Source organism: Bacillus sp. FSL L8-0528 (assembly GCF_038593085.1).
Taxonomy (GTDB): domain Bacteria; phylum Bacillota; class Bacilli; order Bacillales; family Bacillaceae; genus Bacillus; species Bacillus paralicheniformis.
Genome location: NZ_CP151961.1, coordinates 107,501 through 221,552, shown reverse-complemented (window position 1 = coordinate 221,552; position 114,052 = coordinate 107,501). Strand labels below are relative to the sequence as shown.

Below are 114,052 nucleotides of genomic sequence, written 5' to 3'. Positions count from 1 at the left end.
CCGTGAAACTCAAAGGGAATCTCCTCGACAAACCGGCCGCGCCGGTATACATGGATGGCGCCGTTTTGTCTGGTCACGCTGTATTCCGGTTCAAACGTGTATCCGTTCCGCTCTATTGCACCCATTGATCATGACCGCCTTTCAAAACAACAGTTCATACACTTCGTTTAATTCTCTTGTTCGTTTATGGTCCTGTTCATTCAGCGCATATTTCATCTCATGTTCAAGCACTTGATTCAGAAATTCCATTTCCCGCTCCTCCAAGTGCTCGACAAACTCTTCCTCATTGGCATATCGCCCGGAAACGATTTTTCTGTAAATGTTTTGTCCTATGCCGTGTTCAAGGTGATTCGACAGTGACTCACGGAGGTAGCCCAATGTTGTGTCCATGATTCAATCTCCTTTTTTACCTTATAGGTTGGGTGAATTCTTGATGATTCATGCATGAGCGGCCCAAATTTTCAATAAGAAAAAGGCGATACACCATGATGCTGTGCAGATAAAAATTTTCTCTTTCCCACATGGTAAGCGCCTAAAGCCAAGAAGACTGAACACGCAGCAATAAGAAAGACGGCTTTTCCGTCTTCATTGGGGGCATTACGGAGTTCAGCCCGCTGATTAAAGGAAAATTACTTTTTGAAGATGACATGCTATTCGTAGTCAATCAAAAACATAAGTTTGCCTCACAACACGTGGCATTAGAGGTGATTATAAAAGAACCTTTCGTCTTTCGCGAGGAAGGAAGTTTTTCGCGGGAAAAATTGATCTCGCTATGCAACCTGCATAACGCGGGAAAACCAAATATGGGTGTACAAATAAACGGATTAAACGAAACAATCAGAACAGTTATGGAAGGATACGGTGTAACATTCGTATCCGCTCTTGAAGTAAACGAATATATCGCCCGCGGAGACATTGCAAAGGTTCATGTTGATAAAGCCGTAATAAAGAACCCGATTTCACTATGCGTAAGGGCGGAAGATCATCTATCTCCATCTGCCCTTAACTTTATTCAAATGATCGATTCGACCGATGAATGTTAAATCCTTTTAAACGGACGTCACCTTTCACTTTCCGTTAAAACGGGTTCTTTACAAAACTCGACCGGCTGAAGAACGCCGTAAACTGCCGGGGATTGTACTGTTGAATATTATTGAGCGCATGTTTGGTGAGGTGTTTTAGTAGTCAACAGCAGCAGACGGGCCGTCTCAATGTGTGAATCAATGGTTTTCAATATATGGCAACAACACAAGGAGCCGGCAGCTATTCTCGGGGCGGTGTTCGCGAGGATGGCAACTTCCTCCAATCGTCATGCGAAGCTCCATTTTGTGGCCGGAGGCAGACTTTCTTCTGGATTTAGACCTATATGTGGGATAAAACCAGATCCCAGCTTAAAAAACTAACTGCCCACTGTCCTAAAACTGATCCTGCATGATGAAATCATCACTTATAAGATATACGTGGCCTTTTTCGTTATCTTACAAAGGATATTTTTAAAAATGCCAAAATTTCCGAATAAAAAGTGGTATGATTTTTGGTAGAAAGGACGGCTGGTGCCTGTGGTCAAAAAACGGGTCAATTTTTCTCTGCAAACAAAAATTATGGGCTTGATTGCAGCACTGCTTATCTTAGTAATCGGCTTGCTGACAGTCACGTTTGCCGTTCAGCAAACAAAAGAAGGAAGAAAACAGTCCGAACAGCTTGCCGTTCAGACTGCAAAAACCATTTCCTATATGCCTCCGGTAAAAGAGCTCTTTCAAGAGAAGCGCGGGCATAAGGAAGAGGCGCAAGAAGTCATTGAACAGATGAAAGAACAGACTGACGCCTATACTATTTATGTCCTCGACGAAAAGGGAGAGATTAAAATCGCCTCGGAAAAGAGAGGAGAAAAGAAGCTGACAAGAAGCAGAAAGATCTTGTTCGGCGGCTCTCACATCTCTGAAACAAAAAACGATGGCCGCATAGTGATCAGAGGAAGTGCGCCGATTATCCAGGAACAAAGTGGTTACAGCAAGGTCATCGGCAGTGTGTCTGTTGATTTTCTATTAAACGAGACAGAACAAGGCATTAAAGAGAATGTAAGAAAATTGAGCTTCATGGCTGTTCTCGTTTTGCTTTTAGGATTTGCGGGTGCCGCCGCTCTTGCCAAAAGCATTAGAAGGGATACGCTTGGCCTTGACCCCCAAGAGATCGCATCTCTTTACCGTGAACGAAATGCGATGCTGCGTGCGATTAAAGAAGGGATCATTGCCACCAACCGCGAAGGAGTCGTCACAATGATGAACGTATCGGCAGCAGAAATGCTTAAGCTTCCCGAACCTGTGGTCAACCGGCCAATTGATGACATCATGCCCGGAGCCGGACTAATGTCTGTCCTTCATCAGGAGCAGATGTTGCTGAATCAGGAGGTCTGCGTCAACGATCAAGTCTTTATTTTAAATACAAAAATGATGCTCCAAAACGGGCAAACTTACGGAATTGTCGTAAGTTTCCGTCAAAAGACCGAATTAAAAAGGCTCATTGACACGCTGACAGAGGTGCAAAAATACTCTGAAGATCTCCGCGCGCAAACACATGAATTCTCAAATAAGCTTTATGTGATCCTAGGTCTGCTTGAGCTAGGTGAGTATGAAGCAGCGATCGACCTGATTAAAGAGGAATACGCCATTCAAAATGAACAGCACGATATTTTATTCAAAAACATTCATTCACAGCAGGTGCAGGCTATCCTGTTGGGCAAAATGGGAAAGGCCTCAGAGAAAAAAGTTAAGTTGTCCATTGATGAAAACAGCACGCTTGAGCCGCTTCCTGAGCATATCGGGATGTCTCATCTCATTACGATTATCGGGAATTTAATTGATAACGCTTTCGAAGCCGTAGCTGAGCAAAATGTGCGGCTTGTTTCATTTTTCATCACGGACATCGGCCGCGATATTGTCATAGAAGTGTCTGACACAGGATGCGGCGTGGCGCCTGATAAGATGAAAGCCATCTTTGAAAGAGGATATTCTTCAAAGGGAATGAAGAGAGGCTACGGGCTGGCCAACGTAAAGGAATCTTTACGTGAACTCGGCGGTTGGATAGAAGTTTCCAATCAAAAAGGCGGCGGAGCGGTGTTTACCGTTTTTATACCGAAGGAGAAGCAAACACGAAAGGGGGAATCCATTTGATTGATATCCTGATCGCAGAGGATGATTTCCGTGTAGCGCAAATTCATGAAAGATTGATCGAACAGCTTGATGGATTCAACATTATCGGTAAAGCGGCCAATGCCAAAGAAACAATGGAAATTCTCGAGGTCCAAAAGGCCGACTTGCTGCTATTGGATATTTACATGCCGGATGAGATGGGCACAGAATTGATTCCTGTCATTCGAAACCGCTTTCCGGAAGTGGATATCATGATCATCACAGCAGCAACCGAAACATGTCATTTACAGGAATCGCTCCGGGCGGGAGTTGCGCACTATTTGATTAAGCCTGTGACTGCCGAAAAATTCAAACAGGTGCTGCTTCAATATAAGAAAAAAAGGCAAACACTGCTTTCTCAGCCACAGGTCAGCCAATCAATGATTGACCAAATCTTCGGAGGCTGCTCCAGCGGATCCCGTCAAGCTGAGGATTTGCCGACAGGTATCAATTCGATTACACTGCAAAAAATCAGGGATGTTCTGCGAGACGCAGCCAAAGGAATGACAGCCGAAGAACTCGGTGAAAAAATGGGGGCTTCACGTACAACAGCCCGCCGCTATGCCGAATATCTCGTGTCAAAAGAAGAAGCGTGCGCTGAGCTGGAATATGGAATTATCGGCAGACCGGAGAGAAAATACTATTTGGCGGATAAATAAACATGAAGAACTTTGCGATCATATTGATATGTCTATCGATCTTAATTTCGGGAGATGAAAGACAATCGTCCGCCCCGCGTCCCCCGGATGGGCCGGTTGAAATCGTCGTACCTGCTGAGCCTTCCGGCGGCTGGGATTTAACGGCTCAGGCGATACAATCCGTCCTTAAACAAAAACAAGTGATAAAAAGCGACGTGAAGATCGTTTATAAACCCGGAAGCGGAGGTGACAAAGGCTGGAAGTATATAAATAACAGCGATACGTACACCATCGGCATGACATCCAGCTTAATGCTCAGCAATTACATTCTCGGACAGAGCAAACTGAAAACAGACGATTTCACCCCGCTGGCGATTCTTGCAAAAGAATGGCAGACGATCGCTCTTCCAAAAGGAGCGGAAATAAAGAGCGGAAAGGGTTTGCTGAATGAGATCAAAAAGAATCCCGGCAAGGTAAAAATCGGTTTTTCCCCTGGACTTGGAAATGATGACCAGCTGTCATTCGTCAGGGCGGCCGATATGTACGGAGTTGACCCTTTTAACATTCAATATTTACAGTATGAAAGCAGCGAAGAGCTCATTCAGGCGCTTATCAGACATGAAATTGACGCCGCTTCAATGACTCTATCAGAAGCTAAAACATATGAACGGAGCGGCAGCATCACACTTGGGGCTGTTACTTCAGACAAAAGGCTTCCCGCTTATCCGCATGTACCGACGTGGAAAGAGCAGGGCATCCCGTTTGTATTTTCCCATTGGAGAGGTGTATTAGGCCCGAAAAATATGACCAAAGAAGAAATCTCCTACTGGGATCAAGTGTTTAAAAAGATCACATCTTCGCCGGAATGGAAGCAGAAAATAAATGAACAGGAATGGGAAAGCTATTATTTAAACAGCAAGGAGACAAAACGATTCCTTGAGGAGCAATCAGCATTTTATCAAAACATCATGGCTGGGGATTAACCGGGTATTTCGCGTCTGCGGAATACTTTTTTTATGTACTTAAAAATGGTCAAAAAGAACAAAATGGTTTTAAAAAATTAAAAATACATAAAAACCAAATTATTTACTTCAGAAAGTTCTTCTCATATGATGACAAAAAGGCAAGGCTTAAGGGGAACCGGAGAGAAAAAAATGTAAGCGGATTCACATGAGAGGGGGATAACTGTGTTAGCAATTTTAGGCTTTTTCATGATGCTTGTGTTTATGGTATTGATCATGACAAAACGGCTTTCTGTTCTGACGGCATTGGTCTTGACACCGATAGTGTTTGCGCTGATCGCCGGATTCGGATTCAGCGATGTCGGCGACATGATGGTTTCTGGAATTCAGCAAGTCGCGCCAACCGCAGTTATGATTATGTTTGCAATTTTATATTTCGGGATTATGATTGATACTGGCCTGTTTGATCCAATGGTCACAAAAATATTAAAAATGGTCAAAGGCGATCCGTTAAAAATCGTCGTCGGCACTGCGGTGCTCACGATGCTAGTCGCATTGGACGGAGACGGATCAACAACATATATGATTACAACGAGCGCGATGCTCCCGCTCTATTTGCTGCTTGGCATCCGCCCGATTATATTAGCGGGAATCGCAGGAGTCGGCATGGGGATTATGAATACGATTCCATGGGGAGGCGCAACACCGCGGGCAGCGAGTGCGCTCGGAGTTGACCCGGCTGAATTGACCGGCCCGATGATACCTGTCATCGCAAGCGGCATGCTTTGTATGATCGGAGTTGCGTATATGCTCGGAAAAGCGGAGCGAAAACGCCTCGGCGTGATTGAACTCAAACATCCGGCTGGTGCCAATGAAACGGCCGCTGCTGCGGAGGATGAGTGGAAGCGTCCGAAGCTTTGGTGGTTCAACTTATTGTTGACGCTTTCATTGATAGGGCTTCTTATATCAGGAAAAGTAAGCTTGACCGTTCTGTTTATTATCGCGTTCTGCATCGCATTGATTGTCAATTATCCAAACCTCGATCATCAGAGACAGCGAATTTCGGCGCATTCGAGCAATGTATTGGCTATCGGCTCCATGATATTTGCCGCAGGGGTCTTTACCGGAATACTAACAGGCACAAAAATGGTAGATGAAATGGCGATTTCGCTTGCATCTATGATTCCTGAACAAATGGGCGGCTTTATTCCGATGATTGTAGCCTTAACAAGCGGCATTTTCACTTTTCTGATGCCAAATGACGCGTATTTTTACGGAGTGCTCCCGATTTTATCAGAAACCGCTGTCGCATACGGTGTTAATAAGGTCGAAATTGCAAGAGCCTCCATCATCGGCCAGCCGATTCACATGCTGAGCCCGCTTGTGCCTTCAACACATTTGCTTGTTGGGCTTGTCGGGGTTTCCATCGACGATCATCAAAAATTTGCGATAAAGTGGGCGGTGCTCGCTGTCATCGTGATGACAGGATGCGCGCTTCTCATCGGATCCATAACAATTTATTGATTGTGTTGATCGCTTCAATGTCCTTATGAGGACCGATACACGTATCGCGTCAAACCTTTTCACATAGCAGCTTTTTTTCAGCTTGCAGAGACACTCCTGTTTTCTGCGGGCTTTTTCTTTTGGAGGGAAAAAGATCTCCCTTATACCTTTTCATAAGACTTTACTGTGTGGCTTGGCGTCTTCATGAATCACAACATCTTTCGGACCCGGTGTTGGATATGCCGTTGCTTGAAATGGCACCCAGAGGCGCGCCGGAGTGGGCGGGTTTCCGCCCATCATTGGCGCCCGTATTGAAACACAGCCAAGCTTATAAAAAAAGAACCAGGAGCTGGTTCTTGAGCATAGCGCCTGAGAAGGCTGCCAATAACATCTCGACAGCCCCAAGCCCTTAAAAATTTCATTATTTATTCCCATCAGCTGAGGCACGCTTGCCAATTCCAAACACATAATAGCTGGCGGCAACAACCGCAAGGAAAATAACCCCGACAATCAGAGACACGCGTGTGTCATTGTTGAACCACATGCCCACCAGTACCATAAGCAGGAAACCAATCGTCAAATAGTTCGTCACTGGGGCGAAAGGCATTTTGAACGGATGTTTGTCAATTTCAGCTCCTTTTGCTTTTCTGAATCCGATATGGCTGAGCAGAATGACAAACCACGGAATCATCCCCGGGAGCACGCTCGCACTGTATACATACACAAAAATATTAGGCGGCGCAATATAATTTAAAACGACGCCGATTGCCAAACCGATCAGGACGGCAATCGTCCCGTATAACGGCACGCCATTTCTGGAAATCTTCGTAAAGAATTTTGGCGCTTGGCCGTTTACTCCCAATGTATAAAGCATGCGGCCCGCACTGAAAATGCCGCTGTTGCAGCCGGACATTGCCGCCGTAATGACGACGAAGTTAATAATGCCGGCGGCCGCCGTAATTCCGACTTTCGCAAAAGTGGATACAAACGGACTTCCAATTGCATTCAGCTCATCCCAAGGATAGACTGTGACAATCACGAAGATGGCGCCAATATAGAAAATTAAAATACGCCAAATAATACTTTGGATCGCGTGTCTCAGCGTGTTTTGCGGATCTTTTGCCTCCCCCGCCGTAATCCCTATCAGTTCGACCCCTTGATAAGCGGCGATGACCAGTGACAGCGCAAAGAAGAATCCTGAGAAGCCGCCTGTAAAGAAACCGCCGTGCGACCAAAGGTTTGAAAACCCGATCGCTTGTCCGCCGTTGCCGAATCCAAAGAAAATAATCCCGAGCCCCGCTGCAATCATTAATACAATTGTAACGATTTTAATCATCGCAAACCAAAATTCAAACTCACCAAATGATTTAACAGAGACAAGGTTTGCTCCACCGAGAATCGCCATTGCGATAATGCCCGGTATCCAAGCGGGCAGATCCGGAAACCAGTACTTCATGTACTCCCCGACGGCGATGATCTCGGACATCCCAACAATCACCCACTGAAACCAGTTGCTCCACGCGGTCATATATCCAGCCAACGGATGTATATATTGATGGCCGAATGTCGCAAATGAACCGGTGCTTGGCTCTATATATAGCATTTCCCCCATTGCACGCATAATAAAAAAAATAAAAATTCCGCAAATGGCATAAGCAAGCAGGACGGAAGGTCCCGTCCACTTTATCGTGCTAGAAGATCCCATAAATAAACCGACACCGATAGTGCCGCCAAGCGCAATCATTTGGATGTGGCGCGCGCCCAGGCCTCTCTTCAATTCTTTGTTCGCCACTTCTTTTCCTCCTCTTACACGGCTGATGTCACCCAAAAACTATATGATGACAAAGCATCTTCCTCGTATTAAGTAGTAATAAAAATCTGATAATTCCAATTAAGTATATATCTCAAAATTCACTTATTCCATCATAATAAATTCCCTCCAAAAATACAATTGTTTTTTCCAGGAAAACAAATTTTACTCTATCTATTTATTAAGAAACAACTATCCCAATATAAAGAATATTCTTATAATATAAAAAAGCAGTACGCATCTTGAATAACCAATCAAAATGCGCCCGTTTTCCCTTATAAACAATGGCCGGCGGCCGATTCTTTTTCAATGTTTAAAATATAATACAACTCATCAAGTTTTTGTATTTGATAGGTTGGTACAATACCAGTGTCATTTGCTATCATGCCCGGATTCATCCAGCATGTATCCAATCCGGCCAGCCGCCCCCCTTTTATGTCCGCTGTCAATGAATCCCCGATGATCAGCCCTTGATCGGCAGAAAAATGAGGAATTCGTTCAAAAACGTAATCAAAGTATTCTTTCATCGGTTTTTGAAAACCGGTGTCCTCTGAAACAAAAATCCCTTTAAACATCGGGTATAATCCTGAAGCTTGCAGACGCTTATACTGCGTTTTTGAAATACCGTTCGTTACGATATATAAATCATATTGATCCTGCAGGCTTTCAATTAATTCAAAAGCGCCGTCTATCAGCTGATGCCCTTCTTCAAGGAAGCTGCGATACTTCTCCTCAAGCAAAACGCCGTCAGCCTCTAGACCATATTCTTTGAATAAAAGGGAGAAGCGTGTGTTCACCACTTGGCCGCGGTCTATCTCCCCTTTTTCAAACGCCCTCCATAAACCTTGATTGATACGTCTATAATTCGCTTCTATTTCATCTGTTAAAGGAATTTGCTGTTCCTGAAAAAGATTCCGCAGTGCTGACTTTTCCGCCGCACCGAAGTCTAGTAGTGTATCATCCACATCAAAAAATAAAGTACGATAATTTTTCACAGGGGTTCCTCCGTTTAGCTTTTTAGTAGTTGATCTTGCTGTCCTCTATGGCCTCAAGCTCGTTTTTCAGCAAGCTCATCGTCTCTGCCTTTTCTTTCTCTGTCTGAATGTCAAACGCCAGCTGCTCTGTAAACTCCCATATGTCCTCCAGTCTTCGCCTGATCTGATAAAACCGCAAAGCGTTCTGATCAATTTCAAACCCTTTATGAATCTCGCGATAAACCCGCAAAAACTCTTGTACATACGGCTGATTGGCAAAAAACATCAGATCTGCTTCAACAGGGGCCAGTTTCAAGCCCTCCCAATCGATCAGAATCAATTCCCCGCCCGTTTTCATCATCAAATTCCAGCCATGAACATCTGTATGGCACAAAGCCAATCTTCTGCCGCTGCATTTCAAATCATCCGCCAGAGATAAGGCTGACTCCATCATCTCGCGGATTGCTCCGCTGTAGGGTTGAATGAGTGTCGCCAGCTCACAAGGGAGGTGATCAAGCCATTGTTTCATCTTGCCTAAAAACGAAATATCATAGTTTTCTTTGATTCCTTCTGTCTTCAGCGGGATCGTCTCGTCATATCGGTGCAGCTCCGCTATGATGCTGGCGAGCTTCTCCGCGCAGCCTTTGTCGAGCGGCCGGCCTCCAATGGTTTCCCCGGCGATGTATTCATAAAGCACGTAAACCGCATCATCATCTTCGCACTTGTATTCTCCAGTTGTTGTTAAAAGCGGCACAGGCAGCTTCCCGTTGAGAGCGGTGTGATCCCCCAGCCACTTGAGAACGGGGATGTAATCATCGATTAGAGCTGTCCATTTCGCTGTCGATGCCCTATTTTTATCATACACTTTTAAAAAGAAAGCCGCTTCACCGTCGGTTACTTGATAAGCAAGTGCTGTCCACCCGCCTTGCTCGGGAGAAATGTTCACACTGTCGATTCCATAATGGTCCTTCAATATTTTTTTAAGACTGAACATTGCGTTTCACCTCCGCAAAAAACACACTCCCGGCTCACCTGCCGGGAGTGCGGCTATCATCTGATTAGTCAATTTCCTTTGCAGCCGGTTTCAGCTGCTGAACGCGCCTCACGTACTGTTTGACTTTCTCAGCTTCTCTGAAAAGGTATTGTTCATCAAGATGTTCAGCGACTGCTGCGGCTGTCTCTTCAAACAGATCCCCCATCTTAAACAAGCTGTGCCATACACGCTCATGATCAGCTGGCGGATACGTCTCCAAAAGCCTTTCCCACGTATTTCGATCAACATAGCGATCAAGAAACTTTGCATTCTTGCCTATGCTCAGCGAAAAGCCCGTTTCAAAACCGACCTTCCATTCGAGCATTTTCAGCAGCATGGCCCTGACAAGGTTTAAGTGATCGAGTGCATAAAGGATTTCCTGCCGCCACAACCCTTTGGCCACATATGTCGATGTCCACCAAAATTCATTGCAGCAGTCGGCGAAGCATTGCGGGGATGGTTTTTGCACCCAATATTCCCGATCCGTCGGCGGCGGGATAGCGGGCAAATCCTGATCCTTATCAAGCAGGATCACGGTCAAACCGTCTTCCCGGCAGTATTCCAGCTTTTCTTCCAGCGGCACAAGAATCAAATCAATACGGCTGCCGTCTTTAAATAACATTAAATACGAAAAGCGGTTGCCAAGCTCATTCGGAAACAGCTCCATCGCTTCCGGCGTCTGCATGATGATCCGCTCTCCAAAAACGTCCACCCAGCCCGGCTCATCGAGAAAAGACTGCATATCTGTTACAACATAGACCATATCATAATCGCGAAAAGGGTCTTTCGGGACGTTCGGATTCGTCCGCGAACCGTTCATGCCGACCGCTCTGACACGGCTGTCCTCCCGTGCAACCTTCAGCACCAAATCGATGATTTCCTGCTCTGTACGCATGTATATAAACCTCCTCTTTTTAATGGTTATAGACAAACGTGATGAGGAGGTCCGCGAATACACGGTTATATGAAATGCTCTAGAAACGCCATCAATATATCCTCCCTCTTTTAGCGAATGGCTTTCAGGTAGTCTTCAAGGCGATCCAGCTGTGAAGAAAAGCCTTCGGCCATCCCTTTATCATGATTTGTTGAAGATCTTCCTCTCAAGAAACGGGGAACTCGTTACCAGTTTTGCATACCTTTGGAGTTCTTCAAATTTCTCCTCAACCACCATCTCCGGCATCTCGGGAACAGCATTCCCTTCCTCATCTGCCGAACATATCTTTTCATGGGTGTCCTGATAAACGCCTTTACCAAAAGTTATACGTCCAGGAAATTATCCTGGGTCTGACTTGTGCACTCCATGCAATAATCCCATTCACCATTCGATGAAAACCAAAAAAACAGCTTTCAGTTTGCCTCCCTTTGGCCGCCACCAGCTATAACGAAAAAGTTCTTTTCCCAACAAGGCAGAGATCTTCACCTTAGAGGTTATGCTTATCCCCTCAACATCCTATTCAACATTAACAACTGCTGGGGTTACTTTTTTAAAGAATAAAACCCCGTCATACTGTTGAACCGGCTTGAAAGAAATACGAAGGCCCCCTCCCTCAAAAGCCTTCCACTTTTTTCCCCCCCACCTTGAAGTGCATGGTATAAAAAAATTGGGATGGGGTGAATTGCTGAGCAGCCACTCCATGTGCTTTTTGTTAACTTTTTTGATAGGATGATCGCCCCCTTGGTTGTCACCCATTCTTCCTTCTCCCGCGTAAAGACCAATAACAAAACTGTCCTCTTTCATAAATTGCGGAAGGTTTTCTACAAATGATCGATATGGTGAAAACCGATTGACGCTGCTTTGTTTTTTGATGTGAAGGTTGTGAGCCCAAATGATAAATTTCTCATCAGGATAAACATGCTGAGATAAAAATTCAAGATTCTTCGCCATTAATTCATCACGATATTCAAACAATTTTGAAAAACCTTTTGTAAAATTCGCCTTAAAATAATTGAGTCTGTTTTTCATCGTCTGTAACACGACATCACGAAGCATAGCAGAGGGGAAAGTCTGTTTTTCAAGCTCCCTTATCAGTTCTTGGCCTATGCTTTCAATTTCTTCTACTGTTTTCCTAAAACGCCGCTTTAACATATAATCTTTATCGAGCATCTCATTTGTGCGCGTATCAAATGTTACAAACATTTTCCTGAGATCCCCTGTCAAATGCGAACGCATGTAGGAGGAAAAGTGCTTATCCATGCTCTGCTGAACATCAACGCCTGTTAAATGCAAAGGCTGCAGCTGTCGAGTTTCCTTCATATACTCAAACAAATCAAGCATAAATTCGTTTTGCCAAACTTTCCCGATGGAACCGGACATATTTTCTTTGGCACTAAGTTCTTCTGAAAGATAATTTCCTATGCTGCAATCTCCCAATTCACTTTCGAAAGCAAGAATACGAAATCCTAATTCCTGATGCAGATATTTGATCAAGCTTGCCTTCGCCTCAATGTACTCCTTGACGCAATGGCTGCTTTCACCAAGAAATACAAATCTTTTATTTCGCAATATCTCTTTTAAGAAGCCGAATTTATAACCATCAATCCCCCCAATATTAATCGACTCATCTCTTATTTCATCAAATAAATCATTCACTGTTTTAGCCTCCTCCCACAATCGCTTGGTCATTGTTTGAATTGTACAATTTGGTGTAAAATCCTTGGTTGCGAATTAATTGTAAATGGTTGCCCATCTCTTGAATCTCTCCGTCTTTTAGCACTAATATGAGATCTGCATCCTTAATCGTACTTAGCCTGTGAGCTATGACAATGCGCGTGCACTTTAATTCATTTAAATGTTGTTCTATGACCTTTTCATTTAAGTTATCAAGAGAACTGGTTGCTTCATCCAGCAATAATATTGAAGGGCTTTGCAATAAAGCCCTCGCCAGCATGATTCTCTGTTTTTGACCACCTGAAATATTCATCGACATTTCTGATACGGGAGTGTGGTAACCCATTGGCATTTCCATAATCTCGTCGTGTATTTGTGCAATTTTAGCCACCTTAACAACTTTATCCATAGAAGGATTCTTATCATAAACAGATATGTTATGAAGAATGGATTTATTAAAAAGAGTCGCATCTTGTGGTACGACACCAATATTTCTACGCAGCCATTGCTTGTCTAAGTCGAATAAATTGATTCCATCATAAAAGATTTTGCCGGCAGTAGGTTCATATAAACCAAGCAGCATACGTGCCAAAGTACTTTTGCCAGAACCTGAAGGACCAACGATAGCGACTTTTTGCCCCGCTTTTATTTCCACACTAATATGTTTAAGTACAGGTTTACTATACTGGGTATATGAAAAGCTTACATTTTCCAGTTTAATATTTCCAGTTAATTCTTTTGGTCTAATTGAGTTTTTTGGTGTTTTTTCCACTGGCGCTTCCAACACATCGTTAATTCTTTGCAAATAGGTGTCCATAGTGATCATGCTTTTTGCTGTTTCAACTAAAGAAGAAACCAAACCAAAAAATACTCCTGTCAATGAGTAGATCGCCACCATTGAGCCGGTGGTTATGTTTCCAAGTTGAACCTGATGTAATGACAATCCTAAAATAACCAAAGGTGCAGCCAGCTCTAAACTAACTATGTACGAATTTATGGTATTAGAAAAATATTCATTTTTTTTGAATGCATACAATACCTTTTTAAACAAATGCTCCCATTGATGTAAAACTTGTTTTTCAACTCCGGCCATTTTAATTCCGAAAATTCCATAGAGCGTTTCTACCTGAACTTCTTGGAATTTGGACTGCTCAGAGAGTTCTTCCTCAGCGCGTTGTTTAATTGCGTTTTGAGTAAAAGTCAACAATAATATGTTTACTATACCAAAGGCAATCACCCAACCTGCTAACCAAGGCGAAGTCATCGCCATGTATCCCAGTATAATAAGAACGAGAGTTGAATCTAGTACACTCATGATGGTCTGCTGAGAAAAAAGCTCTCGTATCATAATATGGGAGTTGGCTCGATAAACAATTTCGCCAAATGACCTTAACTGAAAATATTGAAACGGCAGATGAATTAAATGTCTAAAAAACCTGCTCATCAACCTCCAATCCAGATGCAACCTTAAATTAGTTAAAAAGCGGCCTCGCATGTAAGAAATAATCCCCTTAAATATAACCAAACCAAAAATACTAATGAAAAAAACAGTTAGAAATTCGTAATGATTCGGAATGGCAATTTCATCTATTGCAATTTTAGTGATAATCGGCATGGAAACAGTCAACAATTGAATAGACAGGGACCATACCAAAATAGAAAAAAGTAATTTTGGTTTTTCCAAAGTTATTTTTAAATAGGGAAGCCATACACTTTTAGGCTTTACTTGTATAAAGTTTTCATTAGGTTCAAGAGCTAGATAATAACCTGAAAAATGTTCAAGAAAAGCCTCTTCTGAATACGTGCATCGTCCTAATGCGGGATCAAGCACATGGTAGCCCTTTTTGTTTATTTTCTCCAATACAACGTAGTGGAAATGATCCCAATACACAATAACTGGTGAAGTAATCGAACTGATACGATCAGCTTTTAGTACATTTGCGGAAAATCCAATCCCGGTGGCCGTATTGGATAGAGCGAAGAGGGTAACTCCGTCGCGTCCGCCGCCCAGCCTTTCTTTCAGTTCATGAAAACCAACATGGCTTTTGTAATAAGACACTATCATGGTTAGGCAACATAAAGCACAATCAGTTTGAGCAATTTGTCTTTTAAGCGGCACTCTTATTCTGGTTTTCAATTATAGTCCCCCCCGTTCATTTGAAGGGTTAATATTGAAGGGACCTTTTCCGGGAAAGCAAGCCTTAATAAACCATAGCCTATACCTGCTTGTCCAAGCATTAAACCTAGATTTTTGACACCTGAAACAGTCCCAAACCTCACATTCCCTTCGGTAATGCTGCAGGCGACATCGCTGCCAATTTTTAATGCTGTTTCTTTTAAATTTTCACTTTGGAATTTATTCGCTGCCAAAAGAAGTAAATCTAAATTACCTAAATCTCCATGGCATAAGCTATGTGTTATGCCAAATCCACTTTTTAATGTTTGATTGACTGCCGCATCAATTTCATCCAGCAACTCAACATTATTCGTATAATCGCCCATCATAATTCGGCTCATTCCAATTCCAGCCGCTCCATGGCACCACATGGAATTTCCATTACGCTCGGTATTATCCCGTAAATCCAACCAGTTCTTTTCCTTTTTATTAAATAAGGATTTTTCATAATTCATGGAATCCATGAATGCTTTTTTGAAATCCTCATTTTTTGTAAACTTATATAATGCCATTAGGGCCCATGTAAATCCTGAAGAACCATGAGAAAGTCCTGAAAGTGGCTTGTCAAGCTGATTTGAACGCCATCCGGCACCATTCATTTGCTGCTCTTTTTTGTTCACAAGCAGCTTCCCGCACCTATTCGCAATATCCAATAAATAAGGTTCTCCTGTTCTTTTATAAAGGTGTATACATACTATGATCAGGCCGGCAGAACCACCTAGATAATCAAGCGATTGATCTTCTTCTATTGAGCCTAAAACTCTATTCAGCATTTTTTTTGCTTGTGTTAAATAGTCGCGGCAATGGAAAATAAAAGAGAAATTACTTAGTACATATGCGTATGCTCCATAACCGTAAAAGGCCGATAACGGAAATTCTAATGGATAGTTTTCCGCGTAATTTAAGGCTGAATTCAATGCTTTGTCAGCAATATTCTTATAGTCCTCTTTCTTAGTAACATGATATAAGTTCGCATAGAACAGTCCTACTCCAAGCAAACCATCATATAAATCAAATTCAAGCGGACTAAAAGCCAGTTGATCATTATAATTTTGATTGATCCCCAGCCATGTAACATCATCTTCCTTTCCGAAAATGGCGTGTTTTTTCATCTCATCGCCTATTATTTCTGCAACATCTAAAAATTGTTCAGGAGAATAGCCTGTTGTTTGATCATGAAAAGCATAGGTTTTATTGTTCGTGTTGTTATGGGAGTCATTATAGTGCGGGTATTGGGCAGCGAGAGAGTTTTGAATAAATTCGATTTGCATTTCCATATCACTTTTATTTAACGATTTTGCTTTTTTCATTAGACATTCAAAATTCGACTTTTCAAAAAAATTGCTTTTCACTTTACCCAATGGATGATACAAATCCACTGAATTAGTTTGACAATAAAAATAAGGAATATCTCCTTTTATGATATCTCTGCATTCATACATGATGACATCTTGATGTACCGGCCGGCTTTTCCCGCCAACCCATAGAATATTTATAAGCCGTTCTCTGCTGTATCCATCTTTTAAGTAATCCGGGTGATAACTCGAGTCTAAAAAGGTAGAATAAACTTGTGTACTTCTTAAAATGACCCTTACTCGATCATTTTTAAAGCAGCTCAACGGACTGTTTGAAGACAATAGCTCTTTTTTATGGTGAAGAAATAATGAATAGATGTCTCGAAAACCTTTAATAATTTCAGAAGAAAACTGCGAAGCTGATGCCACTTTCTCACTATCAAGAAAGGGCTTATTTTTACTGCCTTCCGAAAAAGCCTCAGCCTTAACTAACTTGATCTCATCTGTTTGAACATTTTTCACAGTAAAAGTATGTTGTCCAGTCGGCTGACCTTCATCTCCGCCAAGGCCGCTAATGTCAAACCCTAATATACTTGATTTAATATATGTAACAGGTAGCATCCCTGTAGATAATACTGAGTCTATTAACTTATTGAATGCAATATTATATGCTGAAGATTCGTCCTGCAAGTCTTTTTCCGTATTTTGCACTAATCCTTCAAGGTCAATCAATACAGGATGTTCCCCGCATGCAATTAAATTTTCAAAATGAAAATCGGTGGCATTAAGCAAATATAATATTGCGATATATTCACCTTGCCTTTCATAAAAACGGGAAATTTCACTATTAGATTGACAGGGTTTATACTCTACATACTCCTGCCACCCATACTCGTTTTTACTTAAAATTTTTAATGTTCTTAAATTCCTGCATCCCCCCTTATTATTTATCCAATGCAAAAGCTCCTGAAAGTGTAAATCAACTGAGAGGGGCCTAGGTTTATAAACGATTTTTTTATTTGATTCAAAGTGAAGCACCATGACACTTCTGCCATCGTTATGGGAGTCGCCTAATTGCAAAGATAAAGATGCTAGCTTGTCTTCCCCTTTAAAATTGAATTTTTCCAATATTTCGTTCCTATCATTTGAAAAACGCATAACAGCTTCAGTAATGCTGTCTATATGATTTAATATAAATTCGCACAAAACTCTTGTTAGGACAGGAAATTGGCAAAGTATTTCGAGCCTTTTTTCCTTGGTTGACAACAAATGATTTACGTAATATTCATATCGTTCCTTGGGATTTTCTCCTTCAAGTCTTCCTTTTTCTCTTTCTTCATTTATATCTTGTATTAAAGCTCTAATGCCTAAATACCCTACATGCTCTTGTATATACGACATGATATTCTTTTTTAAATTTGCGATATCGCATATCATAGACAAATCACATTGTTTACTGAGTTGGTCTAATTTAGATTCCAAATAATCAAAAGACAGCTTAAAAAAATCCGAATAGAAGGATTGAAATTCACTGAACATATTTTCTTCATCTAAATATGACTTAAAACATTCTTCATGACCCCCATACTGTTGCCACAGATGAACCCATTCGCCTGATTTTTCATTTAAAAGTAGCTCGTTAACGGGTGTATCGGCATCGGTCTTTTTTCTTCTTTCTGAAGGATACAATGATTTGCTTTGAACGGTTTCTTTAATATCAAGATCAAATATTTTTCCCATATAACCAATCCCTTCTTAGAAAAATTCACTGACCAAATAGAGAGTTATCTCTAACTCTCTATATTGGCAGTGATATGATAGAATATTCAGAACTTTACATCCAGCATTTTCTCTTAAAACTTGGACAGTACTTTATACTCCATTTGCAAATTCTTAAGCTAACACAAACAACAGTGCTTTGCGGAGTAATCTCATCATTTCCTCCAGCTAAGTTCTTTAATTCCTCTTCAGATACTTTGCTTACAAAGTCCTTATTTTTCGTTTCCATCTTTATAACCTCCTTTCCTGAAAAATGATGAAATTCTAATATATGTAATAACACTGATGTCAATATAATCTATACCATATTTAATAATATATGTAAATGATTTGATCCTATTTTCATATTTTCATATGTGATTTTTCACCTTTATTTAAACTTGTCTTAACTTTATTTTTTCCCTCTTTATTCTGATTCAAATTCCCCCCTTTTGCACCAATCAATGATTTGTCCACCTGCGAAAAAAACCCTTTAGACTGTTTTTATCTAAAGGGTTCCAAGTATGCTGGTGTTTGTTAACAAGACTTCTCGTCAATGTCGCATTGCAAAACATCAGCAGAAATGTTTCGTCTTTCCTCTTCAATCACCTGTTCAAACACTTCCCTTGCCGCGGCTCCGGCTATCCGTTCATTGCCAATGATAAATGTCGGAACGGCCGTGATGCCGGCTTCTTCGTAAGCGTGTTGGAGCGCCGTCCGCTGCACGTCCTGATATGTTCTGGAGTTTAAAGCTTCTTTAAAAGCCTGCTCATCCAGTCCGGCTTCTTTAGCCAGCGCTGTTAATACGTCGATGTCGCCAATATTTTGATCTTCCTGGAAAAAGGCTTGATAAACCCGGTCATTGTACGCTTTCGCTTTACCGTGTTCTTTTGCAAAGTGATAGCCTTCATGAGCCAAATCTGTATAAGGATGCGGAGAGACATTCGGCAGCTTCATGTTGACGCCCCAAGCCTCGATTCGCGGCTTAATAGCGCCGTCCCACATTGCCAATTTTGATGGATCATTTAACGGATCAAGCTGCTCAGATGGACGCGGCCTCAGTTCGAATGGCAGCCACTCGACTTCCACATCTTTGCCTTCGATCGCTTTTTCGAATTGGTCTTTTCCGAGGAAACAAAATGGACAGACATAATCGGAGTATACTTTAATATTTATCGTCATGTTTTTCTTCCTTTCTTATATTCCATCAACCATATGTAACAATAATAGTTACAATCATCTCTCCTGTCAATCTTTTTAGCATGAAGCTAAAATCGGCAATGATCGGGAACTTTCTGCTGTTTAAATCGTAATATGATGAGTTACAGCTTGCGCCATCCACTTCTTTGACATTATATCGATAAGGAGTTTATCAAATGAAAACAGAAAACAACAATAGCATGAAACCGTTTTTCTCCATGATTCTCACATCCGGCGTACCCAGGCTGGCTTTAACCGTCGGTTTGACCGCAAGCCTCGTCACTACATTGGTCGGCCTGTCCATTCCGCTGTTGACAAGAGAAATGGTTGACGGCTTTTCCGCCAATTCGATCAATCTGGCCTTAGCGGGAATCCTTGCGCTCGTTTTTATCGTTCAAGCGGTCTGCGACGGGTTTTCGACCTATTTTCTTTCCTACGCCGGGCAAAAAGTGGTCGCTTCCCTGCGCGAGCGCATGTGGTTCAAGCTGCTGCGCCTGCCTGTCCGCTACTTTGACGAAAAGACGAGCGGTGAAACCGTCAGCCGCGTTGTCAATGACACCGGCATTGTTGAAAGCTTGATTTCCGACCATTTTCCGCAGTTTGTTTCCGGGATCATCACCATTGTCGGATCGGTAATCATTTTGCTGATCATGGATTGGAAAATGACACTGCTCATGCTGATCTCCGTTCCGATCACGACCTTCATCATGATCCCGCTCGGCATGAAAATGCAGCGCATCTCCAAAACGCTGCAGGATGAAACAGCTTCCTTCACAGGACATGTCCAGCAGACATTAAGCGAAATCAGATTAATGAAAGCATCAAACGCCGAGCATACAGAAAAAATGAAAGGGTTATCAGGCATTTCGAAGCTCTTTCAATACGGCCTCAAGGAAGCCCGTATATTTGCGCTCGTCTCCCCGTTTATGCACCTTGTCATTATGATTGTGATCGTCGCCATCATCGGCTACGGCGGCATCCGCGTCTCTGAGGGGACGATGTCGGCAGGCTCGCTGATCGCCTTTTTGCTTTATCTGTTTCAAATCATCTTCCCGATCACATCGTTCACAATGTTTTTCACTCAGCTGCAAAAAGCAAAAGGAGCAACAGAGCGGATCATCGAGATTTTGCATACTGAAGAGGAAGAAGGCCAGGAAGGACTTGAGATGGATATCTCCAATCTGCCGATACGTGTCGAGAATGTATCTTTCTCTTACGGCGATGACGAGCCTGTCTTGCGGGAGGTATCTTTCGACGTCGATCCCGGGCAGATGATTGCATTTGTCGGTCCGAGCGGCGGCGGAAAAACGACGATGTTCGGCCTCTTGGAACGATTTTACGAACCGGACTCAGGGGCCATTAACATCGGGGAAACACCGATCAACAAGCTGTCGATGAAATCGTGGCGCAGCCAGATCGGCTACGTATCTCAAGACAGCCCGATGATGTCCGGCACCATCCGTGAGAACTTGTGCTACGGCTTGGATCACGCCGACAGCATTGACGATCAAGAACTGTGGAAAGTCGCGGAAATGGCGTATGCCGACACATTTATTAAACAATTTCCAGAGCAGCTTGATACGGAAGTCGGTGAACGCGGCGTCAAGCTGTCCGGCGGCCAGAGACAGCGGATCGCCATCGCCCGCGCCTTCCTGCGCGACCCGAAAATTTTAATGATGGACGAAGCGACAGCCAGCCTCGACAGCCAATCAGAAGCCATCGTCCAGCAGGCGCTTGCCCGCCTCATGGAAGGCCGCACCACCTTCGTCATCGCCCACCGGCTATCGACAATCGTGAACGCGGACCAAATTATATTTATCGAAAAAGGCGAGATTACAGGGCGGGGGCGGCACCACGAGCTGATTGCTTCGCATGCGCTGTATCGGGAGTTTGCTGAGCGGCAGTTGACGTGAACTTTTATGAAAGGAGGTCATTCACATGAACTTTCAACTCGAGGAAGCAATCGAAATCCTAGAGCGCACACCACAAACGTTGAGTCAGCTGCTGACCGGATTATCAAACCCCTGGATCAGCTGCGATGAAGGCGAAGACACGTGGAACGCCTTTGATGTCGTCGGCCATCTGATTGAAGGAGAAAAAAACAATTGGTTGCCGCGGATCAAAATGATCGTGACAAAAGGAGCAACGGAACCTTTTCCGACGTTCGACCGCTTCAGCCAGTTGAATCAAAACGACGGGAAAACGATGGAACAGCTGCTTAACGAATTTGCTGAAATCAGACGGGCGAATCTGAAAACATTGCGGCAGATCATTAATCCTGAAACCGACTTCGAACAAACGGGGGTGCACCCCGAATTCGGAATCGTTAAGCTGAGAGAGCAGATCTCAACATGGGTTGCCCACGATCTCACTCACATCTCGCAAATCGCAAGAGTGCTGGCGAAGCGATATCAGGACGATGTCGGGCCTTGGAAGGCTTATTTGGGGATTTTAAACAGCTAAACGATACTCATTAACGTTGTTAGACTATAACAAACTAGGCGAACATATGGCTGAACCCTCGATTTGTCATATATTCCAAAACCTGGGCAACGGCATTTAATGTTAGGAAGTTCTTCTGGATATAAAAATTCCCCTTTGGCTGCCTACACCAAAGGGGCTTTCTCATTTTTACTGGTCTGACTATCCATGTTGTTTAAATATTCACTTTGCAACTGACCCATATGCACAATATCATGCCATACCCCTTCCCTGAAAAGCGCCTCCCGGCTGATTCCCTCATGGCTAAATCCTAGTTTCTCATATAAACGAATCGCTTTTTTATTGAATGAAAACACTCTAAGATAAACCCGGTGCAGATTCATTTCTAAAAATGCGTAGTTCAACAGCAAGGTCAAAGCTTCTCTTCCGTAGCCTTTACCCCAAAAATCCTTCTCTCCAATGTCGATAATACATTCAGCATTTCTGTTCTTATGATCAATATTTATTAATGATGTAATGCCAATCGGTTTTTCATTTACCCTCTCGAGAATCATATAGCTTTTGGCTGTGTTGGAGCCCAGAATCACTTGTTCAATAAAGTCTCTCGTTGCTTCAATGGAATAGATATCTAAAAAAGGATTTGTATTTCGCATCACTTCTATATCATTTCTCCATATATGATAAAGCTCTGCATCCTCTACCGTAACTTTTCTCAGCCTAACTTTGGAAGATTCGAATAGCATGACGATTCACTCCTTTTCCAGCGGGTTAATCATTTGTTCAAGAGAAAAAAGCAATACAGACAGTTGCTCCTTTACTTTTGTTTTTTCATTCCCCAATTGAAAGGTATCCAGCATTAAACCGTTAATGAACGAAATGAGGTATCGCGAAATCAATGACGGGGGCAGCTTAGGTTGACATTCACCCAGTTCCGCCCCTTTATGAATAGCTTCTTCAACAGCATCAGCTGTTTGCTGATAGCGTTCAGATATGTAAGGAAAATCACCTTTATTTTTCATAAACTTTGACGATAAGAAAAATTCGGCCCTAGCAAATATTAACGATTGATCGACTGCTTCAATTTGAGTCTGCATCTCTCCAATCCAGCGTTTAAATGCCGGCCACAACGGACCCTCATCTAAAAACAGATCAATTTGATCCTTATCGTCTAATTTAAGAACTTCCATAAAAATATGGTCAATATTATCAAAGTAATTATAAAGGGTTCCTCTGGAAACATTGGCCTCATCCATAATATCCTGCATCGTAGTGTGAATATAGCCGTTTTTTGTAAATACTTTTGTTGCCGCTTTTAATAGTGTTCTTTTCTTTTCCTCCCTATATTCTTCATCGACTTTCGGAGCCATAAAGATGTCACCTTCCTTTTAGAACACAAACAAAAACTATACACATGTGTCATTTTTATATTCCAATTATAAATGACACGAGTGTATAGTTTCAACCTTAAAATTGAGAATGTTACGGCCTTAGCTTGGAAGAACATTCTTTACCCTATGTGTGTTAATACCCTCAACTAAACCATGGAACCTTCAAAGCTGATCAAGGCATCGTTATTGATTTATTTCTTTTAAATTCGAAGCCCTTTGATTAGCATGCGAACTGAAAGTCACCAAAACAACAACAATCGCAATCGTAACCTCCAGTGCCCCAAACCATGTAATAGAAGCCAGCGATATTTTTTCTACAAAAATCCCTCCGATTCCTGCACCTGCGGCCATGGCGAATTGCATCATCGATTGATTGATGCCGAGCAATACACCTGACAATTCCGGTTCGAGCGTCGCTAAGTGATATTGCTGTGTCGGGCCGGTAGACCATGCGGCAAACGACCATAATATGAGAATCAACAGTACTCCGACATAGGAATGGGTGACAAGCGACAGCAAAATCAGTGCGATGATATGCAGTGTCATCCCGCCAATGAGTGTAAAGGGAACGCCCCATTTATCGGTGCTATATCCGCCAAACTTCGATCCAACCAAGCTGGCGATTCCAAATATAAGCAAAAAGCCGCTTAGCAAATTGCCGCTTATCCCTGAAACGGACAGAAGGTAAGGAGACAGATAAGTATATGCTACGGAATATCCTCCGAGCCAGAAAAAAGTGATTGATAACCCCATTGCTACTTTCCGGTTCTTTAAAAGAGAAAGCTGTTGAAGCAAAGGGACGGGCTTATCGCCTTCAGTATGCGGCAAGATTAAGAATATAACAATCATTGCGATGAATCCCAATAAAGCAATTCCTCCAAATACAGACTTCCAGCCTAATGCTTCTGCCGTCATTCTTCCGAGTGGAACACCTATGATCAAAGAAGCGGTAAACCCCATGACCACTGTAGCAATTGCACTGCCCTGTTTACCCGCCGGTGCGATTTTGGCGGCAATCGTTAATGCCGTGACCACAACCATGCCTGCCCCCAATGCCATAATGACCCGCGCTGCAACAAACCAGCCATAGCCAGGCAGGGTAAAGGCCAGAATATTTCCTATCACAAACAAACCGAGAGCATACATCATTAACTTGCGCCTATCCATACTTGCCGTCAACGCCATGAGAACCGGTGTGAAAACTGCATACACAAGTGAAAAGATCGTAATCAGCTGGCCCGCGGCAGCTAAAGTTATCCCGAGTGTGTGGGCGATCTGATCCAAAATCCCGGAAATAATATACTCTGAGGTCCCTACCAAAAAACTGATGATCGCTAAAATATAAATTTTCCAAGCACTAAACATAATCGTTCGCTCCTTCATCGCTTTATATATTTACATATCACGAAATAACGATATGTAAATCAAAAAAAATAAACACATCGGAATATGTCGATATGTATGGCGTAAAAATAAACACCTCTTGATGATGTTTATTTTTTGAATGCTCATATCTCTGTTTTAAGAAAGTCAGCAAGCTTTCTGATGGCCTCTTCGTCTCTTTTGTAGTACGTATACTTTCCGATTCGTTCCGCCTTAATCAAGCCGGCTCTTAAAAGAATGGCGAGATATTGGGAAGCCGTTGATTGCGTCATTTTCAATTTGTCTGTGATTTGGCTGACACATACCCCGATTGTGTTCATATCAATCCCTTCATGGGGTTCAAAATGACGATCAGGCTCCTTCAGCCATTGCAAAATTTGCAGCCTTGATTCATTTGATAAAGCTTTGAAAATTTCAATAGGTTCCATACCAATCATTATATCTTCATATCGCAAATTGTCAATATGTATGGTGCCCTTTTATCCTTCATATCATTTCCTGGCTGACAGTTCACTCCCGTTATTCAAAGAGTACATAAAAAAATCGTTGCCATTCAGTCAATCTTTGTGTATATTGTACATATTGTATATATTGTATATAATCAAAAGAGGTTTTGAAATGAAAATTATAATTTCGAATAGTTCAAAGCAACCCATTTATGAACAAATTTACACCCAAATTAAAGATCATATTCTTGCGAATGAATTGAAACCGGGACAGCCGCTGCCTTCTATGCGCCAATTGGCAAAGGACATGAATGTTAGTCTTATTACGTCAAAGCGCGCCTATGAAGAACTTGAGAAGAATGGCTTCATTTATTCCGTAGTCGGGAAAGGCTCTTTTGTATCAGATCAGAATGACGAAATGATGAAAGAAGGAAAAATGAAAGCAATTGAAGAGCAGTTGACAGCAGCGATAAAAAACAGCAAAGACATTGGCGTTCCCCTTACAGAATTAAAAGATTTGCTTACCATTTTATATCAGGAGGAAGAATGATGGACAATGTAATTGAACTCCGGCATGTTCATAAATCGTTCGATGGTTTTCAACTAAAGGACTTTTCAATGAATGTAAAAAAAGGTTTTGTCACCGGATTTATCGGCGGAAATGGCGTGGGGAAATCGACAACGATTAAACTGATCATGAACTTATTGCAGCCTGACAGCGGAACGATTACGGTATTTGGCTTGAATTACAAGGAGCATGAGAAGGAAATTAAACAACGAATTGGCTTTGTATTTGATTCCAACATATTTTATGAACATTTAACGTTGGCTGAAATGAAGGATATTGTGAAAAGATCCTATGTCAATTGGGATGAACATGTATTTAATGATTATGTGAACACATTTAACTTGCCGCTCACTAATAAAATCAAGACATTCTCAAAAGGGATGATGATGAAAGCATCATTAGCCGTCGCTTTGTCCCATCGTGCGGAATTAATTATTATGGATGAACCGACGTCCGGACTGGACCCGATTTTCCGCCGGGAGCTGTTGGATATCTTGCATCAGCTCATGCAAGATGGGGATAAGACGATCTTTTTTTCGACTCATATTACAACTGATTTAGATAAGATTGCAGATTATATCACGTTCATTCATAAAGGAGAGCATATCTTTACAAAGGACTTTTACGAGATTGAAGAACAATATGCAATTGTAAAAGGCGGCATGGAGTTGTTAGACCAGGAGACCGAACAGGAGTTTATAGCGGTTCGAAAATCAACTCATGGATTTGAAGCATTGACTGCGAATAAATCACGAACAGAAAACATTTTTGGGGATATGGTGTTAATTGAAAAACCGACTCTGGAAGATATTATGTTTTATACGAAGAAAGGAGCTAAAGCAGCATGTTCAACTTAATACGTAAGGACATTGTCTTACAGAAAAAAACATTGGCGGCTTCGTTTTTGGTATTATGTGTTTATTTAATGTTAGATATTTCTCCAATCTGGGTTGGGGTTGTATTTAGTATCGTTATATCGATGTATGCCTTTTCAATAGATGAAAAGTCTTCTATACATATCCTTCTCAATTCTTTGCCTTATACACGGAAGGAGATTGTCAGTTCAAAGTATATTGTCGTCGTTCTCTTTACATCTATGGTGGCTGCAGCCATATTGATCGTACACTTCATCATTCACCGGGAATTTACGATCTGGAAAGACATCTTGTTAATGGTTGCCATTGTGATGACAGCTGCTTCATTCATGCTGCCATTCTGTTATAAATTCAAAAGTAACTATTTGTTGATTGCTTCTATTGTTGCATTTGGCTTGTATATGCTAACGGTTAATTTTGTTGTCCAAAATTTGAACGATCAAATTAGAGAGTTCGTTGACATGCTTCTAGCATTGCATAATACTTCTCTGTATCTGATCGTTGCCATTTCAATTATTACGCTATACGGGTGTTCATGGCTTCTGTCGATTCGGATTTATAGAAATAAAGTGTTTTAAATGGATAGGGCTTTTTCGATCATTGACACCGCTTCATGTTCATCCGCGGATAAAAAACTGCACCGTCACACACTTCGTCAGGTTGTTACGGTGCAGCGTTTGATGGGGATGATGAAGACCAAGGCCATCTTTCAACCGCCTATTCTTCCAGCTCAATAAACGAGTATTTCTCTGGATCGGCCAATACATAAAAAAATCCGAAGAACATCTTCCACCCGCGAACCGGACTTCCGCATCTAAACTTTAACACTTCTCCTTCATCTAACGTAAACCTCAAAGTTTGGCTTACACACCAATCAATTTTCACTTGGATCTCATGTTCGCCAGGCTCCAAATCAATTCGCAGCCTCCCGCCATCTTTGATTTTTCCAGCCTCAACACCATCAATCAGCACTGAGAATTTTCTCATTTTATTCATCAACTGCGATGTTCTGTTGACTTCAACGTACGTCTCGTTGTTCATGGTTACACATCCTCAAAGTAATAAAGTTATTATGTAGGAGCATCCACGAGCTCGCTGGCGAACGGGCTTCGCTTAAACAACGCGCCTTTTTGTTTTCTTCTAGATCAGACTTAGTAAACATAAAAGTACCCCTCCAGATCATCCAATCCAAGAGGGGTACAAATTTTTATTTCAAACGACTCCTACTCCACCGTCACACTCTTCGCCAAGTTCCGTGGCTTATCAACGTCACAGCCGCGGTGCAGCGCAGCATAGTATGCGATCAGCTGCAGCGGGATGACGGAGACGAGCGGCGCAAGCTCCGGATGCACTTCAGGCAGGACGAAGCGGTCGTCTGCTTCTTCCAGGCCTTTCAGGGAGATCACGCAAGGGTTGGCGCCGCGGGCTGTCACCTCTTTGACGTTTCCGCGGATGCTTAAGTTGACGTGCTCCTGTGTCGCAAGGGCGATGACCGGTGTGCCGTCTTCGATCAATGCGATCGTACCGTGCTTCAATTCGCCGCCGGCGAAGCCTTCAGCTTGAATGTAAGAAATCTCTTTCAGCTTCAGGGATCCTTCGAGGCAGACGAAATAGTCGAGACCGCGGCCGATGAAGAAAGCATTGCGTGTTACGGTCAAGTATTCGCGCGCGATCATTTCCATTTCGTCTTTTTGGTCGCAAAGGGCTTCCATCGCGTTTCCGATGATGCCGAGCTCTTTGACAAGATCAAAGCCGAGTGCTTTTCCGCGGCTTTCCGCAGTCACAGCTGCCAAAATAGCGAGAACTGCGATTTGCGCCGTATATGCTTTTGTTGACGCTACCGCGATTTCCGGGCCGGCATTCAGTAAAAGCGTGTAGTCCGCTTCACGGGAAAGCGTAGATCCCGGTACATTGGTCAATGTCAGCGCTTTGTGTCCGAGCTTTTTCACCTGTACGAGAACCGCGCGGCTGTCAGCCGTTTCTCCGCTTTGAGAAATAAAGATAAACAGCGGCTTCTCAGAAAGCAGCGGCATATTGTAAGAGAATTCGCTTGCGACATGGACTTCAGCCGGAACTTTCGCCCATGTCTCGATAAATTGCTTGCCGACAAGACCGGCATGGTAGCTCGTTCCGCAGGCAATGATATAGACGCGGTCCGCCTCTGCAACAGCATTTGCAATGTCTCCAGGAATGGAAAGCTTGCCGTTTTCATCTTGGTACGTCTGAATGATTTTCCGCATGACAAGCGGCTGTTCATCGATTTCTTTTAACATGTAGTGAGGGTATGTGCCTTTTTCGATATCGCTCGCATCAAGCTCTGCAATATATGAGGCACGTGACATCAATTCTCCGTCAAGGTTTTTGATCACGACTTTTTTGTCTGTGACAATCACCATTTCTTTATCCATAAGCTCAACGTATTCGTTTGTCACTTGAAGCATCGCCATCGCGTCTGACGCGATCACATTGAAATGGTCTCCAAGGCCGACAAGAAGCGGGCTTTTATTTTTCGCAACATAGATTGTTTCTTTGTTTTCATGATCGAATAATGCAATCGCATAAGAGCCTTTGAGCAGCATGAGCGTTTGGCGGAACGCTTCTTCAGTGTCAAGACCGTTATTGACGAATTGCTCGATCACTTGAACGACAACCTCTGTATCCGTATCACTTTTAAGGGTTACATCTTGTAAATATTCGCGCGTCAGCTGAACATAGTTTTCGATGACGCCGTTATGAACAAGTGTAAATCGGCCTGATGCGCTTTGATGCGGGTGAGCGTTTAGACGGCTCGGTTCCCCGTGAGTCGCCCAGCGTGTGTGTCCGATTCCCGCTTGTGACTTCACGTTTGCATCAACGGCTAAGCGAAGATCGGCGATCCGTCCTTTTTCTTTAAACACGTGTACGCCGTCTTCGTTCGCTACAGCGATTCCAGCTGAATCGTAGCCGCGATACTCCAGCTTTTCCAAACCTTTAAGTAAAATTTCCTTTGCATCAAGCTGGCCAATATAACCTACAATACCACACATAATTTTCTTCCTCCTAAAGTCGCAGGCAGGAGACGAAGAAAGTCTGCTTATCAGGCGGGGACATTCTTCGTCCCCTCCTACATGTTTTTTATGGAAGATCATGCGATTTCCCTTTGTTCAAAGAGTCGCCTCTTTGGTTTGAGGAAATCCTTGCGGCTGTGATCTTGTGGTCAGCCGGGAGGCATCCGCCGAAAATTCGATAAACCTCCATCCTCGTCAACTAAGCTGTTTCATCCGTACGCTTAGTCCGGGCGCTATAACTATAAAAAAATGTTTCTGCCCTGCCTTTCCTTTTAAATTAAACAAGACAAGCTGATTTTACTATACGCTAAAGGAACCGTCAAACATTTTTCAAAATGGTTCACATTTTTTCCAAGATTGAACGGTTCCCTTTATCTTATGTCAAATCAGCATGTCTCGTTCGTCAGTCTTCTGCGGAAAATCACTCCGCTCCCATTTCAGCTTTCACGACATCTGCAATGCGGCCTACGTATTTCTCGCAAAGCTCCTTCGTTTTCGCCTCAGCCATGACACGGACAAGCGGCTCGGTGCCGGACGGGCGCACAAGGATGCGGCCGTCACCGTTCATTTCCTTCTCAACCTCGTCGATGACCGCTTTTACCTTTTCGTTCTCCGTCACTTTATGTTTATCGGTTACTTTCACGTTCAAGAGGAGCTGCGGAAACTTCTGCATCTCCGCCGCAAGCTCTGACAAAGATTTGCCTGTCATTTTGATCGTGTTCATCAGCATGATCGCAGAAAGCAGGCCGTCGCCTGTTGTATTGTAATCAAGGAAAATCAGGTGTCCCGACTGTTCTCCGCCGAAAGTAAACCCGTCCTTTTTCATCGCTTCCACTACATAGCGGTCGCCGACCGCTGTCTGAACGCTTTTAATACCTTCCGCTTCAAGCGCTTTGTAAAAGCCGAGGTTGCTCATCACCGTAGAGACAACTGTATTGTCCGCCAGGCGCCCCTCGCTCTTCAAGTACTTCGCGCATATGTACATGATTTGATCGCCGTCTACGATATTCCCCTTTTCGTCGACAGCGATTAAGCGGTCGCCATCCCCGTCAAACGCCATGCCGACGTCAGCTCCCTTTTCTTTTACAAATTCGGCCAGGGCTTCAGGGTGGGTCGAGCCGACTCCGTCATTGATGTTTAATCCGTTCGGAGAAGTCCCCATCGTCGATACATCTGCGTCAAGATCGGCAAACAGGTGGGTCGCCAGCGAAGAAGTCGCCCCGTGCGCACAGTCAAGCGCGACATGGATGCCTGTGAAGTCTTCATCAGCAGACTGCTTAAGAAACTGCAAATATTTCTGTCCGCCTTCAAAGTAGTCGTTCACCATACCCAGATCAGCGCCTACAGGCCTTGGCAGGTGATCTTCAGGCTGATCCATCAGACGCTCGATTTCAAGCTCCTGCTCATCGGAAAGCTTAAATCCGTCGCCGCCGAAAAACTTAATTCCGTTGTCCTCGACAGGGTTGTGGGAAGCTGAAATCATCACACCCGCTTCCGCGTCCATAGCCTTCGTCAAATATGCGACGCCGGGCGTCGAAATCACGCCGAGACGCATGACTTCTGCTCCTATCGAAAGAAGGCCTGCAACAAGGGCACCTTCCAGCATATGCCCGGAAATGCGCGTATCACGGCCGATCAGCACCTTGGGGCGCTCCTTATCTTTTGTTAGGACATATCCGCCAAAGCGTCCGACTTTAAAGGCCAGCTCGGGTGTAAGTTCACTGTTTGCCACGCCTCTTACACCGTCTGTACCAAAATACTTGCCCATTAATATCGCTCCTTTTTGATTCATGAAGGTTGTGAATCCTTTTCAGAATGATTCTCTTCTTCTTCATCCTGACCATTATTTTTTTCGTTTTGGGTTGTTTGAGATGAGATTTTCACTCGAATGCTCTGCCGCGGCAGCGACCATGTCATGTTCTGCGGTCCGTTTACTTCCAGCTTCACGTTATGCTCGCCGTCATCGAGATCCGCCACATTGACATAGAGCTCGACGTCGGAAGGCTGGAGTTTTTCGATCGCGGCTGTCGAGCCCTTTGCCGTGATATCCAGCTTGCCTGACTTCGGATCGAGAAATTCAAGATCCCGGCTGTCATTCAGCCCCGCGGTTTTAATTGAAACGTTCTTCAGTTTTTTCTCTTCTTCCTTGTCAACTTTCACCTTGATTTTCACTTTTTCGGGTGACACTTTTTTAGCGCCGTCCGGCACTTTAATGTTGGCTTCCAACTCAGTGTCATCTTTCATTTTACTTAAATCAACCTCATCGGCCTCGACAAATTCTAACGAATCAAGAACATTTTGCGGCCCGTAGACGGTTACCTCTCCCGGACTGATATCAAGGCTGGAAATGCTGATACCGTCCGGAAGGCTCCCTTTCCGGTCAACTTTGACGGGAATCTTTTTGCTGGGGCTTGTCACGGGAACGGTGATTTTAACGACGGATGGACTGACTTCAACCGGAAGAACATTTCCGTCCCTGTCGTACACTGTTAGCTTGGCTTCTTTTTCAACCGTCTGGTCGACACCCTCTAAATTGATCGTCGCCTTGATGTTTTGGATTCTGTCGATCACGGCTTTTGAGCCGGTGACGCTGACGTTTTTCGGGTTGATAATCGGCAGCTCCGGCGTGTAGCCGTCTTTCATTTTGTTTTTATTATAAAAATCAACCTCGACCGGGAATTCCTTCGTCGTTTTTTCTTCGATGGTTACGGTTGTCACCGATGGATTGATGGTCAGAGTGAGGCCTTCGGCAACATTTCTGGCCTTCAACTCGACTTTGTGCCTGCCTGTTTTCAGATGCTGCATATCGGCATAAATCTCAAAATCCTTCACTTGTCTGACCTTCTTGACGGTTCCTGTCGGGCCTTTAATCGTGACATTCACCGTCTGCGGCACGCCTGTTACGACGTAGTTTTCATCATCATAAAACGATTTGACCGGTATATCGGTGAGCGTCGCTTCGTCTGTCGTCGATGTCGGGAAAAACGATTCACCTGGTTTCTTCGGAGTCGGCGCTTGAGCGCTGTGGACCGCAAAGTAAAGAAGAAACGCGAATAATAATGCGACTACTTTGACAGCCCAGGGATTGTTTAAGAACTTATCCATTTTTCTTCGCCCTCCAATACCAGCGATTTGAGGAAGTTTCTCGCGAATTTTTCTTGAATTCCGCTTCAAGCATGTTTTTCAATGCCTCTTCCGATAAATCACGGTGAAGGTCTCCGTTTTTGGCAACGCTGATGCCGCCCGTTTCTTCGGATACGACAACCGTCAGACTGTCGGTCACTTCACTGATTCCCACTGCTGCTCTGTGCCTCGTCCCAAGCTCTTTTGAAATAAAAGGGCTTTCAGAAAGCGGAAGGTAGCAGGCGGCTGCAGCAACCTCATCATTTTTCATAATTACGGCGCCGTCATGAAGCGGTGTATTCGGAATAAAGATGTTGATCAATAGCTCGGAGCTGACCTTTGCATTTAAAGGGATCCCCGTTTCTATGTAATCGCCCATTCCCGTCTCCCGTTCAATCGTCAGAAGCGCGCCAATCCGGCGTTTCGCCATATATTTAATCGCTTTTGTAATTGCATCAATCGTTTTCTGCTGCTGCTCTTCCTCAGGTGTTCCGCTCCTCGAAAAAAAGCGCCCCCGCCCCAGCTGTTCCAGCGCTCTCCTCAATTCAGGCTGGAAGATGATAATGATCGCCAGGAACCCCCATGTGATCGCCTGGTCAACCAGCCACTGCAGGGTGCTTAATCCTAAATATTGACTGGCCAGCCTGACGAGAACAATGACCACGATTCCCTTTAAAAGCTGAACCGCCTTTGTCCCGCGGATGACCATCATTAATTTATATATTACGTACCAAACAAGGAGAATATCAACGGCATCGCCGAGGTACTGCAAGAAAGGGATATCCTCAAAAGCCATTTCCTCGTCCTCCAAGAATTCAGTCATTAGTAAGGTTAATATGTTTCAAAATGGTATGATCTATTATTTTTACATATACAGAGGCTATTATAGCACAAATTGATTTTCCAAGTGAAATGGCGGCCCCTCATAAAAAAAGAGCAAAGCTCATTCGCCCGCTTTGCTCTATTCTTTAGACTCCTTCATGCCCAAAACCGATTTTCCGGTCGATTTGATCTTATACCACATCCAGTCGAACATCTCGTTGATCTCATGGATCTGACCGGTGACTTGTCCTGCTGAAGCCGTATATTTTTCGCCATTAACAATCGTGACATCGCCGTCGACTTTGCCCTCTATAATCAGCTTTCCGTTTTTCACGGTCACATCGCCTTTGACAACTTCGCCTTCAGGTACGATGACCGTGTTGTTTTTTACTACGAGATTGGGCTGGCTGGATACGCTGAAATCCTGATCGTTTTTCCAGCTGGAGAAAAAGCTGCCGCCCATCAAAATTGTAAATAAAGCTGCCGCCACTAAAAACGGATGGGCTTTAAGCCACCTGTTGATCGATGCCGTCCGCTTTTCCTTCGGCAGGTTCGCCAGCACATCGGCTGTAAAGTTCGCCGGAGCTGTAAGATGCGACGTGCTCTGGACAAGAGCGATGGATTTTTCCATTTCATGAAGGTGCTTTTTGCAGCCTTCACATGATTGGAGGTGCTCTTTTAATTGCGATTCATCTTCCGGCAGTATGTCTCCGTCAAGGTATTTATGCATAAGCTGAACAATATCCTCCGGACAGCTCATTTCATCACCCCACTTAAAGATCCCTTAATTGTTTTCTGAGAGCCTCTCTGCCCCTGTGTATCCTCGTTTTTACCGTACCTACGGGAATATTAAGGATTTCACTGATCTCAATGAGTGAGAGCTCATCAATGTACTTTAATACGATGACCGTCCTGTATTTATCGGGAAGCCTTAAGATTTTTTCCTGGATGGTGCTGTGCAGCTCCAAAGAAACCACTTCATCCTCTGGAAGCGCAACATCCGCCGCAACCTGGGAATACATCGTCAGTCCTTCAGTCCCCGCCACCTCTGCATCCAAGTAATAGTCCGGCTTTTTTTTACGGATACGATCGATGGTCAAATTGGTTGCGATTCGATAAAGCCATGTGGAAAATTTCCGGTTGATATCAAAACTGTCGATATTCACGTATGCTCTGATAAACGCTTCCTGCGCAATATCTTCCGCCTCATGCGCATTGCCGAGCATACGGTAGCAAAGCTGATAAATTTTGTCTTTGTAAATATCCACAATGTCTGCAAATGCGTTACGATCGCCTTTTTTCACCTGTTTGATTCTTTTTTTAATCATTGTTTCCATATTTATCTAACCTCTGCCTTCACCGGTCTTTATGTATACGAATTGATTTTTATAAGGTTTCATTAAATTCATAAAAATAGTTTATCAAATTTTTGGCAGGGTGTAGATGCTTTGACAGGGATCATGCGCTTAATATTAGCTTAAAATTATTATACAACCTAAATATTATGAAGTTGAGACTTCTTCATAAAAAAAAGCAGCCAGAGGCCGCTCTTCAACCGTATTTATAGCAGCTTTTCGCCAAACAGCGACCCCATTAAGGCGACAGCCGCTTCCGCCGTCCTGTTTTTCTCATCCAATATCGGGTTGACTTCGACAAACTCAGCGGAAGTAATCAGCTTCGATTCCTCCAGCATTTCCATCGCCAGGTGGCTTTCCCTGTAACTGATGCCTCCCGCTACCGGAGTTCCGACACCCGGCGCATCGTTCGGATCAAGCGCGTCTAAATCGAGTGACAGATGGACACCGTCCGTTCTGCCGCGCAAATAGTCTATCGTTTCTTCCATCACCCTCGTCATGCCGAGGCGGTCGATTTCATGCATTGTATACACTTTGATCCCTTTGTCGCGAATCAATTCTTTTTCCCCGTCATCAAGTGACCTCGCACCGATGATGACGATGTTCTCCGCTTTAATTTTCGTTTCTTTTCCATAGATGCCTGTCAGCCCTTCATGGCCGATCCCCAGGCTGATGGCGAGCGGCATGCCGTGAATATTGCCTGAAGGAGACGTTTCTTTCGTATTTAAATCAGCATGGGCATCATACCAGATCACACCCAGGTTTTGATAATGCTTCACAAGGCCGGCAAGCGTTCCGATCGCAATGCTGTGGTCACCGCCCAGCACGAGCGGAAAAGCACCTGAAGCCACGATCTTATCAACGGTCTCAGCAAGTTTTGCACTTGCCTTTGTAATCGCTTTCAAGTTTCTCAGCTCTTCAGCTGCCGGCTCCCCGCCTTCTTTCTCATCCTCTCTTTGCCCGATCGTCATATCGCCGAGGTCTTCAATATCCTGACAAAGGCTTTCTAACCGTTCATTAACACCGGCACAGCGAATCGCGCTCGGTCCCATATCAACTCCCCGCCTCAGCTGACCGAGATCCATCGGTACGCCGATCATAGAAATCTGCTGTTTTAACATATGATATCCCCCTTTCAGACCTTCATTGTACCTTCCAATTCAGAATTGACTCAACAAGACATTTTTTTGAATAGTTATACAAAAAAGACAAAATAAAAAGGACATCCAAACAGGATGTCCAAAAACTGGGCTAGCTGGATTCGAACCAGCGCATGACGGAGTCAAAGTCCGTTGCCTTACCGCTTGGCTATAGCCCAAAAATGGTGGAGGGGGACGGATTCGAACCGCCGAACCCTGAGGGAGCGGATTTACAGTCCGCCGCGTTTAGCCACTTCGCTACCCCTCCAAAAACAGTGCCGGCCAGAGGACTTGAACCCCCAACCTACTGATTACAAGTCAGTTGCTCTACCAATTGAGCTAGACCGGCATGATACGGTATCTTATGCAGTTACCGGCGCGGTTGTGTCTAAAACCGCTTCGAAAAATGGTGGAGGATGACGGGATCGAACCGCCGACCCTCTGCTTGTAAGGCAGATGCTCTCCCAGCTGAGCTAATCCTCCGAAGTACAGGACGTACAAGTGCATGCGTTGCAACAGGACGTTGCGCTTTTAGCATGCCTTCCTTGCCTTTGAAGTACAAGTGCGCGTTGCAACAGAATGTTGCGCCCTTTAGCATGCCTTCCTTTTCCCAGCGTGCCGTCCAAAAAAGAATGGTGACCCGTACGGGATTCGAACCCGTGTTACCGCCGTGAAAGGGCGGTGTCTTAACCACTTGACCAACGGGCCATCACCGTGTTTCAAGCAGCTCTCGTAAAGCTGACAAAAGTTATTATATACAGGTTCCTCCCCATTTGTAAAGAGGTAAATTAAAATTTTTATTTTCAAATTTTTTATTCATAGAGATTGAGAAAAGCGCGGAAATTTTGTTTAAAATAGGGCTATCTGATGTGCAAGAGAGGGGACCGAATAATGATACTGGTAAGTTCATGTCTGGCCGGAGTGGAATGCCGCTATAACGGTTCGCACAGCTATGTCGAAAAAATCAATAAGCTCGTTGAAGAAAAAAAAGCGGTGATGGCTTGTCCCGAGCTGCTCGGCGGATTTCAAACACCAAGGGAACCGGCCGAAATTATAGGCGGGACGGGAGAAGACGTTTTAGACGGCAAAGCGGTGATCAAGACACAATCGGGAAATGACGTAACAGACCTATATATAAAAGGGGCATATCAAACATTGGAGATGGCAAGGCAAATCAAGGCTGATACGATCGTGCTGAAGGAAAACAGCCCGTCTTGCGGCAGCAGCCATATATACGATGGAAGTTTCTCAAGCAAAAAAATAGCCGGCAACGGCCTTACGTCGGCACTTCTGAAAAAAGAAGGCTTCCGTGTGATTTCCGAACATCAAATAGACGAGCTGTAGTACCAGGACATAAGCGCAGTTCATCTGCGCTTTATTTTATTTCGGCGTTCAGATGTTTAGAACCTAATTGAAACAAAATTTTAATATTTATCTTTTGTCATTGAAATTATATTCCAGCCATAATATACTGAAAATTAAGAAATATATGCATTTTATGATCAGGAGGATTTGTCGATGGAAAACAGCCATTTAGGTTCCTTAACAACCGAACGCCGCAATGAAAGATCCAAGCGCATTCACCAGGCAGAAACGATCGATATGTTGAAAATCATGAATGATGAAGATAAAACGGTAGCCGAAGCTGTACAAGAAGTCTTGCCCGATGTTAAGACCGCCGTTGACTACGCCGTCGGGTCGTTAAAGAAAGGGGGACGGATCATCTACATCGGTGCCGGTACAAGCGGGAGGCTCGGCGTACTTGATGCAGCTGAATGCCCGCCGACATTCAGCATATCTCCCGAGTCGGTCATAGGCATCATTGCAGGGGGAGAAAAAGCTTTGTACAATGCCGTCGAAGGCGCTGAAGATCATGAGGCTTTTGGCAGACGGGATTTAGAAGCCGTTAACCTCTCAAACAATGATACCGTAATCGGAATCGCCGCCAGCGGCCGAACTCCGTACGTCCTAGGCGCCCTGAAGTATGCCAAGAAAACAGGTGCCAAGGCCATATCGCTGACATGCAATGAAAACTCGGCGATCAGCCAGGCGGCAGATCACAGCATAGAAGTAGTCGTCGGCCCTGAAGTCATTGCCGGATCGACGAGAATGAAAGCCGCAACCGCTCATAAAATGATTTTAAACATGATCTCAACGGCGGCCATGATCAAAATGGGGAAAGTCTATGAAAACCTCATGGTAGATGTAAAAGTAAGCAATGACAAATTAAAGGAGCGGGCGATCCGCATCATCCAAACGGTCACAGGTATGCCAAAAGAAACAGCGGCGCAAGCATTGGAAATGTCCAATAACCAAGTCAAAACCGCCATCATCATGCTGAAAACAAACGAAGATGCAGCCGCTGCAGAAAAACTGCTGGAGAAATCAGAAGGCGATATTGAAAAGGCCCTATCCATTTATGAAAAATCTTAAATAAGAAAGGAAGAAACAATGGCTGCAGGAGGATTGGAAATCATTCAGAATATGCTTCACAAATTGCCGCAATCTGAACGAAAACTTGCCGAATACATTTTGAAAAACCCACACGAGGTCGTAAACGGCACCATTCAAGAGGTGAGCTCTTCGGCAAAGACAAGCGGGGCGGCGGCAATACGGCTCTGCAAATCTCTGGGGCTGAAAGGCTTTCAAGATTTAAAAATGAGGGTCGCCGGCGATTTAATGAAACCGTCTGATCAGGGATACCGCGATATCGAACCGCAGGAGCCGCTCCATTCAATCGTTCAAAAAACAACCAGCAATTCGATTCAGGCGATTCGCGATACCTTTGAAAACATTGACCACGAAGATCTTCAAAAAGCGATTCAAATACTGATCAACGCAGAAACGGTTCATTTTTGCGGGATCGGGGCTTCAGGAATCGTCGCACAAGATGCCCAGCAGAAATTTTTGCGCATCAATAAAAAAGCTACCGCTTTTAGTGATATGCATCTTGTCGCGACATTAATCGCCAATGCCGGCGAGAATGACGTTCTGTTTGCCATATCTCATTCAGGAGAAACGCATGAAATCGCCAATGCAGTCAGACTCGCCAAAAAACATGGCATTAAAACCATTGGACTGACGCGGTTTGGACAGTCTGCTGTCTCTTCATTAAGCGATATCGCCCTGTATACGTCATGCTCAAATGAAGCGCCGTTTCGCAGCGCCGCCACCTCCTCTCGTTTAACTCAGCTTTACATGATTGACATTCTGTTTTTAGGCATGGCCGCGGAGCGCTACGAGGACATCATTCAATATATTGATCAAACAAAAGCGGCCATCCGCATGATGGGAATGAGCGAATTGTAAAAAAGGGGGATATAAAATGAGCGATGAGAAAAAATATGCCGGCCTGGCAAAACTGATCTTACAACACATCGGCGGTCCGTCTAACGTCGCAGATTATACCCATTGTATGACGCGCCTGCGCATCACGCCTGTCAACAGTCAAAAAACCGACATCGGCTCAATCAAAGCGCTTGAAGGCGTGATTGGCGTCGTTGAGGAGGAAACGCTTCAGATTATCCTCGGCACTGGCGTCGTACAGCACGTATCAGACGAGTTCGGGAAGCTGCTTCAATCTGCGGAACACGTTGACTTAAAACAATCCGCAGCCAAACATAAAGCGGAGGTTTCCAAGAAAAATGCGACGCCTTTTAAGTTGTTTCTTCGGCGGATCGCAAGCATTTTTATACCGCTGATCCCCGCTTTGGTCGCCTCAGGCTTGATTACCGGAATCACCAAAGCCGTTATCCAAGCAGGCTGGCTTGCTGAAACGTCACAAACCGCCATTATTTTAACGGTAATAGGCTCAGGTTTATTTACGTATTTGGGCATCCTGGTCGGGGTCAATACGGCGAAAGAATTCGGCGGCTCCCCCGCACTCGGTGGATTAGCCGGTATTTTAATCATTAACCCGGCCGTTGGTGATATTTCGCTTTTCGGTGAAGCGCTTTTGCCGGGACGCGGCGGTTTAATCGGTATTTTATTCGCAGCTGCTTTTATCGCTTTTCTCGAAAAACGGGTCAGGCGCCTTGTACCCCATTCACTCGACATCATCATCACACCTACAGTCTCCCTTCTCATCACAGGAATCGTCACTTACGTTGTCTTCATGCCTGTCGGCGGCTTGATATCCGACGCCATAACGTCAGGACTTCTCGCCATTTTAGATCTCGGCGGCATTATCGCCGGCTTTGTACTGGGGGCCACCTTCCTTCCGCTCGTCGTAACCGGACTGCACCAAGGATTGACACCCGTTCATATGGAATTAATCCATTCAATCGGCGATGACCCGCTGCTGCCGATTTTGGCCATGGGGGGCGCAGGTCAAGTAGGCGCCGCTTTTGCGATCTATTTCAAAACAAAAAAAGCAAAGCTCAAAAGAGCCATTGCCGGCGGACTGCCGTCAGGCCTGCTCGGAATCGGTGAACCGCTCATATTCGGTGTGACTCTTCCACTCGGACGTCCGTTTTTAACCGCGTGCCTCGGCGCCGGAGTAGGTGGAGCCTTTCAAGCGTATTTCAAAATCGCGACCGAATCGATAGGCGTATCAGGTCTTCCTTTGTCATTTTTAGTCCATACCCACCAAGTTCTTTTGTATATTCTCGGTTTGTTTATTTCCTATGCTGCCGGCTTTGCCTTAACATATCTCTTTGGTTTTAAAGACGATATGGCAGTTGAATTTGATTAAACGTTTGTTTAAAATTCCCACTATGCATTTTTTGACAGAAAGGAGTGAAGCAAGCTGAAAAAGTTTATGATCAGCGCTGCAGCATCGTCCCTATTGTTGCTGACATGCTTTTTCCCGCTTCCGTCATCAGCACAGACTGCAATTGCGAACGAGACAACAGGGTTGCTGACATATCCCGTATTAACGAAGGCGAAAACGCCTGAAGAAGCCGGTTTTTCTTCGGAAAAGCTTAAAGCCGTGGACCGTCTGATCGAATAGGATGTCAAAGCGGGCTTTCCCGGGGCTGCCTTGATTTTGATAAAAGACGGAAAAATCGTCAAAAAAGAAGCATACGGCTACAAGCAGAAATACAACGGCCTCTCGACGCTCAAACATCCAAAAAAAATGAAAGCAAACACGATGTTTGACCTCGCCTCCAATACAAAAATGTATGCCGTCAATTTTGCCTTGCAGCATTTAGTGAGCACCGGAAAGCTTGACTTGAACAAAAACATTTCACATTATCTTCCTGATTTCAAAGATCACCCGGAAGACGATGTAAAGGGAAAAAACCGGCTCCGCGTCATTGATTTGCTCCACCATAACGCAGGCTTCCCTGCAAGCTGGAACTATTACGACCCGAAAGCAGCCGGACACCTCTACTCTCAGTCACGGAGCAAAACGCTTGAATATCTTGTCAAAACCCCCTTGTCATATGAACCCGGCACAAAACAAATTTACAGTGACATCGACTATATGCTCCTCGGGCTGATCATAGAAAAAGTCACAAACGAGCGTTTAGATACCTTTGTTGAAAACCAATTTTACCGGCCTCTCGGGTTGCGGCATACTTTGTTTAATCCGCTCCAAAAGGGCTTTAAACCATCGCATTTTGCAGCTACGGAACGAATGGGAAACACTAGAGACGGCACCATCTCGTTTCCAAATATCAGAACTTACACGCTTCAAGGGGAAGTCCACGATGAAAAAGCGTTCTATTCAATGGAAGGCGTCTCTGGGCATGCCGGCCTGTTTTCCACTGTTGACGACACAGCAGTGCTCCTTCAAGTCATGCTGAACGGCGGCGGTTACGAGAAACAGCAGCTATTCAGCCGTTCGGTCATTTCACAATTTACTGAGCCGTCAAAAACAAATCCCACATATGGACTAGGATGGCGGCTTAACGGCAATACCGATATGGAGTGGATGTTCGGCAAGCACGCCAGCAGCAAGGCATACGGCCATACCGGCTGGACGGGAACCGTTACTATCATCGATCCCGTGTATCAAATCGGCATTGTGTTGTTAACCAATAAAAAACACTCTCCTGTCATCGATCCTAAAGAAAACCCGAATCAATTCGAAGGTGATGCATTTGCAACCGGAAAGTACGGCAGCGTCATTACAGCTATTTACGAGGCGTTACATCACCAATAGGAGGCGACCCCTTATATGAAAAGATTTCTTCAATGCGCGTTGATTGCATTGCTATTATCGTCTCTCGCTTTGCAGCCCGCCACTCGCGAAGCAGAAGCGAAACAGCAGCCTGAACAACACCTCAAACAAATGGTCAGCAGCATGTCGCTTGAAGAGAAAATCGGACAAATGCTGATGCCTGATTTTAGAAACTGGAAGAAAAAAGGGGAATCGAACGCCAAAGGATTAACGAAAATGAATGACGAAGTCGCGGGAATCATTGAAAAATACCGGCTCGGCGGCGTCATTCTTTTTGCTGAAAACGTCACAGGCACAGAGCAGACTGTACGGTTAACAGACGGCCTGCAAAAAGCGAGTCCTGACATTCCGCTCTTTATCACGATCGATCAGGAAGGCGGGATTGTCACCAGACTCGAATCAGGCACAAACCTGCCCGGCAATATGGCAGTCGGAGCATCGAGAAGCAGCAAAAACGCCTTCAGATCAGGAAAAATCATCGGAAAAGAATTATCATCACTGGGCATCAATGTGAACTTCAGTCCTGTACTTGATGTTAACAACAATCCCGGCAACCCTGTCATCGGTGTTCGTTCTTTCAGTTCCAAGCCTGAGCTGACTTCAAAGCTCGGCATCCAGATGATGAAAGGCCTGCAGGACGAGCAAATGATCGCTACAGCAAAGCACTTTCCCGGACACGGCGATACAGTGGTTGACAGTCATTACGGATTGCCGCTTGTTCCGCATGATGAAAAAAGGCTGAGAAGTGTTGAACTTGTGCCATTTCAAAAAGCGATCGATGCAGGAATTGACATGATCATGACAGCGCATGTCCAGTTCCCCGCCTTTGACAATACAACCTATAAAAGCAAAAAAGACGGCGAGGACATCATGGTGCCTGCAACACTTTCCAAAAAAGTCATGACAGACCTTCTCCGCAAAGATCTCGGCTTTAAGGGCGTTGTCGTAACAGACGCTTTAAATATGAAAGCCATTTCTGATAATTTCGGACAGGAGGAAGCCGTCGTCATGGCTGTCAAAGCAGGAGTCGACATCGCCCTCATGCCCGCGCAAGTCACATCGCTTGAGACTGAAAAAAATCTGGCGCGTGTATTCGAAGCTCTTCTGGCAGCCGTTAAAAAAGGTGAGATCCCTATCGAACAAATCGATCAGTCGGTGGAGCGAATCCTTCAATTAAAAATAAACCGGGGTATCATCGATCACACCGGCTCAGAACCGCTTCAGAAAAAAATCAAATACGCCTTGAAAACAGTCGGCAGCAACAAACACGTGAAATCCGAAAGGAAAATGGCAAGAGAAAGCGTCACCATCCTTAAAAACGACAAAAGCACCTTGCCATTCAAACCGAAAAAAGGAGACACCGTCCTCATTCTCGCCCCATACGAAGAGCAAACAGCAGCAATCGCCAAAACCATCAGCAAAATAAAGAAAAACATTAAGGTGGTCGAATATCGATTTGCAGAAAAAACGTTTGATGAAGAGATTCAAAAGAAAATTGACGAAGCCGATTATGTCATCACAGGATCATATGTCATCAAAAACGATCCTGTTGTAAATGACGGTGTCATTGATGACAGCATTCAAGACTCAAGCAAGTGGGCAACTGCTTTTCCGCGCGCCGCCATGAAATACGCTCAGGCAAACGGGAAAAAATTTGTCTTAATGAGCTTGCGAAACCCTTATGACACGGCAAATTTTGAAGAAGCTTCTGCCGTGATCGCAGTATACGGCTTTAAAGGCTATGTAAACGGGCGCTTCAGGCAGCCGAATATCCCGGCCGGGGTGGAAGTTATCTTCGGAAAGGCAAAGCCTAAAGGAACATTGCCCGTAGACATTCCTTCGGTCACACGCCCCGGAGAAACCCTTTACCCGTTCGGCTACGGGTTGAATATTAAAAACGGCAAGCCGCTTCACAAAGGAGGGTCATGATGAGAAAAAAAGCGATCTGGCTGCTTGCGGGAATGTTTGTCTTCAGTACATTAACCGCAGCAGCGGCCTTTCCGGACAAAGAAAAGAGGGCAAAGGTCTCACCGGGTATTGAAGTGATCATGAAAAAGAAAAGCATATTAAAAGGAAAAAGGGTCGGTCTCATCACAAATCCAACCGGTGTCAATTCAGCATTAATAAGCAGCATCGATTTGCTTCAACAAGCCCCCGGTATTGAACTGACCGCTCTCTATGGTCCAGAGCACGGTGTAAGGGGAGACGCTCAAGCCGGCGATAAGGTTGACTCTTATATTGATGAAAAAACCGGTCTCCCCGTCTACAGCCTTTACGGAGATACGAGAAAACCGACACCGGAGATGTTGAAAAACGTTGACGTCCTGCTATTTGACATCCAGGATGTCGGAACGCAGTTTTACACTTACATTTACACAATGGCATATGCGATGGAGGCGGCAAAAGAAAACGGCATTCCATTCATGGTTCTTGACCGGCCAAACCCGCAAAGCGGCTTAAAAGTTGAAGGACCTGTCCTTGATCCGGATTATTCTTCATTTGTCGGAATGTATCCCATTCCTTTAAAGCACGGAATGACCGCAGGAGAACTGGCAAAGCTGTTTAATGATGAATTTAACATCGGCGCCGATTTAACCGTCATTAAAATGAAAGGGTGGAAGCGGCAGATGTTCTTTGAAGACACTGGTCTTCCTTTCGTCCTGCCGTCCCCGAACATGCCGACCCCGGATACGAGCATCGTCTACCCGGGCACAGGTTTAATTGAAGGAACCAATATGTCAGAAGGAAGGGGCACGACAAAGCCATTTGAATTAATTGGTGCGCCCTACATGAAAAGTACGGAGCTCGCCGAAAAGTTAAACGGTCTGAAGCTTCCTGGCGTCCGATTCAGAGCCGCCTCGTTCACTCCGACATTTTCCAAGCATCAAAATAAACTGTGCCACGGGGTGGAACTTTACGTGACAAACAGGTCCGCTTTTAAGCCTGTAAATACCGGTATCGCGATCATCAAAACCGTCCATGACCTCTACCCGGACGACTTTGAATTCCTCCCTTCTGGAAATTTCAACCGTCTAATCGGGAACGGATGGGTCAAAACCATGATTGAACAAGGCGCTTCAATTGATGAAATCGTCAAAAAATACGAAGCAGAGCAAAAACGGTTTATGAATATCAGAAAGAAATATTTGCTTTATTAGGAAGAGCGGGATCCGCTCTTCTTTATTTTTTTAGACTGTTCAATGATTCTCATCTCATGTAAGATATGTAAAACTGCCTTTAGGGCGGGAAGGTCATTTTAAAGGGGAGAGACATCAGATGGAATTTTACCTTGTGGATGTGTTTGCAGAAAGAAAATATACAGGAAACCAGCTCGCTGTTTTTAAAACAGAAAAAAACCTATCAAGTGATGAAATGCAAAAAATAGCCAGGGAAATCAATTTTTCCGAGACAACATTTATATTAGGAAAACAGGAAAACGGCGGGTATGATGTCCGAATCTTCACCCCGGAAAAAGAAATTCCGTTTGCAGGACATCCGACGCTGGGCACAGCGTTTATCATTAAAAATGAAATCGAAACTGAACCATCTTCAAACGTCATTTTAAATGTACGAGCAGGCGCAATACCGGTGACGTTTGACAAAGGTGAAGATCAGATCATTTGGATGAAGCAAAATCCGCCTGTATTTAAACGAACTTTTAATAAAGAAATGATGGCAGAGGTACTCGGAATCGACACATGTGATATGGATTCGAATTTCCCGATACAAGAGGTTTCCACAGGTCTGCCAGCAGTTATCGTCCCGTTAAATTCGCTAAGTGCAGTAAAAAAATGCAAAATCAACAAGGAGCAGTTTGAAGCTTTTATGAAAGAAACAGAAGCCAGTCTGCTCGTTTTTTCTACGGAAACCTATCATGAACAAAGTCACATCAATACACGAGTTTTTTGCGACTGTCTCAGCGTTCCCGAAGATCCGGCAACAGGCAGCGCAATCGGGGATCTCGCAGGATATTTACTGCATCACGGTTATTTTAATCAAAATGAGCTCAGCATAAGGGCTGAACAAGGGTTTGAAATAAACCGGCCTTCCCTCCTTTTTATTGAAGCGCACACAACGGAAAACAGCACAGAGATTCACGTCGGGGGCAACGTCCACCTGATCGCAAAAGGAACTTGGCGAACTTGAACACAACGCGGGAAAGCGGTTTTTAAATATTAGAAGAAGCAACCGCTGACGGCCTGCGAAAAGCGGCGACTAACCAAATCACATTCACGATCGCTAACAGAATGCAAAGGCCTGCGACGCCCAATAAAGCAGAAGCATATCCGCCAACAGCGCCAATCAACATAACCACTGGAATCATGGTCAGCATGATGATTAATCCAATTACGCAAAGAACAGCCATTACAAACTTCATCGCATCAAACCCGGCCATATAAACAGCGAGGGGCAGGATATAAAAGAGCAAAACGGTTCCGATTGCCGCCCACATCCCCAAAGTGCCAAACTCATTAGCATGAGGGCCTGAATGAGCGAGCGGAGAAAGTGAAGCTGTCACTAATAAAGAACAAAACAAAAATGCGGAAATTAAAGTCCAAATCATCACACTTACTCTATTGGTTTTCATTGTTTTTCACTCCTGTAAGGTTTGAGTCTGCCAACTATGAGGGCAGACCCGTTTTTTTGTCCAAATGATACGTTTTTTTCAGCTCGCTTCTTGCAAGCAAATGCCCAAATAGCGCAGCCAGGATCTGCTGAAACAGCATGCCGATGACAACGGGCACCGCCACTTGCGGCGGAAAAAACCCGGTGGCCAAAACAGCACCCGCGCTAATATTCCGCATTCCTCCGGTAAAAATTAAAGCCACGATCTCCTCCTGGGGCCGTTTCATCAGCCGACCGATCAGCCAAGCTGTCAGGTAGCCTGTAAATGCCACCAAAAAAACCGTAACGGCTATCGTTAAAAACTTTAAATCGACGTTTTTCAGGTAAGGAGCGACCACTGAACTGTTAATCGCCACCACGGCGGCTAACCCGATTTTCGAAAATGGAGCGCAATTTGCGCTTAAACGCGCTGTCCGCTCCGGTATTGAAAATTGATTGACGAGCATTCCTAATAAAGAAGGAATCACAATCATTCCGACTAAACCTTTCATCATACCGATTACATCCATTTCAACATGCGCCCCGGCCAGGATGGAAAGACTGAACGGAACGATGAAAGGCGAAAGAATCGTGTCCACTAAAATAATCGATAGGGTTAAGCCGATGTTTCCTTTATACATGGCAGCCCAAATCATACTCGTAATCCCCGTCGGAATGACAACACCGAGGGTAAGCCCTGTAATCGTCAATGAATCTCCGCTAAACACAAGATGCCCCGTGCTCCATGCCAGAACAGGCATAAATAAGTGTAAAACAAATAAAGCGAGAAGCATCGGCAAGGGATGAACCATCGCTGTTTTCAGCGACTGAAAATTTGCCCCAAGGCTGCCGGCAAACGTCATGAATGCAAAAATCCACGGCACAAGACCCGCCAGCCCATTTAAGTAATCCGCAAGCAACACCCCGCTGACAACACTTAAAGGCGTCAGTAAAGGCATAATCTTACCAAGTGTTTTATTGATCGTCTGAAGCATAGATGTAAAACGCCCGCTCTCTTTAAATCGAATTTACATTCATTATAACAAAAGATGGAATATCAAAACAGGAAGGGAATACAGAAGAAGACAGCAAGATGAAGAAGCAGCTTTTAGGCATAATGAGCTGAGCTTTTTTTATAGGGGAACACGGTTAAAATGGCCTCCATCTTAAATATTCTAACCTGCTGTTTTTGGAAGCAAAATGCTTTCACATAACCGTTTTTAATTTCTTTCACGAGAATCGCCCGTTTAGAAAAACTGCTTTCTTTCATGTAAATGATTTCTACCGGAAAACCGTCTTCCATTGAACGATACAACAGCTTATTCATCGTCTCACCTCTCATCTTTATTTTATACGAACGTTTGTTCCTAATCAAGTGTAAACAATATGTAAATTTTGGCATTATTCGAGTCCATGTATGAAAATATTAGCATTTTGAAGAAACTTTTTAAGGGGTTATTGCGTCAGTAAATACGTCACATATAAAAGAAGGAGTACCCGCCATGGCAAGAACATACAGAACGCGAATAAAGAAAAGAAAAAAGCAGAAAACAAAAAGAAGGCTCATCATATTTTCCTTTCTGCTTGTTTGTGGATTAATTTATCTTGCACTTCCAAGCGGTATGCGAGATCACCAGGAAAACCAACTGCAGGCAACTGAAAAAAAAGAACAGCCTGAAGCAAAGAAGAAGACAAATCAAAACGAAACAAAAAAGAACCCTATCATCACAAAAAATGATAATGCTCAATTGGATCAATATTTAAAAAGCATTGGATTCAGCGGCACAGCATTAATTGTAGAAGACGGAAAAGTTGTGACAAGCAAAGGGTATTTATATGCAAACCGCGAGGAAATGGTCCCCAATACACCGGACACCGTCTTTTATGTAGGGTCATCACAAAAAGCAATTATTGCAACGGCAATTTTACAGCTTGAGGAAAAAGGATTGCTGTCAGTAAATGACCCTGTTTCTAAGTATCTTCCTGACTTTCCAAACGGTTCAAAGATCACCCTTTATCATTTCTTGACACATACATCAGGGATTAGGGGACACAAAGAAGGTCACGGATATATTTCACCGGAAGATTTAATTAAAGATATCGAAAAACGGGGCGTAAAATACCCAACTGGGAAATGGGATTATAGAGACTCCAATTACTCGGTTCTGGCATACATTGTGTCCATGGTAAGCGGTGAACCAGTCGACCAATACATCAAAAAGCACGTTTTTAAACCTGCCGGTATGAAACACGCAGGCTTTTATAAAACATTTGCTAAAGAGTCAAATCCGTCGACAGGGTATAAATTAAACCCGAAAAAAGAGCTTTATACGCCTGACATGCCGGATTTATCACAGCTTTACGGGGCCGGTGATATTTATATGACCGCTTATGATATGTATTTGTTTGATAAGGCGCTTTACGAAAGAAAAATCATTTCCAATGAAAGTTTTATGAAAATGTTTACACCGAATAAAGCAACATACGGCATGGGCTTTTATGTGTCGCCGGGAAGCTATTCAAGCCACGGTGTCATGCCCGGCTATAACATATTAAACAGCTTCAGTCTGACAGGAAGCAGGTACGTCATCCTATTTTCAAACATCCAAAACAACATTAAGTCTTTTGGCAGTGTGAATAATCGGATCTTCTCTATTTTAAATGGATTTTAAACATGTTCAAAAAAGCTCTCTGACTCGGATGACAGAGGGCTTGTTTGAATAGCAGAGAAAGTTTTTACAGCTAAAAGGGATCTTAATTATAAATGTAGAAGATAGATGATAAATGAATTTTCAATATAAAGGAAGGTCGTCATGTCATTATTAACGCTTAGCAAAATCGTGGCCATTATAGGCGTTGCAGCATTATTTATATGGACTTTTAAAGACTCAAAACAGCATGAACCTGATACGTTAAAGTACGGGAGTTATATGTTGTTCCTTCTTGTCTTAGAAGTCGCAATTAACGTTTTATATGAGTGGGTATAGCAGTAAAAGCAGGCGTTAAGCCTGCTTTTATACATTTCAATAAGTCAGAAGCAAAATATCGCAAAACCAAATCCAGTAAAACGTATTCTAACTGACCAAAACCAACTAGTCCGCCTCCGATTACTATACAGCTGTTCCAACTGGGGTTTTTCCACAATAAAAATGAAAGAGGGGGAACTATGACTTTCTTAGTTTTAATGGCAGGGTTATTTCTTTTCATTTACATGAAAGAACCATTCAGCAAAAAAGTGTATGCTTATGTTTACGTGGCTTTTTATTTAATGGTTTTAGCCCTATATATTATTAACACTACATTTGTAAATTTAATATCTAGCAGACTATTATTAATTGTAACAGTAATTGTCATTTCACCATTGTTCATCAGTTTTCTTAAATCCTCAAATGAATCTCGTTAGTTTAAAAAGCAGAGGAGCAGGCATTATGCCTGCTCCTTATTGGTTACTTCAACAACGCTTCATGTTTTAGACCCGTAAATAGCAAACAGCCCATGCATCAGCTGGAACTGTTGTTTTCTCCCCTTAATAACCGTCAATACCGTTATTTTTAGTGCTCTTGTCGAGAGAGAAATAATTAGAATCAATACGTCTGTGCAGAGAACTGATTACAATGAAAGAAATATTCGACTACCGGAAAATAGCATGAGAATGGCCAACATATTGATTTGCTATTTGGACATATAGACGGCTCTCCATTCAGCCCAAGGTCAGTTACGCAATTTTGGAATAGGATTGTAAAAAGATACAAACAAAAGATAGCGTTTCACGATTTACGACACTCTGCAGCCTCTTATTTGTTAAGTCAGGGATTAAGTATGAAGGTTATCCAAGAAAGATTACATTTCAACCACAATGAACTTGTATACTCATATCACTAAAGAACTTGATCAAGACGCGGGAAATGCATTTTTGAAAGTGAGAAATTAGATAGGAGCTTATTTGGTCAGTTGAAAAAGCGCAAAAACAAAAAAAGCTTTCTCCGCCATAGGAGAAACCTTGTCATATCAACGTATTCACTTAAGCTTCCAAGCGGGCTCGAACCGCTGACCTCTTCCTTACCATGGAAGTGCTCTACCTGCTGAGCTATGGAAGCATTGGCTCCGCAGGCAGGATTCGAACCTGCGACCGATCGGTTAACAGCCGATAGCTCTACCACTGAGCTACTGCGGAATAAGATAAGCTTCAATTCATGCAGGGTAAAGATATATAAACAGCTTGGCGGCGTCCTACTCTCACAGGGGGAAGCCCCCAACTACCATCGGCGCTGAAGAGCTTAACTTCCGTGTTCGGCATGGGAACGGGTGTGACCTCTTCGCTATCGCCACCAAACTAATTTGAGAGGTGTTCTCTCAAAACTAGATAACGGTCAGACGATTCACAAAAGTATTTAGGTTAAGTCCTCGATCGATTAGTATCTGTCAGCTCCATGTGTCGCCACACTTCCACCTCAGACCTATCAACCTGATCATCTTTCAGGGATCTTACTTCCTTGCGGAATGGGAAATCTCATCTTGAGGGGGGCTTCATGCTTAGATGCTTTCAGCACTTATCCCGTCCGCACATAGCTACCCAGCGATGCCCTTGGCAGAACAACTGGTACACCAGCGGTGCGTCCATCCCGGTCCTCTCGTACTAAGGACAGCTCCTCTCAAATTTCCTGCGCCCGCGACGGATAGGGACCGAACTGTCTCACGACGTTCTGAACCCAGCTCGCGTACCGCTTTAATGGGCGAACAGCCCAACCCTTGGGACCGACTACAGCCCCAGGATGCGATGAGCCGACATCGAGGTGCCAAACCTCCCCGTCGATGTGGACTCTTGGGGGAGATAAGCCTGTTATCCCCGGGGTAGCTTTTATCCGTTGAGCGATGGCCCTTCCATGCGGAACCACCGGATCACTAAGCCCGACTTTCGTCCCTGCTCGACTTGTAGGTCTCGCAGTCAAGCTCCCTTGTGCCTTTACACTCTGCGAATGATTTCCAACCATTCTGAGGGAACCTTTGGGCGCCTCCGTTACCTTTTAGGAGGCGACCGCCCCAGTCAAACTGCCCACCTGACACTGTCTCCCTGCCCGATAAGGGCAGCGGGTTAGAAGGTCAATACAGCCAGGGTAGTATCCCACCGATGCCTCCACCGAAGCTGGCGCTCCGGTTTCCAAGGCTCCTACCTATCCTGTACAAGCTGTACCAACATTCAATATCAGGCTGCAGTAAAGCTCCACGGGGTCTTTCCGTCCTGTCGCGGGTAACCTGCATCTTCACAGGTACTATAATTTCACCGAGTCTCTCGTTGAGACAGTGCCCAGATCGTTGCGCCTTTCGTGCGGGTCGGAACTTACCCGACAAGGAATTTCGCTACCTTAGGACCGTTATAGTTACGGCCGCCGTTTACTGGGGCTTCAATTCGCACCTTCGCTTACGCTAAGCGCTCCTCTTAACCTTCCAGCACCGGGCAGGCGTCAGCCCCTATACTTCGCCTTACGGCTTCGCAGAGACCTGTGTTTTTGCTAAACAGTCGCCTGGGCCTATTCACTGCGGCTCTCTCGGGCTTGCACCCTAACAGAGCACCCCTTCTCCCGAAGTTACGGGGTCATTTTGCCGAGTTCCTTAACGAGAGTTCTCTCGATCACCTTAGGATTCTCTCCTCGCCTACCTGTGTCGGTTTGCGGTACGGGCACCTCTCACCTCGCTAGAGGCTTTTCTTGGCAGTGTGGAATCAGGAACTTCGCTACTATATTTCGCTCGCCATCACAGCTCAGCCTTACGGGAAACGGATTTGCCTATTTCCCAGCCTAACTGCTTGGACGCGGATATCCAATACCGCGCTTACCCTATCCTCCTGCGTCCCCCCATTGCTCAAATGGTGAGGAGGTGGTACAGGAATATCAACCTGTTGTCCATCGCCTACGCCTTTCGGCCTCGGCTTAGGTCCCGACTAACCCTGAGCGGACGAGCCTTCCTCAGGAAACCTTAGGCATTCGGTGGAGGGGATTCTCACCCCTCTTTCGCTACTCATACCGGCATTCTCACTTCTAAGCGCTCCACGAGTCCTTCCGGTCTCGCTTCACAGCCCTTAGAACGCTCTCCTACCACTGTTCGTAAGAACAGTCCGCAGCTTCGGTGATACGTTTAGCCCCGGTACATTTTCGGCGCAGAGTCACTCGACCAGTGAGCTATTACGCACTCTTTAAATGGTGGCTGCTTCTAAGCCAACATCCTGGTTGTCTAAGCAACTCCACATCCTTTTCCACTTAACGTATACTTTGGGACCTTAGCTGGCGGTCTGGGCTGTTTCCCTTTCGACTACGGATCTTATCACTCGCAGTCTGACTCCCAAGGATAAGTCTTTGGCATTCGGAGTTTGACTGAATTCGGTAACCCGGTAGGGGCCCCTAGTCCAATCAGTGCTCTACCTCCAAGACTCTTACCTTGAGGCTAGCCCTAAAGCTATTTCGGAGAGAACCAGCTATCTCCAGGTTCGATTGGCATTTCACCCCTACCCACACCTCATCCCCGCACTTTTCAACGTGCGTGGGTTCGGGCCTCCATTCAGTGTTACCTGAACTTCACCCTGGACATGGGTAGATCACCTGGTTTCGGGTCTACGACCACGTACTCATGCGCCCTATTCAGACTCGCTTTCGCTGCGGCTCCGTCTTTTCAAACTTAACCTTGCACGGGATCGTAACTCGCCGGTTCATTCTACAAAAGGCACGCCATCACCCGTTAACGGGCTCTGACTACTTGTAGGCACACGGTTTCAGGATCTCTTTCACTCCCCTTCCGGGGTGCTTTTCACCTTTCCCTCACGGTACTGGTTCACTATCGGTCACTAGGGAGTATTTAGCCTTGGGAGATGGTCCTCCCGGATTCCGACGGAATTTCACGTGTTCCGCCGTACTCAGGATCCACTCAGGAGAGAACGAAGTTTTGACTACAGGGCTGTTACCTCCTATGGCGGGCCTTTCCAGACCTCTTCATCTACCTCGTTCTTTTGTAACTCCGTACAGAGTGTCCTACAACCCCAAGAGGCAAGCCTCTTGGTTTGGGCTGTTCCCGTTTCGCTCGCCGCTACTCAGGGAATCGCATTTGCTTTCTCTTCCTCCGGGTACTTAGATGTTTCAGTTCCCCGGGTCTGCCTTCTCATATCCTATGAATTCAGATATGGATACTGCTCCATTACGAGCAGTGGGTTTCCCCATTCGGAAATCTCCGGATCAAAGCTTGCTTACAGCTCCCCGAAGCATATCGGTGTTCGTCCCGTCCTTCATCGGCTCCTAGTGCCAAGGCATCCACCGTGCGCCCTTTCTAACTTAACCGTTAAAAAGAATCACTACGTGATATCTTGCATTACAATTGAATGTGAATGTCTACTTTCGTTATCTAGTTTTCAAAGAACACGCTTTGAAGGAATGATCCTTCAAAACTAAACAAGATCTAAACGCACCTGTCTATAAGACCGCAAGGTCTTATATTCCGTATAATATCCTTAGAAAGGAGGTGATCCAGCCGCACCTTCCGATACGGCTACCTTGTTACGACTTCACCCCAATCATCTGTCCCACCTTCGGCGGCTGGCTCCAAAAGGTTACCTCACCGACTTCGGGTGTTACAAACTCTCGTGGTGTGACGGGCGGTGTGTACAAGGCCCGGGAACGTATTCACCGCGGCATGCTGATCCGCGATTACTAGCGATTCCAGCTTCACGCAGTCGAGTTGCAGACTGCGATCCGAACTGAGAACAGATTTGTGGGATTGGCTTAGCCTCGCGGCTTCGCTGCCCTTTGTTCTGCCCATTGTAGCACGTGTGTAGCCCAGGTCATAAGGGGCATGATGATTTGACGTCATCCCCACCTTCCTCCGGTTTGTCACCGGCAGTCACCTTAGAGTGCCCAACTGAATGCTGGCAACTAAGATCAAGGGTTGCGCTCGTTGCGGGACTTAACCCAACATCTCACGACACGAGCTGACGACAACCATGCACCACCTGTCACTCTGCCCCCGAAGGGGAAGCCCTATCTCTAGGGTTGTCAGAGGATGTCAAGACCTGGTAAGGTTCTTCGCGTTGCTTCGAATTAAACCACATGCTCCACCGCTTGTGCGGGCCCCCGTCAATTCCTTTGAGTTTCAGTCTTGCGACCGTACTCCCCAGGCGGAGTGCTTAATGCGTTTGCTGCAGCACTAAAGGGCGGAAACCCTCTAACACTTAGCACTCATCGTTTACGGCGTGGACTACCAGGGTATCTAATCCTGTTCGCTCCCCACGCTTTCGCGCCTCAGCGTCAGTTACAGACCAGAGAGTCGCCTTCGCCACTGGTGTTCCTCCACATCTCTACGCATTTCACCGCTACACGTGGAATTCCACTCTCCTCTTCTGCACTCAAGTTCCCCAGTTTCCAATGACCCTCCCCGGTTGAGCCGGGGGCTTTCACATCAGACTTAAGAAACCGCCTGCGCGCGCTTTACGCCCAATAATTCCGGACAACGCTTGCCACCTACGTATTACCGCGGCTGCTGGCACGTAGTTAGCCGTGGCTTTCTGGTTAGGTACCGTCAAGGTACCGCCCTATTCGAACGGTACTTGTTCTTCCCTAACAACAGAGTTTTACGATCCGAAAACCTTCATCACTCACGCGGCGTTGCTCCGTCAGACTTTCGTCCATTGCGGAAGATTCCCTACTGCTGCCTCCCGTAGGAGTCTGGGCCGTGTCTCAGTCCCAGTGTGGCCGATCACCCTCTCAGGTCGGCTACGCATCGTTGCCTTGGTGAGCCGTTACCTCACCAACTAGCTAATGCGCCGCGGGTCCATCTGTAAGTGGTAGCTAAAAGCCACCTTTTATAATTGAACCATGCGGTTCAATCAAGCATCCGGTATTAGCCCCGGTTTCCCGGAGTTATCCCAGTCTTACAGGCAGGTTACCCACGTGTTACTCACCCGTCCGCCGCTGACCTAAGGGAGCAAGCTCCCGTCGGTCCGCTCGACTTGCATGTATTAGGCACGCCGCCAGCGTTCGTCCTGAGCCAGGATCAAACTCTCCATGAAGTTTGATAATGACTACGCACATTCGCATGTGCGATTTATTTAATGAATTAACAGGTACGTTTGTCTTGTTTAGTTTTCAAAGATCATTTCCGCTTCGTTCAGCGGCTTTAATAATATAACATCAAGCTCACATATTTGTCAATAACTTTTCTCAAAATTATTTTTTGGAGCTTTTTCGTGTCAGCTGTTTATCAGCGACGAATAATAATATAACATGTTAATTCAAATCTGGTCAACCCTCTTTTTAATTTTTTTCTTAAGATGAATTATTGTTATGTTCTATTTTAAACAAGCATAGGATGAATACAAAGCAGCATGGACAAGGAGGAGTTTCTCTGTGAACCATTTTTATGTGTGGCATATGAAACGAATTAAGCAGTTAATCATTATTATGATAGCCGCTTTTGCGACAGCAAGCTTTTTTTATGTACAAAACCTGCTCCCTCTTCCTGTGTTTTCTACAGAAAGCGGAGCAAAAGCGGTATATAGAGGAGACTCAGATACAAACGAAGTCGCTCTTACCTTTAATATCAGCTGGGGAGATCAAAAGGCCATGCCTATTTTAGATACATTAAAAGCAAACGGTATTAAAGACGCGACCTTTTTTCTTTCAGCTTCATGGGCGGAGCGACATCCGGATGTCGTGGAAAGAATCCGTAAAGACGGTCATCAGATCGGGAGCATGGGCTATGCTTATAAAAACTATTCGCAAATGAAGAAAAGCGAAATCAAAAAAGACTTAACAAAAGCACAAAACTCTTTTCAAAAACTCGGTCTTGAGGACCTCACGCTTTTAAGGCCGCCGACCGGCCAGTTTAATAAAGACGTACTCGCTGTCGCTAAACAGTACGGCTATACCGTCGTTCACTACAGTATTAATTCGGATGACTGGACGAACCCGGGGGTTCAAAAGATCGTACAAAACGTAAATGAAACGGTGAGCGCTGGTGATATCGTGCTCTTTCACGCTTCAGATTCGGCCAAACAAACAAAAGAAGCCCTGCCTGAGATCGTGCACCACCTCAGAAGCAAGGGACTCAAAAATGTAACCGTCAGCGATTTAATCGCAAATACGGATGCAAAATCATCAGAAGTAAAATAGCAACCGGTCTAAGCGCGGGCCTGAAATTTTGGCAGCATTAAAAGTTGAAAAGCGTTGCAGGCTAATAAAGGAAGCAGCATTAAATAGAGCCAGTCCTCTTCATTGACCCTTAACGCCGGGAACCACTCCATCACAGTAAAAACAAACATTAGAAATAATGCGGAAACGAACGTTTTTTTAGAGGACTGTTTTTGCTTTGCATATGCGGCCGCAATGCTTACCGCTAAAATAAAGAGCGGCAGCCAAATATACGGAATGATGGAGCCTCCCCCTTTTTCAAAAAACAGAAAACGCAAGTAAACCAAATCAAACGCGACAAATACAATTAAAAAAAGCTGAATCGAGTTCCACAAAGAATGAGATCTGAAGATTTCCAGTGCAAAACGGTGAATCGTTAAGAAAATCACAAACCCCATTTGAGCAATCACGCTAAAGATCATGCCAACCCCGATAAACCAAAATAGAACAGAAAGAATCTCCAATACCTCGAAGGAAAGAAACAGCTCCTTATATCTTCCCCACTCAATGGCAAAACCGACAATACTTGTAGTCAAAGCTCCGACACCCAACACGGAAAAGAAAAATCGGACGAGATTACGGCTTTTCATTGTAGACTTCCCAACCCCTAAGTAAACGCTGTAGCAGCGATATTTTGTTATGTATAAATTTTTAAAAGACATTCATATTAAAGGTAAGACGAGTTTTCGAAAGGAGCTTAAGCATGTTCAAGACCACAATGCTATCGATAAGCTGTTTTCTGTTTCTATCTGTAACAGCTTGTGCTCCCACGGACCAAGCAGCTGAGATGGACTATGATCAAACCAAAAAGATGGTTGTCGATATATTAAAGACAGATGACGGAAAAAAAGCGATTCAAGAAATATTAAATGATGACAAATTAAATGAAACACTTGTGATGGATGAAAAAACCGTCAAAGAAACCGTTGAAAAAACAATGACCTCCAAAAAAGGAGCCGAATTTTGGAAAAAAGTCTTCGAAGATCCAAAATTCGCAGAAGGCTTTGCCAAAACACTTCAAAATGAACATGAAAAAGTGCTGAAAAAACTGATGAAAGATCCTGAGTACCAAAAAATGCTGATCCAGGTCATGCAGGATCCTGAAATGGCCAAAAAGTACGGTGAACTTGTCAGAAGCCAGGAATTCCGAACCCACCTGCAGGAAGTCATATCTGACACTCTGTCAAGCCCGCTCTACAGAAAGCAGTTTGAAGAGGAACTGAAAAAAGCTGCTTCTGAAAGCATGAAAGAAGAAATGAAAGGCGGCGAAGAAAAACAAAGCTAAGCCGCTTTTCATTCACTAAAAGCTTCTTCCGCGGAGGAAGCTTTTTCTGCTCTTTAAGCTTTTACGCCAATGCTTTCGTCGATTTTTTTGGCGATATCCAAATAAATGGCGCCGGTCGGGTGGCTTTCATCATAAACGGACGGCGCGAATTCGCTGTCATCCCAATCCGGCTGCTTCAGCGGAATTTTCCCCAGAATCGGAACGCCGAGTTCTTCTGCGAGCTTCTCGCCTCCGCCTTTGCCGAATACGTATTCCTTTTCGCCTGTTTTGACACTTTCGTAATAAGCCATATTTTCAACGATTCCCAAGATTTCATGATCGGTCTTCAAAGCCATCGCGCCCGCTCTTGCAGCGACAAACGCGGCAGTAGGGTGCGGTGTCGACACGATCACCTCTTTACAGCTTGGAAGCATTGAGTGAACATCAAGCGCTACATCGCCTGTTCCCGGCGGCAGGTCTAAGATAATATAATCGACATCTCCCCATTCGACCTCATGGAAGAAGTTATTCAGCATTTTTCCAAGCATAGGGCCTCGCCAAATGACAGGGGCATTGTCTTCAACAAAAAATCCCATCGAAATTACTTTGACACCGAATCTTTCAACCGGCACGACCTTTTCTCCTTCAATCGTCGGCCGTACAGTGATTCCCATCATATCCGGAACGCTGAATCCGTAAATATCGGCGTCGATTAATCCGACTTTCTTTCCGATTCGCGCCAGAGACACAGCCAAATTGACCGATACCGTCGACTTTCCGACGCCACCTTTACCGCTTGCCACCGCTAAAAACACAGGCTGTTTTTCACTATTCAGCAGAGATTGATCCTGCCCTTGGGCAGACTCTTGATAACTCATCACGACTTCTTCAGGCAGCTCTTCAAAACGCAGGCCGACCGTCTCTGCACCGGCTTCTTTCAACCGTATGACGATTTCCTGCTGAAGCTGCATTTGTTCGGCAGATCCCGTTTTTGCGAGCGCCACCTTTACGCTGACGTGCCGTTTTTCGGGTTTTATTTTAATTTCCTTGACGGCATCCAGCTCTCTGAGCGGCTTGTGAAGAAATGGCTCGTCCAAATCGCCGACTATTTTTTTTACATCGTCTTCTCGCAACATTGATCTCACCCTTTGTTGTATTCGTTTACAAAATAAGTATAGCATATCTTTCCTTATAGTGTCTTTGACACAAAAAGAAACCCTCTTATTCAGGAGGGTCTCTGTCTTCTGTAAAGTAACGCAATACGCCTTTATATACGGATGCCGCGATTTTGTCCTGATATTTGGGCTTGGCCAGCTGTTTTGCTTCTTTCGGATTAGACAAAAACCCGATCTCGACGAGCGCCCCCGGCTTTTTCACATTTTGCATCAAATAAATGCCGTGTATCCTCTTTGCCTTCCGCGTCGTGTTTTCAAGATTATGTCTTAATTCATCCTGAATAAACTTGGCGGCCCGTTCGTTTTCTTCATATTGTCCGTAAAAGAAGCTTTGCGCACCGCTCCATCGCGCGGAAGGAATCGCATTCAAATGGATGCTGAGGTAAAGGTCGGCTTCAGAATTGTTGATCACGTCGACCCTTTTCCGCAAGTCTTCCGCTTTCCTTCTGCTGAGTCCCTTCGTTTCTTCAGGAGCGAGATCATGATCGTCCTCCCGCGTCAACAACACTAAGGCGCCCTGTTCCTGGAGATAGTCCCTGATTCTAAGGGATACTTCAAGCGCCACGTCTTTTTCAAGGAGTTCACCGCTTGATGCCCCTCCATCCGCGCCCCCGTGTCCAGGATCAATATAAATGATCTTGCCGCTCAACGGAAGATTCCATGACCGCCAAGAATCATCATTGTGGAATTGATATTGAAATAAACATAATAAAACGACAAAGCCGAGTAAAAACCCGAGCCATTTTATTTTTTTCTTCATCCCTTTCCCTCCCGCTCGTCCTTACTACAACATATGGGACAAGGAAAGGAAATATGATTCAGCTTGGTCGCACTTTTACATAAATTATCTGAGCCGAAGCTTAAAGCGTCTTTCCCGCTCGCTGAAGCCTTCCTTCCACCAGCTTTGGATGAAGTATTCGCACGCATAATAAAGCGGTTCATGAGCCGCTTGAATATTAAAAGCCTCAGACCAGCTCACCGCATATTCATAAAGCTCGTGCAGAAGCTGTTTTTCTTCTTTTTCTGAGCGGACCATCGCTCGTTGAACGGGTTCTCCGTGATAGCCGAACTTTCCGTACTCGGCTCCCAGCAAATAGGCCTCAATGGCAAAATCGATGCAGCCGTCATACAAAATATCCGTGTGCTTAGAAAAAAAGTGAAAAAGAGGAGCAAAGCATTCCTCCGCAGAATTCAGCATTTTTTCCAAAGACAGTTCGCGCAGAAGCTTTTTTTCCAAATTGATCTGCTTCTTTTGTTTTTCATTGTTAAAAGATACGACCGTCCCCATAGAACCGCCTCCTTTTTACCTTGTATTGTGCAGTCAGGAGCCGGAAATCATGCTTTTCTAAGGAAGGGAAACGGAGGAAGAAGCCGAAAATATTAGGAACCGCGAGATGAAAAGCTATTCACTCACATAGCTGCTCCATATCTCCTCTTCTTCTTCAGACATCTCGCCAATTACTTTAGAGAAATCCACTTTTTTCTTGCATATGTCCTTCAATACATAAAATTGGTCAAAAGAACCGGTAAACTCCTCTAACGAAGACGACTGCGCCACCACTTTAAGGTTTGCGATTTCAGAACCATCCAATTCCAGTCTTTTCAGATGTTCCAAGCCGGCAAGAACGGTTCCGTCTTTAACGGACGAATTGATAAGTGTTAGTGTTTGAAGCGTATGAAGCGTGCCTAAGAAATCAACGTTTTCTAACGTAATATTTTCAACCGTTAAAGACCTTAATGTTTCCAAACCTGCTATCGCTTTTATCTCTTCTTCGGATACATGTTCACTTCCGCGTATATGTAATCGTTTCAACGTGCTGATTTGAGAAATATCGTTTATTTGCTTTTCGGTACAAACATTTACCTTTAAAAACTCAAGGTTTTTACAGTGACTGAGCGGCGTGTATTCTGCAGCTTGAATATCCGTCATATCCAATTCTCTCAAAGATGATAAATCCGCAAGCGGAGACAAATCGGTCACGCATGTTTTCTCCACATTTAAGTACTGCAGATGTTTCAATTGAGCGATTGGCGTTAAATCTGTTACCGGGTTATTTCCAAGATAAAGCTTTTTCAAAAAGATCATGCTTTGCAAAGGCGTTAAATCATAAATACGATTTGCACTTAAATTCAATTCCCTCATATCCGTACAGACTGATAGCGGTTTAATGTGTGTCAGCTCTCTGCCAGCTAAACGCAGCTTTATCTTGTTACAAAATGCTTCTGGACTTTCAGCCATCGTTTCCACAATCGCAGTCCAGCGATCGTCCAGCTGACGAAGCCATCTGTCCGCATGTTCAAGATCGGCTTCCTGCGGTCTTGCATGCAGCACCGGAAGTTCCATGGAACGGATGGCATCCAGGAAATGAAGCTCTTCCTCATTGCTGTAGCTCCAGCTGACGGCATCATCATATTCATCAATCGTATAATGACCATTTTTAAGCGTATTTGTTATATGGATCAGTAGATCTGTCACATGATGAGCAATCACATACTTTATTTCTTCGTCGCGTCCGAAATTGATCACTTGTCCGGCTTGCCCCTCCTCATCAGGATCAAGGTCTACGCCAATATGATTTCCTCCGTAATCCCTGCTAATCGGAATCCATCGGCGGTTCGCATATTTCTCTTTAATCCAACACGGCGGAACCGAATATGCATCGATCTCTTCCAATTCTTCATCTCCTTCAAGCCCCTTCCATATTCGCCACTCCGTGAGCATTTCTTGCAAGGAAAGAAAAGGAAGTCCGAAAAATAATCCGGGGCCCGATTCTTTTTCACCATTATGGGTAAGATAAAGCGCCCTGAACTCTTCAGGAAACGTGACTTCCATTTCATTTTCAGCTTTTCGAATGTCTTCCTCTGTTGCAGGAGGATTCAAAAACGGACGGAAATGTTGTTTTAATTCAGTACGCAACTGTTTCATTATTGTTTGAATCATCTTTTCTCTCCTTCATGCTTTGTAAGACTCATTACATCATGAATGTGTATCCTTGGCAATCCGGGAAGGGAAACAGAGCGAAAAGCCGAACATATTAGGAGAGGTGAGCATGAGATGAAAGGTTTGTTTCAGTATAATTGGCAAGTTCGCGATGAATGGTTTGACTGGTGCCTGAAGCAGCCGCCGGAGGAAATCGAAAAGAAGCGTTCAGGCGGTATGGAAAGCATTTTGAAAAACTTGTTTCATATTGTCGATGTTGAGGTGAGCTGGATGTATGCCATTTTAGACAAGCCGGACTTCACTCCCGAGTTTTCCGACTACCCGTCGATTCAGCACATTATCAGGTTTTCTGAAGCGTATCGTCCCGAGGTTGAGAGCGTGGTTTTTCATTTTTCCAGCGCAGCCGAACAGAAGCCTGTCAAAACGTCTTGGTCAGAAGATACCTATACACAAGGTGACATTTTAAGGCATTTGATCGCCCATGAAATTCATCACATCGGACAAATATCCGTCTGGGCGCGGGAGATGAACCGTGTTCCGGTATCCGCTTCATATGTAGGACGGCAGCAATAAAAAAGACCCCCAAGACAAAAGTCTTGAGAGCCTTTGAAACGCCAAAAATTAACGTTTTGAGAACTGAGGTGCACGGCGTGCGCCTTTAAGTCCGTATTTTTTACGTTCTTTCATACGTGCGTCACGAGTCAGTAGACCGGCACGTTTTAGAGTTGAACGGTATTCCGGATCTGCTTCAAGCAAAGCGCGGGCGATACCGTGACGGATTGCTCCGGCTTGACCGGATAAGCCGCCTCCATGAACGTTTACTAAAACGTCATAAGTACCAGCTGTTTCAGTCAAATTTAATGGTTGTTTGATATCTTCGATTAGAGCTGCAGATGGGATGTGCTCGCTGATTTCACGATTATTCACGATGATACGGCCTTCTCCTGGAACTAAACGCACACGCGCTACAGAGCTTTTACGACGGCCAGTACCGTAATATTGAACCTGTGCCAAATTGGTAACCTCCTTTTTAATTAACCGCGAAGTTCGTAAACTTCAGGTTTTTGTGCTTCGTGTGGATGCTCAGAACCACGGTATACGTTCAATTTTTTGAACATTTGACGACCTAGAGAACCCTTTGGAAGCATGCCTTTGATCGCAAGTTCAAGCATTTTCTCAGGGTAGTTTGTACGCATTTCAAGAGCAGTTCTTGATTTTAAACCGCCTGGATGTTGAGTGTGACGGTAGTAGATTTTGTCCGTTAACTTTTTACCAGTTAACTCGATTTTTTCAGCGTTGATGATGATCACATGATCTCCAGTGTCAACGTGTGGTGTGTAAGTTGGTTTATGTTTTCCGCGAAGGATAGATGCAACTTCTGTAGAAAGACGTCCTAGCGTCTTGCCAGCAGCATCAACAACTAACCACTTGCGTTCAATATTACTTGCGTTAGCCATAGGTGTTGTACGCATTAAATTTCCCTCCTAAATAAATCTGCCATTTTCAATAAACTTCAATTACGTTCTATTTCAAAACACAATAAGTTTCCGGGGCTTATCGTGGGGTTGAAATACATACCATATGATATCTTATAACTTTCTGTACTCTCTGTCAAGAAAATGTTACACCTGGTTTAGTTGTCATAGATAACACGCCATAAATACAAGCCGTGCGCCGGTGCAGTGCGCCCTGCGGCATCGCGGCTTCTGGCAAGAATCATCTTTTCAATGTCTCCAGGGGAAAATTTGCCGGTTCCTACATCAAGAAGCGTGCCGGCAATGATTCTAACCATGTTATACAAAAATCCGCTGCCTACAATCCTCATCTGCAGTCCGTCCCCTGTGTCAGACCATTCCAGTTCATAGACCGTTCTGACTTTGTCCTTCACTTCGGTTTTGGTTGCACAAAAGCTTGTGAAATCATGGGTTCCGACCAGATAGCGGGAGGCTTCTTTGACTTTTTCCATATCAAGGTCATACGGAACATGGTATGCGTAGTGGCGTTTAAAAACGTCCGGATGTCTGCCCCTGTAAATCATATACCGGTATTCTTTTCTTTTTGCAGAAAACCTCGCATGAAATTGATTATCGACAGCTTCCGCCTTGTGGACCGATATATCATCAGGCAGCAGGGCGTTCAAAGCATACGGCCATTTCGCCTCAGGGATGGATAGCGGACTGTCAAAATGAATCGTCTGTCCGACCGCGTGGACGCCGCTGTCGGTACGCCCGGATGAAACGACAGGAATACGCTCTTTCGCTTTATGGAGCGTTTGCAGCGCTTTTTCAAGCTCATCCTGCACCGTTCTTTGACCAGGCTGCACTTGGTAGCCGTAAAAAAGGTGTCCGTCATATGAAATCGTGCATTTCATTCTCATCGTCTATCACCTAAGTCCGCAATAAAATTAGCAATACGCCAAGACCAGCTAAAATGAGAAGCACGGAAGTATCCTTCCATTTCCACGTGAGCTGCCTGTATTTTGTACGGCCTTCCCCTCCTCTGTATCCTCGCGCCTCCATCGCGGTTGCAAGCTCTTCGGCTCTTTTAAAGGCACTGACAAACAGCGGAACAAGAAGAGGAACGATCGCTTTGACACGTTCTTTGACCGGGCCGTTCGTAAAATCGACGCCTCTTGCCATTTGTGCTTTCATGATCTTATCCGTCTCTTCGATCAGAGTCGGTATAAATCTGAGGGAGATGGACATCATGAGAGCGAGTTCATGAACGGGAAGCTTCAACTTTTTAAACGGACCGAGCAAATGCTCCAAACCATCGGTCACTTCGATTGGAGTCGTCGTCAATGTTAAAATCGTTGTGATCATGATGAGGTAAACAAAGCGCAGCGAAATAAAAATCCCTTGAACAAGCCCCTGCTCATAAATTTTAAACAAGCCGAAATCGGCGAGAACCGGTCCTTCCCTTGTCATAAAAATATGAAGCAGAAACGTAAACAGCACAATCCAGAACACCGGCTTCATCCCTTTTAAAAGGAATCGCACCGGAACGCCCGACAAAGCTGCGGCTGCGACCGTAAACAGGCCGAGCAGTGCATATGTTTCCGTATTATTCGCGAAAAAAACGATAAAGACAAAAAGGAAAATGGTTAACAGCTTTGTACGCGGATCAAGCCGGTGAATGATCGATGTCCCGGGTACATATTTGCCGATAATGATATTGTCCATCATAGGGCATTTTCCTCCTGAAAAAGAGCTTTAATTTCGGAGGCTGCTTCTTCAATCGTCAAGATCGGCGCTTTGAACGTAATGCCCAGCGTTTCTTCAAGACGTTTTTGGAATTTAATCGTTTCCGGTAAATCAAGCCCAAAGGCAGCGATATCGTCTTTCCTTGAAAAAAGCTCCCGCGGCGTCCCTTTTGCTTTGACCGTGCCTTTATGCATCACAATCAGTTCATCTGCATACGCCGCCGCATCTTCCATACTGTGGGTGACGAGAATCGTCGTCAGCTTCCTCTGCTTATGGAGGCTGTAGAACATGTCCATGATCTCTTTGCGGCCTCTTGGGTCAAGCCCTGCCGTCGGTTCATCGAGGACGAGTACCTCCGGCTCCATCGCCAGCACTCCCGCAATGGCCACGCGGCGCATTTGCCCGCCGCTTAGTTCAAACGGGGACCTGTCGGACAGCTCCTCATCCAAACCTACAAGCTTCAGCATTTCCCTCGCCTTTTCTTCCGCCTTCTCCCGGCTCATACCGAAATTGATCGGGCCGAATGAGATGTCCTTTAAAATTGTTTCTTCAAACAGCTGATGTTCAGGAAACTGGAAGACAATCCCGACCTTTTTCCGCAAAGCTTTTAAGTGTTTATTCTTTTTGCCTGCTTCAAGAACGTCCCCGCCGAGGCGTATCTGTCCTTTTGTCGGTTTTAAAAGCCCGTTCAGGTGCTGAAGCAATGTCGATTTTCCCGATCCTGTATGACCGATTACAGCGACATAGCTTCCCTCTTTAATCACGGCGTTGACATCATAGATCGCCAGGCGTTCAAAAGGCGTTTTCATCTGGTATCGGTGCTCTACATCTTTGATTTCAATGTCCATAGCTCATTCACCAATCCTTCTTGTGTCAGATGATCGCCTTTCAAAGCCAGACCGCTTTCCTTCAGCATTTGGCTGAGCTGAAAAGAAAAAGGCAAATCAAGCCCGATTTTTATCAGGTCTTGATTCAGACGAAAGACTTCCTGCGGCGTGCCTTCGGCAAATTTTCTTCCGCCGTTCATGACGATGATCCGGTCGGCCTTAGCAGCTTCGTTTAAGTCATGTGTAATCGAAATGACCGTAACCATTCCCTGGTCTTTCAGCCTTCTGACCGTATCCAGCACTTCTTCCCGTCCCATCGGGTCGAGCATGGAAGTCGCCTCGTCGAGAATCATGATGTCAGGCCGGGCGGCAAGCACTCCCGCAATCGCAACACGCTGCTTTTGCCCTCCAGAGAGATGGTGCGGCTCTTGATCGAGAAATTCTTGCATGTTCACCTGTTGAACGGCCCAATCCACCCTTTCCACCATGTCTTCTCTTGGAACTCCGTTGTTTTCTAAACCAAAAGCCACATCATCGCGGACGGTTGTCCCGACAAATTGGTTATCCGGATTTTGAAACACCATACCGACTTTTTTTCGGACATCCCAGACCGTCTCTTCCGTCAGCTGAATACCGCCGACTTCAATCGATCCTTCGTCAGGCAGGATTAGTCCGTTTAAAGCACGGGCGAGCGTCGACTTCCCTGAGCCGTTGTGACCTACGATTGCAAGCCATTCTCCTTTTAACACATGGAAAGATACATGATCAAGCGCAGGCCTGTCCGCATCTTTCTGGTAGCGAAACGTGATATCCTCTGCAGCGATTAATCGATCTTGATTCATTTGCCCGTCCGGCCTCCTCTCCTCTAAAGCTCTGCTTTTCTGACTATTCTTTTATCATAGAAAATTCCCCGGTATCTAAAAAAAGGGCATAGATCCAGTTAAAAACTGTCCCGCCCTTCTTTAGACACACAAAATATGTGATTAAACCAATTCGATGATAGCCATTGGTGCTCCGTCACCACGGCGAGGACCAAGCTTCATAATACGTGTGTATCCGCCTTGGCGCTCTTCATAACGAGGTGCTACATCAGAGAAAAGTTTTTGGAGTGCATCTTGGTCTTTCTCTGCATCTGCAACCTCATTGCGGATGTATGCAGCTGCTTGGCGGCGTGCGTGTAAATCTCCGCGCTTGCCAAGTGTAATCATTTTTTCTACAACAGAGCGAAGTTCTTTCGCGCGAGCTTCTGTTGTTTCAATTCTCTCGTTGATGATCAGGTCTGTTGTAAGATCACGCAGCATTGCTTTACGCTGTGCACTAGTGCGTCCTAGTTTTCTGTATGACATGTGGTGTCCCCTCCTTTATTGAAATACTCTATCTGAAATAAAAAACACACGAAAATCCTAGTTCACATGGAAACTAGTCAATCGTCTTTGCGAAGGCCAAGTCCAAGTTCTTCAAGTTTCGCTTTTACTTCTTCAAGCGACTTGCGACCCAGGTTGCGAACTTTCATCATATCTTCTTCAGTTTTGTTCGCAAGTTCTTGAACTGTATTGATTCCCGCACGCTTCAAGCAGTTGTAAGAACGGACTGAAAGATCGAGCTCTTCAATAGTCATTTCAAGAACTTTTTCTTTTTGATCCTCTTCTTTTTCAACCATGATTTCAGCATGCTGAGCTTCGTCGGTCAAACCGACAAAAATATTAAGGTGTTCAGTCAAAATCTTTGAACCAAGCGCAATTGCTTCTTTTGGTCCAGTGCTTCCATCTGTCCATACGTCAAGCGTAAGTTTGTCATAGTTTGTAATCTGACCCACACGAGTATTCTCAACTTGATAAGATACGCGAGAAACAGGTGTAAAGATGGAATCAATCGGGATGACGCCAATCGGCTGATCGTCTCTTTTATTCGAGTCAGCTGGTGTATACCCGCGACCTCTTTGAGCGGTTAAGCGAACTCGAAAACTCGCATTTTGGCCAAGAGTCGCAATGTGAAGATCAGGATTCAAAATCTCAACATCACTGTCGTGGGTAATATCAGCAGCTGTTACAACTCCTTCACCCTGAACATCAATCTCAAGCGTCTTCTCTTCTTCAGAGTAGATTTTCAGTGCAAGTTTTTTAATGTTTAAGATAATCGTTGTAACATCTTCAACAACGCCTTCGATCGTCGAGAATTCATGCAGTACACCATCTATTTGGATCGATGTTACAGCGGCACCAGGGAGTGAGGATAAAAGGATACGACGTAAGGAGTTACCCAAAGTTGTACCATATCCACGCTCAAGTGGCTCTACGACAAATTTACCATACTTGGCATCGTCGCTGATTTCAACCGTTTCGATTTTTGGTTTTTCAATCTCGATCATTTCATAAAACCCTCCTTCAAAACGTCGAAACCCCGGAAAGAATTTCTCTGATTCTATCCGAAATTCCCCATTGTTTAGTCCCGTATGTGCTCAGGCAACGAGTGTGCATTCGTTTTATAAATTAACTGTATCATAACCCATTATTGACAGGGACACAAAATCTATACAAACAAATTACACGCGGCGACGTTTTGGCGGACGGCATCCGTTATGAGGAACAGGCGTTACGTCTCTGATAGCTGTAACTTCCAGTCCAGCAGCTTGAAGTGCACGAATTGCAGCTTCACGGCCGGAACCTGGTCCTTTTACAGTAACTTCAAGAGTTTTAAGTCCATGTTCGATAGAACCTTTAGCAGCTGTTTCAGCAGCCATTTGTGCAGCGAATGGAGTGGATTTTTTAGAACCTTTAAATCCTAGAGCTCCGGCACTTGACCAAGAAAGAGCATTGCCATGAACATCTGTGATAGTAACAATCGTGTTGTTGAAAGTTGAACGGATATGAGCAATTCCAGATTCAATATTCTTTTTCACGCGGCGTTTACGCGTGTTTGTTTTACGAGCAGCAGCCATTGTTTAATTACCTCCCTTGCTTATTTTTTCTTGTTAGCTACAGTACGACGCGGACCTTTACGAGTACGCGCGTTATTTTTAGTATTTTGACCGCGAACAGGCAGTCCGCGACGATGACGAATTCCGCGGTAGCTTCCGATTTCGATCAGACGTTTGATGTTAAGAGACACTTCACGGCGAAGGTCACCTTCAACTTTCAATTTGTCAATCACGTCACGGATTTTACCAAGTTCTTCTTCAGTCAAATCACGAACGCGAGTATCTTCAGAAACTCCAGCTTCTTTTAAGATTTGCTGAGCCGTTGTACGACCGATTCCAAAGATGTATGTTAATGAAATAACAACACGTTTATCACGTGGGATATCTACACCAGCAATACGAGCCATCTCTCTCGCACCTCCTTAAAAATTATCCTTGTTTTTGTTTATGCTTTGGATTTTCACAGATCACCATTACTTTTCCTTTTCTGCGAATGACCTTACATTTTTCACAGATCGGTTTAACTGATGGTCTCACTTTCATGTGTTTCCAACCTCCTTCAATTTCCGGAGTGCTTTATTTGTAACGGTACGTAATTCTACCACGAGTTAAGTCATATGGAGATAATTCTACCGTAACTTTGTCTCCAGGTAAAATGCGAATGAAGTGCATGCGGATTTTACCAGATACGTGAGCCAAAACCGTATGGCCATTCTCAAGTTCAACTTTGAACATTGCGTTTGGCAGTGTTTCGACTACAGTACCTTCCACTTCAATTACATCGTCTTTCGCCATTCAAGTGTTCTCCCTTCTTCAAATCAGTAACTTGCTCTCTGACAAATTTCAAAAGAGAAAATCTCAATTTTCCGTTTGTCACACGCCCTGTTTCGTTTATACTGTTCTGAACTTCCGGAGATACGCAATCATAAAAGGTTAAATGATTGATATTCTTTTTCTTAGGAGAATGAAATTTACGCTTTTCTCCGTCTGCTACCAGCACATGATGATGATCGACTATATCAATAACAACTGCGTATTGGTTCATTTCGCGGTCTTTTATTATGCGTACGAACTGTCCAATTTCAGGTGTTTTCCGATACATCTCATTTCACCTAGGCTTTTGTCAGTATCTCAAAACCGGCTTCCGTTATGGCAATCGTGTGTTCAAAGTGAGCACACTTCTTCCCGTCCACAGTTACAACCGTCCAGTTGTCAGCCAATGTTTTGACATAGCGTGTGCCTGCATTGACCATCGGCTCAATGGCCAGGACCATGCCAGGCTTTAAACGCGGGCCTTTGTTCGGCGGACCGTAGTGAGGAATTTGCGGATCCTCATGCAGATCCTGCCCTACCCCGTGTCCTACATATTCCCTGACGACTGAAAATTGTTCGCTTTCGACATACGTTTGAATTGCGTGGGAAATATTCGACAAACGTTCTCCCGGTTTTGCTTCCTTCAAGCCTCTATATAAAGACTCCTCTGTCACATCCAGCAGCTTCTGATCATCATCGCTAATCGTACCCACTGGATAAGTCCATGCAGAGTCACCATGATAACCGTTCAGCTTCGCACCGATATCGATGCTGATGATGTCCCCGTCGCGAAGGACCCGTTTTCCCGGAATACCGTGCACGAGTTCTTCGTTGACCGAAACGCAAATGCTCCCGCGAAAACCATTATACCCTTTAAAAGACGGGATTGCACCTTGCTTTGTAATAAAACGTTCGGCAATTTGATCCAGTTCTTTTGTCGAGATGCCGGGTTTAATGTGCTTTTTTAGCTCCTGATGAGTTAAAGCGACAATTCTTCCGGCTTCCCGCATGATTTCGATTTCTCGGGGAGTTTTACAAATAATCATTTGTCCCGGCCTCCGAGAAGCTCCTTTATATCAGCGTAAACTTCATTGATGTGCTTCTGCCCGTCAATGTTTACGAGATATCCTTTATCCTCGTAGAAATCGAGTAAAGGCTGGGTTTGCTTCATGTTGACCTCTAACCGCGTGGATACGGTAGCTTCATTATCGTCTTCACGCTGATAAAGCTCTCCTCCACACTTGTCGCATACATTTTCTTTTGCAGGCGGATTAAAGACTAAATGATAAGTTGCACCGCAGTTTTTGCAGATTCTGCGTCCTGTCAGACGTTCCATCAATGCATCTTTATCGACTTGAATGTTGATGACATGGTCAATCGACTTGCCAAGTCCTTTAAGAATTTCCTCAAGTGCTTCAGCTTGAGCGACTGTTCTCGGAAATCCGTCCAGAAGAAAACCTCCGTCACAATCATTCTTGCCAAGTCTCTCCCTGACAATACCAATTGTCACTTCATCCGGAACAAGCTCACCTTTATCAATGTATGATTTGGCTTCGAGTCCCAGATCCGTTTCTTCTTTCATCGCAGCGCGGAACATGTCTCCTGTTGAGATATGAGGTATCCCAAAATCTTCAACAATCCGTTCAGCCTGTGTCCCTTTACCGGCTCCAGGCAGTCCCATTAAGACTAAGTTCATTTCGGATTCCCCGTCCTCTCTATTTTAGAGGGAATGGGCGCGCCCCATTTCCTCTAGTGCTTCATAAATCCACGATAGTTTCGTTTTACCAGCTGGCTTTCAAGCTGCTTCATTGTTTCAAGTGCAACCCCGATGACAATCAGCAAACTTGTTCCACCAATTTGTGCAGATGAAGGCAGCCCAGCAATATTAACGAACAAGACAGGAAGAATGGCAATCACGGCCAAGAATATGGAGCCTACAAATGTAAGTCGATACAAAATGCTCGTAATTCTATCTTGAGTCATTTTTCCTGGACGAACTCCCGGAATATAGCCACCTTGTTTTTTTAGATTATCGGCCATTTGCTCAGGGTTTACCTGCACAAATGCATAGAAATAGGTAAAGGCGATGATCAATGCCGCATAAACTCCCATTCCGACCGGATGCGTGTAATCAAACGTTTTTTGAATCCAATTCGTGACGTCATTGGTACCAAAAAATGTTGCCACGGTCCGCGGAGTGGTGATAAACGCTACTGCAAAGATAACCGGAATAACTCCCGCCGGGTTAACCTTCAGCGGCAAGTGTGTAGACTGGCCGCCAGGAACCGGTGAACGGCCTGAACCTTTCGCATATTGAATTGAGATTTTTCTAACTGCCTGTTGGATGAAAATAACGCCAACGACAATCGCCAAAATCGCAACCAATATAACGACAACCTTTATGATTTGCAAGAATAACTGTTCTCCAGCATCTACAAACTGCTGAGCGTAGATCTGATTAATCGTCTGCGGAATGCCGGCAACGATACCGGCGAAGATGATAATGGATATTCCGTTACCAACTCCATGAGACGTAATTTGTTCTCCCAGCCACATTAAAAAAGCAGTTCCAGCAGTTAGTACAATCGCAATTAGCAAATAAGTACCGACTCCAGGGTTTGTAATCAACGCGCCGCCGGCCATGTTGTTAAACCCGTAAGACATACCTAAAGCCTGAATAAATCCAAGAACGATTGTGAAGTACCTTGTGAACTGAGCTAGTTTTCGGCGACCAACTTCTCCTTGCTTAGACCATTCGGTAAACTTCGGCACAACATCCATCTGCAGGAGCTGAATGATGATTGAAGCTGTGATGTAAGGCATGATTCCCATCGCAAGAATGGAGAAGTTGAACAATGCACCGCCGCCAAATGTGTTTAGAATCCCAAATACGCTCATTTGATCCTGTGCCTTTAAAACTTCTGTGTTTACATGCGGCACAGGAATGAACGAACCGAGACGAAAGACGATAAGCATTAAAAGAGTGAAGATAATCTTATTCCGAATATCCTTCACACGCATAAAATTGGAGATTGTCTTAAACAAGTTAGATCACCTCAGCTGTACCGCCAGCAGCCTCAATTGCTTGTTTAGCAGAAGCGGAGAATTTATTGGCTTTAACAGTTAATTTCTTTTCTAATTTACCGTCGCCAAGAATTTTCACTCCAGATTTCAACTTGCTGATTACACCTGTTTCTAAAAGAAGTTCAGGAGTAACTTCCGTCCCTTCTGCAAAGCTGTTGAGTTTGTCTAGGTTGACCACAGCGAAATCCTTGCGGTTGATGTTTGTGAAACCGCGTTTAGGAAGACGTTGGAACAAAGGCATTTGTCCACCCTCGAATCCAGGACGTACACCGCCGCCAGAACGAGCGTTTTGACCTTTATGACCTTTACCTGCTGTTTTACCGTTACCAGAACCAATACCACGACCTACGCGGTTGCGCGTTTTACGTGAACCTTCTGCGGGCTTTAATTCATGAAGTTTCATTTGGACACCTCCTTAGCCTATCGTTTATTTTTAAAGTTCTTTAACAGAAACTAAATGAGATACTTTGTTAACCATACCGCGGATTGCAGCGTTGTCTTCATGAACGACAGTTTGGTTTGTTTTCTTTAAACCGAGCGTTCTAACAGTAATACGCTGATCTTCCGGGCGTCCGATTACACTGCGTTTGAGGGTAATTTCTAATTTAGCCATTAATGTTCCCTCCTTATCCTAACAGTTCTTCTACAGATTTTCCACGAAGCTTCGCAACGTCCTCAGCGCGTTTCAGCTCGCTTAAACCTTGGACTGTTGCACGGATCATGTTGATCGGTGTGTTAGAACCTAAAGACTTAGAAAGGATATCAGCTACACCTGCAAGCTCAAGTACCGCACGTACTGGGCCTCCAGCGATAACTCCCGTACCTTCAGAAGCAGGTTTTAACAAGATGTTTCCTGCACCGAAACGTCCGATGATTTCGTGTGGAATTGTAGTTCCAACCATTGGTACTTCGATCAAATTCTTTTTCGCATCTTCAACAGCTTTGCGAATCGCTTCCGGAACTTCTTGTGCTTTACCAGTTCCGAAACCAACGTGACCGTTTTTGTCACCGACAACGACTAGAGCTGCGAAACGGAAACGACGACCACCTTTAACAACTTTCGCTACGCGGTTAACGGTAACTAAGCGTTCTTCTAACTCTAATTTGCTTGGGTCAATACGACGCATATTCATATGTCCCTCCTTCTTTTATTAAAATTCTAATCCAGCTTCGCGTGCAGCATCAGCCAATGCTTTTACACGGCCATGATAAAGGTAACCGCCACGGTCGAACACGACATTTGTGATACCTTTTTCAGAAGCGCGTTTTGCAACAAGCTCGCCAACTTTTGCAGCCGCAGACGTATCGCTGCCATTTTCAGCGTTAAAGTCTTTATCAAGAGTAGATGCACTCACAAGTGTAACACCGTTCACGTCATCGATCACTTGTGCGTAAATATGTTTGTTTGAACGGAAAACATTTAGACGAGGTCTCTCAGGGGTTCCTGAAAGCTTCGCGCGAACACGACCGTGTCTTTTAAGACGTGCAGCATTCTTGCTTGTTTTCGTAATCATCTGGGTCACTCCTTTCTCACATTAAGCGGTTTTACTTAGCAGATTTACCTTCTTTACGACGAACCATTTCTCCTTCATAGCGGATCCCTTTGCCTTTGTAAGGCTCTGGAGAACGTACAGCGCGAATGTTTGCAGCAGTAGCTCCAACACGCTCTTTGTCTGTACCTTTTACAACCACTTTTGTTTGAGATGGAACTTCGATTTCAATTCCGTTTTCAGGAACGATTTCTACAGGGTGAGAGTATCCAACGTTCAAAACAAGTTTGTTTCCGGATTTAGAAGCACGGTAACCGACACCGACTAATTCCAAACCTCTTTCAAAACCTTTAGATACACCTTCAACCATGTTTCCGATGATGCTGCGAGTTGTGCCATGCAGCGCACGGTGTTCTTTATTATCAGAAGGACGTTCTACAGTAAGTACATTGTCCTCAATTTTAATCTTCATATCAGGATGAAACGTACGAGTTAATTCTCCTTTTGGTCCTTTCACGGTTACAGTGTTGTCGTTCAGAGTAACTGTAACGCCTGAAGGAATCTCAAGTAGCTTCTTACCTACACGAGACATACCAAACACCTCCATTCATGTTAAACTTCTTACCAAACGTATGCTAATACTTCTCCGCCAGCCTGTTTAGCGCGGGCTTCTTTATCCGTTAACACACCTTGTGATGTAGAAAGAATTGCGATTCCAAGTCCGTTCAGTACGCGAGGTACTTCGTTTGACTTAGCGTAAACGCGCAGACCTGGTTTGCTGATTCTCTTAAGGCCAGTGATGACACGCTCGTTGTTTTGTCCGTATTTCAAGAAAACACGGATGATACCTTGCTTGTTATCTTCAATGAATTCTACGTCACGGATGAAACCTTCTCTTTTCAAGATTTCAGCGATTTCTCTTTTCAACTTAGAAGCAGGAATTTCGAGCTTCTCATGACGTACCATGTTTGCATTACGAATTCGAGTCAGCATATCTGCAATCGGATCTGTCATAACCATTATTTAATAACCTCCTTCCCATAAACGGGGATTACCAGCTGGCTTTTTTAACGCCAGGAATTTGTCCTTTATATGCAAGTTCACGGAAACAAATACGGCAAAGTTTAAATTTACGAATAACAGAGTGCGGACGGCCGCAGCGTTCGCAGCGAGTGTACTCTTGTACTTTAAACTTCGGTGTGCGTTTTTGTTTCGCAATCATTGACTTTTTAGCCACGATTTCGCCTCCCTTTCATTGATTATTTCTGGAATGGCATACCTAATTGAGTTAACAGTTCACGAGCTTCTTCATCAGTGTTGGCAGTCGTTACGATAACGATGTCCATACCGCGAACTTTAGTTACCTTATCATAGTCAATTTCAGGGAAGATCAGCTGTTCTTTGATTCCTAGTGTGTAGTTTCCGCGACCGTCAAAAGATTTTTTTGAAATTCCGCGGAAGTCACGTACACGTGGTAAAGAAACAGAAATTAGTTTATCAAGGAAATCGTACATGCGCTCTCCGCGAAGAGTTACTTTCGCACCGATTGGCATTCCTTCACGAAGACGGAATCCAGCAATAGATTTCTTCGCACGAGTAACGACAGGTTTCTGACCAGCGATAAACGTTAGTTCTTCAACAGCGCTATCGATAGCTTTAGCGTTTTGAACAGCGTCACCAACACCCATGTTGATTACGATTTTTTCGATTTTAGGCACTTGCATCACAGATTTGTATTCGAACTTTTTCATTAATGCAGGTGTAATGTCTTTATTGTACTTTTCTTTAAGGCGGTTCATGAGATAGACCTCCCTTCCTTTATTACTAGTTATCTAGAACTTGCCCAGATTTTTTTGCAATACGAACTTTTTTGCCATTTTCTACTTTGTATCCTACGCGAGTCACTTCACCTGTTTTAGGATCGAGCGGCATTACGTTTGACACATGAATTGGCGCCTCTTGATTTAAAATTCCGCCTTGAGGGTTAGCTTGAGTCGGCTTTGAGTGCTTCTTCACCATGTTGACACCCTCAACGATTACGCGGTCTTTTTTAGGGAAAGCTGCAAGGATCACACCTTGTTTCCCTTTGTCTTTACCAGAGATAACCATTACTTTATCGCCTTTTTTAACATGCATCCTGATCGCACCTCCTTAGTCCGGCATTGATATCATTAAAGTACTTCTGGAGCTAGAGAAACAATTTTCATGAAGTTGTTATCACGAAGTTCACGTGCTACAGGTCCGAAGATACGAGTTCCGCGCGGGCTTTTGTCGTCACGGATGATAACACATGCATTCTCATCGAATTTGATGTAAGATCCGTCATTTCTGCGTGCACCGCTCTTAGAACGTACGATTACAGCTCTCACGACATCACCTTTTTTGACAACGCCTCCTGGTGTTGCTTGTTTAACCGTGCAAACAATGACATCACCAATGTTAGCTGTTTTGCGTCCAGAACCACCAAGCACCTTGATTGTTAACACTTCACGGGCGCCAGAGTTATCAGCTACTTTTAAACGAGTCTCTTGTTGAATCATTATTTGTTACCTCCCTTCGGAAAAAGGTTTCCGAACTTTATTAGATAATAACAGCTTCTTCGACAACTTCAACTAGACGAAAACGTTTAGTCGCAGATAATGGACGAGTTTCCATGATCTTTACGATGTCTCCGATTTTAGCTTGGTTATTTTCATCATGTGCTTTGAATTTTTTAGAGTACTTTACGCGTTTACCGTAGAGTGAATGTTTTTTGTAAGTTTCTACAACAACAGTAATGGTTTTATCCATTTTGTCAGAAACAACACGTCCTTGGTAGACTTTGCGCTGATTGCGTTCGCTCATGTTTTAGAGAACCTCCCTCCGGAATTATTTGTTGGCAGCAATTTCTCTTTCCCGAATCACAGTTTTCATGCGCGCGATTGACTTGCGCACTTCACGAATGCGAGCAGTGTTTTCAAGTTGTCCTGTCGCTAATTGAAAGCGAAGATTGAAAAGTTCTTCTTTAAGAGACTTTACTTTTTGTTCAATTTCAGCAGTGGTAAGGTCACGAATTTCATTAGCTTTCATTTGATTCACCACCAATTTCTTCACGTTTTACGAACTTCGTTTTAATTGGCAATTTGTGAGATGCAAGACGAAGAGCTTCACGAGCGACTTCCTCAGACACACCAGAAATTTCAAATAAAACTTTGCCCGGTTTTACAACAGCTACCCATCCTTCAGGAGCACCTTTACCGGAACCCATCCGAACCTCTAGAGGCTTAGCTGTATAAGGCTTAGAAGGGAAAATTTTGATCCAAACTTTACCGCCACGTTTCATGTAACGAGTCATCGCAATACGTGCTGCCTCGATTTGGCGGTTTGTGATCCAAGAAGACTCTTGAGCCTGGATACCATATTCACCGAAATGCACTTCAGTGCCGCCTTTCGCACGGCCGCGCATTTTTCCGCGATGCTCTCTGCGATATTTAACGCGTTTTGGCATTAACATATTATTTTCCTCCTTCCTCAGTTTTCTTCTTAGTAGGAAGAACCTCTCCACGATAGATCCAGACTTTTACACCAAGCTTACCGTAAGTTGTGTCAGCTTCAGATGTAGCATAGTCGATGTCTGCACGAAGTGTGTGCAATGGAACAGTTCCTTCACTGTAGTATTCAGAACGAGCGATGTCAGCGCCGCCAAGACGACCGGAAACCATTGTTTTAATTCCTTGTGCACCAGCGCGCATTGTGCGTTGGATTTGTTGCTTTTGCGCACGACGGAATGAGATACGGTTTTCCAATTGACGAGCAATGTTATCAGCAACTAGCTGAGCATCAAGATCAGCTCTTTTGATTTCAAGAATGTTAATGTGTACACGCTTGCCAGTAAGGCTGTTAAGGGCTTTGCGAAGCGCTTCGACTTCAGAACCGCCTTTACCGATAACCATACCAGGCTTAGCTGTGTGGATCGTAATATTTACACGGTTTGCCGCACGCTCGATTTCCACTTTAGAAACAGAAGCGTCAGACAGGCGTTGATTAATAAATTCACGGATTTTCAGATCTTCGTGAAGGAAGTCAGCGTAATCTTTGCCAGCGTACCACTTAGATTCCCAATCACGTATAACCCCAATACGAAGACCGACTGGATTTACCTTTTGACCCACGAGTTATCCCTCCTTCTTTTCTGATACAACGATAGTAATGTGGCTCGTACGTTTGTTGATTTGGCTTGCACGTCCCATAGCGCGCGGACGGAATCTTTTTAACGTAGGGCCTTCGTTCACGTAAGCTTGAGTAACAACCAGGTTGTTTGCATCCATTTCGTAGTTGTGCTCAGCGTTAGCGATAGCAGATTTTAAAACTTTTTCAATAATCGGGGAAGCAGCTTTTGGCGTAAGGTTTAAGATCGATACTGCTTCACCTACTTGCTTGCCTCGAATCAGGTCCATTACTAGACGTGCCTTACGAGGAGCAATACGGACTGTTCTTGCGACAGCTTTAGCTTGTTGCATTTAAAAGCCTCCTCTCATTAGCGTCTTGTTTTTTTGTCATCACTAGCATGACCTTTGTAAGTGCGAGTCGGTGCGAATTCACCCAACTTGTGACCTACCATATCTTCAGAGATGTAAACAGGCACATGTTTGCGTCCATCATAGACTGCGATTGTGTGACCGATAAATTGCGGGAAAATAGTAGAACGGCGAGACCAAGTTTTCACAACTTGTTTCTTATCCGCTTCATTTAATTTTTCGATTTTTGTCATTAGATGATCATCGACAAATGGTCCTTTTTTTAAGCTGCGAGCCATTTTGGAACCTCCCTTCGTGATTGCACTACGGTCCGATATGAACCGTAGACAACCCCGTTATTTATTTTTACGACGACGTACGATGAATTTATCTGATTTGTTCTTTTTCTTACGAGTTTTGAATCCAAGAGTTGGTTTACCCCATGGAGACATAGGTGATTTACGTCCGATTGGAGCGCGTCCTTCACCACCACCGTGCGGGTGATCATTAGGGTTCATAACAGAACCGCGAACTGTAGGACGGATGCCTTTCCAGCGTGAACGTCCTGCTTTACCGATGTTGATCAGTTCGTGCTGTTCGTTACCTACTTGACCGATAGAAGCACGGCAAGCAGAAAGGATCATGCGAACTTCACCGGAGTTCAGACGTACAAGAACGTATTTTCCTTCTTTACCAAGAACTTGAGCAGATGTACCAGCTGAACGTACAAGCTGTCCGCCTTTTCCAGGTTTTAATTCAATGTTGTGCACGACTGTACCAACAGGGATGTTGATCAGTGGAAGTGCGTTACCTACTTTAATGTCAGCTTCTGGTCCTGACATGATTTCAGTTCCTACTTGAAGGCCCTTAGGAGCCAGGATGTAGCGTTTTTCTCCGTCTACATAGTTAATTAGAGCAATGTTAGCTGAACGGTTTGGATCGTACTCAACTGTAGCAACGCGTCCAGGTATACCATCTTTATCGCGTTTGAAGTCGATAATACGGTATTGGCGTTTATGTCCGCCGCCTTGATGACGTACAGTTAATTTACCTTGGTTGTTGCGTCCGCCTTTTTTGTGAAGCGGGGCAAGCAAGGATTTTTCCGGCTGATCTGTCGTGATTTCCGCGAAATCAGACGTAGTCATGCCGCGACGTCCGTTAGAGGTCGGTTTGTACTTTTTAATCGCCATTTTGAATTTCCCTCCTTCTTTTTACAAGTGATTAAGCCTCAAAAATTTCGATTTCTTTGCTGTCTTCAGTAAGCTTAACAATCGCTTTTCTGCGTTTGTTTGTCATACCAGAGTAGCGGCCGACACGTTTGAATTTCCCTTTGTAGTTCATGATGTTGACTTTTTCAACTTTCACTCCAAAGATTTGTTCAACAGCGTCTTTCACTTCAGTTTTGTTAGCTTTTACGTCTACTTCAAACGTATATTTTTTCTCAGTCATTAAATCAGCAGAACGTTCAGTAATGACGGGGCGCTTTAGAACATCACGAGGATCTTTCATTATGCAAGCACCTCCTCTACTTTTTCAACCGCTGCTTTCGTCATCACAAGCTTCTCGTGACCGACAACATCGAGGACGTTGATTCCGTTAGCTTCAACAACAGTAACTCCTGGAAGGTTGCGAGCAGATAGTTCAACTGTCTCGTTTGCATCCGCAGTTACGATTAAAGCTTTCTTCTCGATAGACAGACCTTTAAGGATAGCTGCCATTTCTTTTGTTTTAACCGCATCAAGATTAAGATCTTCAAGAACGATCAAGTTGTTGTCATTCACTTTAGAAGACAATGCTGATTTGATAGCCAAGCGGCGAACTTTTTTCGGTAATTTATATGCATAGCTGCGTGGTGTAGGACCGAATACGATACCACCTCCGCGCCATTGCGGTGAACGGATAGATCCTTGACGAGCACGGCCGGTACCTTTTTGACGCCAAGGTTTGCGACCTCCGCCACGTACTTCCGAACGATTTTTCACTTTATGAGTTCCTTGACGTAAGGAAGCTCTTTGCATAAGAATAGCGTCGAATACTACGCTCTCATTTGGCTCAATTCCAAATACAGAGTCGTTTAATTCGATATCACCAGCAGTAGAACCGTTTTGGTTATATAAAGCTACTTTTGGCATGATCAATTTCCTCCTTTCCTAAGAGAATTATTTAGATTTAACAGCACTTTTAACAGTGACTAGTGATTTTTTTGCACCAGGAACGTTACCTTTAACTAAAAGAAGGTTGCGCTCTGCATCCACTTTTACGATTTCAAGGTTTTGAACAGTGATTTGCTCTCCGCCCATACGTCCAGGCAACAGCTTTCTTTTGAATACACGGTTAGGGTCTACCGGTCCCATTGAACCAGGACGGCGATGGTAGCGTGAACCGTGAGACATAGGTCCGCGAGATTGTCCGTGGCGTTTGATAGCACCTTGGAAACCTTTACCTTTCGATGTTCCTGTTACATCTACGACTTCTCCGTTAGAGAAAATATCAACTTTGACTTCCTGACCAACTTCATACGCATCCATATCCACTCCGCGTAATTCTTTAACGAAGCGCTTAGGAGCAGTTTCCGCTTTTGCAACGTGTCCTTTTTCTGGTTTGTTGGCAAGCTTCTCACGCTTGTCGTCAAAACCGATCTGAATCGCTTCATAGCCGTCGTTTTCAGAAGTTTTCTTCTGAAGTACAACGTTAGGAGCAGCTTCGATAACAGTTACCGGAATAAGATCACCGTTTTCTGCGAAAACTTGCGTCATACCAATTTTTCTTCCTAAGATTCCTTTGGTCATTCGTCACACCTCCTATAAAAATCATTCTATATTTTAGATTAAAGTTTAATTTCGATATCGACACCAGATGGTAAATCTAATCGCATTAGAGCATCGACAGTTTGTGGTGTTGGGTTCACAATGTCGATTAAACGTTTATGTGTACGCATTTCGAATTGCTCACGAGAATCTTTGTATTTGTGCACCGCACGAAGGATTGTGTAAACTGATTTCTCAGTTGGCAACGGAATCGGACCAGAAACGCTGGCTCCGGAACGTTTAGCCGTTTCAACAATCTTCTCAGCAGATTGATCAAGGATTCTATGATCATACGCTTTTAAACGAATACGAATTTTTTGTTTTGCCATTATTTTCCCTCCTTTTCGCCTACTTACATTAGACAATTCTCCGTGAGAAAAACCTGAATCACCTTGCCATGGCAAAGCGGCCGGGTGTGTCAGCAACCTCTCACTTCATCGCAGTCAAAGACCAACATGCACTATTATACAAAATTTATAGGCATGTTGCAAGGTAATATTGAATATTACCGGCTTTTGCACACTTTTTTTATTATACAGATTCAAGCAGTGTTAATCAAGGACTTACAGGCGGAAAATAAATCCCATTTAGATAACGGCGCAAATAAAAAACGAGACCCGGATGGATCTCGTTTTTTTATTTTATAAGTATTATTCGATGATAGAAGAAACAACGCCAGAACCAACTGTACGTCCGCCTTCACGGATAGAGAAGCGAGTTCCGTCTTCGATCGCGATTGTTGAAATCAATTCAACAGTCATTTCGATGTTGTCTCCAGGCATAACCATTTCTACGCCTTCTGGAAGCTGAATGATACCCGTTACGTCAGTTGTACGGAAGTAGAACTGAGGACGGTAGTTAGAGAAGAATGGAGTATGACGTCCACCCTCTTCTTTAGAAAGAACGTAAACTTCAGCTTTGAATTTTTTGTGCGGAGTGATTGTACCTGGTTGAGCAAGTACTTGACCGCGTTGGATATCTTCACGAGCTACACCGCGAAGAAGTGCACCGATGTTGTCTCCAGCTTCTGCATAGTCAAGAAGCTTACGGAACATTTCAACACCTGTAACAGTTGTTTTCTTGTTTTCTTCTTGAAGACCGATGATTTCAACTTCGTCACCGACTTTAACTTGTCCGCGCTCTACGCGTCCAGTAGCAACTGTTCCACGACCTGTGATTGAGAATACGTCCTCAACAGGCATCATGAACGGTTTGTCAGTTTCACGCTCTGGAGTTGGGATGTACTCGTCAACAGCAGCCATCAGTTCAAAGATTTTTTCTTCGTACTGAGCATCTCCTTCAAGAGCTTTAAGAGCAGAACCTTTGATAACTGGTACATCGTCACCAGGGAACTCATACTCAGAAAGAAGATCGCGAACTTCCATTTCAACTAGTTCAAGAAGCTCTTCGTCGTCTACCATGTCGCATTTGTTCAAGAATACTACGATGTAAGGCACACCTACGTTACGAGAAAGAAGGATGTGCTCACGAGTTTGTGGCATTGGGCCGTCAGCAGCAGAAACAACAAGGATCGCGCCGTCCATTTGCGCAGCACCAGTGATCATGTTTTTAACATAGTCAGCGTGTCCTGGGCAGTCAACGTGTGCATAGTGACGGTTGTCAGTTTCGTACTCAACGTGTGCAGTAGAGATTGTGATACCGCGCTCACGCTCTTCTGGAGCACCGTCGATTTGGTCGTATGCCATAGCAGTACCTTTACCAGATTTCTTATGAAGCACAGTTGTGATAGCAGCTGTTAATGTAGTTTTACCATGGTCAACGTGTCCAATTGTACCAATGTTGGCATGTGATTTGGAACGGTCGAATTTTTCTTTAGCCATTCTGAAAATCCTCCTTAAAAAGGTTAGTTTTTGTTATATAGAGTGATAGAAAGTGAAAGCAATGTTTCACTTTCTCATCTTACAATAGTATTTATACTTTAATGAAGAGGCAAAATCAATTATTCACCTTGATTTTTTTTGATGATCTCATCAGCGATGCTCTTAGGCACTTCTTCGTAGTGGTCAAAGACCATTGTGAACGTACCGCGTCCTTGTGTGTTTGAACGGAGAGCCGTAGCGTAACCGAACATTTCAGAAAGTGGAACCATTGCGCGAACAACTTGAGCGTTTCCGCGTCCTTCCATACCTTCTACGCGACCGCGGCGTGATGTAATATCACCCATGATGTCTCCCATGTATTCTTCTGGGATAACGACTTCAACTTTGGAGATCGGCTCAAGAATAACCGGGTTACACTTGCTTGCCGCGTTTTTAAGCGCCATTGAAGCAGCGATTTTAAACGCCATTTCGTTTGAGTCGACGTCATGGTAAGAACCGTCAAACAGCTTCGCTTTGATGTCGATAACAGGGTAACCTGCGATTACACCGTTTTGAAGTGAATCTTCAAGTCCTGCTTGAACAGCCGGAATGTATTCACGAGGAACGACACCACCGACGATTGCGTTTTCGAACTCAAAGCCTTTTCCTTCTTCGTTTGGAGAGAATTCGATCCAAACGTGTCCGAACTGTCCGCGTCCACCGGACTGACGTACGAATTTACCTTCAACTTGCGCGCTCGCACGGAATGTTTCACGATACGCAACTTGAGGAGCACCAACGTTGGCTTCAACTTTAAATTCGCGTTTCATACGGTCAACGATGATATCAAGGTGAAGCTCACCCATACCGCCGATGATCGTTTGACCTGTTTCAGGGTCAGTATGCGCACGGAATGTTGGATCCTCTTCAGCCAATTTAGCCAGTGCAGTAGACATTTTGTCTTGGTCAGCCTTAGATTTAGGCTCGATTGCAACGTGGATAACAGGCTCAGGGAATTCCATAGATTCAAGAATAACAAGGTTTTTCTCGTCGCAAAGCGTGTCCCCTGTAGTCGTGTCTTTCAAACCTACAGCAGCAGCGATATCCCCTGCGTACACAGTAGAGATTTCTTCACGGCTGTTGGCGTGCATTTGCAGGATACGTCCGACGCGCTCACGTTTGCCTTTTGTTGAGTTTCTTACGTATGAACCGGAATCAAGTGTTCCCGAGTACACACGGAAGAACGTCAATTTACCAACGTAAGGGTCAGTCATAACTTTAAATGCAAGTGCAGAGAAAGGTGCATCGTCAGAAGACTCACGAGTAACCTCTTCATCAGAATCAGGCAGAGTACCTTTGATTGCTGGTACGTCAGTTGGAGCTGGCAGGTAGTCAAGAACTGCGTCAAGCACTAATTGAACACCTTTGTTTTTGAAAGCTGAACCACATAGAACCGGATAGAACTCAACGTTACAAGTTCCTTTGCGGATTGCTGCTTTCAGCTCGTCAACTGTGATTTCTTCACCTTCCAAGTACTTCATCATAAGCTCTTCATCAAGCTCAGCAACAGCTTCAATCAAGCTAGCGCGAAGCTCTTCAGCTTTGTCTTTGTACTCAGCAGGGATTTCACGCGCTTCAGAGCGTGTTCCAAGGTCATCTTCATAGTAGTACGCAACGTTTTCTACAAGGTCGATGATCCCTTCGAAATTGTCTTCGGCGCCAATCGGTAATTGGATCGCGTGAGCGTTCGCCTCAAGACGGTCTCTAAGAGTTCCTACAGAGTAAAGGAAGTCCGCACCCGTTTTGTCCATCTTGTTGACAAATACGATACGAGGTACTCCGTAAGTTGTCGCCTGACGCCAAACTGTTTCAGTTTGCGGCTCAACGCCTGATTGTGCGTCAAGAACGGCAACGGCACCATCAAGTACGCGCAGGGAACGTTCAACCTCAACTGTGAAGTCTACGTGTCCTGGTGTGTCGATGATGTTTACGCGGTAGCCTTTCCACTGTGCAGTTGTTGCAGCAGATGTGATTGTGATACCGCGTTCTTGTTCCTGCTCCATCCAGTCCATTTGGGAAGCCCCTTCGTGAGTTTCACCAATTTTATGGATACGGCCTGTGTAGAACAAGATACGTTCAGTTGTTGTCGTTTTACCGGCATCGATGTGAGCCATGATTCCGATATTACGAGTTTTTTCTAAGGAGAACTCTCTTGCCATTGGGTCTTTTCTCCTTCCTTCTTAGGGAATAATATTTTGTCGTGTGAGATTACCAGCGATAGTGAGCGAACGCTTTGTTTGCTTCAGCCATCTTATGAGTATCTTCACGTTTCTTAACAGCAGCACCAGTGTTGTTAGCTGCATCAAGGATTTCGTTAGCTAAACGCTCTTCCATCGTTTTTTCTCCGCGAAGACGAGCGTAGTTTACTAACCAGCGAAGTCCAAGAGTCGTACGGCGTTCAGGACGAACCTCTACAGGTACTTGGTAGTTCGCACCACCTACGCGGCGTGCTTTAACTTCAAGCACTGGCATGATGTTCTTCAATGCTTGTTCGAAAACCTCCATTGCATCGTTGCCGGTACGTTCTTTAATAATATCGAATGACTTGTATAGGATTGTTTGAGCTTTACCTTTTTTACCGTCGATCATCATTTTGTTGATCAAACGAGTAACCAGTTTAGAGTTGTAAAGCGGATCAGGTAAAACGTCTCTTTTTGCTACAGGACCTTTACGTGGCATCTGATTATCCTCCCTTCTCTTGTTACGGGTTTACAGCAAGCAGAGGGATTTCACGGTTCAGCTGCCGGGATCAAACTGACGCTTGGCGCGAAAAGCCCGACGCCCTTAACAGCATTGCCAGAACTCCTTGCTTTTAAAAACCCTTTTATTTGTATTCAAACGGAATTATTTTTTCTTAGGACGTTTTGTACCGTATTTAGAACGGCCTTGTGCACGGTTTTCAACTCCGGCAGTATCAAGTGCGCCACGCACGATGTGGTAGCGTACCCCCGGTAGGTCTTTTACACGTCCACCGCGGATCAATACGACACTGTGCTCTTGCAGGTTGTGTCCGATACCAGGAATGTAGGCTGTAACCTCGATTCCGTTAGTTAAGCGAACACGGGCATATTTACGAAGCGCTGAGTTCGGCTTCTTCGGTGTCATTGTACCAACACGGGTACATACTCCGCGTTTTTGTGGTGAAGATACGTTAGTGTGCTCTTTCTTGAAGCTGTTGTATCCTTTGTTAAGTGCTGGAGACTTAGAAGTTTCAACTTTGCTTACGCGTCCTTTGCGGACTAGCTGATTAATTGTAGGCATTTTGTATTTCCTCCCTTCATTACGTTTTATAACCCACATACCCAGGTGGTTCATTTAAAAGCAAAAAACAATGCCTTTGCATAAAAGCAAAAACAACGAGTACGTTATTGAATAATGGCAACAGCTGCAGCTCCGACTTCAATTCCGCAGGCTTTGCCGAGCTTTTTCATGGACTCTGCCATTGAGACTGGAACCCCTTGTTCATTTGCCAGATTGATAACACCTGACGTCAGACAAGGATCAGCGTCCTTTGCTACGACGACTTCCTTAACAGAATTGCGCTTCAGTGCTTTGACTGTCTGCTTCGTACCGATAATAATAGATTGAGCCTGTGATACTTTATCATAAGACATCATATATCCTCCAAAGTAACAGGTTTAAATTGAGCACCTTGGTTATATTATCATCCTGAAAGAAGGATGTCAACATATGATGACAATTTTTAGTGACATCCTTCTTTAGGATTTTTTATTTATTCAGCCGGAACCATTTCATCAGATGATTGGACTTGCAATACCGGCTTCACTTTACGATAGTTCAGCATACCCGTTCCAGCAGGAACAAGCTTACCGATGATAACATTCTCTTTCAGGCCGAGAAGCTCGTCACGTTTTCCTTTGATCGCTGCATCTGTCAGGACACGTGTTGTTTCCTGGAATGACGCGGCAGACAGGAAGGAATCCGTTTCAAGCGATGCTTTGGTGATACCGAGAAGCACCGGACGGCCAGTTGCAGGGCGTTTGCCTTCAAGCAGAACTTTTTTGTTTGCTTCTGTAAACTGGTGAATATCGAGCAGCGTGCCTGGCAGCACTTCCGTGTCGCCGGCATCGATGACGCGCACTTTGCGAAGCATCTGGCGAACCATAACCTCGACGTGCTTATCTCCGATTTCAACCCCCTGCATACGATAAACCTTCTGCACTTCATGAAGCAGGTATTCTTGGACCGTGGTGATGTCAGTGACTTTCAGAAGCTCTTTCGGATCAACCGAACCTTCTGTCAGCACTTGACCACGAGAAATCTTCTCTCCTTCAGTGACTTTCAAGCGCGCGTTGTAAGGCGCCGTATATGAACGGCTTTCGACTTCGCCCTGAACGACGATTTCCTGCTGTTTATCGCGAACCTCATTGATTTCGGCCACGACACCGTCAATTTCAGAGATCGTCGCTTGACCTTTAGGGTTTCGCGCTTCAAACAATTCCTGGATACGCGGCAAACCTTGTGTAATATCGTCTCCGGCAACCCCGCCCGTATGGAAGGTACGCATCGTTAACTGTGTACCCGGCTCACCAATGGACTGGGCAGCGATGATTCCGACTGCTTCTCCGACTTCGACATCGGTTCCTGTTGCCAGGTTGCGGCCGTAGCATCGTTTACATACACCATGTGACGTATTACATGTAAATGCGGAGCGGATCCACACTTCTTCAATGCCTGCTTCGACAATTTCAATCGCTTTATCTTCGTCGATCAGCTCGTTTTCATTCACGAGCACTTCACCTGTTTCCGGATGTTTAACAGGCTTTCTCGCGAATCGGCCGACAAGACGCTCTTCAAGACGCTCGATCACTTCTGTGCCTTCCGTGATGGCTTTGGCAAGAATGCCTCGGTCTGTGCCGCAGTCAGTCTCACGAATGATGACGTCTTGGGCTACGTCTACGAGACGGCGTGTCAGGTAACCTGAGTCGGCTGTCTTAAGGGCCGTATCCGCAAGACCTTTACGCGCACCGTGAGTAGAGATAAAGTACTCGAGTACCGTTAAACCTTCACGGAAACTTGACTTGATCGGAAGTTCGATGATCCGTCCGGCCGGGTTGGCCATCAGACCGCGCATACCCGCAAGCTGCGTAAAGTTTGATGCGTTACCCCGGGCTCCGGAATCACTCATCATGTAGATCGGGTTGATTTCATCCAAGGATTTCATCAGCTTGCCTTGGATCGTATCCTTAGCTGCACTCCAGATGGAAATGACCCGTTCATAACGCTCTTCTTCAGTAATCAGACCGCGTCTGAACTGCTTCATCACGTTATCGACTTTTCCTTGCGCTTCTTCAAGGATTTCCTGTTTGTCGTCCAATACGACGATATCGGAAACACCGACCGTAATTCCGGCTTTTGTAGAGTATTTAAAGCCGAGGTTTTTCATGCGGTCAAGCATTTTTGATGTTTCTGTAATATGGAACCTTTTGAAGATCTCCGCAATGATTTTACCCAAAATGCCTTTTTTGAACGGCGGGTTGATTTCTTGGTTCTTAATGGCTTCTTTAACATCTGCACCGTAATCCAAGAAGAAACGGTCAGGCGTTTTTTCTTCAATGTTGCTCTTCGTCGGTTCGTTCATGTATGGGAACGACGGCGGAAGAATTTCGTTGAAGATCAGTTTTCCGACAGTTGTAATGAGCAGCTTGGAACGCTGTTCTTCGGTAAACGTTTCATTTTTCAATGAGTTAACCGCGACGGCTACTCTCGTATGCAAATGAACATATCCGTTTTGGTAAGCAAGCAGCGCTTCATCCGTATCTTTGAAAATCATACCTTCGCCGACTGCACCAGGGCGTTCTAGCGTCAGATAGTAGTTTCCAAGTACCATATCCTGAGACGGTGTAACAACCGGTTTTCCGTCTTTAGGGTTCAGGATGTTTTGCGCAGCAAGCATAAGGATGCGCGCCTCAGCTTGCGCTTCTGCTGATAAAGGAACGTGAACCGCCATTTGGTCACCGTCAAAGTCAGCGTTGTATGCCGTACATACAAGCGGATGAAGACGGATGGCACGGCCTTCAACAAGCGTTGGTTCAAACGCTTGAATACCTAATCTGTGAAGCGTAGGTGCACGGTTGAGAAGCACAGGGTGTTCTTTGATAACTGATTCAAGGACATCCCAGACTTCCGGCTGAACGCGCTCAATTTTACGCTTCGCGCTCTTAATATTGTGGGCAAGGCCCTTTTCAACAAGCTCTTTCATGACGAATGGCTTGAACAGTTCCAGCGCCATTTCTTTCGGAAGACCGCATTGATACATTTTCAGGTTCGGACCTACGACGATAACCGAACGTCCTGAGTAGTCAACACGTTTACCGAGAAGGTTTTGACGGAAACGGCCTTGTTTACCTTTCAGCATGTGAGAAAGGGATTTTAACGGTCTGTTTCCTGGACCTGTAACAGGACGTCCTCTGCGTCCGTTATCGATCAATGCGTCCACGGCTTCCTGAAGCATGCGCTTTTCGTTTTGAACGATAATGCTTGGCGCTCCAAGGTCCAGAAGACGTTTTAAACGATTGTTACGGTTGATTACGCGGCGATACAAATCGTTCAGATCGGAAGTTGCAAAACGTCCACCGTCAAGCTGTACCATTGGTCGCAGCTCAGGCGGAATGACCGGAAGAACGTCGAGGATCATCCATGACGGCTTATTTCCGGAATTGCGGAAGGCTTCCAATACTTCCAGACGTTTGATCGCACGTGTGCGGCGCTGTCCTTGTGACGTTTTAAGCTCTTCTTTCAGCATATCCACTTCTTTATCGAGGTCGATATCTTGAAGGAGCTTATGAATCGCTTCAGCACCCATTGACGCTTGGAATTTATTTCCGTATTTATCGAGGTACGCCCGATACTCTTTTTCAGAAAGAAGCTGTTTTTTCTCGAGCGGTGTATTGGCCGGATCTGTTACGACGTAAGAAGCAAAGTAAATGACTTCTTCCAATGCGCGCGGAGACATATCCAGCACAAGACCCATACGGCTCGGAATTCCTTTAAAATACCAGATGTGAGAAACCGGGGCTGCCAGCTCGATATGCCCCATTCTCTCACGACGGACTTTAGCCCGGGTTACTTCAACTCCACAACGGTCGCAGACTACGCCTTTATAACGAACCCGCTTGTACTTTCCGCAGTGGCATTCCCAGTCCTTTTGAGGACCGAAAATGCGCTCGCAGAATAGACCATCTTTTTCAGGTTTCAAAGTACGATAGTTGATTGTTTCAGGCTTTTTCACTTCTCCGTAAGACCATGAACGGATTTTGTCAGGTGAAGCGAGACCGATGTTCATATACTCAAAATTGTTCACATCCAGCAAGGGGCCTACCTCCCTTTTTATCTTCGGGTTATACCCTGTCACTTGCGTATAAAATTCGTTTATTCTTTTGTAACGACATCGCGTTCTGCGTCAGCAGAAACCAACTCTTCGGACTCTTCATCATTCGGCAGAGAAAGCCCTTCGTTTTGTTTCGCGTCTTCGTCGTCTTCCAAGTCTCTCATTTCGATTTCTTCTTCGTCGCTTGATAGAATTTTGACGTCCATACCTAAGCTTTGAAGCTCTTTGATCAATACTTTGAACGATTCCGGAACACCAGGTTCTGGAACATTGTCGCCTTTTACGATGGCTTCATATGTTTTCACACGGCCTACGACATCATCCGATTTAACAGTCAGGATCTCTTGTAGCGTATATGCTGCACCATAAGCTTCAAGCGCCCAAACTTCCATCTCTCCAAAACGCTGTCCGCCGAACTGCGCTTTACCTCCGAGAGGCTGCTGGGTAACGAGTGAGTAAGGACCGGTTGAACGTGCGTGCAATTTGTCGTCAACCATGTGTGCCAGTTTGATCATGTACATGATGCCGACAGAAACCCGGTTGTCAAACGGCTCCCCAGTTCGGCCGTCGTAAAGGACGGTTTTTGCGTCTCTTGACATGCCGGCTTCTTCAAGGGTTTCCCACACATCTTCTTCGCGGGCACCGTCAAATACAGGTGACGCGACATGCAGACCGAGGCGGCGTGCAGCCATACCAAGGTGCAGCTCCAACACCTGCCCGATGTTCATACGCGATGGTACGCCCAGCGGGTTTAACATGATGTCAATCGGCGTTCCGTCAGGCAGATACGGCATATCTTCCTCCGGAAGAATTTTCGAAATAACACCTTTGTTACCGTGGCGTCCGGCCATTTTGTCCCCTTCAGAAATTTTACGCTTCTGAACGATGTAGACGCGGACGAGCTGGTTAACGCCCGGAGGCAGTTCGTCTCCGTCTTCGCGGTTGAACACTTTTACATCAAGGATGATACCGCCGCCTCCGTGAGGTACACGCAGCGACGTATCACGCACTTCACGCGCTTTTTCCCCGAAGATGGCATGAAGCAGGCGTTCTTCCGCCGTAAGCTCTGTAACACCTTTAGGGGTTACTTTACCAACAAGAAGATCTCCGTCTTTTACTTCAGCACCGACACGGATAATTCCGCGTTCATCGAGATTGCGAAGAGCGTCCTCACCGACGTTCGGAATATCGCGAGTGATTTCTTCAGGTCCGAGTTTTGTATCCCGGGCCTCTGATTCGTATTCTTCAATATGAATAGACGTGTATACGTCGTCTTTTACAAGGCGTTCGCTCATGATGATGGCATCCTCATAGTTGTAGCCATCCCATGTCATAAAGCCGACCATGACGTTGCGTCCAAGGGCAAGCTCACCTTTTTCCATGGACGGACCGTCAGCTAAAATTTCACCTTTTTCAACCTCATCACCGACGCTTACGATCGGACGCTGGTTGTAGCAAGTTCCCTGGTTGGAACGGACAAACTTCAGCAGGCTGTATTTATCAAGGTTCCCTTTGACTTTCTGGCCGTCGACTTCTTCATAGCGGCGCACCCAGATGTTCTTCGCTTCCACCCGTTCAACGATTCCAGGGTGGCGGCAAATAACAGCGGCACCGGAGTCTTTCGCAGATACATATTCCATCCCGGTTCCGACGATCGGCGATTCAGGCTGCATAAGAGGTACGGCCTGACGTTGCATGTTCGCTCCCATAAGGGCGCGGTTTGAGTCATCGTTTTCCAAGAAAGGAATACATGCAGTCGCGGCAGAGACAACCTGTTTAGGCGAAACGTCCATATAGTCGACGCGGTCTTTCGGAACAACGGTGTTCTCCCCTCTGAAACGGGCGACGATGCTGTCATCCACAAAAGAACCGTCATCATTCAGGCGTGCGTTTGCCTGGGCAACGACATAGTTGTCTTCTTCATCAGCTGTCAAGTAATCGATTCTCGGCGTTACTTTTCCAGTTTCAGGATCGACGCGGCGATACGGCGTTTCGATGAAGCCGAAACGGTTCACTTTCGCGAATGAAGAAAGCGAGTTGATCAAGCCGATGTTTGGACCCTCAGGGGTTTCAATCGGACACATCCGGCCGTAGTGTGAATAGTGAACGTCACGGACTTCCATTCCGGCGCGCTCACGAGTCAAACCGCCCGGTCCGAGCGCTGACAGACGGCGCTTATGCGTCAGCTCAGCAAGCGGATTCGTCTGATCCATAAACTGAGAAAGCTGCGAGCTTCCGAAAAACTCTTTGATTGATGCGATGACAGGGCGAATATTGATCAGCTGCTGCGGCGTGATCGTGTTTGTATCTTGAATAGACATTCTTTCACGAACAACGCGCTCCATTCTGCTTAAACCAATACGGAATTGGTTTTGCAGAAGCTCTCCCACTGAACGGAGACGGCGGTTTCCTAGATGGTCGATATCGTCGGTATCGCCCACTCCGTGAAGCAGGTTAAAGAAATAGCTGATGGAAGCGATAATATCAGAAGGTGTAATATTCTTAACGCCTTCTTCGATATAAGCATTTCCAATCACATTGATTGTCTGCTCCCCTTCTTGGTCTGTCGGAGCATAGATTTTGATAGACTGAAGCGTTACTTCGTCTTCGACAACTCCGCCGTTCGGATAAAGCTTTTTAAAACCGATTCCGTTTTCAAGGTACGGCAGAACTTTATCAAGCGTTCTTCTGTCTAAAATCGCTCCTTTTTCGGCAAGGATTTCGCCTGTTTCAGGGTCGACTAGCGTTTCAGCAAGCCGCTGATTAAAAAGTCGGTTTTTGATGTGAAGCTTTTTATTAATTTTATAACGTCCTACACTCGCAAGGTCATATCTTTTCGGATCAAAGAACCTTGAATCAAGCAGGCTTTTTGCGTTTTCTACGGTAGGCGGCTCCCCTGGACGAAGACGCTCGTAGATTTCAAGAAGCGCTTTATCGGTGTTTTCCGTATTATCTTTATCAAGCGTATTGCGCAGATACTCGTTTTCACCGATGAGATCAATGATCTCTTGGTCAGATCCGAAGCCAAGAGCACGCAAAAGAACCGTAACCGGCAACTTACGTGTGCGATCGATGCGTACGTAAACAACATCTTTCGCATCAGTCTCGTATTCTAACCATGCGCCACGGTTTGGAATGACAGTCGCGGTAAAACCTTTCTTACCGTTTTTGTCTACTTTACCACTAAAATATACACTTGGAGAACGAACGAGCTGAGATACGATGACCCGTTCTGCACCGTTGATAATGAAGGTTCCAGTGTCTGTCATAATAGGGAAATCGCCCATGAAGACATCCTGATCCTTTACTTCGCCGGTTTCTTTGTTGATTAAGCGGACTTTAACCCGCAGCGGAGCTGAATAGGTCACATCCCGCTCTTTTGATTCTTCTACCGGATACTTAGGCTCGCCCAAGCTGTAGTCGATAAATTCCAGAGAGAGGTTACCAGTGAAATCCTCAATTGGCGATATGTCTTGAAACATCTCTCTAAGACCCTCATCAAGAAACCACTGATAAGAAGAGGTTTGAATTTCAATGAGATTTGGTAATTCTAACACTTCGCTAATGCGTGCATAGCTTCTGCGCTGGCGGTGTCGTCCATACTGAACTAGTTGACCTGTCAACTGATTCACCCCTCAAATCATGCGTAATATATGTGTAACAAGCATTTCTTCCGCAAATATGTAAGAAATACTTTTACAAGACAAAAGAAAAAAGGGTTTCTAATTTAGAAAACCACATCCAAAAACAAAATACCGATTTTATTAGTGTTCCCAATAATGTATATTTTATACAAACCTAGGCGTTTCTTAAAAACGGCAGCAAAATATATACATTGGCATTTTATAATGTTAACATAGCTGAAAATCCGAGTCAAACTTTTTTTGCTTTGATGATATAGTACCCTTTCTTTTTTTGAACGACTTCAACGTCCGCAAAAAGTTCTTTTAATTTTTCAATGGCAGAAGGCCCGCCTTGTTTTTTCTGAATGACGACCCACAGCTCTCCTGAAGGCCGCAAATGTTCAGCGCTTTTTTCAAAGATGGCGTGCACAGTTTTTTTCCCGGCGCGTATGGGGGGATTAGTAATAATAGAAGCGAATTTTTTTGCAGGTTCGACGTTGGCAAACAGATCACTCTGGTAGATCTTTATGTTGTCGATCTGATTATTTAACGCGTTTTCCTTCGAAAGTTCGACAGCTCTTTCATTAACATCGATCATGTGAACCATTCGATCTTCGAAATCCGCAGCAAGCGAAAGACCAATCGGGCCATAGCCGCAGCCTACATCCAAAAAATCACCTTCTGCATCCGGTTCCCGGAAAGCTTCAATCAGCAGCCTTGAGCCAAAGTCCACTTCTCTTTTTGAAAAAACTCCGCTGTCGCTGATAAAAGTAAACGTCCGGTTTCTCAAGCGAAATGCCCACATTGATCTGCTGCTTTTTGCTGAAGGTTTTTCCGAATAATAATGGTCAGTCATCACAGAACCTCCTCAGTTGGTGAACTCTCCAGATATCTTGAAACAAGATGGCTTATCTTATGCGGAAGGGACTACAATTAATTAGCAAAGAAAAAGCCCGCTTTTAAAAGCGAGCTTTCCCCTAAAGATTAGGTGAAGATTACTTAACTTCTACAGAAGCGCCAACTTCTTCAAGTTTAGCTTTAAGCTCTTCAGCTTCTTCTTTCGCAATACCTTCTTTAAGAGGTTTTGGAGTGTTGTCAACAAGTTCTTTAGCTTCTTTCAAGCCAAGACCAGTGATTTCACGAACAACTTTGATAACTTTGATTTTTTGATCTCCTGCACCAGCAAGAACAAGATCAAATTCAGTTTTTTCTTCAGCAGCACCGCCTGCAGCAGCTCCGCCAGCTACAGCTACAGGAGCAGCAGCAGTTACGCCGAATTCTTCTTCGATTGCTTTTACTAAGTCGTTCAGTTCAAGTACAGTTGCTTCTTTAACGGAAGCAATGATTTCTTCGATATTTAAAGCCATTTGTAATTCCTCCATTTTGTTTTATTTTTTAGATACTGATGCTATTAAGCGCCTTGTTCTTCCTTTTGTTCTGCAACAGCTTTAGTTGCAAGAGCAAGATTGCGAACTGGAGCTTGAAGTACGCTAAGCAACATAGAAAGCAAGCCTTCGCGAGATGGAAGTTCAGCAAGAGCTTTCACTTCTTCAACTGTGGACACTTTGCCTTCGATTACGCCCGCTTTGATTTCAAGAGCTTCGTGCTTTTTAGCAAACTCGTTAAGAACTTTAGCTGGAGCGACAACATCTTCAGTGCTGAATGCAATCGCATTCGGTCCTGTTAAGAAATCGTTCAAACCATCAAGTTCAGCTTGTTCAACCGCACGGCGAGTCATCGTGTTTTTGTACACTTTGAACTCAACGTTAGCTTCGCGAAGCTGTTTACGAAGTTCTGTTACTTCAGCTACGTTAAGGCCGCGATAGTCAACGATGATCGTTGATTTACTTTCTTTCAGTTTAGAAGTAATTTCTTCAACAACAACTTTTTTTGTTTCAATTGCGCTGCTCATGGTTACACCTCCTGTAAGATTCATCTGTGTAACACTTATACCGTTCGGTGATCACGTTCTTTAACGACATGTTCCATATAAAAAGCCTCCATTCGACATGGAGGCTGTATATACAAGCATACGTAACGCTAGAGCTGTGATATATATACACCTCGGTAGGAAATTAAGCCTTATCAGCACCTACTGTCTACGGTATAAATGGACATATTTTATTTTTACAACGTTTTGAATTATATCAGAACGTCTTATCAAAAGTCAATATTATTTTACGTTGAAAGTTGAAGGGTCCACTTTGATTCCAGGTCCCATTGTAGATGTAACAGAAACGTTTTTCACGTATACACCTTTAGCAGCAGCAGGCTTCGCTTTCAAAATTGTGTCGTACATTGTCGCGAAGTTCTCTACAAGCTTGCCTTCTTCGAAAGACACTTTTCCGATTGGAACGTGGATGTTTCCTGCTTTATCAACGCGGTATTCAACTTTACCCGCTTTGATTTCGTTGACTGCTTTTTCAACTTCAAATGTAACCGTTCCTGTTTTAGGGTTTGGCATAAGACCTTTTGGTCCAAGCACGCGTCCGATTTTACCGACTTCACCCATCATGTCAGGAGTCGCAACGATCACATCAAAATCAAACCAGCCTTGCTGAATTTTGTTGATGTAATCTGCATCGCCTACGTAGTCTGCACCAGCAGCTTCTGCTTCTTTCGCTTTTTCACCTTTAGCGAAAACAAGAACGCGCTGAGTTTTGCCTGTTCCGTTTGGAAGTACAACTGCACCGCGGATTTGCTGGTCGTTTTTACGAGGGTCAACACCTAAACGAAATGCCGCTTCAACAGTAGCATCGAATTTAGCTGTGTTTGTTTTTTTCACAAGCTCAATCGCTTCGTTTACGTCGTAAGCTTTTGTACGATCTACAAGCTTGGCAGCTTCGACGTATTTTTTACCTTTTTTAGCCATTTTAAAATTTCCTCCTTAGTGGTTTTAGCGGAATAACCTCCCACGAATAAGGGTTGCGAACTTGTCTGATCCAAACTCGCAACCCAGCAAAGAGACAAAAATTAGTCTTCGATCACAATACCCATACTGCGGGCAGTTCCTTCAACCATACGCATAGCCGCTTCAACATCTGCCGCATTTAAGTCAGGCATTTTTGTTTCGGCGATTTCACGTACTTTATCGCGTTTAACGGTTGCGACTTTATTACGGTTAGGCTCACCAGAACCTGACTCAATTCCAGCCGCTTTTTTAAGCAATACAGCAGCAGGCGGAGTTTTTGTGATAAATGTAAATGAACGGTCTTCGTAAACCGAAATTTCTACAGGAATGATCAGACCAGCTTGGTCAGATGTACGAGCGTTAAACTCCTTACAGAATCCCATGATGTTAACACCGGCTTGACCTAACGCAGGACCAACTGGCGGAGCTGGATTCGCTTTTCCAGCAGGAATTTGCAATTTTACAACTTTAACTACTTTTTTAGCCACGAGACACACCTCCTTAAGTCCGTGATGTGGTAATAGGGTGAACCCTCCCACTCAAGGTCTCATTCTTTATATGAATGATGAAAATATCAAGCTAGCTGCCTTGACGTTTTTGCCAAGACGCACCTTTGTATATTACCACTTTTATATAGTGATTTCAAGCGCTTTTCCATTACAATTTGTCAACTTGAGTAAATTCGAGCTCAACCGGGGTCTCTCTTCCGAACATATTAACAAAAACTTTGACTTTATTTTTGTCGTGGTCGATCTCTTCGATCGTCCCTGTGAAATCAGCAAACGGGCCGTCGATAACCTTGACGGTTTCTTTTAATTCAAAGTCGATTTCTGTTTTTCTTTCTTCAAGCCCCATCCGCTTCAGGATTTTTTCCGCTTCGCCCGGAAGCAGTGCAGTCGGCTTTGAACCTGATCCGGCTGAACCGACAAACCCGGTCACACCAGGCGTATTTCGAACAACATACCAGGAATCATCCGTCATGACAAGTTCGACAAGTACATACCCAGGGAATACTTTCTTTTTAACGACTTTTTTCTTGCCGTTTTTAATATCGGTTTCTTCCTCTTCAGGTACAACGACGCGAAATATCTTATCCTGCATCCCCATCGATTCCACCCGTTTTTCCAAATTCGCCTTTACTTTATTTTCATAGCCGGAGTACGTATGAACCACATACCATTTCTTTTCCATTCTCATTCAGGACCCTTTCAGTCCTTCCCTCCCCACACCTTAAAAGTTTTTGGCCGTACCGGGAAACTGACACTTTCTTTTATACGAGCCTCATATTTTGAAACAATGAAAAAACCCGTTAAACGGGTTTTTTGGCAAGTCATATTTAGATCTATTATAACACGTTATGCTTATCATTATTCAACTATTAAACGAATTAATTGCGTAATACCCGAATCGATGAGTGCAAAAAAGATGGCGAAAAAGATAACGGTGGTGATAACAGTGATCGTATAGCGCGTTAGTTCTTTTCCTTTAGGCCAGGTGACCTTTTTCATTTCTTTTCCGACATTCTTTAAAAATTTGATAATACCCATGGTAAGAAACCTCCACAACCTAAAAACAAAAACGCCTATTTTGTTTCCAGATGTACTGTATGTGAATTGCAGTTATTGCAGTATTTCTTTACTTCGAGCCGTTCAGCCAAAGCTGCGGAGCTTTTCATTGTCGTATAATTACGATTTCCGCAATTTTTGCAGGCTAACGTTACTTTTTTCTTCATGTTTACACCTTTTTCTGGACGATCATTTCCTAAGTAACATATCACAGTCATAAAATGACTGTCAATATGCCATAAGCATTGGCTACAAGCTGATTTCGCGGAGCTCCAGGTACTTTTCAAGCTTTCTTTTGACACGCTGGAGCGCATTATCGATCGATTTTACATGGCGGTTTAGTTCTTCGGATATTTCCTGATAGGATCTTCCGTCGAGATAGAGCGCAAGAACTTTTCTTTCTAAATCACTAAGCAATTCTCCCATTTTCAGCTCGATATCATCGAATTCTTCCTGATTGATGATCAGCTCTTCAGGATTCATGACCTTGGCTCCTGAAATCACGTCGAGAAGCGTCCGGTCTGATTCCTCGTCATAAATGGGCTTGTCCAGCGACACATAAGAATTGAGCGGAATATGTTTCTGGCGAGTAGCTGTTTTGATAGCGGTAATAATTTGGCGGGTAATGCATAATTCTGCAAAAGCTTTGAATGAAGTCAGCTTGTCCTCTCTAAAATCACGGATAGATTTGTAGAGTCCAATCATGCCTTCCTGAACGATATCTTCCCGATCAGCCCCGATTAAGAAGTAGGATCTTGCTTTTGCCCTTACAAAATTACGGTACTTTGTAATCAAGTAATCTAACGCATCACTGTCTCCGACATGAACCATTTCAATGACCTGCTCGTCTTCCAACTGGCAAAAACGTTCTTTGCTGAACTGTTCTTTGCTGAATTTTCCCTGGTTGTTTTGTAAGTTCACTCCGATCCCCCCGACCGCACGTAGATAGAAATATTATACAGTAATGGACAAAAAAGCGTCAACCTAATCCAAGTCGCCACGCCGCCATTTTTCGAAGATCTTCAAGACGTCTTCTGACAATGGAATTTTCCCCGCGGGACGTTCTGAGGTGATTTGTTTCACCCTTTTTTCGATTTGCCTTTCGATCGCTTCGACTTCCCTGAGCAGCTCCCTGGCTGATTTGCGCAGGGCCCCTTGGCCGAAAATCGCCCATTGCTCTGTGTAGTCGGATGTGGCAACATGGATTTGCGTCTGAATATTATTCAAGTCTGACACCAGTTTCTCGATCCGTTCATCAGCCGTTTCATTTTCCCTTGTGAATATCACTTCTACGCGATGATTGACCTTCTTTTTCTCGATTCCTTTAACGAGATGCGCATCAAAGACAACGATTACCCGAAACCCAGTATACGATTGATATTCCGCCATCTTCTGTATCAACAGATCCCTTGCTTCTTCAAAACTGTTTTCTTTTAAATCTTTCAACTGAGGCCATGCCCCAATCATGTTATAACCGTCGACCAACAGGATGTCCATTCCGTCTATTCTCCCAGAGGGCTTCGTTTCCGGTACACTTCATACATCAGGAGGCCGGCTGCGACTGAGGCGTTCAGGGACGTGACTTTTCCCGCCATCGGCAGGCGGATGAGAAAATCGCATTTCTCTTTAACAAGCCTTCCCATGCCTTTTCCTTCGCTGCCGATGACAAGCGCAAGCGGCATATTTCCATCGAGCGACCTGTAGTCCTGTTGTCCAGACGCATCGGTACCGACTACCCAAATGCCCCGTTGCTTCATTTCTTCCAGGGTTCGCGACAGGTTGGTCACTTTGACGACCGGAATATGTTCGATGGCTCCTGTCGAAGCTTTGGCGACAGTCGTCGTAAGGCCGACCGCGCGCCTCTTCGGAATGATGATGCCATGAGCCCCTACCGCGTCTGCAGTGCGCATAATAGAGCCCAGATTGTGCGGATCCTCAATTTCGTCTAAAACAAGGATAAACGGCTGTTCATTTCTGTCTTCGGCCTTTTGATAAAGATCATCCAGCTCGGCATACTCGTAAGCCGCGACCTGAGCGACGACGCCTTGATGCTGTCCGGAAACCATTTGATCGAGTTTTTTTCTTGGGACATAATGAATCGTGATGCCTTTTTTGGCGGCGAGTTCAACGACTTGCTGAGCCTGTCCCTTCACTGTGTTTTCCGCCATCCACAGCTTATACAATTCCCGGCCGGACTTTAATGTTTCGATGACCGCGTTTTTTCCTATGACGTAATCATGCTGCTGACTCATTTGACTTCCTCCCTGCCATCCCGTTTTTCCAGCGCTGCTTTGATGAGTTCATTAAGCCTATCTTCCCTGTTCTCAAGAAAAAGATACCCGATGACCGCCTCAAAAGCCGTACTGTAACGATATGTTTGAACATCCGTATTTTTCGGTACCGTTCCGGATTTGGCATTCCGTCCTCTTCTCAGCACAGCCTGTTCTTCCTCGGTGAAAAATTCCTGCTCCTCTAGCGCAAACAGCATGCTTGCCTGCGACTTGGCGGAGACATAGCGCCTCGACTGCCTGTGCAGATCATTGGGCCTTGTCATGCCTTGCTTTAAGAGGTGATGCCTGACGTATACCTCTAACACGGCATCACCCATGTAAGCAAGCGCCAAACCATTCAGCTGTTTGGCGTCTTTAATGGTTTCCAAATTCATGTTTACGATTCTCCTCTTTTCCAGCGCGTACCCTGTGGAGTGTCCTCCAGGATAATGTTCATGCTTTTCAGCTGGTCGCGAATCTGGTCAGATGTTGCAAAGTCACGGTTTCTGCGGGCTTCATTCCGCTTCTCGATCAGTTCTTCAATGTCCTTATCCAAAAGTTCCTGTTCCTTGAGGGAGAAGCCGAGCACTGAGCAGATCTCGTCAAACAGCTGTAGAAATGCCTGAATGACATGTTCTGAAGTATTCTTTTCCTGCAGATAGTAGTTGGCGTGTTTGGCCAGATCAAACAGGACGGAAATTGCATTCGCTGTATTAAAATCATCATCCATTGCCGTTACAAAGGCTTTTCGCTGCTCTTCAATTTTTCCAAGCCATTCTGAATCGCCCTCTGTTAAATTTGTACTGCTTTTCAGGCGATGCTGCAAATTGCTATAAGCCGTTTTTAGACGCCCAAAAGCGTTTTTTGTGTTCTCGAGAAGTTCGACCGAATAGTTGATCGGATGTCTGTAATGAACAGACAGCATGAAAAACCGCAGCACTTGGGGATCATGCTCTTTAATAATGTCATGCACAAGCACAAAGTTCCCGAGCGATTTTGACATTTTCTCATTATCGATATTAATGTAGCCGTTATGAAGCCAATATTTTGCGAAAGGCTTCCCTGTCAATGCTTCCGATTGGGCAATTTCGTTTTCGTGATGCGGGAAGGTCAAATCCTGGCCGCCGGCATGAATGTCGATCGAATCGCCCAAATATTTTTTCGCCATCGCAGAGCACTCGATATGCCAGCCGGGACGGCCTTTTCCCCAAGGGCTATCCCAGGAGATTTCGTTATCTTTCGCCGCTTTCCATAATGCGAAATCGAGCGCATCTTCTTTTTTCTCGCCCACTTGAATCCGGGCGCCTGATCTCAGCTCATCGACCGATTGATGCGACAGCTTTCCATAGCCTTCAAACGATCTTGTTTTATAATAAACATCCCCGTCTGCCTCATAAGCATAGCCCTTATCGATCAGTGTTTGAATAAAATCGATGATTTCATCCATGTTTTCAGTGACGCGCGGATGGCAGTCCGCTTTTGTGCAGCCCAGTGAACCGACATCTTCGAAGTATGCCTTAATAAAGCGTTCGGCGATGACCGGCACTTCCTCTCCAAGCTCATTTGCCGCTTTAATTAATTTGTCATCGACATCTGTAAAATTGGAGACGTATTGGACGTCATAGCCTTTGTACTCCAAATACTTTCTGACCGTGTCATAGACGATCGCCGGCCTAGCGTTTCCGATGTGGATGTAGTTATATACGGTCGGCCCGCACACATACATTTTGACCTTGCCTTCTTCAAGAGGCACAAACGGCTCTTTTTTTCGTGTGAGAGTATTATACAGTGTTAGTGTCACAGCTCATCTTCCCTTTCTTTTCTCCGGAGCTCTTGTTTCAGCTGCCTGATTTCGTTTTCCAATTCTCTGAAGCGGTCAGCCACCGGATCCGGCAAGTCCTGGTGGTTCAAGTCGCGTCTGATTTTCTTTCCGTTTTGTACGACGACGCGGCCCGGGATGCCGACAACGGTGGAGCATTCAGGCACATCATGCAGGACGACGGAGCCGGCGCCGATTTTCGCCCCTCTTCCGATTGTAATGGATCCAAGCACTTTTGCCCCTGTTGAGATCAGGGCATGATCCTCGATTGTCGGATGCCTTTTGCCTTTTTCTTTTCCAGTTCCCCCTAGCGTTACGCCCTGAAAAACCGTGACATTGTTTCCGATCTCACAGGTTTCGCCGATCACAACCCCCATGCCGTGATCGATGAAAAACCTCCTGCCGATCTTGGCGCCCGGGTGAATTTCGATTCCTGTAAAGAAGCGGGCGATTTGAGAGATCGTTCTGGCGATGAAAAACCTTTTTCTTTTATATAAAGCATGTGCAATTCGATGCGCCCATATAGCATGCAAACCTGAATAAGTTAAGATGACTTCAATGTAGCTTCTCGCAGCTGGATCTTGATCAAATACGACGTCTACATCTTCTTTCAGCATTTTAAAGAACACATGATTCCCCCCGTTCCCCGCTTCCTTTGTCTCTATTATCAAACCATATAAAAAAACGCCTCTGTCTAATGACAGAGACGCTTTTTGACGCGCGGTTCCACTCTGTTTAGAAAACAGCACAGCTGTTTTCTCAACTCTCATCCATAACGGCGGATACCGCCTTTGAATACTTGTGTAAAAACGTTCTTCAAAGGTCTCAAGAGGTGCATTTCTAAAGCCCGGCGCTTAAGTCTTTTCCAGCCGATGAAGACTCTCTCTTTAAAGGCCCTGGCTTTATACTTATCCCTGTCAACGATTTATCTTATTGAATAATGTTATTCAGCCGTTTTAAAACGGTGTCTTTCCCCAATAATTCAATGGACTGAGGCAGTTCAGGACCGTGGGTTTGGCCTGTCGTCGCTACGCGGATCGGCATAAACAGCTTTTTCCCTTTATGTCCTGTTTCTTTTTGAACGGCTTTGATGGATGCCTTGATCTCATCTGCCGTAAACGAGTCAAGCTGCTCAAGCTTTTCGGCAAATACGCGAAGCACTTCCGGAACCTGCTCTTCTTCTAAAACTGTTCTTGCTTCACGATTATACTGGATATCGTCTTTAAAGAACAACTCTGTTAACTCGACGATTTCAGCGCCGTAGCTTAACTGTTCCTGATATAGAGAAATCAGCTTGCGAACCCATTCCTGTTCGCTGCCTGTCAGCTCTTCTGAAACCTTGCCCGCTTTTTGCAAATGCGGAACGGTCAATTCGATCACCTGATCAAGATCAAGTTTTTTCACATACTGGTTGTTGACCCATTTCAGTTTATGCGTATCAAACACCGCTGGTGATTTTGACAAACGGTGTACATCAAATATCTCAATAAACTGTTCCTTTGTAAACAGTTCTTCTTCTCCGACCGGCGACCAGCCGAGAAGAGTGATGAAGTTAAACAATGCTTCCGGCAAATAGCCGAGCTCTTCGTACTGTTCGATAAACTGAATGATGGACTCATCCCGTTTGCTCAGTTTTTTGCGGTTTTCATTGACGATTAATGTCATATGTCCAAATTCCGGGATTCCCCAGCCAAGGGCGTTGTAAATCATGATCTGCTTCGGCGTATTGGAAATGTGGTCTTCGCCGCGCAGGACATGCGTCATTTTCATTAAATAGTCATCGACAGCTACGGCAAAGTTGTAAGTAGGCGTTCCGTCTTTCTTCACGATAACAAAGTCGCCGATGCCGTCTGTTTCAAAAGAAATTTCTCCTTTGACGATGTCATTGAAGCTGATGACTTCTCCTTGAGGGACTCTAAAGCGGATGCTTGGCTGTCTTCCTTCAGCTTCGAGTTTTTCCTGCTCTTCTTTAGTTAAATTGCGGCACTTGCCTGAGTAGCGCGGCATTTCTCCGCGGGCAGCCTGTTCCTCGCGCTCTTTCTCAAGCTCTTCTTCCGTGCAGTAACATTTGTAGGCAAGCCCTTTTTCAAGAAGCTCCTCGTAATATGTTTTGTAAATGTCGTTTCTTTCGGATTGGCGGTATGGTCCGTATTCTCCGCCGACATCCACGCTTTCATCCCAGTCGATGCCCAGCCATTTTAAATAGTTCAGCTGGCTTTGCTCTCCGCCTTCAATGTTGCGCTTCCGGTCCGTATCTTCAATGCGGATGATGAATTTTCCGCCTTGGCTCCGGGCAAACAAATAATTAAAGAGAGCGGTTCTGGCGTTTCCGATATGTAAATGGCCTGTTGGGCTCGGCGCATAACGAACCCGAACTTCGTTTCCCATCTGTCTAACTTCCTTTCGTCTCTAGCAGAGTTCAAATTTATTTCCTATTCTATCATCAAATGAACCTGTCTTCAAAATGAATTATGCCTTTTGGAGCAGAACGGAAGCCTGAGCGGCAATTCCTTCGGCTCTTCCCGTAAATCCGAGCTTTTCGGTTGTAGTCGCTTTTACGTTAATTTGGGACATTTCCGCCTCAAGCCCTTCGGCGATTCTGGCTCTCATGTCTTCGATATACGGCGCCATTTTAGGCTTTTGGGCGATGATTGTACAATCCAGGTTCCCGAGCGTATAGCCTTTTTCCTTCACAATCATCCATACGTGACGAAGGAGTTTGAAGGAGTCGGCATCTTTGAATTCAGGGTCGGTATCCGGAAAGTGTTTTCCGATATCGCCCTCGCCGACGGCGCCGAGACATGCATCCGCAATCGTGTGCAAAAGCACATCGGCATCCGAATGTCCGAGCAGGCCTTTTTCGTAAGGAATCGTAATACCCCCGATAATGAGCGGCCTGCCTTCCACTAGTTGATGGACGTCAAATCCTTGGCCTATTCTAAACATGTTCATTCCTCTTTTCCGCTTCTAATATCGCTTCTGCGACAAGCAAGTCATCCGGGGTCGTCAGCTTGATGTTTTGATAATCCCCTTGAATGATTGCAACCGTACCTCCGGCTTCCTCGACCAGACTGGCGTCGTCCGTACCGAGGAAACCTTTTGCTTCAGCCTCAAGGTGAGCATTCATCAGAATAGAAAGACGAAAAGCTTGTGGGGTTTGAGCGGCCCACAAGCTTGAACGTTCAATCGTTCCGGCTACTTCACCGTCTTGAACGCGTTTGATCGTGTCTTTAACAGGAACGGCAACGATGGCAGCCCCTGTTTCCTTCGCTTTCTCGACAAGCTGTTCGATATATTCCCGTTTAATAAAGGGTCTTGCTCCGTCATGGACGAGGACCGTTTCCTCTTTGCCGGCCGCTTTAATGCCCGCAAATACGCTTTGCTGGCGTTCTCTTCCGCCCGGCACCATCTCGATCGGAGTTGTAAAATGATAGGTTTTTAAAAGGGTGCTGAATTCACCGAATTCCTGTTCATTGATGACAAGAATGATCCTTTTGCAGGCATCATGGTTTTCAAACACCTTTAATGTATGAACAATCACAGGTATTCCTTTCGCCTCGATAAACAGTTTGTTTTTCCCGGCATTCATTCGTTTACCTTGTCCGGCGGCAGGAATGACGACTTCGTAATTCATTTTATTTCTCCCTTTTTCAAAGCGCCTTTTCCAGCAGTTTCGGCTTGGCGAATATCATTCTGCCTGCCGCTGTCTGCAGCACGCTGGTCACGAGCACGTCGATATGTTTGCCGATATAATTTCGCCCTTCTTCCACGACAATCATCGTGCCGTCGTCCAGATAAGCCACGCCCTGATTATGTTCTTTCCCGTCTTTGATGACCTGCACCTTCATTTCTTCTCCCGGAAGCACGACAGGTTTGACGGCGTTGGCAAGGTCGTTGATGTTCAATACGGCAACCTTTTGGAGCTCGCATACTTTGTTCAAATTGAAATCGTTGGTAACGACAACGCCTGAGGTCAATTTCGCCAGTTTGACAAGCTTGCTGTCGACCTCTTGAATATCTTCAAAATCGCCTTCATAAATTTCAACTTTGATATCGAGCTCTTTCTGGATCCGATTTAAAATATCCAGTCCTCTCCGTCCTCTGTTTCGTTTGAGGACGTCAGAAGAGTCGGCGATATGCTGCAGCTCCTCAAGCACAAACTGAGGAATCACAATGACGCCTTCAAGAAATCCGGTCTGACAAATATCAGCAATTCTCCCATCTATAATAACACTTGTGTCTAAAATTTTCAGCTTTTTGTCTTCTTCAGGACGCTCTTCCTCAGCAGAACCTTTTTTCTTTCTCGATGTGAAAAGTGTCAGCATTTCATCCTTTTTCTTGAAACCTACACGGAATCCGAGATAGCCGAGAAATGCGGCCAACACAATCGGAATGACCGTGCTGATCAACTGATAAGGGATGTCTTTTAACGGAATGACGTTGACGATAAGATAAGCGAGCATAAGTCCGAAGATTAATCCCAAAGAGCCGAACAATAAATCTGAGACAGGTGCTTTGATCAAGGAATCCTCAATTTGTTTCACCCAGTTGATGACATGATCCGCACACCAGATGCCCAGAAGAAAAAAGATGATAGCTCCTAAACAAGCGGACGCATACGGGTTTGTTACTAAAGGTATGTCCTGTACATTTAACAGTACAAACAATTCCGGTATGAGAAAAATACCGATAACGCCTCCCAAAATCGCAAAGAACGCTTGAACTATTCGTTTCAACATACCTTCACCTCCTTTAAAATAATCGTTTTAATTTTTATGAATGCAGCTGTTTCAAGCGGAAAAAGGGAAAACAAAAAGTAAGAATAATATACCCATAAATTGCAATTTTTAATCACTTTTAGAAAATTTTCTCACAGCTGCCTGTCAGTATAATGTTTCTCCTGAAGTCTCTTTAACCCTTTCTTTATCTTTTGGGCACGGACAGCCCCAATTCCTTCCACTTCATCCAATTCTTTCACATCCGCTTCGATAATGAGCTTTAAATGGCCGAATGCTTCGACAACATTTTCTACGATCGGCATCGGGAGACGGGGGATTTTGTGAAGGAGCCTGTAGCCTCTCGGGAAAACGTATTCCTCCATATTCGTAGTTGCTGAATAGCCTAAAAGCTTAAGGAGAATCGAGTCATCCAGCAATTCGAAACTCGACATATCCTGAAGCTGCTTCAGCAGGACAAACGGGTCTTTGATTTTTTCTTTCACATAATCTTTAACGAACAGCGCCGCTTCCTGCTCCATATCGGTGATCAGTTCGCTAACCTGGAGCCTGATGAGATGGCCTTCTGTTCCAAGCTCTTTAATATACATATTAATTTCATTTTTGATTCTGAGCACCATTTCATATCGATGCAGAACAGAAATGACATCCCCAAATGTCACAAGCTCTTCAAACTCCAGCGCATTCAAATTGGAAATCGCATGGTCCAAAATGAGTTTGTATTTTTCGAGTGTCTGAATCGCCTGATTGGCTTTTGTTAAGATAAAGCCGATATCTTTGAGTATATATTTCATATTTTCCTGATAGAGCGTAATCACATTCCGCCTTTCAGAAATCGCAATGATCAGACAGCCGGTCTGCTTGGCCACACGCTCGGCCGTTCTGTGCCTCATGCCCGTCTCAGAGGATGGTATCGTCGCCTCAGGCATAAGCTGCGTATTGGCATATAGAATTTTCTGTCCTGAATCGCTGAGAATAATCGCCCCGTCCATTTTAGCCAGCTCATACAGATGAGCCGGAGAGAAAGAAGAATTAATGTGGAACCCTCCGTCAACCACTTCTTTCACTTTATCATTGAAGCCGACTACGATTAATCCGCCTGTTTTGGCGCGAAGGACGTTTTCGATTCCCTCGCGAAGAGGTGTACCGGGGGCGACAAACTGCAATATTTCTGAAAGATCCTGTTTCGCTCCTTTTTTGTCTTTTTCCATATATTATGATCCTCCTAATGAAGCTCGAAGGGCCTCAGCTACATTTTCAACGCCGACGACTTCAATTCCTTTCGGCTTTGTCCATCCTTCCACATTTGCAGAAGGAATAATCATTCTTTTAAAACCAAGCTTCGCCGCTTCCTGCACCCTCTGTTCTATCCTTGATACTCTGCGGACTTCCCCTGTCAAGCCGACTTCTCCGATAAAACAATCCGTCGGATGAGGCGGGGTGTCTCTGAAGCTTGAGGCGATGCTCACCGCAACGGCGAGGTCGATCGCCGGCTCGTCCAGCTTGACGCCGCCGGCGACTTTTAAATAGGCGTCTTGATTTTGCAGCAGCAGCCCAACCCTTTTTTCTAAAACCGCCATCAGCAATGAGACGCGGTTATGATCAATTCCGGTTGCCATCCTGCGCGGATTTCCAAAACTCGTGGGGGAAATCAGCGCCTGAATCTCTACTAAGACCGGCCTCGTGCCTTCCATTGAAGCCACGACACTCGAGCCGGCTGCTCCCGCCGAGCGCTCTTCGAGAAAGATTTCCGACGGATTCAGCACTTCTGTCAGGCCCTCTTCCCTCATTTCAAAGATTCCCATTTCATTCGTTGATCCAAACCGGTTTTTGACGGCTCTTAAAATCCGAAATGTATGATGCCGCTCACCTTCAAAGTAAAGGACGGTGTCGACCATATGTTCCAGAAGTCTCGGTCCGGCAATCGAACCTTCTTTTGTGACATGCCCGACGATAAATATCGGAATCCCTTTTGTTTTTGCAATTCTCATCAGCTCAGCGGTGCATTCCCTGACCTGGGACACGCTGCCCGGAGCGGATGTAATATCACTTTGGTAAACGGTTTGTATCGAATCAACCACCACGAATGATGGATTCATCTCTTCTATAGAAGACGTAATATACTCCATATCGGTTTCAGATAAAACGTGAAGAGTGGGACTGTTGATGCCTAGACGGTCTGCTCTCAGCTTTGTCTGCTTGACCGATTCTTCACCTGAGATGTACAGGACATTTTCTTTTGAATCAGCGAGCTGGGCAGATACTTGAAGCAGCAAGGTTGATTTCCCGATGCCGGGATCGCCTCCGATTAAAACGAGTGAACCTTTGACAATACCGTTTCCCAAGACGCGGTTGAATTCGCCCAGTTTCGTTTTAATTCGCGGCTCTTCTGTTGTTTCGATTGAAGTGAGAGGTGAAGGCTTTTGCACCGTTTGAACGGAATGTGAAAAAGCGGTTCTTCTGTTGGCGGCGGGTTTTTTTATTGTTTCTTCCACCATGGTATTCCATGTGCCGCATCCGGGGCACTTCCCCATCCACTTGGCGGATTCGTAACCGCATGAGTGACAAATGAATTTAGTCTTTGTTTTAGCCATTGATTTTTCAAAACGCTCCCTTTATAAGAAAGTGAGGCATACTGATGAACATCGTATGCCTCTTTCTTTTGTCTCTATATTAGTTCGTTTTAGCTTCGGTTTTTACGACAAATTCTCCGTCTTCTACATCCAAAACAATATGCTGGCCTTTTTCAATATGGCCTTTCAGGAGCTCTTCAGACAGCCGGTCCTCCACATGTTTTTGGATTGCTCTTCTGAGAGGGCGCGCCCCGTATTCGAGATCCACGCCTTCATCGGCTATTTTTTCTTTAGCCGCTTCAGTCAGCTCAATTGATAGATCCTGTTCTTTCAGACGCTTAGTCAATTGTTCTGACATGAGGGATACAATATCTTTCAAATGTTTTTTCTCCAAAGAGTGGAAGACAATAATCTCATCAATCCGGTTGATAAATTCAGGTCTGAAGGCGCGTTTTAATTCGCCCATGACTTTGTCTTTCATATCTTTATAATTCTGGGTTTCATCCTGCACATTAAACCCGACGTATTTATTTCTTCTCAGTTCGCTCGCACCGACGTTTGATGTCATGATCAAAATCGTATTTCTAAAGTCGACTGTGCGCCCTTTTGAATCAGTCAGGCGGCCGTCTTCAAGCACTTGCAGCAAAATATTGAAGACATCAGGGTGTGCTTTTTCGATTTCGTCAAGCAAGACGACGGAATACGGTTTTCTTCTCACTTTTTCAGTGAGCTGTCCGCCTTCATCATAGCCGACATATCCCGGAGGGGAACCGACGAGTCTTGATGTTGAATGTTTTTCCATGTACTCGGACATATCGATGCGAATCATGGCTTCTTCATCGCCGAAAATGGACTCGGCAAGTGCACGGGCAAGCTCCGTTTTCCCTACGCCTGTAGGGCCGAGGAAAATAAACGAACCGATAGGACGTTTTGGATCTTTTAAGCCGGCACGCGCGCGTCTGACTGCTTTGGCAACCGCAACGACAGCCTCATCTTGGCCGATAACGCGGGAATGAAGAATGCTCTCCATGTTCAGTAATTTGTCTGTTTCAGTCTGCGCAATTTTCGAAACCGGCACGCCGGTCCAGCTTGAAACAACCATTGCAATATCGTCGACTGTCACTTCGGAATTTTCTTGTCCCTGCTTTTCTTTCCAGGTTTTCTTGGTTTCTTCGACCTGTTCACGCAGGCGCTGCTCCGTATCCCGTAATGACGCTGCTTTTTCGAATTCCTGGCTTTGGACAGCGGCATCTTTTTCTTTCCTTACCTCATCAAGCTTTTGTTCAAGCTCTTTTAAGTTAGGAGGCGTTGTAAATGAACGCAGGCGAACCTTTGAACCGGCTTCATCGATTAAGTCGATCGCCTTGTCAGGCAGAAAACGGTCCGAAATATAACGGTCTGACAGCTTCACAGCCGCTTCGATCGCTTCATCCGTAATCGATACGCGGTGGTGGGCTTCATAGCGGTCTCTGAGACCTCTCAATATTTGAATGCTCTCTTCAGGAGACGGCTGGTCAACCTGAATCGGCTGAAAACGCCGTTCGAGTGCAGCATCTTTTTCAATGTATTTGCGGTATTCATCAAGGGTTGTCGCTCCGATGCATTGCAGCTCTCCGCGCGCCAGCGACGGTTTAAGGATATTGGAGGCATCGATGGCGCCTTCCGCTCCCCCGGCTCCGATGAGAGTATGCAGCTCATCGATAAAGAGGATGATATTTCCCGCTTGACGAATTTCGTCCATCACTTTTTTCAGGCGGTCTTCAAATTCACCGCGGTATTTCGTACCGGCTACAACCGTTCCCATATCAAGCGTCATAACTCGCTTATCGCGGAGAATCTCCGGTACTTCGTTATTGATGATCTGCTGAGCCAGGCCTTCGGCAATTGCTGTCTTACCGACACCGGGCTCCCCGATTAACACAGGGTTGTTTTTCGTTCTGCGGCTCAGCACTTCAATTACGCGCTGAATTTCTTTGCTTCTGCCGATTACGGGGTCAAGGCTGTCTTCTTTTGCAATCGCCGTGAGATCCCTGGCAAGACTGTCTAAGGTTGGTGTGTTGGCATTGCTATTGGCGCCTGAAGCAGCGCCACCGCTCTCATTGCTGCCCAACAGCTGCAATACTTGCTGTCTCGCTTTGTTTAAGCTGACGCCTAAATTATTCAGCACCCTTGCCGCAACACCTTCCCCTTCTCGGATCAAGCCGAGGAGGATGTGTTCAGTTCCAACGTAAGAGTGACCAAGCTTTCTTGCTTCATCCATCGCCAGTTCAGTCACTTTTTTGGCTCTCGGTGTGTAATGGATCGATTGTGACATCTCTTGCCCTCGGCCGATGAGGCTTTCAACTTCTTTTTGAATCTTGTCAGGGCTGAGTCCTAATGCCTGCAGCGCCTTTGCAGCAATCCCTTCTCCCTCGCGGACAAGGCCGAGGAGAATATGTTCTGTTCCAATGTTATTATGGCCCAGACGCAGAGCTTCTTCTTGAGCAAGCGCCAATACTTTTTGTGCTCTTTCGGTGAATCTTCCAAACATCATATCGTTTCATCCTCCTGTCTATTGCCGTTGTTTTCTAATTTCAGACGCTCCCTGATAAGAGCAGCCCGCCTGATGTCCCTCTCGTTTGGTCTTAAGACTCCTCCTGAATATTGCTGGAGAAATCCAGGCTGCGTGAGGATCATCAACTCATTAAGTATATTGCTGGAAAGACCTTTTATTATCCCCAGGTCAATTCCAAGACGAACGTCTGAAAGACATCTTGCTGTTTCTTTCGATTCGATCATCCGGCAATTGGACAGTACGCCGTAAGATCTGTAGACGCGGTCTTCAAGCTCGATTTGCGAAGTCTGATAAAGCGCCTTTCTTGCTGAACGCTCTTGTTCGATCAACTGAGCAACGACGCTGTTCAGATCTTCGACAATGTCGTGTTCCGATTTACCGAGGGTAATTTGGTTGGAAATTTGAAAGATATTCCCTAATGCTTCGCTGCCTTCACCGTAAATTCCTCTAACAACAAGGCCCAATTGATTAATTGCCGGAATAATTCTGTTTATTTGCCTAGTTAACACTAAAGCAGGAAGGTGCATCATGACAGAAGCTCTAAGCCCGGTTCCGACATTTGTAGGACAGCTGGTCAAGTAGCCTCTTTGTTCTGAAAAAGCATAGTCAATCCGTTCTTCAATCCAATCGTCCACCTGATTTGCTGCTTTCAATGCTTCTGAAAGCTGAAATCCCGGGAACAGACATTGAATTCGAATATGATCTTCCTCATTCAGCATAATACTCACTTCTTCATTTTCAGAAAGAAGGCATGCGCCAAAGGAAGCTTCCGTCAAATGCGGACTGATCAGATGTTTTTCTACAAGAACCCTTTTTTCCAATGGCTGCACCTGTTCCATTTTCACAAGCTCAAATTTCCCGATACCGGGCACTTCATAGCCTGTGAATTGTTCTTCAAACAATGTAATAATCGCTGAAGCCTCTTCATTTGAAAAAAGCGTTGGAAAACGAACGTTATCCAAATTGCGAGCAAGACGGATCCGGCTGCTAAGCACGATGTCACTTTCAGGGCCTTCCTGCCGCATCCAATTGCTTAAAGCATTCTGAATAAAATGCTGCAGTGACATCAGTCCTCCTCCTCCTTGTTTGCATTCAGGTTTTGTTCAAGCGACCTGATCTGGT

Annotated in this window: 118 protein-coding genes, 7 tRNA genes, 3 rRNA genes, 2 pseudogenes and 2 other annotated features (2 of these 132 cut by a window edge); of the genes and pseudogenes, 22 read left to right on the top strand and 108 right to left on the bottom strand. The window is 44.8% G+C overall.

Translation table 11 applies throughout. The features are described 5' to 3' along the window. A protein-coding gene (locus MHI30_RS01230; RefSeq protein WP_003178500.1) for a YbxH family protein crosses the window boundary here: on the bottom strand, positions 1-125 show its 5' portion. 67 nt of this gene lie to the left of the window's left edge; only the first 125 of its 192 coding nucleotides appear in the window; the start codon lies at positions 123-125; the stop codon falls past the left edge of the window. Between the two features lie 16 nt (positions 126-141). Beyond that, a complete protein-coding gene (locus MHI30_RS01225; RefSeq protein ID WP_003178498.1) occupies positions 142-390 on the bottom strand; it encodes a hypothetical protein in 249 nt (82 codons plus the stop codon). 197 nt (positions 391-587) lie between these two features. Here MHI30_RS01225 and MHI30_RS01220 point away from each other — a divergent pair, with 197 nt between their 5' ends. The 5 genes and pseudogenes from MHI30_RS01220 to MHI30_RS01200 all read left to right on the top strand — a co-directional run bounded on the left by MHI30_RS01220 (position 588) and on the right by MHI30_RS01200 (position 6,312). Continuing rightward, complete coding sequence (locus MHI30_RS01220) at positions 588-1,043, top strand: LysR family transcriptional regulator substrate-binding protein (RefSeq protein WP_305954535.1); 456 nt, start codon at positions 588-590, stop codon at positions 1,041-1,043. Positions 1,044-1,559: 516 nt separating this feature from the next. Beyond that, positions 1,560-3,174 (top strand): annotated as a pseudogene (locus MHI30_RS01215) (sensor histidine kinase). Next, entirely contained in the window at positions 3,167-3,847 is a 681-nt protein-coding gene (locus MHI30_RS01210) for a response regulator (RefSeq protein WP_075753563.1), read from the top strand. Before MHI30_RS01215 ends, MHI30_RS01210 begins: the two are co-directional and overlap by 8 nt. A gap of 2 nt (positions 3,848-3,849) precedes the next feature. Beyond that, a complete protein-coding gene (locus tag MHI30_RS01205) occupies positions 3,850-4,809 on the top strand; it encodes a tripartite tricarboxylate transporter substrate binding protein (protein WP_075753561.1) in 960 nt (319 codons plus the stop codon). A 204-nt stretch (positions 4,810-5,013) separates the two neighbouring features. Continuing rightward, positions 5,014-6,312, top strand: coding sequence for a citrate:proton symporter (locus tag MHI30_RS01200; protein WP_075753559.1), 1,299 nt, complete (start codon positions 5,014-5,016; stop codon positions 6,310-6,312). Positions 6,313-6,712: 400 nt separating this feature from the next. On the opposite strand, the gene MHI30_RS01195 is transcribed toward MHI30_RS01200, so the two are convergent. The 9 genes from MHI30_RS01195 to MHI30_RS01155 all read right to left on the bottom strand — a co-directional run bounded on the left by MHI30_RS01195 (position 6,713) and on the right by MHI30_RS01155 (position 19,127). Further along, positions 6,713-8,083: an amino acid permease gene (locus MHI30_RS01195; protein WP_075753557.1), complete on the bottom strand. Its 1,371-nt coding sequence runs from the start codon at positions 8,081-8,083 to the stop codon at positions 6,713-6,715. A 293-nt stretch (positions 8,084-8,376) separates the two neighbouring features. Beyond that, positions 8,377-9,096 (bottom strand): YjjG family noncanonical pyrimidine nucleotidase, encoded by a 720-nt coding sequence (locus tag MHI30_RS01190; RefSeq protein ID WP_075753555.1) that lies wholly within the window; start codon positions 9,094-9,096, stop codon positions 8,377-8,379. 22 nt (positions 9,097-9,118) lie between these two features. After that, entirely contained in the window at positions 9,119-10,069 is a 951-nt protein-coding gene (locus MHI30_RS01185) for a phosphotransferase (protein WP_075753553.1), read from the bottom strand. Positions 10,070-10,133: 64 nt separating this feature from the next. After that, on the bottom strand, positions 10,134-11,003 hold the full coding sequence (locus MHI30_RS01180; protein ID WP_075753551.1) for an aminoglycoside 6-adenylyltransferase: 870 nt from the start codon (positions 11,001-11,003) through the stop codon (positions 10,134-10,136). Between the two features lie 555 nt (positions 11,004-11,558). Next, positions 11,559-12,698 carry an erythromycin esterase family protein gene (locus tag MHI30_RS01175; protein ID WP_142238621.1) on the bottom strand — a complete coding sequence of 380 codons (1,140 nt, stop codon included), beginning with the start codon at positions 12,696-12,698 and terminating at the stop codon, positions 11,559-11,561. A 4-nt stretch (positions 12,699-12,702) separates the two neighbouring features. Beyond that, positions 12,703-14,853, bottom strand: coding sequence for a peptidase domain-containing ABC transporter (locus MHI30_RS01170; protein ID WP_075753547.1), 2,151 nt, complete (start codon positions 14,851-14,853; stop codon positions 12,703-12,705). After that, positions 14,850-17,927, bottom strand: a complete 3,078-nt coding sequence (locus tag MHI30_RS01165) for a type 2 lanthipeptide synthetase LanM family protein (protein ID WP_075753545.1) — start codon at positions 17,925-17,927, stop codon at positions 14,850-14,852. Before MHI30_RS01165 ends, MHI30_RS01170 begins: the two co-directional genes overlap by 4 nt. Before the next feature lie 94 nt (positions 17,928-18,021). Continuing rightward, on the bottom strand, positions 18,022-18,195 hold the full coding sequence (locus MHI30_RS01160; RefSeq protein WP_154495770.1) for a class II lanthipeptide, LchA2/BrtA2 family: 174 nt from the start codon (positions 18,193-18,195) through the stop codon (positions 18,022-18,024). A 287-nt stretch (positions 18,196-18,482) separates the two neighbouring features. Next, positions 18,483-19,127: a DsbA family oxidoreductase gene (locus MHI30_RS01155; protein ID WP_075753543.1), complete on the bottom strand. Its 645-nt coding sequence runs from the start codon at positions 19,125-19,127 to the stop codon at positions 18,483-18,485. Positions 19,128-19,321: 194 nt separating this feature from the next. Here MHI30_RS01155 and MHI30_RS01150 point away from each other — a divergent pair, with 194 nt between their 5' ends. Both MHI30_RS01150 and MHI30_RS01145 read left to right on the top strand, forming a co-directional pair. Further along, positions 19,322-21,058 carry an ABC transporter ATP-binding protein gene (locus MHI30_RS01150; RefSeq protein WP_075753541.1) on the top strand — a complete coding sequence of 579 codons (1,737 nt, stop codon included), beginning with the start codon at positions 19,322-19,324 and terminating at the stop codon, positions 21,056-21,058. A 25-nt stretch (positions 21,059-21,083) separates the two neighbouring features. Beyond that, positions 21,084-21,608 (top strand): DinB family protein, encoded by a 525-nt coding sequence (locus MHI30_RS01145; RefSeq protein ID WP_020449932.1) that lies wholly within the window; start codon positions 21,084-21,086, stop codon positions 21,606-21,608. 143 nt (positions 21,609-21,751) lie between these two features. On the opposite strand, the gene MHI30_RS01140 is transcribed toward MHI30_RS01145, so the two are convergent. The 4 genes from MHI30_RS01140 to MHI30_RS01125 form a co-directional block, all read right to left on the bottom strand. After that, on the bottom strand, positions 21,752-22,330 hold the full coding sequence (locus MHI30_RS01140; protein ID WP_075753539.1) for a GNAT family protein: 579 nt from the start codon (positions 22,328-22,330) through the stop codon (positions 21,752-21,754). 6 nt (positions 22,331-22,336) lie between these two features. After that, positions 22,337-22,954, bottom strand: a complete 618-nt coding sequence (locus tag MHI30_RS01135; protein WP_020449930.1) for a TetR family transcriptional regulator — start codon at positions 22,952-22,954, stop codon at positions 22,337-22,339. Between the two features lie 204 nt (positions 22,955-23,158). Beyond that, the gene (locus MHI30_RS01130; RefSeq protein WP_075753537.1) at positions 23,159-24,340 is read right to left on the bottom strand and encodes an MFS transporter; all 1,182 of its coding nucleotides are present in this window, start codon (positions 24,338-24,340) and stop codon (positions 23,159-23,161) included. A gap of 143 nt (positions 24,341-24,483) precedes the next feature. Continuing rightward, the gene (locus MHI30_RS01125) at positions 24,484-24,786 is read right to left on the bottom strand and encodes a metalloregulator ArsR/SmtB family transcription factor (protein ID WP_041817139.1); all 303 of its coding nucleotides are present in this window, start codon (positions 24,784-24,786) and stop codon (positions 24,484-24,486) included. A gap of 190 nt (positions 24,787-24,976) precedes the next feature. Between MHI30_RS01125 and MHI30_RS01120 the strand changes: the two genes are divergently transcribed. The 3 genes from MHI30_RS01120 to MHI30_RS01110 are packed head-to-tail and all read left to right on the top strand — an operon-like array spanning position 24,977 to position 26,825. Continuing rightward, on the top strand, positions 24,977-25,354 hold the full coding sequence (locus MHI30_RS01120) for a GntR family transcriptional regulator (RefSeq protein WP_020449927.1): 378 nt from the start codon (positions 24,977-24,979) through the stop codon (positions 25,352-25,354). Beyond that, on the top strand, positions 25,354-26,229 hold the full coding sequence (locus MHI30_RS01115) for an ABC transporter ATP-binding protein (protein ID WP_075753535.1): 876 nt from the start codon (positions 25,354-25,356) through the stop codon (positions 26,227-26,229). Before MHI30_RS01120 ends, MHI30_RS01115 begins: the two co-directional genes overlap by 1 nt. After that, positions 26,217-26,825, top strand: coding sequence for an ABC-2 transporter permease (locus MHI30_RS01110; RefSeq protein WP_075753533.1), 609 nt, complete (start codon positions 26,217-26,219; stop codon positions 26,823-26,825). Before MHI30_RS01115 ends, MHI30_RS01110 begins: the two co-directional genes overlap by 13 nt. Before the next feature lie 139 nt (positions 26,826-26,964). Here MHI30_RS01110 and MHI30_RS01105 read toward each other — a convergent pair whose 3' ends face one another. The 13 genes from MHI30_RS01105 to MHI30_RS01045 form a co-directional block, all read right to left on the bottom strand. After that, positions 26,965-27,288 (bottom strand): hypothetical protein, encoded by a 324-nt coding sequence (locus MHI30_RS01105; protein ID WP_075753531.1) that lies wholly within the window; start codon positions 27,286-27,288, stop codon positions 26,965-26,967. Positions 27,289-27,470: 182 nt separating this feature from the next. Beyond that, positions 27,471-29,273: a glutamine--fructose-6-phosphate transaminase (isomerizing) gene (glmS, locus tag MHI30_RS01100; RefSeq protein WP_020449923.1), complete on the bottom strand. Its 1,803-nt coding sequence runs from the start codon at positions 29,271-29,273 to the stop codon at positions 27,471-27,473. Between the two features lie 442 nt (positions 29,274-29,715). Then, positions 29,716-31,062 carry a phosphoglucosamine mutase gene (glmM, locus tag MHI30_RS01095; protein ID WP_075753529.1) on the bottom strand — a complete coding sequence of 449 codons (1,347 nt, stop codon included), beginning with the start codon at positions 31,060-31,062 and terminating at the stop codon, positions 29,716-29,718. A gap of 20 nt (positions 31,063-31,082) precedes the next feature. Continuing rightward, positions 31,083-32,399 carry a YbbR-like domain-containing protein gene (locus MHI30_RS01090; RefSeq protein WP_020449921.1) on the bottom strand — a complete coding sequence of 439 codons (1,317 nt, stop codon included), beginning with the start codon at positions 32,397-32,399 and terminating at the stop codon, positions 31,083-31,085. Continuing rightward, positions 32,392-33,213, bottom strand: a complete 822-nt coding sequence (gene cdaA / locus MHI30_RS01085) for a diadenylate cyclase CdaA (protein ID WP_003178443.1) — start codon at positions 33,211-33,213, stop codon at positions 32,392-32,394. Before cdaA ends, MHI30_RS01090 begins: the two co-directional genes overlap by 8 nt. Before the next feature lie 165 nt (positions 33,214-33,378). Continuing rightward, entirely contained in the window at positions 33,379-33,999 is a 621-nt protein-coding gene (rsiW, locus tag MHI30_RS01080) for an anti-sigma-W factor RsiW (RefSeq protein WP_020449920.1), read from the bottom strand. Between the two features lie 13 nt (positions 34,000-34,012). After that, on the bottom strand, positions 34,013-34,576 hold the full coding sequence (sigW, locus tag MHI30_RS01075; protein ID WP_003178438.1) for an RNA polymerase sigma factor SigW: 564 nt from the start codon (positions 34,574-34,576) through the stop codon (positions 34,013-34,015). Between the two features lie 224 nt (positions 34,577-34,800). Next, the gene (gene rocF / locus MHI30_RS01070; RefSeq protein WP_020449919.1) at positions 34,801-35,715 is read right to left on the bottom strand and encodes an arginase; all 915 of its coding nucleotides are present in this window, start codon (positions 35,713-35,715) and stop codon (positions 34,801-34,803) included. Positions 35,716-35,840: 125 nt separating this feature from the next. After that, positions 35,841-35,912 (bottom strand) — tRNA-Gln (locus MHI30_RS01065). Between the two features lie 4 nt (positions 35,913-35,916). After that, positions 35,917-36,001 (bottom strand) — tRNA-Tyr (locus tag MHI30_RS01060). Between the two features lie 8 nt (positions 36,002-36,009). Continuing rightward, positions 36,010-36,082, bottom strand: a tRNA-Thr gene (locus MHI30_RS01055). 58 nt (positions 36,083-36,140) lie between these two features. Further along, positions 36,141-36,216 (bottom strand) — tRNA-Val (locus tag MHI30_RS01050). Positions 36,217-36,366: 150 nt separating this feature from the next. After that, positions 36,367-36,441, bottom strand: a tRNA-Glu gene (locus tag MHI30_RS01045). 183 nt (positions 36,442-36,624) lie between these two features. On the opposite strand from MHI30_RS01045, the gene MHI30_RS01040 reads away from it, so the two are divergent. The 8 genes and pseudogenes from MHI30_RS01040 to MHI30_RS01005 all read left to right on the top strand — a co-directional run bounded on the left by MHI30_RS01040 (position 36,625) and on the right by MHI30_RS01005 (position 46,006). Then, positions 36,625-37,077 (top strand): DUF523 domain-containing protein, encoded by a 453-nt coding sequence (locus MHI30_RS01040; protein WP_003178435.1) that lies wholly within the window; start codon positions 36,625-36,627, stop codon positions 37,075-37,077. Positions 37,078-37,251: 174 nt separating this feature from the next. Then, positions 37,252-38,166, top strand: a complete 915-nt coding sequence (murQ, locus tag MHI30_RS01035; protein WP_003178433.1) for an N-acetylmuramic acid 6-phosphate etherase — start codon at positions 37,252-37,254, stop codon at positions 38,164-38,166. Positions 38,167-38,184: 18 nt separating this feature from the next. Further along, the gene (locus MHI30_RS01030; RefSeq protein ID WP_075753527.1) at positions 38,185-39,042 is read left to right on the top strand and encodes a MurR/RpiR family transcriptional regulator; all 858 of its coding nucleotides are present in this window, start codon (positions 38,185-38,187) and stop codon (positions 39,040-39,042) included. A gap of 16 nt (positions 39,043-39,058) precedes the next feature. After that, positions 39,059-40,426 (top strand): PTS transporter subunit EIIC, encoded by a 1,368-nt coding sequence (locus MHI30_RS01025; protein WP_075753525.1) that lies wholly within the window; start codon positions 39,059-39,061, stop codon positions 40,424-40,426. A 66-nt stretch (positions 40,427-40,492) separates the two neighbouring features. Beyond that, positions 40,493-41,842: pseudogene (pbp4b, locus tag MHI30_RS01020) on the top strand (penicillin binding protein PBP4B). Positions 41,843-41,857: 15 nt separating this feature from the next. After that, positions 41,858-43,789: a glycoside hydrolase family 3 protein gene (locus MHI30_RS01015; RefSeq protein ID WP_075753521.1), complete on the top strand. Its 1,932-nt coding sequence runs from the start codon at positions 41,858-41,860 to the stop codon at positions 43,787-43,789. Next, positions 43,789-45,018 carry a DUF1343 domain-containing protein gene (locus MHI30_RS01010; protein ID WP_075753519.1) on the top strand — a complete coding sequence of 410 codons (1,230 nt, stop codon included), beginning with the start codon at positions 43,789-43,791 and terminating at the stop codon, positions 45,016-45,018. The genes MHI30_RS01015 and MHI30_RS01010 overlap by 1 nt, the downstream gene beginning before the upstream one ends. A 118-nt stretch (positions 45,019-45,136) precedes the next feature. Then, the gene (locus tag MHI30_RS01005; RefSeq protein WP_075753517.1) at positions 45,137-46,006 is read left to right on the top strand and encodes a PhzF family phenazine biosynthesis protein; all 870 of its coding nucleotides are present in this window, start codon (positions 45,137-45,139) and stop codon (positions 46,004-46,006) included. Between the two features lie 22 nt (positions 46,007-46,028). Here MHI30_RS01005 and MHI30_RS01000 read toward each other — a convergent pair whose 3' ends face one another. The 3 genes from MHI30_RS01000 to MHI30_RS00990 form a co-directional block, all read right to left on the bottom strand. After that, the gene (locus MHI30_RS01000; protein ID WP_075753515.1) at positions 46,029-46,448 is read right to left on the bottom strand and encodes a DUF5391 family protein; all 420 of its coding nucleotides are present in this window, start codon (positions 46,446-46,448) and stop codon (positions 46,029-46,031) included. A 34-nt stretch (positions 46,449-46,482) separates the two neighbouring features. After that, a complete protein-coding gene (locus MHI30_RS00995) occupies positions 46,483-47,424 on the bottom strand; it encodes a bile acid:sodium symporter family protein (protein ID WP_142238624.1) in 942 nt (313 codons plus the stop codon). Between the two features lie 149 nt (positions 47,425-47,573). Further along, the gene (locus MHI30_RS00990) at positions 47,574-47,792 is read right to left on the bottom strand and encodes a hypothetical protein (RefSeq protein WP_075753511.1); all 219 of its coding nucleotides are present in this window, start codon (positions 47,790-47,792) and stop codon (positions 47,574-47,576) included. A gap of 175 nt (positions 47,793-47,967) precedes the next feature. Between MHI30_RS00990 and MHI30_RS00985 the strand changes: the two genes are divergently transcribed. After that, positions 47,968-49,137, top strand: coding sequence for a serine hydrolase domain-containing protein (locus MHI30_RS00985; protein ID WP_075753509.1), 1,170 nt, complete (start codon positions 47,968-47,970; stop codon positions 49,135-49,137). Positions 49,138-50,489: 1,352 nt separating this feature from the next. On the opposite strand, the gene MHI30_RS00980 is transcribed toward MHI30_RS00985, so the two are convergent. The 5 genes from MHI30_RS00980 to MHI30_RS00960 form a co-directional block, all read right to left on the bottom strand. After that, positions 50,490-50,562, bottom strand: a tRNA-Thr gene (locus tag MHI30_RS00980). A gap of 2 nt (positions 50,563-50,564) precedes the next feature. Further along, positions 50,565-50,639, bottom strand: a tRNA-Asn gene (locus MHI30_RS00975). Between the two features lie 43 nt (positions 50,640-50,682). Then, a 5S ribosomal RNA gene (gene rrf / locus MHI30_RS00970) occupies positions 50,683-50,798 on the bottom strand. Between the two features lie 59 nt (positions 50,799-50,857). Further along, positions 50,858-53,787 (bottom strand): 23S ribosomal RNA (locus MHI30_RS00965). Between the two features lie 174 nt (positions 53,788-53,961). Next, positions 53,962-55,511, bottom strand: a 16S ribosomal RNA gene (locus MHI30_RS00960). The 16S, 23S and 5S rRNA genes sit together here with 2 tRNA genes alongside, the layout of an rRNA operon. A gap of 337 nt (positions 55,512-55,848) precedes the next feature. Between MHI30_RS00960 and pdaB the strand changes: the two genes are divergently transcribed. Next, positions 55,849-56,613, top strand: a complete 765-nt coding sequence (pdaB, locus tag MHI30_RS00955) for a polysaccharide deacetylase family sporulation protein PdaB (protein ID WP_075752528.1) — start codon at positions 55,849-55,851, stop codon at positions 56,611-56,613. Between the two features lie 8 nt (positions 56,614-56,621). Here the strand turns inward: pdaB and MHI30_RS00950 are convergent, their stop codons facing one another. Continuing rightward, positions 56,622-57,221 carry a KinB-signaling pathway activation protein gene (locus tag MHI30_RS00950; RefSeq protein ID WP_075752530.1) on the bottom strand — a complete coding sequence of 200 codons (600 nt, stop codon included), beginning with the start codon at positions 57,219-57,221 and terminating at the stop codon, positions 56,622-56,624. A 113-nt stretch (positions 57,222-57,334) separates the two neighbouring features. Here MHI30_RS00950 and gerD point away from each other — a divergent pair, with 113 nt between their 5' ends. Next, a complete protein-coding gene (gene gerD / locus MHI30_RS00945; protein WP_023855899.1) occupies positions 57,335-57,916 on the top strand; it encodes a spore germination lipoprotein GerD in 582 nt (193 codons plus the stop codon). 53 nt (positions 57,917-57,969) lie between these two features. Here gerD and MHI30_RS00940 read toward each other — a convergent pair whose 3' ends face one another. From MHI30_RS00940 to MHI30_RS00925, 4 genes are all read right to left on the bottom strand, one after another. Then, positions 57,970-59,031 carry an Mrp/NBP35 family ATP-binding protein gene (locus MHI30_RS00940; protein ID WP_075752532.1) on the bottom strand — a complete coding sequence of 354 codons (1,062 nt, stop codon included), beginning with the start codon at positions 59,029-59,031 and terminating at the stop codon, positions 57,970-57,972. An 85-nt stretch (positions 59,032-59,116) separates the two neighbouring features. Further along, complete coding sequence (cwlD, locus tag MHI30_RS00935) at positions 59,117-59,830, bottom strand: N-acetylmuramoyl-L-alanine amidase CwlD (protein ID WP_020449902.1); 714 nt, start codon at positions 59,828-59,830, stop codon at positions 59,117-59,119. An 84-nt stretch (positions 59,831-59,914) separates the two neighbouring features. Next, positions 59,915-60,358 carry a YbaK family protein gene (locus MHI30_RS00930; protein WP_020449901.1) on the bottom strand — a complete coding sequence of 148 codons (444 nt, stop codon included), beginning with the start codon at positions 60,356-60,358 and terminating at the stop codon, positions 59,915-59,917. Between the two features lie 114 nt (positions 60,359-60,472). Next, positions 60,473-62,011, bottom strand: coding sequence for an SMI1/KNR4 family protein (locus MHI30_RS00925; protein ID WP_075752534.1), 1,539 nt, complete (start codon positions 62,009-62,011; stop codon positions 60,473-60,475). A 114-nt stretch (positions 62,012-62,125) separates the two neighbouring features. Here MHI30_RS00925 and MHI30_RS00920 point away from each other — a divergent pair, with 114 nt between their 5' ends. Next, positions 62,126-62,584 (top strand): DinB family protein, encoded by a 459-nt coding sequence (locus MHI30_RS00920; protein ID WP_075752536.1) that lies wholly within the window; start codon positions 62,126-62,128, stop codon positions 62,582-62,584. Positions 62,585-62,632: 48 nt separating this feature from the next. Here MHI30_RS00920 and rpsI read toward each other — a convergent pair whose 3' ends face one another. The 67 genes from rpsI to MHI30_RS00585 all read right to left on the bottom strand — a co-directional run. Further along, on the bottom strand, positions 62,633-63,025 hold the full coding sequence (gene rpsI, locus MHI30_RS00915; RefSeq protein WP_020449882.1) for a 30S ribosomal protein S9: 393 nt from the start codon (positions 63,023-63,025) through the stop codon (positions 62,633-62,635). Between the two features lie 20 nt (positions 63,026-63,045). After that, positions 63,046-63,483 carry a 50S ribosomal protein L13 gene (gene rplM, locus MHI30_RS00910; RefSeq protein ID WP_020449881.1) on the bottom strand — a complete coding sequence of 146 codons (438 nt, stop codon included), beginning with the start codon at positions 63,481-63,483 and terminating at the stop codon, positions 63,046-63,048. A gap of 161 nt (positions 63,484-63,644) precedes the next feature. After that, a complete protein-coding gene (truA, locus tag MHI30_RS00905) occupies positions 63,645-64,388 on the bottom strand; it encodes a tRNA pseudouridine(38-40) synthase TruA (RefSeq protein ID WP_020449880.1) in 744 nt (247 codons plus the stop codon). 10 nt (positions 64,389-64,398) lie between these two features. Continuing rightward, positions 64,399-65,196, bottom strand: coding sequence for an energy-coupling factor transporter transmembrane protein EcfT (locus MHI30_RS00900; protein WP_020449879.1), 798 nt, complete (start codon positions 65,194-65,196; stop codon positions 64,399-64,401). Next, positions 65,193-66,062: an energy-coupling factor ABC transporter ATP-binding protein gene (locus tag MHI30_RS00895; protein WP_075752538.1), complete on the bottom strand. Its 870-nt coding sequence runs from the start codon at positions 66,060-66,062 to the stop codon at positions 65,193-65,195. Before MHI30_RS00895 ends, MHI30_RS00900 begins: the two co-directional genes overlap by 4 nt. Further along, positions 66,038-66,883 carry an energy-coupling factor ABC transporter ATP-binding protein gene (locus MHI30_RS00890; RefSeq protein WP_075752540.1) on the bottom strand — a complete coding sequence of 282 codons (846 nt, stop codon included), beginning with the start codon at positions 66,881-66,883 and terminating at the stop codon, positions 66,038-66,040. The genes MHI30_RS00895 and MHI30_RS00890 overlap by 25 nt, the downstream gene beginning before the upstream one ends. Before the next feature lie 141 nt (positions 66,884-67,024). Further along, positions 67,025-67,387 carry a 50S ribosomal protein L17 gene (gene rplQ / locus MHI30_RS00885; RefSeq protein WP_020449876.1) on the bottom strand — a complete coding sequence of 121 codons (363 nt, stop codon included), beginning with the start codon at positions 67,385-67,387 and terminating at the stop codon, positions 67,025-67,027. 77 nt (positions 67,388-67,464) lie between these two features. Continuing rightward, positions 67,465-68,409 (bottom strand): DNA-directed RNA polymerase subunit alpha, encoded by a 945-nt coding sequence (locus MHI30_RS00880; protein ID WP_043925518.1) that lies wholly within the window; start codon positions 68,407-68,409, stop codon positions 67,465-67,467. A 174-nt stretch (positions 68,410-68,583) separates the two neighbouring features. Beyond that, complete coding sequence (rpsK, locus tag MHI30_RS00875; RefSeq protein ID WP_003178380.1) at positions 68,584-68,979, bottom strand: 30S ribosomal protein S11; 396 nt, start codon at positions 68,977-68,979, stop codon at positions 68,584-68,586. A 20-nt stretch (positions 68,980-68,999) separates the two neighbouring features. Then, entirely contained in the window at positions 69,000-69,365 is a 366-nt protein-coding gene (gene rpsM / locus MHI30_RS00870; protein WP_003178378.1) for a 30S ribosomal protein S13, read from the bottom strand. Between the two features lie 22 nt (positions 69,366-69,387). Next, a complete protein-coding gene (rpmJ, locus tag MHI30_RS00865; RefSeq protein ID WP_003156543.1) occupies positions 69,388-69,501 on the bottom strand; it encodes a 50S ribosomal protein L36 in 114 nt (37 codons plus the stop codon). Positions 69,502-69,534: 33 nt separating this feature from the next. Then, on the bottom strand, positions 69,535-69,753 hold the full coding sequence (infA, locus tag MHI30_RS00860; protein ID WP_003178377.1) for a translation initiation factor IF-1: 219 nt from the start codon (positions 69,751-69,753) through the stop codon (positions 69,535-69,537). Then, entirely contained in the window at positions 69,731-70,060 is a 330-nt protein-coding gene (locus tag MHI30_RS00855) for a KOW domain-containing RNA-binding protein (RefSeq protein WP_075752542.1), read from the bottom strand. The genes infA and MHI30_RS00855 overlap by 23 nt, the downstream gene beginning before the upstream one ends. A 10-nt stretch (positions 70,061-70,070) precedes the next feature. Continuing rightward, positions 70,071-70,817 carry a type I methionyl aminopeptidase gene (map, locus tag MHI30_RS00850; RefSeq protein WP_023855909.1) on the bottom strand — a complete coding sequence of 249 codons (747 nt, stop codon included), beginning with the start codon at positions 70,815-70,817 and terminating at the stop codon, positions 70,071-70,073. Beyond that, on the bottom strand, positions 70,814-71,467 hold the full coding sequence (locus tag MHI30_RS00845; protein ID WP_003178371.1) for an adenylate kinase: 654 nt from the start codon (positions 71,465-71,467) through the stop codon (positions 70,814-70,816). Before MHI30_RS00845 ends, map begins: the two co-directional genes overlap by 4 nt. Positions 71,468-71,520: 53 nt before the next feature. Further along, entirely contained in the window at positions 71,521-72,816 is a 1,296-nt protein-coding gene (secY, locus tag MHI30_RS00840) for a preprotein translocase subunit SecY (protein WP_075752544.1), read from the bottom strand. Position 72,817: 1 nt separating this feature from the next. Beyond that, positions 72,818-73,258 carry a 50S ribosomal protein L15 gene (gene rplO, locus MHI30_RS00835; RefSeq protein ID WP_026586056.1) on the bottom strand — a complete coding sequence of 147 codons (441 nt, stop codon included), beginning with the start codon at positions 73,256-73,258 and terminating at the stop codon, positions 72,818-72,820. Between the two features lie 30 nt (positions 73,259-73,288). After that, on the bottom strand, positions 73,289-73,468 hold the full coding sequence (gene rpmD / locus MHI30_RS00830) for a 50S ribosomal protein L30 (protein ID WP_020449868.1): 180 nt from the start codon (positions 73,466-73,468) through the stop codon (positions 73,289-73,291). A gap of 13 nt (positions 73,469-73,481) precedes the next feature. Beyond that, the gene (gene rpsE / locus MHI30_RS00825) at positions 73,482-73,982 is read right to left on the bottom strand and encodes a 30S ribosomal protein S5 (RefSeq protein WP_023855910.1); all 501 of its coding nucleotides are present in this window, start codon (positions 73,980-73,982) and stop codon (positions 73,482-73,484) included. A 24-nt stretch (positions 73,983-74,006) separates the two neighbouring features. Further along, positions 74,007-74,369, bottom strand: coding sequence for a 50S ribosomal protein L18 (gene rplR, locus MHI30_RS00820; protein WP_020449866.1), 363 nt, complete (start codon positions 74,367-74,369; stop codon positions 74,007-74,009). A gap of 31 nt (positions 74,370-74,400) precedes the next feature. Next, positions 74,401-74,937, bottom strand: coding sequence for a 50S ribosomal protein L6 (gene rplF / locus MHI30_RS00815; protein WP_003178356.1), 537 nt, complete (start codon positions 74,935-74,937; stop codon positions 74,401-74,403). Between the two features lie 29 nt (positions 74,938-74,966). Beyond that, positions 74,967-75,365 (bottom strand): 30S ribosomal protein S8, encoded by a 399-nt coding sequence (gene rpsH, locus MHI30_RS00810; protein ID WP_003178355.1) that lies wholly within the window; start codon positions 75,363-75,365, stop codon positions 74,967-74,969. A 31-nt stretch (positions 75,366-75,396) separates the two neighbouring features. Further along, positions 75,397-75,582: a 30S ribosomal protein S14 gene (gene rpsN / locus MHI30_RS00805; protein ID WP_003178353.1), complete on the bottom strand. Its 186-nt coding sequence runs from the start codon at positions 75,580-75,582 to the stop codon at positions 75,397-75,399. A 22-nt stretch (positions 75,583-75,604) separates the two neighbouring features. Further along, positions 75,605-76,144, bottom strand: coding sequence for a 50S ribosomal protein L5 (gene rplE, locus MHI30_RS00800; RefSeq protein ID WP_020449865.1), 540 nt, complete (start codon positions 76,142-76,144; stop codon positions 75,605-75,607). 25 nt (positions 76,145-76,169) lie between these two features. Beyond that, positions 76,170-76,481: a 50S ribosomal protein L24 gene (rplX, locus tag MHI30_RS00795; RefSeq protein WP_003178350.1), complete on the bottom strand. Its 312-nt coding sequence runs from the start codon at positions 76,479-76,481 to the stop codon at positions 76,170-76,172. Positions 76,482-76,516: 35 nt separating this feature from the next. Beyond that, a complete protein-coding gene (gene rplN, locus MHI30_RS00790; protein WP_075752546.1) occupies positions 76,517-76,885 on the bottom strand; it encodes a 50S ribosomal protein L14 in 369 nt (122 codons plus the stop codon). A gap of 40 nt (positions 76,886-76,925) precedes the next feature. Further along, the gene (gene rpsQ, locus MHI30_RS00785; RefSeq protein ID WP_003178345.1) at positions 76,926-77,189 is read right to left on the bottom strand and encodes a 30S ribosomal protein S17; all 264 of its coding nucleotides are present in this window, start codon (positions 77,187-77,189) and stop codon (positions 76,926-76,928) included. 24 nt (positions 77,190-77,213) lie between these two features. After that, on the bottom strand, positions 77,214-77,414 hold the full coding sequence (gene rpmC, locus MHI30_RS00780) for a 50S ribosomal protein L29 (RefSeq protein WP_003178343.1): 201 nt from the start codon (positions 77,412-77,414) through the stop codon (positions 77,214-77,216). After that, positions 77,404-77,838, bottom strand: a complete 435-nt coding sequence (rplP, locus tag MHI30_RS00775; protein ID WP_003178341.1) for a 50S ribosomal protein L16 — start codon at positions 77,836-77,838, stop codon at positions 77,404-77,406. The genes rpmC and rplP overlap by 11 nt, the downstream gene beginning before the upstream one ends. A gap of 1 nt (position 77,839) precedes the next feature. Further along, positions 77,840-78,496 carry a 30S ribosomal protein S3 gene (rpsC, locus tag MHI30_RS00770; RefSeq protein ID WP_003178339.1) on the bottom strand — a complete coding sequence of 219 codons (657 nt, stop codon included), beginning with the start codon at positions 78,494-78,496 and terminating at the stop codon, positions 77,840-77,842. A gap of 3 nt (positions 78,497-78,499) precedes the next feature. After that, complete coding sequence (rplV, locus tag MHI30_RS00765) at positions 78,500-78,844, bottom strand: 50S ribosomal protein L22 (protein ID WP_020449862.1); 345 nt, start codon at positions 78,842-78,844, stop codon at positions 78,500-78,502. Between the two features lie 17 nt (positions 78,845-78,861). Continuing rightward, positions 78,862-79,140: a 30S ribosomal protein S19 gene (gene rpsS, locus MHI30_RS00760; protein WP_003178334.1), complete on the bottom strand. Its 279-nt coding sequence runs from the start codon at positions 79,138-79,140 to the stop codon at positions 78,862-78,864. Positions 79,141-79,197: 57 nt separating this feature from the next. Then, positions 79,198-80,031, bottom strand: a complete 834-nt coding sequence (gene rplB, locus MHI30_RS00755) for a 50S ribosomal protein L2 (RefSeq protein ID WP_020449861.1) — start codon at positions 80,029-80,031, stop codon at positions 79,198-79,200. Between the two features lie 31 nt (positions 80,032-80,062). Then, the gene (rplW, locus tag MHI30_RS00750) at positions 80,063-80,350 is read right to left on the bottom strand and encodes a 50S ribosomal protein L23 (protein WP_003178328.1); all 288 of its coding nucleotides are present in this window, start codon (positions 80,348-80,350) and stop codon (positions 80,063-80,065) included. Continuing rightward, a complete protein-coding gene (rplD, locus tag MHI30_RS00745) occupies positions 80,350-80,973 on the bottom strand; it encodes a 50S ribosomal protein L4 (RefSeq protein WP_003178327.1) in 624 nt (207 codons plus the stop codon). The genes rplW and rplD overlap by 1 nt, the downstream gene beginning before the upstream one ends. 27 nt (positions 80,974-81,000) lie before the next feature. Beyond that, positions 81,001-81,630, bottom strand: coding sequence for a 50S ribosomal protein L3 (gene rplC / locus MHI30_RS00740; protein WP_342409808.1), 630 nt, complete (start codon positions 81,628-81,630; stop codon positions 81,001-81,003). A gap of 38 nt (positions 81,631-81,668) precedes the next feature. Then, positions 81,669-81,977 carry a 30S ribosomal protein S10 gene (rpsJ, locus tag MHI30_RS00735; protein ID WP_003156464.1) on the bottom strand — a complete coding sequence of 103 codons (309 nt, stop codon included), beginning with the start codon at positions 81,975-81,977 and terminating at the stop codon, positions 81,669-81,671. Between the two features lie 321 nt (positions 81,978-82,298). Beyond that, a complete protein-coding gene (gene tuf, locus MHI30_RS00730) occupies positions 82,299-83,489 on the bottom strand; it encodes an elongation factor Tu (RefSeq protein WP_075752550.1) in 1,191 nt (396 codons plus the stop codon). A 119-nt stretch (positions 83,490-83,608) separates the two neighbouring features. Beyond that, positions 83,609-85,687: an elongation factor G gene (gene fusA, locus MHI30_RS00725; protein ID WP_075752552.1), complete on the bottom strand. Its 2,079-nt coding sequence runs from the start codon at positions 85,685-85,687 to the stop codon at positions 83,609-83,611. A gap of 49 nt (positions 85,688-85,736) precedes the next feature. Further along, positions 85,737-86,207: a 30S ribosomal protein S7 gene (rpsG, locus tag MHI30_RS00720; RefSeq protein ID WP_003178317.1), complete on the bottom strand. Its 471-nt coding sequence runs from the start codon at positions 86,205-86,207 to the stop codon at positions 85,737-85,739. Positions 86,208-86,372: 165 nt separating this feature from the next. Further along, positions 86,373-86,789: a 30S ribosomal protein S12 gene (gene rpsL / locus MHI30_RS00715; RefSeq protein WP_003178315.1), complete on the bottom strand. Its 417-nt coding sequence runs from the start codon at positions 86,787-86,789 to the stop codon at positions 86,373-86,375. 104 nt (positions 86,790-86,893) lie between these two features. Next, positions 86,894-87,142, bottom strand: coding sequence for a 50S ribosomal protein L7ae-like protein (locus MHI30_RS00710; protein WP_011197481.1), 249 nt, complete (start codon positions 87,140-87,142; stop codon positions 86,894-86,896). 119 nt (positions 87,143-87,261) lie between these two features. Further along, complete coding sequence (rpoC, locus tag MHI30_RS00705) at positions 87,262-90,861, bottom strand: DNA-directed RNA polymerase subunit beta' (RefSeq protein ID WP_003178311.1); 3,600 nt, start codon at positions 90,859-90,861, stop codon at positions 87,262-87,264. A gap of 59 nt (positions 90,862-90,920) precedes the next feature. Further along, complete coding sequence (gene rpoB, locus MHI30_RS00700; protein WP_011197480.1) at positions 90,921-94,502, bottom strand: DNA-directed RNA polymerase subunit beta; 3,582 nt, start codon at positions 94,500-94,502, stop codon at positions 90,921-90,923. Positions 94,503-94,752: 250 nt separating this feature from the next. Then, positions 94,753-95,358, bottom strand: a complete 606-nt coding sequence (locus MHI30_RS00695; protein WP_003178307.1) for a class I SAM-dependent methyltransferase — start codon at positions 95,356-95,358, stop codon at positions 94,753-94,755. A gap of 139 nt (positions 95,359-95,497) precedes the next feature. Next, entirely contained in the window at positions 95,498-95,869 is a 372-nt protein-coding gene (gene rplL / locus MHI30_RS00690) for a 50S ribosomal protein L7/L12 (RefSeq protein ID WP_003178305.1), read from the bottom strand. Between the two features lie 44 nt (positions 95,870-95,913). Then, positions 95,914-96,414, bottom strand: a complete 501-nt coding sequence (gene rplJ / locus MHI30_RS00685; protein WP_003178304.1) for a 50S ribosomal protein L10 — start codon at positions 96,412-96,414, stop codon at positions 95,914-95,916. Positions 96,415-96,483: 69 nt separating this feature from the next. Next, positions 96,484-96,625 (bottom strand) — a sequence feature (ribosomal protein L10 leader region). A gap of 50 nt (positions 96,626-96,675) precedes the next feature. Next, the gene (gene rplA / locus MHI30_RS00680) at positions 96,676-97,374 is read right to left on the bottom strand and encodes a 50S ribosomal protein L1 (RefSeq protein ID WP_003178302.1); all 699 of its coding nucleotides are present in this window, start codon (positions 97,372-97,374) and stop codon (positions 96,676-96,678) included. Between the two features lie 101 nt (positions 97,375-97,475). Next, positions 97,476-97,901, bottom strand: coding sequence for a 50S ribosomal protein L11 (gene rplK / locus MHI30_RS00675; protein ID WP_003178300.1), 426 nt, complete (start codon positions 97,899-97,901; stop codon positions 97,476-97,478). A gap of 169 nt (positions 97,902-98,070) precedes the next feature. Next, complete coding sequence (gene nusG / locus MHI30_RS00670; RefSeq protein WP_003178298.1) at positions 98,071-98,604, bottom strand: transcription termination/antitermination protein NusG; 534 nt, start codon at positions 98,602-98,604, stop codon at positions 98,071-98,073. A 176-nt stretch (positions 98,605-98,780) separates the two neighbouring features. Continuing rightward, positions 98,781-98,960 carry a preprotein translocase subunit SecE gene (gene secE, locus MHI30_RS00665; protein WP_003178291.1) on the bottom strand — a complete coding sequence of 60 codons (180 nt, stop codon included), beginning with the start codon at positions 98,958-98,960 and terminating at the stop codon, positions 98,781-98,783. 35 nt (positions 98,961-98,995) lie between these two features. Continuing rightward, positions 98,996-99,145: a 50S ribosomal protein L33 gene (gene rpmG / locus MHI30_RS00660; RefSeq protein ID WP_003178289.1), complete on the bottom strand. Its 150-nt coding sequence runs from the start codon at positions 99,143-99,145 to the stop codon at positions 98,996-98,998. An 82-nt stretch (positions 99,146-99,227) separates the two neighbouring features. Beyond that, entirely contained in the window at positions 99,228-99,899 is a 672-nt protein-coding gene (gene sigH / locus MHI30_RS00655; RefSeq protein ID WP_003178288.1) for an RNA polymerase sporulation sigma factor SigH, read from the bottom strand. Positions 99,900-99,962: 63 nt separating this feature from the next. Beyond that, positions 99,963-100,475, bottom strand: a complete 513-nt coding sequence (gene rae1, locus MHI30_RS00650) for a ribosome-dependent mRNA decay endonuclease Rae1/YacP (protein ID WP_075752554.1) — start codon at positions 100,473-100,475, stop codon at positions 99,963-99,965. Positions 100,476-100,480: 5 nt separating this feature from the next. Beyond that, entirely contained in the window at positions 100,481-101,230 is a 750-nt protein-coding gene (gene rlmB, locus MHI30_RS00645; RefSeq protein WP_075752556.1) for a 23S rRNA (guanosine(2251)-2'-O)-methyltransferase RlmB, read from the bottom strand. After that, on the bottom strand, positions 101,227-101,643 hold the full coding sequence (locus tag MHI30_RS00640) for a Mini-ribonuclease 3 (RefSeq protein WP_003178284.1): 417 nt from the start codon (positions 101,641-101,643) through the stop codon (positions 101,227-101,229). Before MHI30_RS00640 ends, rlmB begins: the two co-directional genes overlap by 4 nt. A gap of 2 nt (positions 101,644-101,645) precedes the next feature. Continuing rightward, the gene (gene cysS / locus MHI30_RS00635) at positions 101,646-103,049 is read right to left on the bottom strand and encodes a cysteine--tRNA ligase (protein WP_075752558.1); all 1,404 of its coding nucleotides are present in this window, start codon (positions 103,047-103,049) and stop codon (positions 101,646-101,648) included. Beyond that, the gene (gene cysE, locus MHI30_RS00630; RefSeq protein WP_020449844.1) at positions 103,046-103,696 is read right to left on the bottom strand and encodes a serine O-acetyltransferase; all 651 of its coding nucleotides are present in this window, start codon (positions 103,694-103,696) and stop codon (positions 103,046-103,048) included. Before cysE ends, cysS begins: the two co-directional genes overlap by 4 nt. Positions 103,697-103,766: 70 nt before the next feature. After that, positions 103,767-103,997, bottom strand: a binding site (T-box leader). Continuing rightward, positions 103,998-105,455 (bottom strand): glutamate--tRNA ligase, encoded by a 1,458-nt coding sequence (gene gltX, locus MHI30_RS00625; RefSeq protein ID WP_075752560.1) that lies wholly within the window; start codon positions 105,453-105,455, stop codon positions 103,998-104,000. It abuts the feature before it with no gap. Positions 105,456-105,536: 81 nt separating this feature from the next. Next, on the bottom strand, positions 105,537-106,013 hold the full coding sequence (gene ispF / locus MHI30_RS00620; protein ID WP_075752562.1) for a 2-C-methyl-D-erythritol 2,4-cyclodiphosphate synthase: 477 nt from the start codon (positions 106,011-106,013) through the stop codon (positions 105,537-105,539). Next, positions 106,006-106,701: a 2-C-methyl-D-erythritol 4-phosphate cytidylyltransferase gene (gene ispD / locus MHI30_RS00615; protein ID WP_075752564.1), complete on the bottom strand. Its 696-nt coding sequence runs from the start codon at positions 106,699-106,701 to the stop codon at positions 106,006-106,008. Before ispD ends, ispF begins: the two co-directional genes overlap by 8 nt. Positions 106,702-106,717: 16 nt before the next feature. Next, positions 106,718-107,806: a PIN/TRAM domain-containing protein gene (locus MHI30_RS00610; RefSeq protein ID WP_009330350.1), complete on the bottom strand. Its 1,089-nt coding sequence runs from the start codon at positions 107,804-107,806 to the stop codon at positions 106,718-106,720. Between the two features lie 131 nt (positions 107,807-107,937). Further along, positions 107,938-109,014, bottom strand: coding sequence for a DNA integrity scanning diadenylate cyclase DisA (disA, locus tag MHI30_RS00605; protein WP_020449840.1), 1,077 nt, complete (start codon positions 109,012-109,014; stop codon positions 107,938-107,940). A gap of 3 nt (positions 109,015-109,017) precedes the next feature. Beyond that, entirely contained in the window at positions 109,018-110,397 is a 1,380-nt protein-coding gene (gene radA, locus MHI30_RS00600; RefSeq protein WP_020449839.1) for a DNA repair protein RadA, read from the bottom strand. Positions 110,398-110,476: 79 nt separating this feature from the next. Continuing rightward, entirely contained in the window at positions 110,477-112,909 is a 2,433-nt protein-coding gene (gene clpC, locus MHI30_RS00595; RefSeq protein ID WP_075752568.1) for an ATP-dependent protease ATP-binding subunit ClpC, read from the bottom strand. Beyond that, positions 112,906-113,997: a protein arginine kinase gene (locus tag MHI30_RS00590; protein WP_075752570.1), complete on the bottom strand. Its 1,092-nt coding sequence runs from the start codon at positions 113,995-113,997 to the stop codon at positions 112,906-112,908. Before MHI30_RS00590 ends, clpC begins: the two co-directional genes overlap by 4 nt. Further along, positions 113,997-114,052, bottom strand: the 3' portion of a protein-coding gene (locus tag MHI30_RS00585) for a UvrB/UvrC motif-containing protein (protein ID WP_075752572.1). The gene runs 499 nt beyond the window's last position; only the last 56 of its 555 coding nucleotides appear in the window; its start codon lies beyond the right edge, outside the window; the stop codon is at positions 113,997-113,999. The genes MHI30_RS00590 and MHI30_RS00585 overlap by 1 nt, the downstream gene beginning before the upstream one ends.

Coding starts and splice junctions, on each gene's coding strand:
- MHI30_RS01225 (WP_003178498.1), bottom strand. CDS start 390: ATGGACACAACATTGGGCTACCTCCGTGAGTCACTGTCGAATCACCTT.
- MHI30_RS01205 (WP_075753561.1), top strand. CDS start 3,850: ATGAAGAACTTTGCGATCATATTGATATGTCTATCGATCTTAATTTCG.
- MHI30_RS01185 (WP_075753553.1), bottom strand. CDS start 10,069: ATGTTCAGTCTTAAAAAAATATTGAAGGACCATTATGGAATCGACAGT.
- MHI30_RS01180 (WP_075753551.1), bottom strand. CDS start 11,003: ATGCGTACAGAGCAGGAAATCATCGATTTGGTGCTGAAGGTTGCACGG.
- MHI30_RS01165 (WP_075753545.1), bottom strand. CDS start 17,927: ATGGGAAAAATATTTGATCTTGATATTAAAGAAACCGTTCAAAGCAAA.
- MHI30_RS01160 (WP_154495770.1), bottom strand. CDS start 18,195: ATGGAAACGAAAAATAAGGACTTTGTAAGCAAAGTATCTGAAGAGGAA.
- MHI30_RS01155 (WP_075753543.1), bottom strand. CDS start 19,127: ATGACGATAAATATTAAAGTATACTCCGATTATGTCTGTCCATTTTGT.
- MHI30_RS01150 (WP_075753541.1), top strand. CDS start 19,322: ATGAAAACAGAAAACAACAATAGCATGAAACCGTTTTTCTCCATGATT.
- MHI30_RS01145 (WP_020449932.1), top strand. CDS start 21,084: ATGAACTTTCAACTCGAGGAAGCAATCGAAATCCTAGAGCGCACACCA.
- MHI30_RS01140 (WP_075753539.1), bottom strand. CDS start 22,330: ATGCTATTCGAATCTTCCAAAGTTAGGCTGAGAAAAGTTACGGTAGAG.
- MHI30_RS01135 (WP_020449930.1), bottom strand. CDS start 22,954: ATGGCTCCGAAAGTCGATGAAGAATATAGGGAGGAAAAGAAAAGAACA.
- MHI30_RS01130 (WP_075753537.1), bottom strand. CDS start 24,340: ATGTTTAGTGCTTGGAAAATTTATATTTTAGCGATCATCAGTTTTTTG.
- MHI30_RS01125 (WP_041817139.1), bottom strand. CDS start 24,786: ATGGAACCTATTGAAATTTTCAAAGCTTTATCAAATGAATCAAGGCTG.
- MHI30_RS01120 (WP_020449927.1), top strand. CDS start 24,977: ATGAAAATTATAATTTCGAATAGTTCAAAGCAACCCATTTATGAACAA.
- MHI30_RS01115 (WP_075753535.1), top strand. CDS start 25,354: ATGGACAATGTAATTGAACTCCGGCATGTTCATAAATCGTTCGATGGT.
- MHI30_RS01110 (WP_075753533.1), top strand. CDS start 26,217: ATGTTCAACTTAATACGTAAGGACATTGTCTTACAGAAAAAAACATTG.
- MHI30_RS01105 (WP_075753531.1), bottom strand. CDS start 27,288: ATGAACAACGAGACGTACGTTGAAGTCAACAGAACATCGCAGTTGATG.
- glmS (WP_020449923.1), bottom strand. CDS start 29,273: ATGTGTGGTATTGTAGGTTATATTGGCCAGCTTGATGCAAAGGAAATT.
- glmM (WP_075753529.1), bottom strand. CDS start 31,062: ATGGGCAAGTATTTTGGTACAGACGGTGTAAGAGGCGTGGCAAACAGT.
- MHI30_RS01090 (WP_020449921.1), bottom strand. CDS start 32,399: ATGGATAAGTTCTTAAACAATCCCTGGGCTGTCAAAGTAGTCGCATTA.
- cdaA (WP_003178443.1), bottom strand. CDS start 33,213: ATGGCTTTTGAGGATATCCCTTTCTTGCAGTACCTCGGCGATGCCGTT.
- rsiW (WP_020449920.1), bottom strand. CDS start 33,999: ATGAGCTGTCCGGAGGATATTGTTCAGCTTATGCATAAATACCTTGAC.
- sigW (WP_003178438.1), bottom strand. CDS start 34,576: ATGGAAACAATGATTAAAAAAAGAATCAAACAGGTGAAAAAAGGCGAT.
- rocF (WP_020449919.1), bottom strand. CDS start 35,715: ATGTTAAAACAGCAGATTTCTATGATCGGCGTACCGATGGATCTCGGT.
- MHI30_RS01040 (WP_003178435.1), top strand. CDS start 36,625: ATGATACTGGTAAGTTCATGTCTGGCCGGAGTGGAATGCCGCTATAAC.
- murQ (WP_003178433.1), top strand. CDS start 37,252: ATGGAAAACAGCCATTTAGGTTCCTTAACAACCGAACGCCGCAATGAA.
- MHI30_RS01030 (WP_075753527.1), top strand. CDS start 38,185: ATGGCTGCAGGAGGATTGGAAATCATTCAGAATATGCTTCACAAATTG.
- MHI30_RS01025 (WP_075753525.1), top strand. CDS start 39,059: ATGAGCGATGAGAAAAAATATGCCGGCCTGGCAAAACTGATCTTACAA.
- MHI30_RS01015 (WP_075753521.1), top strand. CDS start 41,858: ATGAAAAGATTTCTTCAATGCGCGTTGATTGCATTGCTATTATCGTCT.
- MHI30_RS01010 (WP_075753519.1), top strand. CDS start 43,789: ATGAGAAAAAAAGCGATCTGGCTGCTTGCGGGAATGTTTGTCTTCAGT.
- MHI30_RS01005 (WP_075753517.1), top strand. CDS start 45,137: ATGGAATTTTACCTTGTGGATGTGTTTGCAGAAAGAAAATATACAGGA.
- MHI30_RS01000 (WP_075753515.1), bottom strand. CDS start 46,448: ATGAAAACCAATAGAGTAAGTGTGATGATTTGGACTTTAATTTCCGCA.
- MHI30_RS00995 (WP_142238624.1), bottom strand. CDS start 47,424: ATGCCTTTACTGACGCCTTTAAGTGTTGTCAGCGGGGTGTTGCTTGCG.
- MHI30_RS00990 (WP_075753511.1), bottom strand. CDS start 47,792: ATGAATAAGCTGTTGTATCGTTCAATGGAAGACGGTTTTCCGGTAGAA.
- MHI30_RS00985 (WP_075753509.1), top strand. CDS start 47,968: ATGGCAAGAACATACAGAACGCGAATAAAGAAAAGAAAAAAGCAGAAA.
- MHI30_RS00950 (WP_075752530.1), bottom strand. CDS start 57,221: ATGAAAAGCCGTAATCTCGTCCGATTTTTCTTTTCCGTGTTGGGTGTC.
- gerD (WP_023855899.1), top strand. CDS start 57,335: ATGTTCAAGACCACAATGCTATCGATAAGCTGTTTTCTGTTTCTATCT.
- MHI30_RS00940 (WP_075752532.1), bottom strand. CDS start 59,031: ATGTTGCGAGAAGACGATGTAAAAAAAATAGTCGGCGATTTGGACGAG.
- cwlD (WP_020449902.1), bottom strand. CDS start 59,830: ATGAAGAAAAAAATAAAATGGCTCGGGTTTTTACTCGGCTTTGTCGTT.
- MHI30_RS00930 (WP_020449901.1), bottom strand. CDS start 60,358: ATGGGGACGGTCGTATCTTTTAACAATGAAAAACAAAAGAAGCAGATC.
- MHI30_RS00925 (WP_075752534.1), bottom strand. CDS start 62,011: ATGATTCAAACAATAATGAAACAGTTGCGTACTGAATTAAAACAACAT.
- MHI30_RS00920 (WP_075752536.1), top strand. CDS start 62,126: ATGAAAGGTTTGTTTCAGTATAATTGGCAAGTTCGCGATGAATGGTTT.
- rplM (WP_020449881.1), bottom strand. CDS start 63,483: ATGCGTACAACACCTATGGCTAACGCAAGTAATATTGAACGCAAGTGG.
- truA (WP_020449880.1), bottom strand. CDS start 64,388: ATGAGAATGAAATGCACGATTTCATATGACGGACACCTTTTTTACGGC.
- MHI30_RS00900 (WP_020449879.1), bottom strand. CDS start 65,196: ATGATGGACAATATCATTATCGGCAAATATGTACCCGGGACATCGATC.
- MHI30_RS00895 (WP_075752538.1), bottom strand. CDS start 66,062: ATGGACATTGAAATCAAAGATGTAGAGCACCGATACCAGATGAAAACG.
- MHI30_RS00890 (WP_075752540.1), bottom strand. CDS start 66,883: ATGAATCAAGATCGATTAATCGCTGCAGAGGATATCACGTTTCGCTAC.
- rplQ (WP_020449876.1), bottom strand. CDS start 67,387: ATGTCATACAGAAAACTAGGACGCACTAGTGCACAGCGTAAAGCAATG.
- MHI30_RS00880 (WP_043925518.1), bottom strand. CDS start 68,409: ATGATCGAGATTGAAAAACCAAAAATCGAAACGGTTGAAATCAGCGAC.
- rpsK (WP_003178380.1), bottom strand. CDS start 68,979: ATGGCTGCTGCTCGTAAAACAAACACGCGTAAACGCCGCGTGAAAAAG.
- rpsM (WP_003178378.1), bottom strand. CDS start 69,365: ATGGCTCGTATTGCTGGTGTAGATATCCCACGTGATAAACGTGTTGTT.
- rpmJ (WP_003156543.1), bottom strand. CDS start 69,501: ATGAAAGTGAGACCATCAGTTAAACCGATCTGTGAAAAATGTAAGGTC.
- infA (WP_003178377.1), bottom strand. CDS start 69,753: ATGGCGAAAGACGATGTAATTGAAGTGGAAGGTACTGTAGTCGAAACA.
- MHI30_RS00855 (WP_075752542.1), bottom strand. CDS start 70,060: ATGTATCGGAAAACACCTGAAATTGGACAGTTCGTACGCATAATAAAA.
- map (WP_023855909.1), bottom strand. CDS start 70,817: ATGATTATTTGTAAAACTCCCCGAGAAATCGAAATCATGCGGGAAGCC.
- MHI30_RS00845 (WP_003178371.1), bottom strand. CDS start 71,467: ATGAACTTAGTCTTAATGGGACTGCCTGGAGCCGGTAAAGGGACACAG.
- rplO (WP_026586056.1), bottom strand. CDS start 73,258: ATGAAACTTCATGAATTAAAGCCCGCAGAAGGTTCACGTAAAACGCGC.
- rpmD (WP_020449868.1), bottom strand. CDS start 73,468: ATGGCTAAATTAGAAATTACCCTCAAACGCAGTGTAATCGGACGCCCG.
- rpsE (WP_023855910.1), bottom strand. CDS start 73,982: ATGCGTCGTATTGACCCAAGCAAATTAGAGTTAGAAGAACGCTTAGTT.
- rplR (WP_020449866.1), bottom strand. CDS start 74,369: ATGATTACGAAAACAAGCAAGAATGCTGCACGTCTTAAAAGACACGGT.
- rplF (WP_003178356.1), bottom strand. CDS start 74,937: ATGTCTCGTGTAGGTAAGAAGCTACTTGAGATTCCTTCAGGCGTTACA.
- rpsH (WP_003178355.1), bottom strand. CDS start 75,365: ATGGTTATGACAGATCCGATTGCAGATATGCTGACTCGAATTCGTAAT.
- rplE (WP_020449865.1), bottom strand. CDS start 76,144: ATGAACCGCCTTAAAGAAAAGTACAATAAAGACATTACACCTGCATTA.
- rplX (WP_003178350.1), bottom strand. CDS start 76,481: ATGCATGTTAAAAAAGGCGATAAAGTAATGGTTATCTCTGGTAAAGAC.
- rplN (WP_075752546.1), bottom strand. CDS start 76,885: ATGATTCAACAAGAGACTCGTTTAAAAGTAGCTGATAACTCTGGCGCC.
- rpsQ (WP_003178345.1), bottom strand. CDS start 77,189: ATGAGCGAACGCAATCAGCGCAAAGTCTACCAAGGACGTGTTGTTTCT.
- rpmC (WP_003178343.1), bottom strand. CDS start 77,414: ATGAAAGCTAATGAAATTCGTGACCTTACCACTGCTGAAATTGAACAA.
- rplP (WP_003178341.1), bottom strand. CDS start 77,838: ATGTTAATGCCAAAACGCGTTAAATATCGCAGAGAGCATCGCGGAAAA.
- rplV (WP_020449862.1), bottom strand. CDS start 78,844: ATGCAACAAGCTAAAGCTGTCGCAAGAACAGTCCGTATTGCTCCTCGT.
- rpsS (WP_003178334.1), bottom strand. CDS start 79,140: ATGGCTCGCAGCTTAAAAAAAGGACCATTTGTCGATGATCATCTAATG.
- rplB (WP_020449861.1), bottom strand. CDS start 80,031: ATGGCGATTAAAAAGTACAAACCGACCTCTAACGGACGTCGCGGCATG.
- rplW (WP_003178328.1), bottom strand. CDS start 80,350: ATGAAAGATCCTCGTGATGTTCTAAAGCGCCCCGTCATTACTGAACGT.
- rplD (WP_003178327.1), bottom strand. CDS start 80,973: ATGCCAAAAGTAGCTTTATATAACCAAAACGGTTCTACTGCTGGTGAT.
- rplC (WP_342409808.1), bottom strand. CDS start 81,630: ATGACCAAAGGAATCTTAGGAAGAAAAATTGGTATGACGCAAGTTTTC.
- rpsJ (WP_003156464.1), bottom strand. CDS start 81,977: ATGGCAAAACAAAAAATTCGTATTCGTTTAAAAGCGTATGATCATAGA.
- tuf (WP_075752550.1), bottom strand. CDS start 83,489: ATGGCTAAAGAAAAATTCGACCGTTCCAAATCACATGCCAACATTGGT.
- fusA (WP_075752552.1), bottom strand. CDS start 85,687: ATGGCAAGAGAGTTCTCCTTAGAAAAAACTCGTAATATCGGAATCATG.
- rpsG (WP_003178317.1), bottom strand. CDS start 86,207: ATGCCACGTAAAGGTCCTGTAGCAAAAAGAGACGTTTTACCTGATCCG.
- rpsL (WP_003178315.1), bottom strand. CDS start 86,789: ATGCCTACAATTAATCAGCTAGTCCGCAAAGGACGCGTAAGCAAAGTT.
- MHI30_RS00710 (WP_011197481.1), bottom strand. CDS start 87,142: ATGTCTTATGATAAAGTATCACAGGCTCAATCTATTATTATCGGTACG.
- MHI30_RS00695 (WP_003178307.1), bottom strand. CDS start 95,358: ATGACTGACCATTATTATTCGGAAAAACCTTCAGCAAAAAGCAGCAGA.
- rplL (WP_003178305.1), bottom strand. CDS start 95,869: ATGGCTTTAAATATCGAAGAAATCATTGCTTCCGTTAAAGAAGCAACT.
- rplJ (WP_003178304.1), bottom strand. CDS start 96,414: ATGAGCAGCGCAATTGAAACAAAAAAAGTTGTTGTTGAAGAAATTACT.
- rplA (WP_003178302.1), bottom strand. CDS start 97,374: ATGGCTAAAAAAGGTAAAAAATACGTCGAAGCTGCCAAGCTTGTAGAT.
- nusG (WP_003178298.1), bottom strand. CDS start 98,604: ATGGAAAAGAAATGGTATGTGGTTCATACGTACTCCGGCTATGAAAAT.
- secE (WP_003178291.1), bottom strand. CDS start 98,960: ATGGGTATTATCAAATTTTTAAAGAATGTCGGAAAAGAAATGAAAAAG.
- rpmG (WP_003178289.1), bottom strand. CDS start 99,145: ATGAAGAAAAAAGTAACGTTAGCCTGCAAAAATTGCGGAAATCGTAAT.
- rae1 (WP_075752554.1), bottom strand. CDS start 100,475: ATGGACATCCTGTTGGTCGACGGTTATAACATGATTGGGGCATGGCCT.
- rlmB (WP_075752556.1), bottom strand. CDS start 101,230: ATGAGTCAGCAGCATGATTACGTCATAGGAAAAAACGCGGTCATCGAA.
- MHI30_RS00640 (WP_003178284.1), bottom strand. CDS start 101,643: ATGAATTTGGAAACCATTAAAGACGCCAAACAGCTGAATGGTTTGGCG.
- gltX (WP_075752560.1), bottom strand. CDS start 105,455: ATGGGAAACGAAGTTCGGGTTCGTTATGCGCCGAGCCCAACAGGCCAT.
- ispF (WP_075752562.1), bottom strand. CDS start 106,013: ATGTTTAGAATAGGCCAAGGATTTGACGTCCATCAACTAGTGGAAGGC.
- ispD (WP_075752564.1), bottom strand. CDS start 106,701: ATGAATTACGAAGTCGTCATTCCTGCCGCCGGACAAGGTAAACGAATG.
- MHI30_RS00610 (WP_009330350.1), bottom strand. CDS start 107,806: ATGTTGAAACGAATAGTTCAAGCGTTCTTTGCGATTTTGGGAGGCGTT.
- disA (WP_020449840.1), bottom strand. CDS start 109,014: ATGGAAAAAGACAAAAAAGGAGCGAAACAGGATCTTTCAGAAATATTG.
- radA (WP_020449839.1), bottom strand. CDS start 110,397: ATGGCTAAAACAAAGACTAAATTCATTTGTCACTCATGCGGTTACGAA.
- clpC (WP_075752568.1), bottom strand. CDS start 112,909: ATGATGTTTGGAAGATTCACCGAAAGAGCACAAAAAGTATTGGCGCTT.
- MHI30_RS00590 (WP_075752570.1), bottom strand. CDS start 113,997: ATGTCACTGCAGCATTTTATTCAGAATGCTTTAAGCAATTGGATGCGG.